Below are 115,343 nucleotides of genomic sequence, written 5' to 3' on the forward strand. Positions count from 1 at the left end.
TAAAGATGTTGTAATCATTTTTGTTTGATTTCTATCCAAACCAACGATATATGCCATATACGAAGCACCTCCGATACCAAATATTGTATCATTATTATAACATATATCATAATCGTTAGACAGTCTGGCGTACGGTTCCGTACACGGCGGTCCAATCAACTTAACAAGCAACACACCTTTCGGTGTAGTAATCTAACATTGAGATTACCCCAAATCGGGTTAGTCTCTCTTTTGTTACTGCATAGTTCATGGCTCCCCTTCGACACACATATGCTATCCTTGCTCCTGTGTATGCTGTTGACTATGCATATTTCCTGCTTATCCCCAGTTTTATCAGGTTCTTTGCTCGGTTTTGTGGTGTTTTCCAGTGCTTCCAGATACACATACGCAATCGGAAGCGGATATGCTTATCCACTTCTCGTCAAAGTCGTTTCATGCTTCCGATTTTGAAGTAGTTTATCCAACCTCGAATGAGTTGGTTTAATTTCGAAATCTTATAGCTGTTACTTACTCCCCAGCTTCTGCTTGTCAGTTTCTTCATTCTCTTTTTGAACTTCTCTACTGATGATGTTTGCAAGCAATGGCGATAAATTTCCACCTTGCGGTGTTCCTATCACAGAGTCCTCGTACTCATCGTCTATCCTTATTCCACTGACTAGGTACTTACGGATTATCGATATAACATCCCCGTCCTTTATGGTTCTTCCAATGATGGGCATCAGTTTGTCATGATAGCCTGCTGTGCACACCTATTCGGGCGAAATCCATAACTATGTTCATGGAATTGCTCTTTTATCTCTCGGAGACCAGCCTTATATGTGATTTCTGTCCGTCAGACCAGGGGGTTGCTTGCAGATTCTTTCAGATCTTATCTCGCGATAAACACCCTTGCTGTTCAGCTATACACTTCCCACTATCTGGGCATGTTCGGGACTTTCACCCGTTAGAGTTTGCCCATGCTGGGCAAACAAAAACAGGGAGATAAATAAATTATCTCCCTGAATAAATAACGATTCGCATTTCAAACTGCGAAGCACTTAAACTAAAGGTTTTTACTTAAAACTGCAATGCACTTGAATTAAACAAATTCCTTTGTTCCCTTATATTATATGCAATTTCCTATCGCTTGCATAACTCCGAACGCCGAAAACAAAGGATTTTTAAAGCGTTTGTTAGTTACGCGACAGTTACCCGAACATTTTCATATGTGTACATACTGCTCCATTGACTACAAATCACGCAACTTTGTTATAATCGATGATTGAAATTTCCTGCATCACTTTTTTTGCCTGCTCCACAATGTTTTCCAACTGTTTTACTACATCGGCTGTGTAAACCACTTCATTGCATTCCGTACACTTATAACAGGGAACATTTCTTATAATCACCAAACAATTCCCCAAATCTGTCACATCTGTCGTAAATCCATTCTCGGCTTTGGCGCCACACTCCATGCATAACATATTTATCGCTCCTTTCTGGTCTTCAAATCTGCTTCCCATTGAGTACAATTAGGATAATAGGCTGTTATAAAATAGATAAAATCTTCATCTTTGCTAAGCACTATATGAAGATAACTTTCATTAATTGTTTTCCCTAATATCAAGCAGCTCGATAATGGCTTATCCTCCTCATACTGTTTGATTATTTCCCCTGTATCAATACAATGAATAACATCATCGACTTTTATTCCTCGTTCTTCCAATCTTTCCTTTGCATGTTTAGTAATTGCTATTTTCTCAAGTGTATTCATTCCCTTGAAGTTTTCTATCCTGTACAATACCATTCCTCCCTAGGTTACCGATTGATATCAGTATATCACAATTTCTATCTCAAAAAAACCCACAAACATCGAGTCTGTGGGTTTTCCATATATTGCAGATATGCAGCTGCTTATCTCTTGGTAAACTCCGAACGCTGTAAATATGCCATTTTCAAGTCATTTGTCAGTTACGTGTTCGTTACCCGTATGTTCACAGACACGCCCATATATTCTTACCTCAAATATTACGCAATTTGTTCCACCGCGAACGGAAGTTCATATAATGTATCAGGGTCAATATCTAAACATGAAGTATTATCCCGGTTCTTATGAATATCCCATGCAAGGGTATCATTCAACACCGTACAAGTATCCATAAAAACATCAATATCTTTTAGTGGATAAAACGCTTCTTTCTCAATCATTTGTGACATATCATAACGCACAATTTTACCATCTTCAAAGTATACATATACAGAGTAGTCTTTCATTGGTATCACTTGTACAACCTTGGGGAACATATTATCACCTCCTGCTATACTAAAGGATTAATTCTATTCAGCGGCTTCCCATCTTTTGATAACTCCCAATTCTGCATCAATTCGTCTTGATGAAGAACACACCACGCTAATATTAACTTTAATTGTCTTGAAGGCAAAGCACCTTTTATTATTCTTGCTTTCTCTATTTCAACTATTGCCTTATTTTCGTTATATTCTGCATGAAAATGCGGGGGATTATGGTCATCATAATACATTGTTACCCTGATACCATAAAATAGTGATATTTCCGGCATTATATATTCCTCCTACTTATTTCAGTGTTTAATATATATTGTTGACACTAATTATTGTTCACACTAATTATACCACATTTTCTATCTCAAAAAAACCCACAAACATCGAGTCTGTGGGTTTTCCATATATTGCAGATATGCAACTGCTTATCGTTTTGAGAACTGTGGTGCTCTACGCGCTGCTTTGAGACCGTATTTCTTACGTTCTTTCATACGCGGGTCACGTGTCAGGTATCCGGATTTCTTAAGTACCGGCCTGTAATCTGCATCTGCCTGCAGAAGTGCTCTTGCGATACCGTGGCGGATTGCTCCTGCCTGTCCGGTGTAACCGCCGCCCTTTACATTAACGATGACATCGAACTTGCCGTCCGTCTCTGTTGCAACCAATGGCTGGCGTACGATAACCTTCAAAGTCTCAAGCCCGAGGTATTCATCGATGCTTCTTTTATTTATAGTAATGTTGCCTGTTCCAGGTACTAAATATACTCTTGCGATTGATTTTTTTCTTCTTCCTGTTCCATAGAATTTTGCGTTAGCCACTTTCTATATCCTCCTTTCAAACCTTCCCTTAAAATTTCAGCTCTTCCGGCTTCTGAGCCTGCTGCTCGTGCTCAGGTCCAGCGTATACGTGAAGCTTTTTAATCATTGATCTTCCCAAAGGTCCTTTTGGAAGCATTCCCTTTACAGCAAGTTCAATCACTTTTTCCGGTTTCTTGTCCATCATGACTTCTAATGTAGTCTCTTTGAATCCTCCTACATAGTCAGAATGGTTATAATACATCTTCTGCTCCATCTTCTTGCCTGTCACTTTGATGTCTTTAGCGTTTACTACGATTACATAATCACCTGTGTCGATGTGCGGCGTGAATTGCGGCTTGTTCTTTCCTCGTAAAACCTTAGCTACTTCTGATGCTAAACGTCCTAATGTATATCCCGCAGCGTCAACTACATACCATTTTCTTTCAATCTTGTCTGGATTGGCCATATATGTCTTCATTGGTTAACCTCCTGTGATAATTAACATCCAATTAAAATTATTATATTCAGAAGTCAGTTTGCTCCGGGGCTTTGGTTCAAACTGATTCATCTCATGTCATGCTGTTTTATTATATTATACGCACCCACGTGTGTCAACCTCTTTTTAACCTTTTTCTGCCATAGTCTGCCTGTTTCAGTAACACTTCAAAGATTCTATTTCCACATAATGTCAGCTTTTTTCCGTGGCGCAGTCCTTCTGTATGTAACAGCCGGATAGCCGAGCAGCATGCAGCAGGAGATCCGCTTTCCGCCTGTCTGCAGCCACTCCTGAAGGACACGGCTGCTTCTGATTACCCGCATCATATAACCGCTGTACAGTGCGCCAAGCCCCTCCGCCACGGCCATGTTTTCCATATTCGCCGCGGCCAGGCCACCATCCAGCGGATTGTCTGAAGCAATCACGAGAAAAGCGGGCGTGTTGAAAAAGAACGTGTCATCTTCCGGATTGCGTTTCCATTTCATATAGAAGAACTCGAATGTCCTTGCATATTCCGGCGCGCTTTCTTTCAGGCTTTCCAATATAGACGGCATCTCCTTCCAGACAAGTTCCTTGAACTCATCCAGCCTGTCCTGGATGAACACATAAGTACAGGCCTGCCGGTTTCTTGCCGTCGCGGTATAACGGCCTGCGCTGAGTACACGTTCTGCCTTGTCCCGCCCAATTTTCTCCGGCCGGAAGCTGCGGATGCTTCTGCGGAACTTTACTGCGCGCAGATAACAGCCTGCATCTAGGGTGAACTTCTCTTCCTCGTATTCCTCTACCCCAGCCATGTCATACTCCGGGATGGATACTGCATTTACAGGACAGATGGCGACACAGTGCCCGCAGTGCAGGCAGTCCTTATATACATCCGCCTTCTCTTCCGTTATCCTAATTGCGTTTGCCGGGCAGTCTCCCTTACAGGCACCGCACCCGGTACATGTTTCATAATTAATCTGAATCATCTGATATCAACCTCCTGAAATCGTTCCACTATATAGTAACATAAATATACATTTTTCTCCATTTCTTACTGCATTTTCTCACGTTGTCCTTCCTTATTCCGGAAGTTTTATGTTATAATATCTTACCTTGGGGGGTATTTGGAAATGAGAAAAAATGTTGATTTGTTACATGGACCTGTCCTGTCATCGCTGACACGGCTGGCCCTGCCGATTATGGCAACTTCACTCGTACAGATGGCTTATAATCTGACGGATATGATATGGATCGGGCGTATCGGAAGCAACGCCGTAGCAGCAGTCGGCGCTGCCGGTATGTATATGTGGCTCTCTAACGGCCTGGCCACGCTGGCGAAGATGGGCGGGCAGGTTAATGTCGGACATGCTCTTGGAGCCGGGCAGAGGGCGGACGCTTCACGCTACGCGGCCAATGCGTTCCAGCTCACGGCATTCTGCGGCATCCTATACGGACTTCTCTGTGTTCTGCTGAACGGTCCTCTTATCGGATTCTTCCGGCTGAACAGCCCAGGCGTCATTGCCGATGCGAAGATATATCTGCAGATTACGTGCGGTTTTGTCATATTTTCCTTTTTAAACCAGACATTTACAGGCATACTTACCGCAGTCGGCAACAGCCGCTCTTCTTTTCTGGCAACCTCGGTGGGCCTTGTCATCAATATCGCGCTCGACCCTGTGCTTATCTTCGGGCTTGGCCCTTTCCCTGAGATGGGAGTCATGGGGGCTGCTGTCGCTACGGTAATTGCGCAGTTTATTGTTACACTGATGTTCTTTTACTTTGCGTCGAAGGACACGCAGGTATTTCGCAATATGAAGGTCACAGAGAAGCCGAGCAGGAAGTATATGATGCCGGTCATCAAGATTGGGCTGCCCACTTCCATACAGAGCATCATCTTCACCGGCATGTCCATGATAATCGCCCGGCTCGTGGCCGGATACGGGGATGCGGCTATCGCCGTCCAGAAGGTGGGTTCACAGATCGAATCTATCTCCTGGATGACTGCGGACGGCTTCGCTGCAGCTGTCAATTCCTTCGTGGCGCAGAACCATGGGGCCGGCAACCGTACCCGTATCAAGAAGGGATATGCTTCAGCCATGTGCGTAGTCCTCGTGTGGGGCGTCATCTGTACGCTGCTGCTCACCCTCTGCCCGGCGCCTATATTCCGTATCTTCATCGCAGAACCGGACGTGCTGCCGATGGGCGTGGATTATCTCATGATCCTGGGCGTATCACAGCTGTTCATGAGCGTGGAGATTACGACTGCCGGGGCATTCGCCGGCTTTGGACGTACGGTTCCGCCGTCCGTCGTCGGCATCGTGCTGACAGCCGCCCGGATTCCTTTTGCCATGCTGCTCACCGAGACGGCGCTCGGACTGAACGGAATCTGGTGGAGCATAACCATCTCCAGCATATGCAAGGGAATCATCCTGCTTATCTGGTTCCTGTTTTTCTTAAAACGAAAGGAACAAAAGGCTCCAGACCTCTCTTAAACAGGGACAGACCTTTTGCGGGGTCTGGCCCTTTTTATTAAAACACCATTTTATGGAGGAGAGCTTCTTGAACTTAGAAATCAGAGAATTAAGAAAAAAAGATTACAGAAAGGCCGTTGCATTTGCCATAACGGGCATGCACTTCAACTGGTATATGGACAGCGAAGTATTGCTGAAGCTATATGGGAAATATTTCTGGTATCTGGAATTGAACAGGGCTACGCAGGTGATAGCAGCATATGAGGAAGATGAGCTTGCGGGTGTCCTGCTTGCGGACATGAAAGGGGAAGATAAAAAATATCGTACTTTTGGAAAATCATTCTATGTTAAAGTATTTGATATTCTGCAGCATCTCTTCGCCAAAGACGGAGTGAGCGTTTATGATGAGGCAAACAGGGAACTGTTTATACAGTATCGCAATAGCAAAATCCCGGATGGAGAAATCGTCTTTCTGGCCGCCGACCCTGAGAGCACCGCAAGAGGGACCGGCAGCCTGCTGCTCCGCGAATTTGAACGAAGAGAAAAGGGGAAAGAAGTATTTCTATATACCGATAATGCCTGTACGTATCAGTTTTATGAACACAGGGGATTCGTGCGGGCAGGCGAACGGGATATCACACTGGAAATCGGTAATAAGAAAGTGGAACTTCAATGTCTTTTATACAGAAAGCTTACAGATTAAGGCAATTCCATATTCATCTCTTCGTCTTATAATAATATACCATCACTTCCGAATCACAGCCATTGTGGTACTGGAGGCATGTGATGCACTTTGTCTCGAAAGGCGCATCTTCCATCGGAACTACGGTAAAGCCGAACTTCCTATAGAACCCCGGCACTTTGGCGGTGAGCCAGATCCTGTCAGCCCGCCGCTTTTCTGCCTCATCCATAACCGCGCGGACAAGCCTCTTGCCGTATCCTTTGCCCCAGTATCTTTCCTCGACCGCCACGCAGCGGAGGATGTATGCACCTTTGTCATACACGAGGCCCGCAGCGCCGATTCTCCCGCCCGTCTCCTCATCCAGCAGTTCAAAGCAAGTGAGCAGCCCTTCCGGCGCAGAATCTTCCGGGCGAATCTCCAGCCCTGCTCTTACAAAGAGTTCTACAAGTGAAGCATAATCCATCGTGCAAATCATCTTCTCAGACATTTCTATATTCCTTTCCTTTCATTACTCCCTACTATTAGTATTGTCATAGTCATTCTTTACCTTTTCTACAGGTTAGACTATGCTATTTTAAGATACTGTGGATTGGTTCATTCCTCCTACCACTTGATGGTTCATACGAGGCTCCAACCACAGTCTCCTTGTTCATTTGTTAATCAGTTAGTTACCGCATGACGGTTTATCAGGAAGTAGGTTACAATCACAAGGAGTCCTGTGGATCTTAAAACAGTATCAATACATTCTTAGGAGGTCCTATATGATTTTTGTAGGAATTGATGTTGCTAAAAATAAGCATGATTGCTTTATCACAAACACTGATGGAGAAATTTTATTTAATTCTTTCACCATCACCAACAATCTCGATGGGTTTAATGACCTATATCTCTTAGATAAAGGTTTCCCGACCTACGTTATCAATCCGTTACATACCAATCTGTACAGAAAAAGTCTAAGCCTTAGACAGACCAAAACGGATAAAGTAGATGTCCGCACAATTGCTTCTATGTTGATGTCTGATGTGAACTTAAAGTCCTACTCAGATACATCTTACCACAACGAAGAATTAAAATCACTGACTCGTTATCGTTTTGATAAAGTAAAGGAACGTTCTGCCCTCAAGGTATCTATATCTCGACTTGTTTGCATCCTTTACCAGAACTTGAAAAACTTGTTCCAACTCTCCATATGACATCCGTCTATTCTTTGCTTTATGAATTTCCAGGTGCTTCTTATGTTGCATCTGCTCATCTTACTCGGCTGACAAACCTACTTTCCAAAGCCTCTAAAGGCCATTACAGCAAAGATACGGCTGTCCTTTTCCGCCAAACTGCCAGAGACTCTATAGGTTCTGTTATGCCTGCGAAATCTTTGGAATTAAAACATACCATCAACCTTATTCAGGAATTAACTTCTGAAATTGATGAAATCGAGGCAGCTATCAAGCAGATCATGGATGAAGAGATCAAATCCCCTATTCTCACCATTCCCGGCATTAGTTACCGGATGGGAGCAATGGTCATTGCCGAAATCGGCGACTTCAATCGTTTTGATTCAGCCGATAAGATACTGGCCTATGCTGGGATGTCTCCATCCACATACCAATCCGGTCAACTGGATAACTGTCATTCCCGTATGGAGAAACGTGGTTCCAGATATCTCCGCTATGCCCTTTACAATGCGACAAAATATGTCTGCCATTGGGATAAATCTTTCGGTGCATATCTAGAGAAAAAGCGTTCCGAAGGAAAACATTACAATGTAGCTTTATCTCATGCTGCCAAAAAACTTGTTAGAACTATCTTTGCAATGGAAAGGTCAGGACACCCATACATAGCATCCGTTTAACTCTTTCTATAATCATTTCCTTTTTAGAGCATCTACAAAGATGCTCTTATTGTCATGCAGTTTTCAAGGTACTGATTGCAATGAAAAGTCATTGCCACTTATTCAAAAATTCTTTTTTTACTTGACTTTCTTTAATAGTTAGTCTCATTTAACGAAGTATCTACCACCAAATATAGTACAGACTTTGTGCTTTTACAATACTTTTGCCTCCTTTTTCACATCCCCTTTATATGTTATACTTATTATGGCGTCCGTAAAAGCTGCATGTATTATTCAGGCCGGCGCCTTGTACTTAATTTAAAGAAAGCAGGTATTATTTATGTGGGCTTACAACAGTGTGTTCTATCAGATCTACCCTATCGGCTTCTGCGGGGCTCCGGTATATAACGACGGAATCTGCGTGCCGCGTATCCTTAAGCTGAAAGAATGGGCCGATTATCTCGAGAATCTCGGAGTGGACTCGATTATATTGAATCCGATATTCGAGTCTGACAACCACGGATATGATACGAGAGATTATACTAAGATCGACTGCCGTCTCGGCACGAATGACGATTTCAAAGAAGTGTGCGGCTCGCTCCATGCACACGGGATAAAAGTTATATTGGACGGGGTATTCAACCATGTGGGACGCGGGTTCTGGGCATTCAAAGATGTCCAGGAAAAGAAGTGGGAGTCACCTTATAAGGACTGGTTCCATATCAGCTTTGACGGAAACAGCGGCTACGATGACGGATTCTGGTACGAGGGATGGGAAGGCCATTTTGAACTCGTCAAGCTGAATCTTCAGAATCCGGCTGTCACGGACTATCTGCTTGGCTGCATACGTGGATGGATTGATGAATTCGGCATCGACGGGCTGCGTCTGGACGTGGCGTACAGCCTGGATCACAATTTTATGAGAAGGCTGCGGACATATACCAGTGAGATCAAACCTGGATTTACCCTTATCGGGGAAGTATTGTTCGGGGATTACAATCTCATAGTCAATGATGAGATGCTTCACAGCTGTACGAATTATGAATGTTACAAAGGAATATTTTCCAGCTTCAATTCCATGAACATGTTTGAGATAGCACATTCCCTGCACAGGCAGTACGGCTCTGACCAATGGTGCTTATACAGAGGAAAGCATCTCATCACTTTTGTAGACAATCACGATGTGGCGAGGATTGCAAGCATCCTCACGAATAAGAACCATATTCCGCTGGCATACGGCCTGCTTCTTGGCATGCCGGGGATTCCATGCATCTATTATGGAAGCGAATGGGGGGAGCCGGGCGAAAAGCAGCCCGATAATGACTATGCCCTGCGGCCATGCTTTGAACAGCCAAAGCCGAACGAGCTGACAGATTACGTCAAAAGACTGATCCGTATCCGCCAGAAGAGCGAAGCACTGTGCAATGGAGATTATAAAAATATTGTTATCCAGAACCATCAGCTCGTCTTTGAGCGCTGCGTTGGATCCGAACGGATGATAGTTGCCATAAATGCGGCAGACCAGCCATATATGGCTGCCCACGGCAGTTTTGAAGGCGATGCCGCGGAATTGCTGTCCGGTCAAGAGGTAAAGTTAGAAGGACAGATAAGTCTGGCGCCCTACAGCGTACAATATATTGAAATGGGGACGTAACCTTTTTAAGTTTTGTTACGTCCCAAATTGGACTTTGTGGTGTACCTAAATGAGAAATGCCCTGTACCTATTTTGTCGGTATGGTGAATTCTTCACCATACTGGCAGTAGGCCACTGCTTCTTTTCCTTCGTCTTTTTGCGGGGAGTAGACGGACAATACCATGTTTTGTGCTCCTTCTGCCCTCACTTCATTGACCTGATACAATTTGAATCTTCCGAATCAATCTTCAGATGCTCCGTAGTCTCTGAACCATACGATTTCTCCGCGGTCATTTTTGCCGCGTAGTTCCAGTGTGAGTCCTTTTGTATCTCCTTTATAGTAGAGATACGTTCCCATTTCGTTATGCTTGTATTCTGTAAGAGTTATCTTCTTACCATCCGGCAGGCTTACTTCCTGATTCAGGGTAACGCTCGTCGTATCTGCCATGAGCTCGTGCCAGTCCGCCTTGAATTCATAAGTCCATTTTCCATCGGTGATTCCTGCCGCGTCCTGAAGCTCTATCTTTGTGGCAGTTTCCTTGCTCATGTCAAGCTTACCGCTCTCCAGTTCACACTCATAGACCACTCTGACTTTGCCGTCTTCCTCCTCAACCGGATGAATCAGCTCCATGCCGCTGACCTTTTCATCATTCAGATAAATCTCTGCCACAAGTATCGGAAGCTTTATTTTCTCCAGGTCTTCATTATCCATTGAACTCTTTAGCTCTTTACGCATATCATCAAAGGTACTATTTTTATTTACATAGACGGCATACCCGTTATTTGTGTTGTATTTTATGCTTTCCAGCTCTTTTTCCGCCTGTTTTGCCATTTTATCCGGATATTTCTGGGTCAGAGTTATCATAAGCTGACGGTCATCTAAAATTACTGATTCCAGCTTCACTTCTATACCGTCGCTTTCCGTCTCTGTATTGACCACAGTCTCATACGGGGACACGTCTTTTTCTCAGTTGCCGGAGGAAAGCCATCTGCTGATACTCTCAGATGCGGACTTCATGGCAGCATTCACCTGCCCTCTGAACGGGCCTGCTGCCAGCGCCGTCAGGCATAGGACCGCACAAGCCGCGCAGGCCGCATATATCCGTCTTTTTGAACCGTGTATCTGCCTGCGTATCCTCTTCTGCCATCTTTTTGACTCCAATTGTGAAAATGTTTCAGACGTATATGGAGCTGCATCAGTCTTGATATCATTCAGATAATCGTATATATTTTTCATCTCCTACACCTCCCTGCTTTCATACATGGAACGTATACGTTTCTTTCCCCTGGACAGACGGTTATAGATGACCTCTTTTTTAAGCCCGGTCTCCGTGCTTACTTCATCCAGATCCTTCTATTCCATATAAAGCTTGAGGAAAATCCCCCTGTCCGTCTCGCTCAGGCAATCTAGCATCTGCTCCAGCTCCTCGGATATCTCCTGCTCGGCAATACGTTCCAGCTCCTCGTCCACCTTTGGAATATCCATTTCATCGATATTTTCAAAAGTAAGCTCCCGGTAGTATTTTCTAAGGAAATCCAATGCCTTATATCTTGCAATCCCGGCGCACCAGTTTTTGAAACTGCTTTTTTCCATGTCAAAGCTCCCGATATTCTTCCAGATCCCTAGGAATACATCGTTGAGGCACTCCTCCTGATAGTCTTTCAAAAGCCTGAGACGCGTACATACTATAGCATTCAGCATGCCACCATATTCACTTATCACATACATGAGCGCCTTCTCATCGTGCTTTTTCAGCTGCTCGACAAAATTGCTTTCCGTTATCTTCATAGCTTTTACCTCGCGCAGGTGTATCGCCCCTACACTTATTACTTCGCCGAAAAGCGGGAAAATCTATCCAAAAAAGGATGTTGATTGGAATATTACACTCAAATCAACATCCTTTTCCCTTATTTTATTAAGACTTTTGTAATTTCTGCAATGTACATCGTATGATAGTCCGCCTCAGGGTACCACTTTGTATCACATTCCGTCTCTATGAAGCATTCGGGATACATTTCCTGTGCATACAGCTTTTTACATACGAATATCATCTCCGCCTCTTCCACCGCCGCAGAGTCCTCTACATAGTATGGATGAAGGCCTGCTTCTTTCCACTTATCCTCCACGTCGCGTCCGGACACGGCGCCACATACGTTCAATGCCTTCCGCTGTCCGTCCGGCAGGAAGGATATGGTAAATGTATCATTCATATCCACGAATTCCTTCGTATATCTCTGGGGTCGTATATACGCAGTCACTACCGGCTTTCCCCACATGATTCCGACGCCTCCCCAGCTTGCGGTCATCGTGTTGGATTTCCGTTCATCCCCCGCAGTGATGAGCATCCACTGCTTTGATATCTTCTCAAAAGGGTTGAAGCTCAGTTCTTCGATTGCTATTTCTTTAAAAGCCATCACACATTCCTCCTTCTAGCGGCCATCTGCCGTTAATACTATTTTAACACAACTTTGCGGAAATGTTTCTTGCCTTTTTTTAATATCATTCCTTCTCCTGCAAATGCATCCGAAGCAAATACCTCCTGGATATCTGTGACCTTTTTCCCGTCCACAGAGATGCCTCCCTGCTGTACCGCACGTCTCGCCTCCGACTTGGACGGCACGAGGCCGCTCTTTAGCAGAAGCGTGAGGATATCGATGCATCCGTCATCAAGATTATCGGCTGTTATCTCTGCGGTAGGCATCTGTGCGGCAGCCCCCTGGCTGAACAGCGCTTTTGCAGACTCCTGTGCTTTTTCCGCTTCTTCTTCCCCGTGTACGAGCTTTGTCAGTTCGTAGGCAAGAATCTCTTTGGCGGTGTTCAGCTGTGCGCCTTCCCAGGAATCCATCTTCTCAATCTCTTCCAGCGGCAGGAATGTCAGCATACGGATACATTTGAGCACATCCGTGTCTCCTACATTTCTCCAGTATTGATAGAAGTCATACGGAGAAGTCTTCTCCGGGTCAAGCCAGACCGCTCCGTTCTGCGTCTTGCCCATCTTCTTTCCTTCTGAATTCAGAAGCAGCGTAATGGTCATGGCACATGCATTCTTTCCAAGTTTCCGGCGGATAAGCTCCGTACCGCCTAGCATGTTCGCCCATTGGTCATCCCCTCCAAACTGCATGTTGCATCCGTAATTCTGGTACAGCATGTAGAAGTCAAAGCTCTGCATGATCATATAGTTGAACTCAAGGAACGTAAGCCCTTTCTCCATCCTCTGCTTGTAGCACTCTGCAGCCAGCATCCGGTTGACCGAAAAATGCGGGCCAATCTCGCGGAGCATATCGATATAGTTCAGATCCAGCAGCCAGTCCGCGTTGTTCACCATGAGTGCCTTGCCTTCTGAAAAATCAATGAACTTGCTCATCTGTCTTTTGAAACAGTCACAGTTGTGCTGAATCATCTCCGGTGTCATCATGGAACGCATGTCCGTCCTGCCGGAAGGGTCACCGATATAGCCTGTCCCGCCGCCGATAAGGGCAATCGGCTTATTGCCCGCATCCTGCAGACGCTTCATCAGGCAGAGCGCCATAAAGTGTCCCACATGAAGACTGTCCGCCGTCGGGTCGAACCCGATATAAAACGTCGCCTTCCCATTGTTGATCAGCTCCCTGATCTCATCTTCATCCGTAACCTGGGCAATCAGGCCTCTCGCCTGCAACTCTTCATAAATTCCCATAGCTTATCTCTCCTTTAAAATTATAATAATTGTCAGATAATATCGTGAATTAGCAAAGGGGTCTGACCCCTTTGCTAATTCCGACAAAAAAACCTCGTCCCAATAGAAAGGACGAGGTCTGATTCCCGTGATACCACCTTACTTCACCTGCAGCTTACGCTGCCGGTCTCTGAAAGCTGCTAATGTACAGCTTATGCACGTTAACGCATGCCCCGCGGCACAGCCTACTTTCCTTCCAATACTCAGGTTTCGGTGTGCGGCTCCAAGATGTATTCACCGTCTGCTCCTTCATGCGCCTCTCATCTGCCGGCTGCTTTCTGTATGGGTGTGCGGACCGCTACTTCTTCTTTTCAAAGCCTTTGTTCATTATCTTGTCTTGCTTGTCTGAAATGGTAACGTATTTCTGTTTTTTTGTCAAGAATTAATTTCAATATGTGCTATTTCCGTGCAGAGGGATGGTACGGGCAGTTCTGTTTCAGGCACTGCTTATTTTCCACGAAAAATCCACATTCAATCTTTTCCGGCAGTTCCATCACTATGGCAAAGGTCTCCTTTACTTCCGCAGCTGCCTCTTTTACGGCGGTAAAGCAGTCCCGTTTGCAGCAGCGCGGCCCGCCAAGCGCGGCGATTGCCCCCAGCGCCCTGGCTGTCATCCGGTTGGACAGCTGCCAGGATCTGCCCGTCAGAGGTGTCGCCTTTGTGACGATGCTCATGAAGATTCCGGTGCTGACGGCCGCTCCGCAGCAGCCCCACATGCCGCACGCCCCGCCGGGCACCTCGCTTCCCCTGGCCCGCATCTCCGCAAGGGCTTCTGAGAGGCCGATATCCCCGCCACAGTTGTGGTAAGCCGCCAGAAGCGCCGCGCCTGCCATCACATGGTGTTCCGGCCCGTGCATGTATATGAACGGATCCTCCATCATCTCCTGCATGATGGCAATCGGATTACGTGAAGCTGTCCGTCTGCATGTATCCAGTATCACTTCAATTCCTCTTTCGGCATGGCAGCGGTCGCAGACATAGTGTCCGTCTGTGCAGGCGGCACGGCTATCAAAACTCTGCCCGCACAGGGCGCATTCCAGCTTTATCGCCTTGTCATAGTATTCAAGATTTCTGCCGCATACAAGGCAGGCGCCTTCTCTTCTGTACATTTCTCCTATATCCTTTTCCCGTCTTTGATGACAGCTTTCAGGTTCAGTTCCTTGTCAAGCAGCACCACATCCCCCTTTTTGCCAGGCGTGAGGGAGCCGTACTTGTCGTACTCTCCAAGGCTTTTTGCCGGATTCATCGTGGCACACGCAACAGCGGTCTCGAGGGGGATCCCCATCTCTTTTACCACCGTGCGCAGGCAGTCCATAAGATTCGTAGCAGATCCCGCAAGGGCACCGTCTGACACCAGTGTCGCCCGGTTTCCTGTCACATGGACCGCAAGGCCGCCGAGCGTGTATTCCCCGTCCGGCATGCCCGTTGCACGCATGCTGTCACTGATTAAGATAATCCGGTCGGCGCCGAGCATCTTGAACGTGGCACGCACGACAGACGGATGGATGTGCACGCCGTCACAAATCAGCTCCGCCATGACATGCCCGCTGTCTGACACGGCACCGATGACGCCCGGGGCCCGATGTGTGAATGGCGGCATCGCATTGTACAGGTGTACCGCATGGCAGGCGCCTTTGTCATAGGCTGCCTTGGCATCGTCATACCCCGCATTCGTATGCGCCAGGGATACGTTCACTTCATCCTTCACCTGCCCTACAAATTCCAGCGCCCCTTCTTCCTCCGGCGCCACGCCGATGTACTTGATAAGCCCCTGCGCAGCAGCCTGGAAGCGGTGGAAGATATCCTTGCTGCAAGGGATGATATATGTGGCGTCCTGGGCCCCCTTTTTCGCCTTGCTGATAAACGGCCCTTCCATATTTACGCCGATGAGGTCGGCGCCGTCTCCGGCCTCCTTTTTGTATGCGGCGGCAGTAGAAAGGATATTCTCAAGCGTCTCCACCTGAAGTGTCATCGTAGCCGGCGAGATGGCCGTCACGCCAATAGATGCTTCATACTTTGCAATCTCATGAATCGCTTCCTTCGTGCCATCGCAGAAATCATAGCCTTTGCACCCGTGGAAATGAATATCGATCAGACCCGGGATGGCATAGCAGCCTTCTCCGTCTATGACTTCTCCTGCGTCCTCTTTCCCTTCAGATATGAGGCCGTCCCTGATAACAATCTCGCCATCTTCAAATGTCTTCTCTTCTGTAAATACCTTTACATTCTTAATTACCATACCTTATCTCCTCTCAATGGAATGTATATGCCATTTATATATATTTCTCAGGCTTTTCCCGCTGCAGCGCCCGCAGCGTATTGTCATGCAGCATCTCTTTCTCGTACTTGTCCTGCTCCAGATAATAAGAATAGATGATGTCCAGCATGACGAGAATCGGAAACTGAGGTGAGATGACATTACCGTGGTTCAGGTGCTTAAGGGAAGGGATGAGCAGCACCTCATCGCAGAACTTGACAAACGCCTCATTGTTCTTGGCCGTCACCAGCACGGTCTTGGCGCCTCTTTCGTGGGCCTCTTTCAGCAGATACAGCACTTCCTCTTTCTCGCCGCTTATGCTGATGCCGAACACGAGACATGTCTCATTCTGAAATATGGCCTGCATGCGCATCAGGTCGCTGTCCTGTATGGAATCAATGTCAACGCCGATGCGCATGAATCTGAGCTTCATCTCTCTCGCGGCAAGCCCGGAGCTCCCCATTCCACAGACGAACACCCTGGCCGCCCGGTTCAGGAAACGGCTGATCCTGGCAACCTGCACCTCATCTACAAGGCTGTACGTCTTATTCAGAAGCTCCTGGTACACGTTCAGTACCATCCTCGTATTGCCGGTGATAGATTCCTTCTTCTCTACAAACGTCTCTTCATATTGATAGACGAACTCCCGATAGCCCCGGTAGCCGCACTTCTTGGCAAACCTGGAAAGGGACGCCTCGGATACGAAGAGCAGCTCGGCGACCGCCCGGGCAGAAAAGTCCATCTTCTTCCTGTTCTGGATGAAAAAGTCTGCAATGTTCTTTTCAACGGTCGTAAAATTATCATAATTAGATTCAATCAACGGTACTACAGACTTCACATAATATTCCATGACCCACCAGCCTTATCTCTGCCTCATCTCTACCTTATCTCTGCCAGATTTTCCGCTTCCGGTACCTTTTTGGACTGCTTCTCCCTGAAGTGGTAAAAAGCTCCAAGCATCCCGGCTTCGTTCCTGTGCTTCGCAAAGCATATCGTCGTATGGCCCGCTACGCCCGGGATGAGATACCGGGCTACGGCAGCCTCTATCTTCTCTTTCAGATACTCCTCCTGCGCCATGATGCCTCCCCCGAGCACTACGGTCTCGGGATTCAGCACGTAACAGATATTGGCGATTCCCATTCCAAGGACATCCGACATCTCATCGATGGCCCGGATACAGACTTCGTCCCCCTTGCCCGCGCTCTCGAATATGCGGTAGCCGTTCCAGTGCTCTACAGGTTCCCCTTTTCTGTCTGCCACCTTCTTCGTCAGTATGCTTGCTGCGCCGAGCGTCTGGAAATCGCTGCCGCACATATGCATGTATCCGACTTCACAGGCACTGTTGCTAAAGCCGTGGTATACTTTGCCGTCCAATAAGATACAGCCCCCGATCCCGGTCCCTATGGTAAGCATCAGCGTGCTCTTGCTGCCCACGGCCGCACCCGACACTGACTCCGCAAGCCCTGCGCAGTTCACGTCATTCTCCACTTCACACGGAATCTTGAAGCGCTCTTCCAGAACCGTCTTGAACCGCGTCCCCGCATAATCCGGTATGAGCGGAGCTGCATGGAAGATCTCTCCTTTCTTTGTATCTACCATTCCGGCAGTAGATATGCATATGCCGCTTATTTCTTCCTGATTCACATATTCCTCTACGATGCCTGACGCCTTATCCAGAATAGAAGGGCCGCCTTTCCAGGCCTCCGTCTTCTTCTCGCGCTTCGAGAGTATATGGCCGCTTCCATCGATGACCCCATATTTGATAGCTGTGCCGCCAATATCTATGCTTACATAATTTTTCATATATTCTCCTCAGCCTCTCTGCCACTGTCACCATTATAATATAAGTAGATATTTTCTGCAATCTCCTGCCCCGGCATCTCCGGCGCCCTCATGCTCTCACGGACTTCTCCTCCATGTCCGAAGGGGCCAGTCCCCTGCTGGCGCAGAAGCCTGACCCTCAACCTCTTTAATGGATCCGTACTTTGAATATAGCCTTTTTAATCGCTGCCGGCTCACCTGCCTTGACCGCCGTACGGTGTGCGTCATGTGGATAGCAGATAAGAAAATCTCCGTCTCCTAATACTACATGGCCGTTCTTGTCCCCATCCATAGGAAGGAAGTCATCCGCAGGCACATATTCTTTCTGATCCATATTATCGATAAAGTTCACATCTATCTGTTCCGGACCAGCCAGCATGACGTGTATGTCCAGATACTCCCTGTGCGCTTCCCAGAACCGGTTAGCGGACTCTGTCGTCGTATACTCTACGATATTGACGAACAGCCTGTCACCATCTATCTCATGCCTTCCCTTTTCAAATGCAATTAAATCATGTTCTCTGGCATAGTCAAGGCATTCTATCACCGGGCTTTCCAGGAACGGATATTCTTCTAAATTACGGACATTTCCAAATATCATGTCTGAAGCACTCCTCTCTTTCTCACATTAATTCTTATATACGGTCGTATCCGGCGCAGGAGCGATGTCGTCGCCCTTTACTCTTCTCCAGATAAGACTTGCCGGGATGCCCACCACGAGGGATACGGCGATGGAGATAAGCGAATAGGACCAGATCGATACGCTTCCTGCCGGCGCAAAATACTTGATACCGACCATGACGGCTGACGCTGCTATGAACGCTGCAACCGCGCCGAATGTGTTGGCCTTCTTCGTAAACGCACCAAGGATAAATGTTCCGATGAGGATACCGAGCACAAGCCCCATGAACCCGTTGAACCATTCATATGCGGACTTCACGCCGCCGTTTGCCAGCACCATGGCAACGACGATGGCAAAGATGCCGACGATAAGCGATACGTACTGTCCGATTTTCGTCTGCTTCTCGAAGCTCAATTCCTTCTTCGTAAGCCTTGCCTGGATGTCCAAAGTCCAGCTCGATGCCACGGAGTTGAGCCCGGTAGAGAGCGTGGACTGTGACGCCGCATAGATGGCCGCCAGCAGAAGCCCCGTGATACCTACCGGAAGCTCGAACGCGATATAGGATGCAAATATCTGGTCCTGTGCCGCTGCCGGCGGAAGCGCGTTCTGCTGATAGAACACGTACAGTCCTGTACCGATAAGGTAGAATACCGTTGCGATGAAGATGGAAAGCGCTCCGTTCGTGAGCATCATCTTGTTCAGCTTCTTCGTATCCGTCGTTGTGGTAAAACGCTGCACGATGTCCTGGCTCGATACGTAGGAGCCCATCGTGTTGAGCCCTGCCCCTACAATCATGATGAATACGCTGTCTTTTAATATATTTATGTCAAATATCGGCTGGTCCGCTGCAAGGAACTTATGCTCTGCCGTGAAGGAATGGAAGATGGCTCCGATTCCCCCGTCTATGTTGGCGAGCAGGAATATCAGGGCAAATGTCACACCTATCAGGAGGACGGAACCCTGGATAAAGTCTGTCCAGAGTACGGACTTTAGCCCGCCTGTGTAAGAGTAGATGATTGCTATGACACCCATGATGATGATGAGCACGTTCACACTGACTCCCGTCAGGCTCCCAAGCACCATGCACGGCAGGTACATGATGATGGACATACGGCCCACCTGGTAGATGATGAACATGACGGCTCCGAGCACGCGCAGCCCTTTGCTTCCAAACCGAAGTTCCAGATAATGGTATGCCGTATCGATATCCAGCCTGCTGTATATCGGGAGGAAATACCTGATCGTAAGCGGGATTGCCAGCAGCATGCCGAGCTGTGCAAACCACATGATCCATGTTCCGGCATAAGAATTTCCCGCAAGAGACAGGAAGGATATGGGACTTAGCAAAGTTGCAAAAATGGATACGGACGTCACCCACCACGGCACGGTCCCATCTCCTTTAAAATATTCTTTTCCCTTCATCTCTCTTTTGGCAAAATGAAGGCCGGCGAATAGTACCGCTGCCAAATACACGATCAGAATAACCAAATCAATGACTGTAAAACCCTGCATCTTCTCTTCCTCCTAAAGTATCATCCTAAAGATATTTCGCTTTCGCATCTGTAATCATCTGTGCCGCCTCTTTTACAACAGCCATGTCCGCCTCCACAAGAGAAGGCAGCGGCTTACGCACCCCTCCGAGCACAAGGCCTTCATTTAGCTTAAGGATTTCTTTGATGACGCCGTACATGTTGCCGTGTGCGGCGCACATTTTGTAGATGACGGAATTGATGTCATACTGCAATGCTCTCGCCTCTTCCATATTGCCCGCACGCACCAGTTCATCCAGCTTGAGGAACAGTTCCGGCATCGCTCCGTACGTTCCGCCGATCGCTCCTTCCGCCCCGATGACACGGCCGCTCATGAACTGTTCGTCCGGCCCGTTGAAGATGATATAATCTTCTCCCGCAGCGGCTTTGAACATCTGGATATCCTGTACCGGCATGGATGAATTCTTCACGCCGATGACTCTTGGATTCTTTCTCATCTTAGCAAACAGGTCCATCGTAAGCGCTACGCCTGCGAGCTGAGGGATGTTATAGATGACAAAATCCGTGTCCGGGGCAGCAGCGCTGATATCATTCCAGTATTCAGCAATGGCATGCTCCGGCAGACGGAAATAAATCGGAGGTATCGCGGCTATGGCATCTACGCCGAGACGTTCCGCGTGGGCAGCCAGCACCTTGCTGTCTTCCGTATTGTTACAGGCAACATGTGCAATGACGGTAAGCTGTCCCTGTGCGGCTTCCATCACATTTTCCAGGACAGTCTTCTTGTCCTGCACGCTCTGGTAGATGCATTCTCCTGATGAGCCGTTCACGTATACGCCTTTGACACCTTTTTCGACAAAATAGCGTGTCAGCGCCTGTACGCCGTCCGGGCTGATATTGCCGTCCTTGTCATAACAGGCATAGAATGCCGGTATAACTCCTTTGTACTTGTCCAGATTTCTCATGATACACTTCTCCTTTTACTTGAATATCTCAGTTATATTGTTACCTGCTTATTCCAATACATCCGCAAATGCTTTCGTAATCAGCTGCGGCCTTGTAATGATGGAACCGACTACTACGGAAAAAGCGCCGAGTTCGATTACCCTTTTTGCCTTTTCAGGGGTGTTGATATTGCCTTCCGCAATAACCGGGTGTTTTACTTTTGCTACGATTTCCCTCAGAATCTCAAAATCATTTTCATCTATTTTCAGATGCCTGCTCTGCTTTGTATAGCCCACCATCGTCGTCCCGATGAAGTCAAATCCAAGCTCATCCGCATGAACGGCCTCTTCCACGGTGGAACAGTCTGCCATGAACATCTGATCTGGATAGCGCTCCTTTACCCGCGCAAAGAATTCATCCAGCGTTACGCCGCCCGGCCTCAGGTCCTTTGTCGCATCCATGGCAATAATCTCAGGCTTTACTTCCATCAGCTCTTCGATCTCTTTCATCGTCGGTGTGATATATACTCCGCAGCCCTCGTAATCTCTCTTCACGATTCCGATGACCGGAAGCTCGACCCGTGACTTTATCTCAGCGATATCCTCTTTGGTATTCGCCCGAATGCCGGAAGCCCCTCCTTCTCTGGCGGCCAGTGCCATTCTTCCCATGATAAATGATGAATGCAGCGGTTCATGCGGAAGTGCCTGGCAGGATACTATCAATTTCCCCTCTAACTGTTTCACTCGTTCGTCCATGTTCCTCTTCCTCCTTGCTCTGTCTGACATAAAGTATAGGCCTTCATGTTTTTATTTTCAATACATCACCGATGTTCTGAAAGTTCTTTCACTCTTTTCCTTTTAACATGTCTCCATGGGTGATATTTTATGCATTTTTTTGTTAAAATTGCACAATGGCACGTACTTTCTTTCGATTCCATATTTATTTGTTGAAATCTGCTGACTTGTTGATATACTAATTAGTAGAGGAATAGCTCCTTGCAGCTGGCCGTTTCAGGCTGTACATATATCAAAAAAGAAAGGAAATGGAGAAAACTATGAAAATTTACAGAGCAAAAGACTATGAGGACTTAAGCCGTAAAGCCGCCAATATCATCTCTTCCAAGGTTATACTGAAGCCGGACTGCGTGCTTGGCCTTGCGACAGGATCTACGCCCATCGGTACGTATAAGAACCTGATCCAATCTTATGAAAACGGAGATCTTGATTTCTCTGACGTTACAAGCGTCAACCTGGATGAATACAAGGGGCTCGGTCCTGACCACGACCAGAGCTACCGTTACTTTATGAACCATAACTTGTTTGACCATATCAACATCGATAAAGCACGCACATTCGTGCCCGACGGGCTGGAAGCAGATTCCGACAAGGCGTGCCAGGCATACAATGATATTATCGCAGGCTGCGGTGGCATCGACCTGCAGCTGCTCGGCCTCGGTCATAATGGACATATCGGTTTTAACGAACCGTCCGACGAATTTGAAAAAGAGACGCACTGTGTGGATCTGACAGAGAGCACGATAGATGCAAACAAACGCTTCTTCGCCTCAGAGGCCGATGTCCCAAGGCAGGCTTACACAATGGGGATCAAAACGATTATGCAGGCACGGAAAGTCCTAGTAGTCGTAAGCGGAAGCGACAAGGCCGATATCCTTGCCAAAGTTGTGAACGGACCCGTGACACCGGCCGTTCCGGCGTCAATCCTCCAGATGCACAACGATGTGATCATCGTAGCCGACGAAGCAGCGCTGAGCAAAATGTAGTCATTAAACATTCATTTGGGACGTAGCCTTTTTGAAAATGGTTACGTCCCAAATTGGATTCTGCAGAAAAAAACAGCAAGTCAGATCAAGCCGCGGCATCTGTATTTCTCTAAAATACAGGTAGGGTGGTAGAAATGAGGTGGACAAAGTAATGTACGAATGGCAGAAGCAGATTCAGATATTCGTCGATGAAATTGACCAATGTATCAAGCAATATAATGAGGATGCGCTGACGCTTCGCTTTCTTTCCTGCAGGCTTGGTTATTCCGAATACTATACGACGAGAAAGTTCAAAGAGATATCTGGGATGCAATTCAGAGACTACCTGCGGTTGAGAAAATTAGCCTTTGCGCTGAAAGAGGTCCGTGACAGTGAAAAAAGCATATTGGATATTGCTTTAGACTATGGTTTTTCATCACATGAGGCATTTACGAGGGCTTTTAAAAGGACATATGGCGTAACACCAAGCGGATACCGGAAAAAGCCCAGGCCTGTCGTCCTTCGTACGAAGATAAACCCTTTCGACCGATACTTTTTAGGATTAGGAGAGATTGGCATGATGAAATCTACCGAAGATATTAAAATTTATTTTGTAACGATTCCGGCGCACAAGTTCCTGCACATTAAGAACTATGAAAGTAATGGCTATTGGGATTTCTGGCAGAAGCAAAGCCTTATTCCGGGGCAGGATCAGGAGACGATCTGCGGACTGCTCGACAGCATCAAGGGAAAGCTGGATGACGATGGCGGGAGCGAATCTGACAGCAGCAGCGGACAGGCGATGGCGTATATCAACGACCCGGAGGGCCGGCTCTGTGATTGGGGCTTCCCACGTACCGAGTGTTATGGGGTCCGTCTGCCTGCAGATTATAATGGCGAAGTTCCCCCGCAGATGCTGATGGCTGATGTTCCAGAAGCTGAATATATCGTTTTTGAACATGGGCCATTCGATTATGAGCAGGAAAACCGCAGCGTGGAGGAAAAGGTCGAGCAAGCGATGGCCGATTTTGATTTTACAGACACCGGCTACTGCTTCGATACGACCCCTGGTAGAATGATTTACTTTTATTTTAATCCGGAGCGGTTCTGGAAATATATCAGGCCCGTACGGAAATATTAACATCGCAATATGGAGCAGCATGTGATACAATCAAGCTGTCGACAAGAAACAAAAGCAGTATTAGACTGCGCCTGCGGTACCGTGCAGCATCTGTATATGTTATCGGAGCTGGGATACCGTGTTCATGGATCTGACTTTTCCGCTTCTATGCTTAGTGTCGCATCGAAAAATCTGGAGAACTGCAGGAAGAATATTCCATTACGGCATTGTGATTTCAGGTATCTGGAGCAGGCATTCGCAGAACAATTTGACGCTGTCGTCTGCCTCACGACATCACTGCCCCATCTGCATACCGACGAAGACCTGGTCACGGCACTCCGGTCTATGAAGGACCGGTTAAGGACACATGGCGTGCTCGTGTTGATCCAGGGTACGACACCTTATACGTTGTCACTTCCGCCCATAGAAGTCGTTGTGAACAGAGAGGATTTTTGCCGGATATTTGTGAAGGAACATGACAATCAGTTCCAGACGATACACGTTCTCGATTTGTACCATTCAAAAGAACGGCTGGAAAGCAGCCAATATGATATTGTCTATAAGATCATCCTGGATGATGATTACGGGCGGCTTCTGACAGAAGCCGGATTTGGCAATATACAGATATATGGCGACTATGACCGAAGCCCTTATTGTGAAGAAAGCAGACGGCTCATCGTTGTCGCACAGCGGGCCGAATAAAGAAGATATCTTCTTCCGGCTGCTAAGCCGGCACGATGTTACTGAGATGCAGTACCGGCTGTCTGCTGCCGGAACCTGTTACAGATTTGTATTCAAATCTTGCTTGAATATGCACCCATCCCCGTGGCACAAATTCAATCTTACCGTCAGATATGCACGGATATCCGTAGAAGCGGATATCTGCCGCGCAGCAAGTCATTATCTTGCGTACGGGTACGAACATTATCTCTTCCATTCCTTTTGGACGGAATGCCTGGGCGAGGAAATGGATTTCTTTGTGCAGATAGTGCTCCGGATGTTCGTATGCGTCTACGTACCAGATGCCAAAGTCCATATCTCCGACTTCAATCATATCCCCTTTTATTTCATAGGGAAGATCCTCTTCCGATGGCTCAATTATATGGCCCTTCAGATCTTCAAAAATAAGCTGGCTCATGGGATTCTGGACCTTAAGAGCCCGGCGGAAGCCCGACCTGTCCATTCCTTCCGGGCATCGGTTGACAACTATCAATTCGGATTCTGCCAGCTGCTCCATGGCCACATTTCTCATGTTCGCCAGATACATGCCATTGAATTCTATGACAACCTGTGCGGGGTGGTAGTTCTTCTCACAGTTCCGAAAAAATGTCGTATCGAGCTGTTCCGGCTCCTCTATTCTAAGAACGGCCATGTCCTTGCGCTTCAGGTATTCTTCCTCATACGCTTCCTCCCCTTCCTCGCACAGACTTGGGGAGTGCAAACGAGGACCCCTCTCCTTCTCCTCCATAGAGTGGAGCAGGGGATAGCGCGTCCCTGCCTTCAGTCCAGTTATCTACTTGATATATGCATCAACAGAAATCGAATTATTATCAGAGAGGACCTTCAGGCGTCCCCAGTCAAAAAGCAGCATATTCTCTTCATCTGCTCCAGTAGAGGCCGTTTGATAGTGCTCTACCAGCTCATTATAATCAGCTTCATCGGTATCATGAAAGGTAACATGCAAGTAAGCGTCATAATCATCTGATGAAGTCCCCTTTGTATAGGATACATCCCCTGGAGTACCAACAGATTTTTCCAAAATATCTGGAATATCGGCACTTTTGATATTTGGAAATGTCTCACTCATAGAACTGTATCCACTACAGGCATCAATGCTTGATATAACAGCAATTAAGAATGCTGATATGATAAAAAACTTCTTTGCATGTTTCACTATAGTGGTCTCCTTTTCTGGCGAAGCTAAATTTTGTTTATCATAACTATACTATATAGGCGGAAAAAATACAGGGATGAATATAAATAACGTGATATTCATCCCTGTATGAAAAAACTGATTTTATCTGCAATCTGCACAGACCAGCATGTTCTGCGGCCCTGTACCCTTTTATTTTCTTATAACAATCCGCCTATCGACAAGAACAGCGGTGCAAATACAAGTGACACGATCGTCATCAGCTTAATCAGAATATTGATGGACGGACCGGACGTATCCTTAAACGGATCGCCGACCGTATCGCCGACAACTGCCGCTTTATGGGCCTCACTGCCCTTTCCGCCGTGATTGCCGTCTTCGATATATTTCTTTGCATTATCCCATGCACCTCCGGCATTGGACATGAAGATTGCCATAAGCACACCGGTCACAAGAGCGCCGGTAAGCAGACCGCCAAGCGCTGCAGGCCCGAGTACGATTCCGATGATAAGCGGAGCCGCCACTGCCATGATGCCAGGCACGAGCATCTCTTTCAAAGCTGCCGTCGTCGATATGGCAACGCATGATTTGTAGTCTGGCTTTGTCGTTCCTTCCATAATACCGGGCATGGATTTGAACTGGCGTCTTACTTCCTCGATCATCTGATATGCCGCCTTGGAGACAGACTGCATCGTCATAGAGGAGAACAGGAACGGAAGCATGCCTCCGATAAACAGTCCGATGATTACCCGGTTGTTGAGAATGTCTATCGATTTAAGACTCACTGCCTCTGCATATGACACGAACAGCGCCAGCGCCGTAAGAGCCGCTGAACCGATGGCAAAGCCTTTGCCTATCGCTGCCGTCGTATTGCCGACCGCATCCAGCTTATCCGTAATCTTACGCACTTCCGAATCCAGACCGGACATCTCTGCGATGCCGCCCGCATTGTCAGCTATCGGACCGTATGCATCCACGGCAACTGTAATCGCTGTAGTAGAGAGCATGCCAACCGCTGCAAGCGCAATGCCGTAGAGGCCGCACACCTGATATGCCACAAAGATGCCGACACAGATGAACAGAATCGGGACTGCCGTTGATTTCATACCGACCGCAAGGCCGCTTATAATCGTCGTAGCCGCTCCGGTCTCGGACTGCTCGCTTATCTCTTTTACCGACTTGTAATCACCGGAAGTGTATACTTCGGTGATGATGCCGATGAGCAGACCTACGACAAGTCCTGCCACGATAGCGATGGCAGCTTTAAAATCGCCGAAAAAGTAATTGCTGAATATAAACGCGACCACCACGACAATTACACTTGTGGCGTATGTTCCCATCTTCAATGCTTTATGTGGATTCGACTTTTCATCTCCCCTGACAAAAAATGTACCCAGAATCGATCCCACAAGGCCAAGTCCGGCTATGATGAGCGGGAATATGGCTCCCGGTGCCTTAAAATAGACGATTCCAAGGGTAAGTGCCGATATCAGTGCTCCGACATAAGACTCGAACAAGTCGGCACCCATGCCTGCCACATCACCCACATTATCACCGACATTATCAGCAATAACAGCGGGGTTACGCGGGTCGTCTTCCGGAATTCCGGCTTCCACTTTACCCACGAGGTCGGCTCCTACATCAGCCGCCTTCGTATAGATTCCTCCTCCCACACGTGCAAAAAGCGCTATAGAAGAAGCACCCAGGCTGAATCCGGACAGCACTTCCACATTGCCGGTTATCAGGTATATTACGCTGACTCCGAGCACTCCGAGCCCGGCTACGCACATTCCCATGACCGCCCCGCCGGAAAACGCGATGGAAAGCGCTTTGTTCATACCGCTTGTCTTAGCCGCATTGGCTGTCCTTACGTTCGCTTTCGTCGCCACCTGCATTCCGAAATACCCGGCCAGCGTGGAGAATACAGCTCCCACCACGAAACATACTGCCGTTATCCAGTTGCCGATTCCAACTCCGATCAGCACAAACAGGATTGCAACGAAGAATACAAGTATCTTGTATTCTGCAGTCAGAAACGCTTTGGCACCGTCACTGATGGCGCCCGCTATCTCTTTCATCTTGTCGGTTCCTTCATCCTGTCTGCCTACTTTTGCTGCGAGATATGCGGCAAAAAGCAGAGCAAGAACCCCAAAAACAGGAACCAGCTTCAACAACATTTCCATAATTTTCAATCCTCCCACAGATTTGATAAGTAATTATATATTATCACAAATACACCTCTTGTATAGCCTTTTTTCGGATTTAAGCGGATTTCCTCAAAATAATTTTGACGTTTTGAAGAAATTATTGCATTTTATACAATTAAAAAGAAGTCAATTATCTTGACTTCTCCTCTGCTAAAAATGCGGCTCCGAGCGCTCCGGCATATCTTCCATATTCTGTCGGTTCCACCGTCTGTCCGACCTTATCGGACAGAATCTTTGTAAAGTAGCTGCTGCCGCTTAATCCTCCTGTCAATATGACCTTTGGCGGTAGGTTCTTCTTCCTGCACAGCTGGGCCACCTTAGCTGCTACCGAATCCACGACTCCTGCCGCTATATCTTCCCGTTTCCGGCCTTCACCGATATAGTTGATGACCTCGGACTCTGCAAATACGGTGCAGAGGGAGCTTATGGAAAGAACTTCTCCGGTCTCCGCCAGATCAAATAATTCCTGCAAAGTGATGCCGAGCCTGTTGGCCATAATTTCGAGAAACTTCCCCGTCCCGGCCGAACATTTATCATTCATGAGGAAGTCCTGTACCATTCCGTTCTGGACGATAATCACCTTCGTATCCTGTCCGCCCACGTCGATGATGGCACAGTCATTTCCTGCAATCTCACGGCCGCCCCTTGCATGGCACGTTATCTCCGTGATGACGTAATCTGCAAATTCTACAGCTACGCGCCCGTAACCGGTAGCTACGACCTTCGTCTCCTCCGACAGCACATCAATCCCGTCTTCTTTCAGCTTGTCCTTAATTGTCAGCGAGGTCTCCTTGCTGCTCCACCCGGTCGGGAGGACAAAGCTTTTATCCGTACCGCCTCTCACAACCACCTTAGAGGCAGTTGAACCGATATCAATCCCTACATAATCCATAATCCAAACTCCATTTAACAATATTTATCCCTGTTGGGATTTATATCCCTTTTGATTTCCACGATATCCAATATATCTATACCGTGTTTTGCGATACAGCTTTTCACCGTTTCTATATCATCCTTTTCAATCAGCAGGGAGATGCCGCAGCATTTGCTCGCGGACCTGGGAGTCGGGGCAATGACTGCCCTGACCCCCTCTGCCTTAAGCTCCTTATGTAACCGCATGCCATTGTCGTGATTCGGAAACAATACATAATGCTGTCTCTTATCCATCAAACCACTTGCCTCTCTCATCTGCCTAAGCGTTGTTCAGCATTTCAATAAATGCACTCACCCTCGTGCGGAGCTGCTGTGCATCGCTGTCCGTATAATCCGTCTCTATGCCGAGGACCGGGATGCCCGCTTCCTTCATAGCCCGTTCGACGAAATATCCTTCTGTGTCATACAGGTTGCAGAACTTCAGGTTGACATCGATGACACCATCAACGTTGTACTCCTTTGCGAGGCGGAGTATATCTTCTATGCGGCCTTCGTTCGGCGTGAAGCAGGCACAGTTGATGTTCATGTACCGTTCTGCCAATGCCTGGATCTGGCCTTCCACCGTCGTCTGCGACTCGTCCACCAGATGTTCAAAATAACGCGTACCCGTGCACATCTCTTCACAGACCACGGCGCCGCCGCTTGTCTCTACGATATTATGCAGCTTCCAGTTTGGTATTGCCAGCGGCGTACCGGTCAGCATAATCCTCTTTGTCCCGTCTGCCACCACGCTGACTCCGTCCTCCACACGCTTGTCAAGTTCATCGCAGAGCTTGTTCGTCATTTCTGCAAACCGGGTCGGATCGTCATAGAATGCTATCTGAGAGATTAGCAGCGCGTCACATCCGCTGACAGGAAGCTTTTCATTCTTCCTCAGGTCATACAGGCGCTGCAGCGCTTTCCTCTTCCCATTGATCAGACGGATGCTGGCGGCAAGCTTGTCTGCTGTCACCTTATTGCCGGTGAACTCTTCCACCTTATCTTTGAACTCCCTAATCTCTTCCGCCCAGGCCTTCACATCCTTGGCACGTTTCATCTGCGGAAGATTCATGACATGTACCGGGACATCCTCGGACAGAATCTCCCATGCCTTTTTCTTGCCGTCACATGTCGTCTCGCCCACATACATGTCCGCAATCCTGAAAAACGGACAGGTGCGGTCAAGCCTTGCGCCCACGGATGCTTTAATTAACGGACAGGTGTTGGTCGGAAGCACCTTCTCCCCACCCGGAACCCAGAACTGCGAACCTCCGCACAGCCCCGTCGCGATGGCATCAGCAGCAAACACGATCTCATCCGGAACATACACGCAGAACGTTCCAAAAACCTTACCTCCCTTTTTCTGATGCTCAATCAGCTCCGCCGGACGGACGCCGTGAATCTCGGCTACGACAAAATTAAAATAATCCATCCCTTCCGGCCTGTTCTCCTGTGACAGATATACGTCACCAAATGCCTGCGGCAGTACCTCACACAGCTGGTCATGCGTCTCTACATCCATCCCCAGATCTTTCCACATTTCATGATAATCAGCCATAATTTCCTCCTTTTTTGAAAGGGGTCTGACCCCTTCGACAATTTAATATAACCGTAACACTTTCCCTATATTACAGCAATATAATCTGAAATTAAGACTTATTGTTTTTTCTAATATGAATATTCAATTATTTGCCTTTTCTATATTGATATTAATTCTCTAAATGCGGAGATGCAGCTTTCTATTTCTTCTATTTTATTGTCTGCGCTGAATGCAAATCTCACGGTTCCCTGTGGATACGTGTGCAGCGACTTGTGAGCCATCGGGGCGCAGTGCAGCCCGACTCTTGTCATAATGCCGTACTCCTGTTCCAGACGAAAGGCAATCACTGCATTATCCTGTCCCGGAAAATCCAGAGATACTACAGCCACCCGGTTCTCTATGCCCTGCTTCCCTGCAATTTTCACTCCCGGAAGCTGTTTCACCTGTTCCAGAAAATAGGCTGTCAGCTCCATCTTCTTCTTGTGAATCTTTTGAATCCCTTCTTTTTCTATGTAGGCCAGCGCCGCATGCAGACCTATGATTCCGGGAAGGTTCATCGTGCCGCTTTCGTATTTGTCCGGAAGACGTCCCGGCATATCAAGCAGATCTGACTGGCTGCCCGTACCGCCTGCTATGTATGGAGCCATGTTTTGGTCCAATTTTTCCGATATGAGGAACCCGCCGATTCCCTGCGGTCCAAGCAGTCCCTTATGTCCTGTAAATGCGAGAAAATCTATGTTCATCTGCTGCATATCCACATCTATCGTCCCTGCGCTCTGCGCAGTATCCACTGCAAGATAAAGGTGATGCCTCTTGCAAATTTCACCGATATCCCGGATTGGAACAATTGTTCCGCACACGTTGGAGGCATGCAGCATGATGACCGCACGCGTGTTTTTCTTAACCGCCTTTTCCACATCATCGGGCAGTACATTTCCTTCTTCATCCGTATGTACCACGGTATAGGCAACGCCCTGTTCTTCCATCTGCCTCAGGGGACGCATGACCGCATTATGCTCCATTCCGCTCACAAGTACATGGTCGCCGGATTTTAAAAATCCTTTTATAAAATAATTCAGCGAGTACGTAATCCCCGGTGTGAACACCACCTGTCTGGATCTCTCCGCGTGAAAGAGCGCGGCCAGCATCTCCCTCGTATCCAGAACCTTGTCCGCAACTTCATAGGCCTCTTCGTAACTGCCTCTGTTGATATTGAATGCGCCCTCTTCCAAAAGACCAGCCACCGCCTGTGAAACCCCCGGCGCTTTAGGAAACGATGTGCTTCCATTGTCAAAATAAATCTTATTCTCCATAGTCAATCCCCACCAATACGAGGCCATTCGGCGGCGCTGTCACCCCAGCCTCGGTCCTCTCTCTTGCCTCAAGTATCTCTCTGACCCTTTCAGGTTCGTAAAATCCCCGGCCCACTCGTATCAACGTCCCTGCAATGATACGTACCATATTGTATAGAAATCCATTTCCCGTAATACGCATAACAATATCAGGTCCTTCACAGGTAATCTGCAGTTCCGTCACCGTGCGTACCGTGTCCTCCACATTAGTGCGCACATTGCAGAAGCTGGCAAAATCATGCTCTCCCAAGAGATAATCTGCACCTTCACGCATCTTATCCACATCAAGCGGAAATGAAATGTGTGTGCTTGTCCTTCGTTTGAGCGGATTCTTTACCGGAGCATTGTATATATGATATTCATAAGTTTTGATTACCACATCCCTATAGCGCGGGTGCCAATCCAAAGGGACCTCCTCCGACCGTATGACAACAATGTCTTCCGGTAGCTTCTGGTTGAGGGCGTACGACATCCGTTCCGGTGGAATGGATGATGTCGTGTCAAAAACAGCTACATTGCCGAGCGCATGCACACCCGAATCTGTCCTGCTGGCACCGATGACACGGATATCCTCCCCTGTCAGCCTCTTAAGCGCCTTGTTCAGCACCTCCTCAACCGTAATCCCGTTAGGCTGAATCTGCCAGCCACAGTAATCCGTTCCGTCATAAGCGATAACCAGCCTGATACGCTTAAAACCGTTGGCCGGACCACTGTTGGGGACGGGGTTTTTTTGAATTTCCTCCGTCCCCAATTGAATTTGCCCTGTCCCTTTTCCCATTCTTGCCACATCCTTTATCCACATTTTCCACAGTCATTGGCGAGTTATCCACAAAAATCCATTGGGGACACCCTGATTTTAATTGGGGACGGGGTTTTTCTAAAAAACCTCCGTCCCCAATTAGCAGCCTTAAAATATCCACACGTGCAGCGGCACGTATCTTCCTATCACGAACACAGCCACAACGTAGATGACGACCGACACGTATGCCACATAGTCTCTTCTTTTGTACTGAAGCGGCTTCATCTTCGTCCTGCCTTCACCCCCGCGGTAGCATCTTGCTTCCATCGCCATGGCGAGGTCATTTGCCCGGCGGAATGCTGATACGAACAGGGGGACGAGTATCGGTATCATGTTCTTCGCCCGCTGTATGATGTTGCCGTTCTCAAGATCTGCTCCTCTTGCAATCTGAGCTTTCATTATCTTGTCTGTCTCTTCCAGCAGTATCGGTATGAACCGGAGGGCTATGGACATCATCATCGCCACCTCATGCACAGGTACCCGTATTTTGTTCAGCGGGTGGAGCAGGCTTTCGATTCCGTCTGTCAGCTCATTCGGCGTCGTGGTAAATGTCATAAGCGAAGATCCGATAATCAGGTAGATAAGCCGGATGGCCATATATACCGCGGTCCGGATCCCCCCTTCTGTTATGGTAAAAATCCACGCATGAAAGAGTACATCCCCGTCTCTCGTAAGGAACAGGTTGAACAGTACCGTTATGAGCAGAAGCATTATTATCGGCTTTAGCCCCTTCACAATGAAGGATATCGGAACCCTGGACATCTGAATCACTGTTATGAGAAATACTGTCGCTACGATATATCCGGGTATGCTCTTAAACAAAAATAATGAAATAAGGTACAGCAAAGTAGACACCAGTTTGACCCTAGGATCCAGCCGGTGCAGTATGCTTTTTGCAGGATAATATTGTCCTATCGTAATGTCTCGAATCATCGTCTGCTCTCCAATGCCTTCATAATTTCATCTGCAGCCTCCGCCACCGTCGTCACATCTGCTCTCACGTTGAACCCTTTATTCTGAAGGTCATGCATAATATAGGTCACCTGGGGGGCCGCCAGACCTACCTTCTCAAGTTCAAGATAATGTGAAAATACTTTCCTCGGCTCATCATTATACATCACAGCCCCCTTATTCATCACGATGATGCGGTCCGCATATCTCGCAATATCCTCCATGCTGTGGGAGACAAGGATGACGGTCATATCCGTCTGCCTGTGCAGATAAGCTATCTGATTCAGGATATCGTCCCTGCCCTTGGGATCAAGCCCCGCTGTCGGCTCATCCAATACGAGCACCTTCGGTCTCATGGCGAGGACTCCTGCGATTGCAACACGTCTCTTCTGTCCGCCGGACAGCTCAAAAGGAGAAGATTTGTAATACTTTTCTTTCAGCCCAGTAAGCTTTAACGCTTCCAGCGCCCTCTTCTTACATTCCTCCGGGAGAAGCCCCTGATTCTTAGGGCCAAAGCAGACGTCTGTCATGACATCCACCTCAAAAAGCTGATGTTCCGGATACTGGAACACGAGTCCGACCTGGCTTCGGAGAGCTCGCATATCATACCCTTCCTCATATATATTATCATCATTATAATATAAAGACCCGCTTGTCGCTTTCATCAGGCCATTCAGATGCTGTATAAGTGTGGACTTGCCGGAACCGGTATGGCCGATTATACCCACAAACTCTCCGTCGTCGATTTCAAGGCATATATCTTTAAGCGCCTGCCTCTCATAAGCAGTTCCCGGACTGTATACATAATTCAAGTGTTCTATCTTAATTGACATAACGCTTCCACCAATTCTTCCTTCCTTAAGATGCCTCCGGGTAACGGAACTCCCCGTTTCTTCAGTTCATCGGCTAATATGGCCGCCTGCGGCACATCAAGACGATATCGCTTCAGTTCGTCCACCCGGGTAAATATTTTCCTCGGGGTACCTTCCATCACGACACGGCCGTGGTCCATCACAAATATCTTGTCCGCATCTACAACCTCATCCATATAGTGGGTAATCAGGATAACCGTAACGTGCTTTTTCCGCCTCAGCTCCTGCACTGTCTTCAGCACTTCTTTTCTTCCAACCGGATCCAGCATAGCCGTCGGTTCGTCCAGCACGATACATTTCGGCTCCATGGCTACCACGCCCGCTATGGCAACGCGCTGCTTCTGCCCCCCTGACAGCTTGTTCGGCGAATGGCTGCGGTGCTCGATCATTCCGACCGCCTTCAGGCTCTCTTCTACCCGTTTCCATATCTCCTGTGTGGGCACACCGAGATTCTCAGGGCCAAAGCCCACATCTTCTTCGACGACAGTCCCGATAATCTGGTTGTCTGGATTTTGAAAAACCATCCCCGCCGACTGGCGTACGTCCCATAACTTTTCGGGATCCCTCGTATCCTTTCCATCTACCCACATTGTTCCTTCCGTCGGAACCAGTATGGCGTTGATGTGCTTGGCAAATGTAGACTTGCCGGAACCGTTGTGTCCTAAGACCGCAATAAATTGTCCTTCTTCCACATCTATGTCCACTTTGTCTATAGCCCGGGATGTTCCGATAACGTTGCCTTCCTCATCCCGCTTTTCATATTCAAATACTAATTTTTCGGTCTGAATCATATCCATAAGGCACAGGCCCTCCATCTTGTATACACAATTACTGTTCTTAATTGTACGTCAAGAGGTGGCTTTTTGCAAGGTACAGTTTCATCCAAATGCATCATGCCACTAGAAAAAAATCAAAAAAACAGGCTCCTTAAGAAACCTGCTCCTTTTCCTTATTATTAAATTGTGCCATTCCATTTACAATCAAGATGCCGATGCTGACACATACAAGCGCCGCAAGATTTTTCAGCGAGACAATCTCCTCGCCCAGAATCACCGCCGACAGAAATACCCCGAATATCGGTATGCTGAATCCGAATATTGCAACCTTGCCTACGGTATTATATTTCAGCAATATCGTCCAGACGCTGAACGCTACAGCCGAAAGCATGGCCATGTATATGAGAAGGGCAGTCGATTTTCCGTCAAATCCCTCGATATGTCCGCCCGCCACAAAACCTGCTGCCATGATGATGAAGCCGCCGAACAATAGCTGATAGGCCGTGATGGTCATCGCACTTTCCATATGCGATATCTTTTTCATGATAACGGTGCTGATTCCATAGATAATCGTACAAATCAATACCATGCCCTCCCCTTTGAACGAAAATCCATTTCCCCAGGCTCCGGGTTCCATATTGATAATTATCACTCCGAGAAAACCGATAATACATCCCATGCCCTGTTTCCACGTCAGTTTTTCTCCCTTAATCAGAAGCGGAGCCGCCAAAATGGAGACAAACGCGTTGGCTGCATTTATGACAGAACCTTTCGTCCCTGTCGTATAGGCCATTCCAATATAAAAGAACACATATTGTAATGTCGTCTGCGTCAGCCCCTGCCTCAGCACGTAAGGCACAGAAGACTTTTTCATGAGAAGGAAACGTCTCTCCATGATACAGCCCATGCTAAAGGTTAGAACCCCTGCCAGAAAAAAGCGGTATCCTGCAAACAGTATCTGGCTCCCTGTCGTCTCAATGTGCAGCCATTCATAACCTGTCTTAACACACGGGAATGCGCTTCCCCATAAAGCACAGCAAAGCAGCGCGAGGAACCCCCGCACTGCCGGTTTTTGCAACGTACTCTCCATCTTATGCCTTCCTATGCCTTCTCCGGCTCTGCATAATCTACACCATCCGTGTCTACAGTGACTTTTTTCATCTTCTGCTCTTCGAGCGGCCTGTCACTGTAGTCCGTATCCGTGGCTGCAATCTTGTTCACCACATCCATGCCCTCGATAATCTTTCCAAAAGCAGCATAAGCCCCGTCAAGATGCGGAGAATTCTTATGCATGATAAAGAACTGGGAGCCTGCAGAGTCAGGGTGCATCGCTCTTGCCATAGAGAGGACACCTTCCCCATGTTTCAAATCATTTGTAAAACCATTCTGGCTAAACTCTCCCTTGATGTTGTATCCCGGTCCCCCTGTGCCAGTCCCGTCAGGGCAGCCTCCCTGAATCATAAATCCACTGATAACACGGTGAAAGATAAGACCGTCATAGTATCCCTTGCTTACGAGTGAGATAAAGTTATTTACAGTATTCGGCGCAATATCCGGATATAATTCCGCTTTCATCACGTCGCCGTTGTCCATTTCAAAAGTAACGATTGGGTTTGCCATATTCATACCTCTCCTTTTCCTAAAACTTACCAGCCCATTGTATCACAGGGACAGGCCAGATTCAATTGGGGACGGAGGTTTTTTCATTTTCCTCCGTCCCCAATTCATTTTTCCCTGTCCCCAATTGCATTTGGGTGTCCCTTTTTATTTGTATACGATTAATCCGCCTTTTTCTTCATGGCCGGTGTCCCACAGTTCCCGGAGCGATATCCGTGTGGCCTCTCCGTATGTGGCTGTCACAATCTCAAGGTCATCTTCCTTTTCTTCATAGCCCACTACGAGGAACCAGTGCCAGATAAAGTCTTTGAACTTCTGGTTCTTGTGCCTCAGCATAAGGTAGGGCACCGGATACCCGGCGTCTATCTGATGTCTGATTACGTGCGCCGCCTCTTTAAAAGGTCTGCTCCCGGGAAGTACGTCCATCCCAAGCTTTATATCGCACCCTTTTTCTACATTAACATCGTGTATATAGCAGCTGAGCCCGTCTACATACCACTCCGGCTTTTTCACCCCTCCGGCCCTCGGCCTGATATAAGGCTTCATTATCTGGCTGAACTTCTTGTAGTCTCCGACCGTCAGCCTGTCATGGTCATATGGATATAATTCTCTCATACCGGGCCGGCCGGCAAAATAGATGCAGCTGTCACACGCCGTCGCTGCCCCGCACCCGCCGATATACATCACCACGTTGGTAAACCATTCCTGATTGCCGCCAAAGGCGCCTTCTATTGTAAAATAATCCAGTTCTCTTTTCATGTCCTCACCTTTTCTCCTATAATGCCGGTTTCCCGCATATACCTGCGTGGAATAGAATAACATATCCAGTAACAAATCCGCAATGTGCTGTAGTTATTATATGCAATATATTTAAAAATGTCACATCGATAACTCTTTTTCAGTAAAAGCGGAGGAAGAAGTGATTCCATGTAAGAAACGATTCCATGAAAGAAGCGGTTTCATGAAAAAAAGGAGGTGCTCTTTCTGATAAAAGCATCTCCCTCTTCTTATTGCCCGTTTGTTAAAATGCAACCGCTCCAGTATCAACGCCATTAATAACATAATACACAGCGCCTTCTTCCGGCTTTATGTAAAGCTCCATGGTCTTGATGTCTCCGACTTTCCTGCCTGATTTCGTCCAAGCTTTCTTAACTGCTGCAACCATATCTTTTTCTTCCACCTGCTTGCCGTAATATTCCACAACAGTGTTAACCTTAATCTCTCTTTTCACTGCGGGCTTCTTTGCTGTGGTCTTCTTAGCTGCGGTCTTCCTGGCTGTCATTTTCTTTTCCGGCGCTGCCTTTGCTGCCTCGGCCTTTTTTACAGGCTCTGCTTTCACAGGCTCTGCCTTCTTTACTGTCTCCGCCTCTGCTTTTACAGCCTCTGCTTTTACATTCACAGGTCCTGCTTTTGCTGCGGTTTCCTGTTTCTTAGTTACTGTTTTTGTAGCCATATTTATTCCTCCTATATTTCTTTAAGCCTCATCCTCTTCAGTTGTGAATATTATATCACACCTAATGAGAAATGCAATTCTTTATCTTCGACGTATGACGACTAATTGTGCGCGTCCTACTCTTCTCCTTCGTATTCCTCTGCCATTGATTTGGAATCTCCGCTCTCGATAACTTCCTGCGTATCCTTGTTGATAAACTGTACCGTCGTATTGATCTCTTCCTCCGGGACAAGGTTCATGCCCTGGTACATGTTACCTGCCGCATACATCACAAGCGCGCCAAAAGACTGCAGTCCCCCGTAGGATGCAGGATCCACCATAATCTTAAACTCCGTCACATCATCATTGTAAGTAATCTCTGTAAAAGATGAATAATTCTCTTTATCCTCCAGCAGCTCCGTGATTGATTCATCAATCCCCTTCTTCATCTCTTTCAGAAGCTTTTCATGCGTGGACTTGTCCATCTTGTATGTTACAGACCCGTCATCGTTGACAGTCACTTCCTTGACGCCTTCCGCCTTTGCCTCTTCATTGATTTCCGCCATACCCTCTTCATCAAAAAATGATGCCGGCAGCGTAAGTTCGATATCCTTCTCCTCTTTCTTGACTGTCTCCTCTTTTTTGTCTTCCTTCTTTTCTTCCTTCTTGCTGTTTCCGCCGCACGCTGTCAGTGAAAATGCCATCAATGCCGCCAAACAGATTAATAAAACTTTCCTTTTCATAATCTTCCTCCTCATGATTTACGCTCTTCCATCGCCGGATACCCGTCTGACATCCAGGTATCAGTTTTGCAGATAACAGCCGATTTGTCAACTTCTAACCTTTCGGCTGCATTATTCTCCGATAATCTTTATCAGAACCCGTTTGTCACGCTTACCGTCAAACTCAAAATAGAATATCTGCTCCCACGTCCCGAAGTCAAGCCTTCCTTCCGTGACAGCGACAACCGTCTCCCGTCCCATGATGGTACGCTTCAGATGTGCGTCCGCATTGTCCTCATAGCCATTATGCCTGTACTGGCTGTAAGGCTTTTCCGGCGCAAGCCCCTCCAGCCACTTTTCATAGTCCTGATGAAGCCCGCTCTCATCATCATTGATAAATACGCTCGCCGTGATATTCATCGCATTGACGAGCACCATCCCCTCTTTGATTCCACTCTCATTGACCGCATCCTGCACATCGCGCGTAATATTCACAAGCCCTCTTCTTGTCGGAAGGTGAAAATGCAGCTCTTTCCTGTATGATTTCATATGCCATCCTCCTGTTATCATTCTTTCCTTCATCATATAAATTCTGTGCTGAATTGTCAAATACGCAAAAAACATAAGAAAAGGAATAATTTCGACAGAAAGTTTGAATTAAAGAACCAAACCTGTTATGATATACGCATATTCTAATACTTACAGGAGGTACTAAAGATGAGCGAAGTGATAAAATCTGAAGAACTCACCGGGAAAGAGACAGCAGAAACAATCGAAAGTGCCGTAGATATAGCTGCAGACAATACCGGCAGCAATAAGGAGAATTCCAAGGAAAGCACGGAAGAAAGTGCCGGCAAAGCTCCAGAGAAACCGGAAGCAGAGGCCGCCAAACCAACTATAGATCATGAAGAAGCCTATCAGCGTATATACAAAGATATCCTGGAGCATCTGCGCAGCTTCTCCCCTTCTGACGAAATCGCATACCGTATAACGGAAGAACATATCACAGAATATCTGGAGGGCAGCCGCGAAGAGAAGCACCAGGAATATAAGGAACGCCGTGACAAGCGCCTTCTGTCGGCCCTGAAACTGATAGCAATCCTCGTCTGTATCATCATGATCGTATGGTTCCTCAAGGACAGCCAGGCGATACTCGTCAATATCCTCTATATCATCGGCGGGCTGATTGCACTGTGGATCTGGAAATACCCGCACAACAAGGATGAGTAGGCAGAATTTCCCAAAATAAGAAAAGGAGCAGCACATGCCGGTAAAGGCATAAGCTTCTCCTTTTTTCTCTTTCCAGAAAATACCGGCAGCAGACAGGGACACTGTCTTCCGGCAGATGCCTGCCAACGGCGGGAATATTTACCGGAAAATGCCCGCCAGTTCAAGCACGATACCTGAAAGAATTCCCACTACAGTCAGCACTGCTAATATCTTCAAGTTTTCTCCTCTGTGCCGGTTCACCTTGAACAGGACTACGAGACCTACTCCCGCTCCGGTACACAGCCCCGCGATTACCGATGCAAATGATATGGCGCCGTTCAGATAAAGCTGCGTGAGTATGACCGACGCCGCGCAGTTTGGAATCAGACCGATGACAGCTGCGATAGCCGGCTGAAAGATCGTGTTGCCAAGCAGTATCTTTGAAAGTTCATCTATCCCAAACACTTCTATGCAGAAATTCAGAAGTCCGGTAAAGATAAACAGGTATATAAATATCTTCACCGTATGGTTCAGCGCCGGTCTTAGGATACCGCCTTCTTCTTCGCATCCGCAGCCGCCGCACAGCTCCCCGCTTTTTTTCTGCACTGCGATGCGCCGTGATAGAAATGCATCCGTCACATAGCCTGCAATCACGGCGATAATCACCTTCGTGAGAAGTAGAAACAATACATCTTTCCCCCTCCCGGGATTACCAAGGATAATGAGAACCGCTTCATCTGACGTGGCGATGAAGACGGACAGCAGCGTTCCGACTGAGATTATCCCGCCTGCATAAAGGTTCGAGGCAAGGACAGAAAATCCACACTGAGGGACACAGCCGGCCGCCGCTCCGACTACCGGTCCTGCCTTTCCCACTCCTGCAAGGAGCCTGGCTGTAAAATCGCTGGAATAATACTCCAGCGCCTCAATCAGGACAAACGCGGCAAACAAAAAAGGCAGCATCTTCAGACAGTCCAAGGCCGTATCTAATAATACATCTTTTAATAACATCATCTTACATTCCACTCCCGCATCCAAGTTAAGTATTCATTTTATATTCTTTTCCGCTTTTTTGCAAGGGCAGAAATTCGACTTTCTGTCAGCAGTTGCCCGTATAGACATAATCCAGGTACTTTGAAGCCTCATCCGCAAGCCTGTATACCGTTTGTACATCGGTAGGGCTCCCGTCCGCCATCCTGAAGGAAGGAAAGAACCGGGTCACATGCAGAGGTATCTTCCGGTCTATGCCTGACACCCACTGTGCCAGCCGTCCCATCTCTTCAGCAGAATCATTTTGACCGGGTACGATGAGAGTCGTAAGCTCTACGTGGCATCCCCGCACGGCATGTCGTATGAAACGCTTTACTGTCTCAAGGTCACCCCCGACCATACGATAATACCCTTCTGTAAATCCCTTCAAGTCTATATTCATCGCGTCGACAAAAGGAAGCACTTCCATGAGCGCTTCCTCCTTGACAGACCCGTTCGTCCCGCCTTTATTGGCTCTGGCCCTGCACCGCCCTGTCTGGCCTTCTTCCAGAGCGCAGCGGTGCATGCATACGCGGCATTCCTTTTTCATAATCATCCTCCGTGCCTGACCACCTCAAACCGTTCCAGCTTCACACGTTCACTGCCCCCTATACCTGCTTTTTGCCTTGCGATATCTATCTGCTCCTCCACCGTGTCGATCCCTTCCAGATTCGGAAGCAGCAGTCCGCGTCTCCAGCCGCTGCTCACGATGACGCCATAACGCTTTGCATTCAACATTTCGGGCCCCTCGATCTCTTCTGCCGTCCCCAGTACATCCACGCTGTATGTAAGGTCCGTCAGCTCTTCTTCCGTTACCGGTTGAAAGCGTGGGTCACGGACACCTGCACTTATGGCATTCTCGATAACCTCTTCCGCCAGGGAAGGCTGCACTCCCTGTATCGTTCCGATGCACCCCCGCAGCACGCCTCTCTTTTTGAGCGATACGAATGCACCGGCCTTCTGCTTTGTCATCTCATCCGGGAGCCCGGCAGGCACCTCTATCTTCTCTCCCGTGCGGATATATGTCTCAAGGGCATGCCTCGCAAGATTCACATAGGCATCCTGTCTGCCGGTCACATGATACGTGCACACGCCGTATCCAACGCCGAAAGGCCCCTCATAAGACAGCCGCGAGGCTTCCACCGCATCTCCTTCCAGAGCGCCGGCCATCACTGTAAATGAGCGGTGTCCGCATTCCCCTGCCTTCCAAAGCAGCTCTTCCGGCATCTCCAGAAGCCGACCAAAGTCAGCCCTGCCCATAATATCCATTATCTTCCTGTCATACTCCGGCCCCTCTTTCCGGTAGCCATACGGCCCTTCCTCCCTGAGGTAATGAGACAAGTCGCCGCTCGCTATGAATACGACCTTTCTGCCAAGCCGTTCTGCCACCTGCCGTATGTATGCACCGAGCCTGTAATGGTCTGCAAGCGGCAGCCCAGACAAGCCGATGCGGACAAGTCTGTAGCCACCGTATCGTTCATTTACAAAATACAGCGGTACCATCGTCCCATGGTCCAGCTCCCTCTGCCGCTCTCCTTCTGTCCCCGCCGGGAATCCTTCCCTTCCGGCCAGCTCTGCCAGCTCGTCTGTGAACTCCGTGTCATAAGGCACCTCAATTTTCACCTGTGCCGCACCGAACTGTCCGAAATCTCCCGCCGCCTCTGTTCCCGGCGATATGTGGAAATAGTCCTGGTGCATCACCACATGGGGGGACGCCACGACTATCGTATCCGGGCGGATCGATGCAATCTCTTCCGCCACCCGGCGGTAAGCCTCGACCGTACCGGCTATGTCCTGCTCCTGTCCCCGTCCCACCTCCGGTACGATGAGCGGCGGATGGGGTACCATATACGCTGCTGCTACAGACATATTGCCACCTCCTGTCTTTTTCTCCGCAGTTTTCCACTGCGGCGGTACATCTACTCTTCTACCATAATCTTGATAATCTCTTCGTTCGTCTCCCGCATGCCTTCTTTTCCGAGACGGCCGACATTCTTTATCGTAGCCTCCACGCCTTTTGTCACTATGCCGTCGCCGCCATAGAACTGCTGCCCGTTCGTATACATATAGTATCCGAGTATGCCGGCATCCACAGAAGAGGCAATCTTGGCCGCACACGAAGCCTTGGCTCCGTCGCAGACGATGCCGGACACGATTGCAAGCGCATTCACCACCGTGTGGATCACTTCCTCGTAACCTCCGCTGCACAGATAGGCAATCCCGGCCCCCGCGGCGGCTCCGGCGCTGACTGCCCCGCAGTAGGCGGACAGACGCCCGATTCCGGTCTTCTGATGTATGGCCACAAGGTTGGAAAGGGCAAGTGCACGGTACATCTTGTCTTCCCCCGCCTCCAGTTCTTTCGCATATTCTACGACAGGGATGGAACAAGTGATTCCCTGGTTGCCGCTGCCCGAGTTGATTACGACCGGAAGCTCGCAGCCATTCATACGGGCATCCGAGCCGGCCGCGGCCTTCGCCTTGGCCCTCGTCTTGATATCGCTGCCGTACGTGCTCAGAAGCACGCTGCCTATGTTGGCGCCGTAATCCCCCTTCAGCCCTTCTTCCGATATAGCGGTATTATATGTTATCTGCTGGTCCAGCACTTCCCGGACATCTTCTATGTCAAGCGACTGGATAAAGTCCCAGATGTCCTCCATGTTCAGTATGCTCCTGTCCGTCAGCCCTTCCTCTTTTTCACCTTCAACAGGGATATCCAGAAGCTTTTCCCCGTTCTTTTCGATGAGAACTATATTCGTGTGGTAGTTCGCGATACGGACTTTGGCATAGTCATTCCCTCTATAGACCGTGATGATGATGTCAAAGGTAATTCCATTGTCCACATGGACTACTTTCACCTCCGTCCTCTCCAGGAAGGTGCGCATCATACGAATCTCTTCCTCCGACACTTCAGAGATGACTTCCAGCTCCCTTTCCGCCTTGCCGCCTATAATCCCTGCCGCCGCTGCCGCAGGAATCCCTTTCAGGTGGTTCGTGTTCGGCACTATCACACTCTTTACATTCTTGATAATGCTCCCGCTCGCCTCGACAAGCACTTTATCCGGCACTTCCCCAAGTACCTCTCTCGCCCTGGCTGCGGCGTATGCAAGCGCAATCGGTTCCGTGCACCCCATAGCAGGAACAAGCTCCTCCTTCAGTATCTGTACATACGATCCGTAACTCTTATCCTCTCTTCTCATACCTCATCCTCCGTTTTTATCTTTCTGCCACTACATCTCTCCGTTTTTAAACCTCATGATCATCTCGTTCGTAAGACTCAGCCCTGTGGCTGTCACTGGAATATCCTCCCGCTCGAACCACTCTGCCAGAGCCAGCTCATCTTCATCAAGCGTAATGGCGCCATCCCCGTCCAGCTCGGCGTAAAAGCCCAAAAGGAGCGTGTCTGAAAAGGACCACGGCTGGCTTTTATAATATGTAATGTTCTTCACCTTAAGCCCTACTTCCTCCATGACCTCGCGCCGAACCGTCTCTTCTATCGTCTCCCCGATCTCGGCAAAGCCGGCCAGCAGCGCATATTTCTTGAACTCCCGGTTCGCATACTTAGACATCAGCAGACGGTTCCCGTGCGTCAGGCCGATGATGACCGCCGGCATGATCTTCGGATATTCCATATTGCCGCATGAAGGGCACTTAAGCATACGCTCCTTCCCATCTTGTTCTGTTCTGCTGCCGCATCTCCCGCAGAACCTGTGTCCGCTGTACCAACGGTACAGCTGGGCTCCGGTAATCCCCGCAAATGCTAAGTGCCGCGGCATCGCAGTGCGGAATATCTCCGTATCTTCCAGCGTAAGATCCCCTGATTCGTAGAAGCCGATTCCCTCCCCGAGGTAAAAGCGCTGCCCGTCTATAGAAAACAGATACGTATAGTCCTCATACAGCCCTTCCGTATACGGTTCCATCTCCTGGAAGGTGGGGAAGGCTATCCCATCCTGTCCGTCCTTCCTCACAAGCACTTTCCGTCCACTGTAGCACAATAGAAAACTCGCGCCGTCCGGCGCCTCTGGCTTGTACGCATTGGAAAACCGGCACGGCTCAATGTCCTGTATCATTATCCTTGCTCTCCTTTTACATTGTATTTCCTAATCCATTATACCTTAACAACCGCCGAATGTTCAATACGTATCTCCTATATCAAAAAAGGGGCCAGACCCCCATGCACAGGAATCCCGCCCTTCACATATTCATATAGCTATCCGATGCCTTCAAACAGAACAACGAGAATATCTACCGCCTTGCCAAGCCCAAGACGGCTCACATTGAGGACAAGCTGATAGGAAGACGCTTTCCCCCAGTCCTCTCCCGTATTAGTCTCGTAATAGTATTTTCTCTCCCGGTCAATCTTCTTAATCTTTTCAGCCGCCTTACGCTCCGGCATCTCCTGCAGCTGCGACACTCTCTTGACCCGGTCTTCCTTATCCGCACAGATGAACACGCTGATACAGTTCGGACAGTCCTGAAGGACATAGTCCGCGCACCTGCCCACAATCACGCAGGGGCTTCTCTTTGCCAGCCTGCGGATGATCTCGGACTGCGCCTTATAAACCCGCTCGCTGAGCGGCCGCATATAATCTTCAGCGTTCATGTAAGCTACGTAATCTCCAGGCCCTGTGATATAAGATGCCAGAAAGCTGCTGAGCGCGGTCTCATCTACCTCTCTTGCGGCCTCCTCGCTGATATCCAGCTCCTTCGCAGCCATCTCCACCAGATTGTGGTCATAAAGCGGAATATCCAGCCTCTTGGCCAGACGCATGCCTATCTCACGCCCCCCGCTTCCACATTGACGCCCGATTGTAATGATAACATTATCCGTCATACTGCCCACTCCTTCCCTTCAGCCAATAACAATACATATCCGTCCAGTTCTCTTATCTATATTATACCTCTTCGGGGAATGATTTCCAATAGCGGATCACTTCTCAAGCACCCTTATCCTGTCGATGATAAACTGCTCCACGTCCTCCTTCTTCATCCTGAGGGCGACTGCCAGTTCCCCATACAGGTTGTCTTCCGCCAGGTGCAGAAACCGCTCGTCTCCCGCTGTAACTTTCTTACCCTGTGCGATTCGGGTCTGCCTGCGGTAATAGATCGTCTTGATGATCTTTACCCATTCGCGGCAGTCATACTTATAGAGGGCCTCCTTAAACGAAAGCTCCCTCTTCTTTTCATCCTGGATCCACAGCGCGTCGATATCCTTTATATCGTCTACCAGTTCATTGGCATGCTCTCTCGATATGACAGGACGCATGATGATCTTGTCATTATCCACAGGCACATAGGTCCTGCTGTTGCTGTCATATACAGGCACGAGCGTATAATACAGCCTCTTTTTTACAGCGCCGCTGATATCAATCGGCCCTATGGCCTCCACGGTACACACGCCATATTTTCCACAGATGATGTGGTCTCCTATCTGGAACATCCTATCACTCCTATCTCTCAGATAACACCAGGCGTTACAAAAATGCCAGAAGAACACGCAGCATTCTTCTGACATTTCCCCTTCATTGTTCACCTTTATTTTACTACCTTGCGCCCAAATTTTCTAACTATTTTTTTCCTAGTCTTCTTTTTTTCAGTATAATGCACAACTTGCAGGCCTTCACCTTTTGTTACATTTTACCATATTGTCACATCACGAGCAGCGCAGCCCGGGACACGAGAAAGCAGAACAGCATCCCGGTCACCGTCGGGATGAGGAAGGCTGCTGCCATCCATTTGAATCCCCCCGTCTCTTTCCGTATCGTAAGCAGCGTTGTGGAGCACGGCCAGTGCATGAGGGAAAACAGCATCGTGCAGACAGCTGTGACCCACGTCCAGCCATTGTCTACAAAGAGCTGGTGCATCTGCGTCAGGCTATCCATCTCCAGAATGCTTCCCTGGGCCGTATATGCCATGATGATAATCGGCACTACAATCTCATTGGCCGGAAATCCAAGTATGAACGCCATAAGGATTACCCCATCAAGTCCCAGGAGCCTGGCAAACGGGTTGAGAAAGTCACAGCAGTGTGTCAGCAGGCTCACGCCGCCTGCATCCACATTGGCCAGCAGCCATATGACGAGTCCGGCCGGCGCCGCCACGACAACCGCCCGGCCAAGGACGAACAGCGTCCTGTCAAAGATAGAGCGGACGACTACCTTCCCAATCTGCGGACGTCTGTACGGAGGCAGCTCTAACGTAAAGGAGGACGGGATTCCTTTCAGCATCGTCTTGGATAATACTCCCGAGACAAGAAAGGTCATCAACACGCCAAGCACGATTACGGCAGTCAGCATAAGCGCCGCCAGAAGCGTCGCCCCCGGTCCTCTTTCTGTCCCGATAAAGAACATCGTTATCAGTGCTATCAATGTCGGAAACCTTCCGTTGCATGGCACGAAATTGTTCGTAAGCATTGCAATCAGCCGTTCCCTGGGAGAGTCGATGATGCGGCAGCCGACGATGCCCGCCGCATTGCATCCGAATCCCATGCACATGGTCAAGGCCTGCTTGCCGCAGGCACGGCATCTTTTAAACGGTTTGTCAAGATTGTACGCCACCCTTGGCAGATATCCTGCATCCTCCAGCAAAGTGAACAGCGGAAAAAAGATGGCCATAGGCGGCAGCATGACTGACACGACCCATGCCAGCACCCGGTACACGCCTTGTATGAGCATTCCGGTTATCCAGCCTGGAACCTGCATATGTACACACAGCTCCATCAGCCTATCCTGTATCCAGAACAGCCCCTGGGAAAGAAGCTGCGAGGGATAATTGGCGCCGGTTATGGTCAGCCAGAGGACGAATGCCAGAAGTGCAATCATGACAGGATATCCTGTTCTTCGGCTGGTCAGGATGGTATCCAGCTTTTTGTCCATGCCACGGTAGCCTCTTCCCCCGCATTGTACCGCCGCCTTGCCGATAGCCTCTGCCTGCCTTACGATAGCCGATACGATCTTATCTTTCAGCACGTTCCTGTCAATCCCCTTCTCTTTCAGCAGGGCATATGCTTCCTTCAGGGCTGCAGCTGTGGCGTCATCTTTCATGATATCTGTTCCGAACGCTTCCTCCAGCTCTTTCAGAAGCGATTCGTCACCTTCCAGCAGCTTCAGGGCCAGCCACTTTGCCGATGGGCCTTTCCGCCCGCTTCTTTTTATCATGTCTGCGGCGGCCGGCATGACGAGAGCCGCCGCCTGCTCTACCTCCTCCGGATAGCTGATTACGACCGGAGTGCGGTTCCCGCCTTTCCCGTCTGCCACATCATCCATCACGGCAAGAAGGGCATCCAGGCTCCTCCTCTCCCGCGCCACCGCTCCCACGACCGGAACGCCCAGCCTGTTTTCCAGTTGCTCAAGATCGACCCGGATGTGCTTTCTTTTTGCTTCATCCAGAAGATTGACACAGACGATGACATGATTGCATATCTCGATCGTCTGCAGCACAAGGTTCAGGTTCCGCTCCAGACATGTGGCGTCACAGACGACGACCACTTCATCGGCGCCCCCGAAACAGATGAAGTTGCGTGCGACCTCTTCTTCCGCCGAATGGGCCATGAGCGAATATGTGCCGGGGATATCCACCAGTACATAAGAATGCCGGTTCGTACCGCATAGGCCCTGGGCATTGGCCACCGTCTTGCCCGGCCAGTTTCCCGTATGCTGATTCAGGCCCGTAAGACCGTTGAACACCGTACTCTTTCCCACATTCGGATTACCGGCCAGGGCAACCACCTTTGCGTCCTTGGACGGCTTTCTGATAATCAGCTCTTTGTCCGCCGCCCCTTTCCCTGTCGAATTAATCGTAAGTCCCATCTATGTCATCACCTCTGTTCATGGATTGTTATGCGAGTGCTGTCTTCCGATCGGATAGCTATCACCGCTCCCCGTATCAGATAAGCGGACGGATCCCCTCCCGGACTGCGTCCGACACATTCTACGAGGGTCCCTTCCACCAGTCCGATGTCCAGAAGGCGCCTGCGGATACTTCCATCTGACAGGAGCTCTTTTACAACTGCGGTCTGACCTGGTTCTATTTCATTCAGACATGCTTCCCTGTTCATAAAATACACCACCATCTCATACAATTTAGTCTAAGGAAACTTTCTTTCCTACTACCAGAATATTGAAAAACTTATATTTGGTTACAAATTTTATGATAGGGGACACAGAATGGAAGATAACTTCTATACGCAGAAAGGGTATGAGCTGAACTGCCATGAAGACTTGACGGCATCCATGGAAGATTATCTGGAGATGATATGCCGGATGCTGCTGGAAAAGGATGTGGTCCGGATACAGGAGCTCTCCTCTTGGCTGCACGTAAAACCGTCCTCCGCCTCCAAGATGGTCGGGACGCTGAAGGAGAAAGGATATATCCAGTTTGAGAAATATGGATATCTGACCGCTACCGCCAAAGGCCGGGAGGCGGGCAATTATCTGCTTTACCGCCACGAAGTGCTGCACCGCTTCCTCTGCCTTTTGAACGGCACGGAAAATGAACTGGAGCAGGTAGAGAAAATTGAGCATTATATAGATAAAAATACGATAGAAAATCTGGCACAGCTTATCGACCGGCTTACACAATTCTAAAAGTCCCGAAACCAGTTTCACGAATAACCGGTCCCGGGACTTTCTGCACTTTTATCCGTCCTATCTGAGGGACGCTTTTACGTCAGCACTTCCTGCCACTCCTGCTCTTTAAAGCCGGCGGCGACAAAGTCCTCGCCGATGAGCAGCGGACGCTTTACGAGCATCCCGTCTGTAGACAGGATTTCATACTGTTCTTTCTCGCTCATCTCAGGAAGCCTGTCTTTTAATCCGAGCTCTCTATATTTCATCCCGCTCGTGTTGAAAAAACGCTTCAGCGGAAGCTTGCTTCTTTTCTGCCATTCTTCCAGTTCCGCAGCGGTAGGATTTTCCTCGATGATATGCCTCGCTTCAAATGCTATGCCGTTGTCCTCCAGCCATTTCCTGGCCCTTCTGCATGTGGAACACTTTGGATATTCTAAAAATAGTACACTCATAGTCTTATCTCCTTTTATCGTCCTGTCCTTTTCATTGGAACAGCCGCGTGGAAAAGTAGCGCTCTGCCGTATCGGCCAGCACGGTCACCACGGTCTTGCCTCTTCCAAGCTTCTTTGCCATGCGGACAGCCGCAGCCACATTCGTCCCGCTGCTGATTCCGCACATGAGCCCTTCTTTCCTGGCAAGCTCCTTCGCAGCAGCGAGGGCTTCCTCATCGGTCACTATCACGATATCATCAAAGATTTTCTGATTAAGAATCTCAGGGATAACGCCGTCGCCGATGCCCATCTGAAGGTGGGTTCCTACTTCCCTCCCAGACAGTATCGCCGCATTCTCCGGCTCTATGGCCCATATCTCTATGCCAGGATTCACTGCCTTGAGTGCTTCACCGATGCCGGTAATCGTACCACCGGTGCCTATCCCCGAGCAAAAGCCGTGAATCGGCTTTCCGGCCTGCCTCAGGATCTCCTGCCCCGTCTGTTCCCTGTGGGCGGCGCTGTTGGCCTCATTTTCAAACTGCTGCGGGACATACACGTTGGAATCTTCCTCCGCCATCAGAAGCGCTGTCCGCAGACATTCGTCGATGCAGTCTCCGATGTTGCCCGCGTCATGAACCAGCCTGACTTCCGCACCGTAATTGCGCACCAGCTTCCTTCTCTCCTCGCTGACGGAATCGGGCATGATGATAACCGTCCGATATCCCTTGACAGCCCCAATCAGCGCCAGTCCGATACCCTGGTTCCCGCTTGTAGGTTCGACGATAATCGTATCTTTGTGGATCAGACCCTTTTTTTCCGCTGTCTCGATCATATTAAGCGCAGTCCTCGTCTTGACGGAACCACCTATATTCACTGCCTCAAATTTTACGAGAATCTCCGCATCTTCCGGGCCGGTCATCCGATTCAGCCGGATGAGCGGAGTATTGCCGACTGCCTCTAACACGTTGTCATAAATCATCTCTTTTGTCCTCTCTTCGTATACTTCTTATATATACACTATAGACTAAAACAGATTATGTTACAAGAGGAAGCCTGCCCGGCCAGCGCATACACTCTGACATGACACAGATACCGGCGGCACCCGCGGCACACATCCTCTCTATACATGCTAATGTGCCCTGCATCCCTCCGATGGCATACACCGGTATATTCACCGCAGCACATACTTCCCTGAGAAAGCCGATGCCCCGGGGAGCGGCTCCCGGCTTGCAGTCCGTAGCAAAGATATGGCCTGCCGTCACATAGGACGCTCCAAAGCGTTCTGCCTCAAGCGCCTCCGGGACCGAATGGACAGACACGCCCGTCCAGCGGAACTGCCCTGCAATATCCCGGTCACTCCTCAGCACCGGAAGGGGCAGATGGATAGCAGCAGATTTCTGAACGGATGCCACGCCGGCGAAAGTATGCGGGATACAGAAGACATGGTGAGCGTCACAGATTTCCCTCACTTGTGAAAGCAGCTGTGCATATTCTTCTTCCGTCAGGTCTTTTTCACGCAGAAGCACGGCCCGTGGACGTCTCGAGCAGATCAGTTCTATCTGCTCGAGGAACGGCCTGCCACACAGATGCCGGTTTGTCACGGCTATCACCCGGCTGTAGATATCCTCCGTATTATCAGTCATAGCTTTCGCCTCCTCTACACATAGATATGATCACTCATCACAGGCTGCAGGCCCAGGCCCAGAAGATCCTCATACACTTCTCTCACAGAACGCCCGTCGGATATCTCGAACTGGCCGTCCCCTTTCTCTTCTATATCGTCTACATGCTCTCCGATTGCTGTACTCACTCCTGCAGATATCTTCGTAGCCGCGATATTGACAAGATTATCTCTTACCCGGGCGCATTCCCTCGTAGACACGGTGATACCGGCAAAAGGCAGGAACAGCCGGTAGGCCGCCACGACCTGAAGAAGCTGAGGCTCGTGGACGTCCATCGGATTGATCTTCTCGTTATGGATGATCGGACGAAGGCGGGGGCAGGAGAATGCAATCTCGGCATGCGGATATTTCCTCTGAAGCAGATACGCGTGCATCCCCGTGGCGAACGCATCCCTGCGGAAGTCATCCAGCCCGAGAAGTGCGGCGAACCCTACCCCTCTCATCCCTCCTTTCAGCGCGCGCTCCTGCGCATTCAGCCGGTAGGGGAAGATACGCTTATGTCCGGCCAGATGAAGGCTCTCATACTTATCGGAGTTATACGTCTCCTGAAAGACCGTAACATAATCGGCCCCGCATCTATGAAGATATGCATATTCATCCGAATTCATCGGATACACTTCCAGTCCTACTACTTTGAAATATGTCCCCGCAATCTCACATGCCCGGCCGATATATTCCACATCCGACCGGCTCCGGCTCTCGCCGGTGAGGATCAGAACCTCCTGAAGGCCTGTCCCGGCAACTGCTCTCATCTCTTTTTCAATCTCTTCCTCGTTCAGCATGGCTCGCTTAATCTTATTATGGCAGTTGAAGCCGCAGTAGATACAGAAGTTCTCACAATAATTCGCGATATAGACCGGAGTGAACATCTGGACGCCGTTGCCAAAATTTCTTCTCGTCTCTGCCCTCGCACACTGCGCCATCTCTTCCAGATACGGAAGTGCCGCTGGCGATAAAAGCGCGGCAAAATCTTCAGGCGTACGGCTCTCATGTGCCAGCGCGCGGGATACGTCCTTGCTCGTATATGCAGTGTAGTCGTAAGACTCCATGAACCGTATCACCTGCGCCTGCACCTCGGATTCCAGCGCTTCCATGCCCGGAAGATATGCCATGTGGTCTGTCCTGTTCTTCTTCTGCCATTCCTTGATATCGTCGTTCAAAATACTTTCATTGATACAAGTCTTGTCATCCACCATGTATGCCTCCTTCTAATCCTGCAGGAATCCGGTAAGCGGTGATGAGGCACTGGCCCCCTTGTCCATGACCCGGCCCATCCCTGCCACATATGCCGTCCGGCCTGCCTCGATCGCGCTGCGAAATGCTCTCGCCATGGCAGGAATGTCCCCGGCGGTGGCGATGGCCGTATTCGCCATGACAGCCGCCGCTCCCATCTCCATCGCCTCGCACGCCTGGGACGGCTTTCCGATGCCAGCGTCTATGATGATCGGCAGATCCATCTCATCGATGAGGATGCGGATGAACTCTTTTGTGCAGATTCCCTTGTTGGATCCAATCGGTGCTCCCAGCGGCATGATGCACGCGGCACCTGCGTTGGCCATATCCCGCGCTGCATTTAAGTCCGGGTACATATACGGCATGACGATAAACCCTTCCCTGGCCAGCATCTCCGTTGCCTTCACCGTCTCATAATTGTCCGGCAGCAGATATTTGGAATCATGGATCACTTCCACCTTCACAAAATCCCCACAGCCCAGTTCTCTTGACAGACGAGCGATACGCACCGCCTCTTCTGCGTTCCTGGCACCGGAAGTATTCGGAAGCAATGTGACATGCTCCGGTATGTAATCCAGAATATTAGCCATGCCGCCCTCATTGGCCCGCCGCACCGCCAGCGTTATAATCTGTGCGCCTGCATGTTCCACCGCGGCCTTGATAAGGTCAAGGGAATATTTCCCCGAGCCGAGGATAAACCGGGACGTAAATTCATGCCCACCTAATGTAAATGTATCTTGCGCTTTCTGTTCCATAATAATTTCCTCCTAATCTGTATGTCCGTCTATGATATATTGCGTAATGAGATTCGCCTGATGGGCCGCACACAATGCGACCCGCGGGGCCATCAGCCCGCTCCCGTGTTCCGGTTCGCTCACGCTGTCCCCGCACACGTAGAAATGCTCTGCCACCCTGCGCGTACATATCGTGTCGTTCCTTCCATATCCCGCCATGCCGGAGGCCGCCACGAGCAGCTTATCCGGATAGTGCTCCCGTATGCCGTTGACGAGCATGGCCTTCGCCTCCGGGCGGTCGAACGCCTCGCACACGATGTCATCCTGCCCGAACAGTCCGGCCACGTTCCCCTCTGTCACCTTGACGCATTCTGCCGTGATATGCAGATAAGGGTTGATATCCCGCAGCTCTTCTGTAAGGGCGTCGGTCTTGTACATGCCGATATGGCGGATAAAATACTGCTGCCGGTTCAGATTGGTAATGTCCACCTTGTCATAATCCAGAAGATGCAGATGTCCCACCCCTGTCCTGGCCAGGGCAACAGCTACATTAGAACCGAGGCCGCCCAGCCCTGCTATCGCGACACGGGCGCCCGCAAGCTTTTCCTGGACCCCGGCAGTATGGCGCTCGATGAGCGCCCGCTGTATCATTGCTTTCGTAATCATTGCTAACCTCCTCCTACGAAGCTTACGACTTCTATCGTATCCTTGTCTTCGAGTACAGTATCCATATATTCCCTGCGCGGGACGATATGGCCGTTTTTCTCTACCGCTACCCGGGATTCCTCATATGTAAGCTCCCGAAGCAGAAGCGCTACTGTCATATGGGGAACATATTCCATGTCTTTTCCGTTTACCTTCAGCATCCTGCCACCTCCTTCCTATGTACCAAAAAAGAGTTCATGAAAGAAATACACCCGCGGTGGTGCACCCCTTCATGAACTCTCGTCCACTCTCGATGGTTTGAAATGGAAAACGGGAAATGCCAGAGCATTTCCCGTAATAATCTTACTATACGTTCCTACGTTGGCATTATCCACATCAGGTCTATGGGTCGAAGTCCTCAACTTCCTCTCAGCCTATCCAATAAGCTCCCCTATTCAGTTCACACTACATAATATACGGCATAACAGGCCGCCTGTCAATCCCCTGCCGATTCTCCGATACGCTCTCCCATCTTCACTCTCGTCTCATATCCCTTGTCCGTGTTGGAGATAAGCGATGCATCCGGATTGGCCGCCCCCTTCTGGAACAGCAGTATGACCGTGGAACCTCCGAACTCGAACCGTCCCTTTTCCTGGCCCCTTCTCACCTCACAGGCATCATCATAATTCGTGATACGGCCTACCATAAGAGCCCCTACTTCCATCATAAGGACTGTCTTAAAATGGCGGCTTTTCAAAAGGGAGTATTCCCTCGTATTCTCCTTATATATCGGCAGGACATCATTAGCTGCAGGGTTGACCGTGTGAAAGACGCCGGGTATCCTGACGTTTCTCGACTTCGTTCCGTCATCTATGTAACAATATCTATGATAATCATCCACCGTAAGCCGGAAGATACATGCATATCCTCCCTCGTAACGCTTCGCGAGCTTTGCCGAACGCAGGAGGGATTCCACCGTATACAGCGTATCCTTGATACGGAACCGGCTCCCCCCGTCGTCTCCCCGCCGGATAGGATAGATGCTCAGCTTGCCGTCGCAAGGACTGACAAGAGTCCGCCCATCTCCCTCCATGGGGCGGCATTCCGGCTTGAGCTGTCTTGTGAAAAAATCATTGTAGGAGGAGAACTTCTGCTTCCGGCAGCAAGATAAATCGATATCGTTATGTCTGACGAACGGCCTGATCAGGCATCTCGACCAGCTTCTGTCCAGCAGCCAGCCTCCGGCCCTTGAGACATATGGGCGTATGAGCAGCCTTGTCAGGCCTCTTCCTATCGGATGCGTGTACATCCACCAGAGCAGCCTGTCCTGCCCGGAATCTTCTGTTGTCACTTTGCCATCTCTGTCTATGTATTTCATAATCCTGACTCTACCACCTTCTGCAGAACCACGGCCAGCCTGCGTGGAAATTGATACGGTAATTCGTGAAAATAATCATAATCAGCACCGCAGCCCCTACCACAGCCACAAGAACTGCAAGGGTAGCATTACTTGGCTTCTTAAGCTTAAACTTTCCTACAAACAGTATGCCAACGATCAACAGCGCAAGGTGAAGGCAGACACGGAATGCCCAGTCGGGTACGAAAAACTGAATCATGAACACGAGCGGTAGCACGATGGCCATGGATGTAATCGGAAGGCCCTGGTAAAACTTTTCCCCGCTCTCTGTCATCTGGGCATTCTTGGCCTCCATGACATTGAAATATGCCAGACGGATAACTGAATTCACACAATACAGGATGATAACAGCAATGCCAAGCGGCCCTCTCACACCGAGCAGATAACAGATCAACGCGGGAAAAGCGCCAAAACAGACGACATCGCAGAGCGAATCGATCTGTATGCCGAACGCCTTCTCATCATCCGTACGGTCTTTCTTCGTACGGGCAATCTTCCCGTCAAACATATCGCACAACCCTGAGATGGCAAGACATAAGATAGCGGTCTTGAACCTTCCGTGGATTGCCTGTGTCATTCCGAATACGGAAGATGCAAGACTGACATAAGTCAGCACCACCGTATAGTTATAGTATCCAATCATTTTACTCTCTCTTTCCTTTACTTATATTTTATCTGTCGCTTTCTGTCCGATGGTCAGATGTGTAAACAAGGTCATTCCAGCACTGAACAGAAGCTGTACATAATATGCGATTCCTCTGCTCAGCACCATGCCTGGCAGAAGCAGCCCCGCCGTAAAGATGCTCTTGAATATTACGAGGAACAGATTCTCGCTGATACCCATCCCGCCCGGCAGCGGCAGCATATCGACAGATACCGACACGACTGCCTGAAGCATCACTACGTCATAGATATGCGCGCCGTGCAGACCGAATGCCTTATAGACGAACCATGTCACGAAGAACAGGGCAAAACGCTGCAAAAATGTGATAATCAGCACGTTTACAATGACCTTTCCGTGGGTGCGCAGATACAGTGCCGTAGCATTATACTGGTCCATGGAGGACGCAAGCCTGCGCGTCCGTTCCGGCTTATGCTTCAGAATATGAATCCGTTCCAGTATCTTCAGGCACTTCATCATGATCCACTTTGCCAGCGCGGGATGGAATGCCAGGATGGACATCGCAATGCAGCAGAATACATTTAAGGTGACGCCCAGGTAAAATACCGGCACGATTCCCCCAAGGTAACGATGCACGAACCCTCTCTGAAAAATTGCCACGAACAGACCGATTACTACAAGAACCGACTTATATGTTATTGTAACAATCATGAGCACCAATGTCGAGACCGGAATGGGAATATTCTTCTTCCTCATGTAAAATATCTGCATCGGCTGCCCTCCGCTTGCAGACGGAGTGATGGCACTGAAGAAAAATCCCACGCAGGAATACTGGAAGCACGTCCATTTCTTCGTGCGGATCTTAAGCGTTCCGAACATATAGTATATGATAATCGACTCTCCCCAGATGAAGATGACGACACCTGCGATTCCAGGGAGCAGATACCATGGATTGACACGGATAATCGCTCTCATGACAGCATGCAGATCTTCTCCTTTAAACACGCTGTAGAGCGTCAGCGCAAACACGACGATCAGAAATATCATATTTGCAATCTTCTTATTCTTGCTTCCCACAGTTACCCCTCTCTCTCCCTAATCTCTTCTGTCTGTAAAAGCACTTCCCATACAGCCAGCCAAATACCTTCTTCGGGTACTGGTATATCTGCGTATGGAATGCAATCCAGTATGTAACCTCCGCCACCACGATTCCGCTTACCGCATCGGCGATATAATGCTGTTTCGTCACCTGTGTGGATATACAGACGAGGACAGCAAAAAAGCAGGAGAAAATCTGATATGCTTTCGGAATATTCTTCTGTCCCCTGATGCCGACAAAACAGAACCAGCTGACGAGGCAGTGGAAAGATGGCAGGAGCCTCGTCGGCTGGTCCACCTCGTATATCATCTGAAGCAGCGATATCCATAGTCCGTCACCTGTCAGCACAGGGCGCACGTTTGTCGTCGGAAGCACGATAAATATTACCGCACAGACGACCCGGGACATCATATCCGCTGTCACGAACCGGAAGCAATGCTCTTCCCCCTGTCTAACAATCATTATATAGTTAACAATCCAGAACAGATAACATCCAAGATACACTGCTACAAACCATGGTACGACCGGAACAACCCTGTCTATCGGAAGCGTCAGGTCATAATGCTTCCACGACCTTGTCAGTACCTCCGTCCCGTTGTATGCCAGGAAATTTACCGTCAGGCAGGCAATCAGAGGAAATATGGCGTATTTCGGTAATATGGGCAGTTTGGCCCTGTATCTGTCTCTCATGATGACTTCTCCTTTGTCACAGCCTACAGAATATTATAGCAGACTTATGAAAAAATGCACCCTTTATTAGAAGTTCTTTAGGAATTCCTAATATTTCCTTTCATATTTCTTTTGAAACAGCTTTGATTTCATATATCCATAATATACTTTCCTATTGCAGTTAAGGGAACGCACGTTGGTATATGCTGAACTCCATGTCTGATGGTCGGTCCTAAAGATATAAGCTTATACTTTCGGCTACCCTAAAAAGAGATCCTGTATTCTTTTTCCATTAACTTATCCATTGCAATGTCGTGGCCTTCCTAATTTTGAATATATTTCTTATAGTTGCCTCATTGAGTCCTACTATGCATACATAATATCCCTTTGCCCAGAAGTGACTGTTTCCAAATTTGTACTACAGATTTGTGCGTTTATTGAATATCATAAGTGCACTTTTTCCTTAAATGTATTCCACGAATTGTAATGCACTCAACTTGTACAGAATAATTACCAAATTATGAATAAAATAGTACATTATAATATTCCTATCTTCTTATACGCACATAGCCTGCTTCAGAATATCTTTGAGTTTTCTTTGTTCTAGTAATAGATTACTTTTCTCCGGTATTTGGTTTGATTGCTCTACAATACTTACACATCCACTTAGTATGTACTAAATTGTCTGTATTTTAATAGGGGGCGGTTTATATTTTACTCGCTTTGCTAGCTTAACAAGATAACCGCCCATAATAAAAAAGAGAGTGCTAATTTTTTATAAATAGCAATCGCTGTCCTATTCGCAACAATATATTTCAATACTTGTATCCGCGAGGGGAACGACATTTGTGGGATGCCGTGCTCCCTACAAGCGACTCATTTCAATCCACGTTCCCGCGAGGGGAACGACCATTGCATTGCCGGACTCTGTAAAACTGGACAAATTTCAATCCACGTTCCCGCGAGGGGAACGACTAATTACGCAAAAATTATTAAAAATATGATTGCTATTTCAATCCACGTTCCCGCGAGGGGAACGACCATGACGGATGACCTGTACGCGGATATCATGGCTATTTCAATCCACGTTCCCGCGAGGGGAACGACGATATCACCTTGTACAACCACCATTATAATAAAATTTCAATCCACGTTCCCGCGAGGGGAACGACAAACCCGACCTTAAAAGAGACCGACGAAGGATATATTTCAATCCACGTTCCCGCGAGGGGAACGACGGGTGAATTTACCCCCACGAAATTGAAGGCAAAATTTCAATCCACGTTCCCGCGAGGGGAACGACTGATTCAGATAGAGCGGCAAATACCTATCAAGCAATTTCAATCCACGTTCCCGCGAGGGGAACGACTTATCGTTCAACGATATAATGCGTGTAGGAGGTGATTTCAATCCACGTTCCCGCGAGGGGAACGACCTGGATCCCCGGTACCGCCTGCATTTTTATCGCAATTTCAATCCACGTTCCCGCGAGGGGAACGACTATTGCCCCAGAACGAACATTCTGCATCAATAACGATTTCAATCCACGTTCCCGCGAGGGGAACGACAGAGGCAGCCTCCGTACATGCTAACAATGAAAAATTTCAATCCACGTTCCCGCGAGGGGAACGACGCCTCCAGGAAATTCGCCGCTGACACCACTGTTATTTCAATCCACGTTCCCGCGAGGGGAACGACAAGTGGTATTATGGTAGCATCAGGAAGCGGTAGAATTTCAATCCACGTTCCCGCGAGGGGAACGACCTATCTCTAATTCCATGTTCCGGCTGTCTGCAACATTTCAATCCACGTTCCCGCGAGGGGAACGACTATCTGCCAGTAAAGGTTATCTGGTAGATGTAAATATTTCAATCCACGTTCCCGCGAGGGGAACGACGGAAGCGCTCCTGATCATAATAAGTATCAAACTATTTCAATCCACGTTCCCGCGAGGGGAACGACTGCGACCCGCGTGCCCTGTTATGTCGGATTGTTATTTCAATCCACGTTCCCGCGAGGGGAACGACACCTGAGCGATGCTGACCTGAGCGGTGCTGACCTATTTCAATCCACGTTCCCGCGAGGGGAACGACAAAAAGCTGGTTATACTACCTTTACTTTAAGAAAAATTTCAATCCACGTTCCCGCGAGGGGAACGACAAACACAAGCCCCGGTATCTCCATCTTTTGATGGAAATTTCAATCCACGTTCCCGCGAGGGGAACGACACCTCTGGAGCATATAAGCCGATGCTTTCTAGCAAATTTCAATCCACGTTCCCGCGAGGGGAACGACGGTGCACAGATGACGCTTACGTTGACAGGGGACGTATTTCAATCCACGTTCCCGCGAGGGGAACGACGCAGTAATCGACTCCAGCTCCCGCTACACGCAGATTTCAATCCACGTTCCCGCGAGGGGAACGACGGTGCACAGATGACGCTTACGTTGACAGGGGACGTATTTCAATCCACGTTCCCGCGAGGGGAACGACTCCTTCTGGAAAAGACATGCTGCGATTCAAGGAATTTCAATCCACGTTCCCGCGAGGGGAACGACGGAGGGTATCGGCCATATTGATTTCGGGAAGGAATTTCAATCCACGTTCCCGCGAGGGGAACGACTACCGCTGCACAGACCCCCGAGACGTTCAGTGCAATTTCAATCCACGTTCCCGCGAGGGGAACGACTTGATAGGATTCTGAACAATACGCCAAAAGGGACATTTCAATCCACGTTCCCGCGAGGGGAACGACGAGAGTACAGCGAGGACAGACAGGTCAGAATTTATTTCAATCCACGTTCCCGCGAGGGGAACGACTATATGGACAACGCATATTACGAGTCGATGTATCCATTTCAATCCACGTTCCCGCGAGGGGAACGACATCCGTTTCCGAACTTCATGCCGGACTTGCTCTATTTCAATCCACGTTCCCGCGAGGGGAACGACAGCAATCATATACAAATTCCAGTTGATACATAATATGGTTATCAACTATTTTTCACAACAGTTTATATTATTCCTTCTTTTTTCAATGTATAACTTATAACAAACTGGCATTTTTGTGCACTATTTCTGGTGCGAGTCTCCCAGACATTATATGTGTAACTGCTATTCGCACTACAGAATCAGAGTCTGATCCACAGCCACTCCCCGGTCTACTCCGATATGTTCAACTTTTGTCTTGTAATTATTTCCAAGGTAGTAGAACCTCAGGCTGTCTACCTCTTCATCAATAATGTCTGTCAAGATAGATTTAAGAAGCACGCTCTGCGCATTATCCAGTATACACTCGAATACCGAATTTTGTACTCTTCTTCCATAATTCACACACTGCTTTGCAACCTTCCGGAGTCTGCTTCTCCCTGCTGCTGTTTCAGTATTTACATCATAAGTTATTAAAACAAGCATTTCAAATCACCTCACTTCCACAGAAATGGAGGATAAGCATCTAAGTCGCCTCTTAAATACCTTGACAATAGCATTGCCTGTACATATGGCACCATTCCCCATTCGACCTTTTCTTTTAGAAATGGGTGTGTCAAGGTTTCCCTCTTTTTATTTTGCCATTCTGTAAGGATCCTTTTCCGAGCTTCATCTTTCATAAGGACAGCATTGTTTTCTTTCGTCACGAAATCTTTTCCATTAACTATCTTCTTATTGATTAGAGAAAGTACAAACCGGTCTGCCAGTACAGGTCTGAGCTCCTCCACCAGGTCAAGGGCCAGCGAGGCTCTGCCCGGGCGCTCTGTATGCAGTACACCTACATACGGATCCACCCCTACAGTCTCTAGGGCCGATATGACACTATTTGTTACAAGCGTGTATGCAAAGGACAACATTGCATTGACTTTATCCAGAGGCGGTCTCTTATTTCTTACTTGAAAGGTAAAATCTTTCTTCTGCTGCAGAATCAACTCATCAAACACACTAAAGTAAATGCTGGCCGCCTCCCCCTCATACCCCCGCAGCTGCTCTTTTGATATGCTGTCTTGAATTGCCTTAAGAGAATCTTTCAGCATAGCAGAAGCCTTTTTAACTCTCTCTGCATCAATCTGCATTCCGTGGTCTCTCGTAGCCCTCTCCAGTACCCATCTTGCGTTGTGGACTTTTCCTAAGATACAATTCTTCGCCACACCAAGACTTTCCATTTTGTCCATACTCATATCGTACTGCCTTTTTCTCAACAGCACATTCCCTTTTATCCGGCCTGCAATTCGCGCCATGAATCTGCCATTAGGCGTCAGGTAGCAAAGTGATATATTCCGTTCCGCACAAGCACCCATCAATGCCGGACTTGTACCTCTGTATCCGAAAGACACGACTCCTTCCAGATTATGCAGCGGCACCCTTCCGACTTCCCTGTCCTTGTCCAGCACAACGATATTTTCACCATCCAGAGAGAGGTAACTGTCTTCTGAAGTTATATATAAAGTATTTAATAATTTCTTCATTCCCCTTCCTCCAATGCTTTCTGTACGTACTCTTTTACAGACGAAGTTTTTCCAAGTTTGGGCAGACAGATGTCCTTTAAAGAACAGCCATTGCATTTTTTGCTCCATTTCACCTTCGGCGTATATCCCCGTTCAAAATATAGATGCATTTCCTGAAACATAGCTCTGACCTTCCGTCTTATATCGTCTGTTATGTCTACCCTCTCTCTTTTTCTTGTTTCCCCATAAAATATAGCACCTTCGTTAATAACAGCAGAAAACATTTCTTCGAGGCACATACACTGGGCTGCCAGCTGTATGATATCTTCCTCCGAACTCTTTGGTTTTCCTTTTTTGTACTCAATCGGATATATCCTATATACCCCTCTGTGACCGTGCAGCGTAACTCCATCTTCTGCTTTTTGAAATTCCACCACGTCACATTCTCCACTGACGCCCATCTCCCTGGAATATACCGGAAGCGCTCTTGCAATCATGACATCCTTTCGTTTTTCGCTGAGATAAGGATCATGGACCTTTTTGTGCATCAGTTCCCCTACAACCGTATGTACATTCTCTTCCCACTGCTGTTCGATATGAATAAGCGCCCACTGCCTGCGGCAGAACTGAAAATGCTGGATTCCCGATATCATCAGATATTCTTCTTCCCTGTACTCCATTAATTTTTTCTTGTCACCTCCACAGTATCGGGGATTCGTTCTTCGTATACCGTCACATCATAATCCTGATATTTTCTTGGATACACGACTTCCTCTTTCCGTTTTACCTCTACGGCATCAAACAACCTGTAGGAAGGACAGTCCCCTAATTCTTTGCTATGCTTGAATACGATTAATTCACGTACAGCCATCTTCCCTCTTGCTGCTGAATGGTCATGCTCGAACATATTGATAATAGCTTCCCACAGGAGTTCCAGGTCATCTTCTGAAAAGCCCGTAACTTTCCGTGCCAGGTTGGCAGATATATAACCTTCCACCCTGTAAAGGCCATATGGGACAATGCTTTTTCTACCCATCTCATTCTTCTTCACCGCTGCATCTTCTTCTGTCGTGATGGCAACCCTGGTAATCGCAATCTCCTGGCTAATTATCGGGTCTATGCTTCTCGCAAATCCAAGCTGCACAGGTCCCCGGACTTGTCCACAGTTGAGCGCCGCTTTTACAAATGTTGTCATAACAGCGCCAAATGTACGAATATCATAAAAGTTGCTGCACATAAAGTCTCTGATCTTACCATCCGCATTCGGATCATTCTTTTTCAGATCCTTTGTCTTTTTTTCATCAATTCCAAGATTTTTATATGCCAGTTTATCACTGCGATTCAGCGGCACATTTTCCTTAATATAAATCTGATAACCTTCTTCCCCTTCTTTTACCATTTCTACATAATTACGAATCTTTCTCTTCAGGCAGACATCTGTCACGAGCCCATAACCGCTCTCAGGGTCAATCCTCGGCATATTTCCAGCATCTGGGTCTCCATTTGGATTCCCATTTTCCACATCAAATAATACGACAAACTCATATCTGTTTTTAATCACTTCTCCCATGTTACGCCTCCTCCTTCTTTTCAAAACGCTTCTGGACCTGATGGTAATATCCTAGAATGAACATTCCCTGTTCTTCCAGCGACAGCCGCCTTGGGCAGCCTGGCTTATCGTTTTTGACTTCTATCATTCCCTGCAACCTAGTCAGAAGCTTTTCATAATGTATCTTAACACCCTTTTTATCATTCTGCAGTTTCCGCATATGGCTCTCCTTTAGTTTGAACAAAACCGGGAAAACGGACGCCGGCGTAGCACAGGCCGAATTAAAATATCTGTCCTTTATTGTTGCAATGATACCGGGATTTGCCTCCTCCTGGATAGCTTCCATAACCGCAAATTCTCTGCCTAATATATAGGCTATGTTCCTGCATTCTTCATTCAGACTCACAAATGTATCCTCCTTTATCCATTCGTAATTATAATTTCGAATCAGATGTGCCTTTACAATCGCCGCCCTGCCTCTCGTTACAGTCCCCTGTTCTGCCCGTATCCGCATAAGCACATTGCTGTATAGGCTTTCCGGATACCTGCTGCCGGATAGAATAGATTGAAACAGGGAGGATGCCATGCCTGGCTGTGGCTTAGAATCCTTTGATTTCAGGTTCACTATCTCCCTCACAAGACGCCCTATGCCGAGGTACTCCTGCGTATCCCAGGATGGCTTCACGATCTCCATTCGGCTGTAGTGGCTGTTTATGTTTTCTAATAAATTTCCAAAACTGTCCCTATAAAAGAATCTTACAGACAACCGTGCCGCGTTGGGACCCAGACCAAGAATATAAAAGCTCTGCTCCGGATTAATATCAATACCGTCAATATCGATTTGCTGGCCGTCCTCAAGCTTTTCAAATACTCCCCGGATAACCTCCTGGTTGTCCTCACAGGGTTCCATGAAGTCAGAAAAAGCCCGTTGGTACAATTCCTCCCCGTCCTCAGCCCAGAACACCACCGTCGTCTCCCCAATCCGGAACACGAAATTGCGCTGTGACAGCAGATAATTCAGTGCCGTCGTATATGCGAACACTGCATATCTGCCTACCGGCGCGTTATAGCTTTGTTCCTTTTCAAAGGATTCAAATGCCGGCGCATTAAAGGAAACCAGTGCAGCACCAACTGCCTGGGCTCCGTGCACTCCTTTGATTGTGCCGTGTATTTGGGAAATCTCTGTCTTCTCTCCGGTCACCAGGCAGATTCCTTCCTCTCCACCCTGATCCCTTTGCACATTATCATCCCACATTATCTGAATCTGCTCATCTTCCTGCGCATAACACTTTCCTGTGTAGAATATCAGATTGCCGCCTGTAATCTCCTCCCATCTTTCAGAGATATAGGGATTCTCCTTCGCCTTTTCCGGATCCCATGTACAGAAGAACTTTTTTACCGCATCGGCCGCTGCAGTGTTCACCGGTTCCAGAAGTTCCAGATGCCTTTTCTTCGCCGCCTCAAAACACTTAATCGTTCTTTTTCCTGCCCCCTCTTTCTCAATCCCCAGAAGGTACTTGGCATTGTCGCAAAGGAAATTCGCTGAGATACCCGATGCACGGAGCACCATCTCCGGCACCTCAATAAACGGCGAGATCCATACCTTTTTCTTTCCCAGCTCTTCCTCCTGCTTCAGCGAGATGATCCCTCTTACCTTTCCCTCACTGTCAATATCCAAAGCGCAGGATACCTTCGCCCTGCACCATCCCCGGCGGGGGACTTTTTCCTGTCTGGCCAGTGCTTCATAATGTGCCGCCAATGACTGCAGTATCATCGAACCACCTCACAGTCTCTCAAATCCAGCACTCCCCGGTGCATCACTGCCCGGAAGAACATCGGCCTGATATCGCCCGGCTCCGAATAGTCCAAATCAAAGAGCATGAAGCCCAGATCCTTTTCCTCCACCACCTCATATGCCGTATGAATCTCCTCATCCTCACACAGGCAAAAACTGACCGGAAATTCTCTACAGCCAAAATATGGATTGTGGTAGCATTCGCCTCTTTTCAATCTTCTCATAATAATATCCTTGAATTTCCCCGGATTGTCCGTCTCATTGGCTTTCTCGGTCATCTCAAAATGTGCGTCTATGATATACTCCACATCTCTTAGCAGAAGTGATGCCCTCTGCACAATCTCGTCCTTTGCTGAGACAGACAGCTCTTTTGCTGCTCCATTATATGCAGACAGTACGTTGCTGGCCGATACTTTGCTCTTCACTTCATTTCGCCTGACAGAGGTAAACGCTATGGGCTTCATCACATAGATACGGTCAATGACCCATCTCATACCCGGATGCCAATAGATTGCTTCTAATATGCCTCTTGCAGCCGAAGGCGTCATGACATCATATGTACATCTCTCCACCTTCATCTCCGGACGCGAGAACAGTGCATAGTCTCCCCAGACTTTCACTTTTACTCCGATACTCATTCTCATGCTCCTTCCAATTATTGGTATTATTTTATATGTATATCATACCATAAACAGGTATTTTTGTGTAGATTTATCATTCTCAGACATCAGAACCATATGTCTGTTCCAATCTCTGCATCTATCTGGAGACCCGTTTCCTCTGAATATCCATCCTCATCTCTGAGGACAAAAAAGTCATCTCCTGCATCTTCTGACACCGCGACGAGCATCCCCGCGCCATAAAGGCATCGAAATGCATTATCATATACATTGACACAATAGCCTCCGGCTTCCCGCATCAGAGTCCTTGTCATCCCTTTATAGCGCAGCCCTTCCAGAATCTCTTTCGCGCGGCCCTCTCTTATAATAAAAACGGTTTTCGTATCTTCCTCAATCAGTCTAAACTCCTTACCGGCCTTCGCAAACTGAAAGCGTCCTTTTTGAAACAACTCCATTATCCGCTTTTTATCCAGCGATTCCCCCCTAAACTTATAAAGCCTCGCAAAATACTCTTCTATCGCTTCCAGTTGTGATATATCCTCATACTCTCTGAGAATGATATCTGCAGTGTCAATCTGTTGCTGCTGCCCAGGTACCTTCTGCACCTGTTTTAGCTGAAACACATAGGTTATGCTTTCCTCTGCTTTACGTCTTCCCTCCCGATTGCACCGGCCTGCCGCCTGGATGATAGAATCGATTCCCGCCGTCTGCCTATAGACGGTCCCAAAATCCAAATCCACTCCTGCCTCCACCAGGCTGGTCGCAATGACAACACATCTGCTTCCTTTTCTAAGACGTTCCCTGATACTTTGCAGCGTTCTTTTACGATGAATTGGATACATGAACGTAGACAGATGAAAGACTCCCTCCTGCTTCATCTCTCCATATATTTTTTGCACCGCCTTTTTTGTATTCAAAATGCACAGTGCCTGCTGCTCACCCTTAAGCCTTTTGACTAATTCTTCCTCTGTCATTTCTTCCAGTTTTTTTATCTGTGACCGCTTAAAAAACTGGAATTGCTCATCCATGCGGGGACAGAGCTCCCGAAATCTCATATCACTGTCAAACATATCCTCCAGTGCCGGCTGTGTAGCAGTACACAGTACGATAGTGCTCTCATAGTGACGGACAATTTCTTCCAGCGCCGCCACACACGGTTTCAGATAATCGTTAGGCAGCATCTGTGCCTCGTCAAATATGAGGACGCTTTTTGCTATGTTATGGAGTTTTCTGCATTTGGAAGGTTTGTTGGAAAAGAGTGATTCAAAAAACTGTACATTTGTCGTCACGATTACAGGCTTATCCCAATTTTCCGCTGCCAGCTGCATCGGTTTTAATTCTTCCGTACTCTCATAATTTATATTGCTGTGGTGCTCCAGAACATTTTCCGACCCTAAAATATCACCAAACACCTTTGCATTCTGTTCAATGATGCTCGTATAAGGAATGACATAAATAATATGCTGCATGTCATGTTCTACTGCATGGCGCAGGGCAAAGGCCAGCGAAGCTATGGTTTTTCCTCCGCCGGTAGGCACAGTGAGCCGGAACAGACCTTTCTCCTCTGTACCAGACCTTATGCAATGCTTCAATATCTCTGTCCTGCGGCCGTTAATCGTCTGTTCCTCCTCATTAGCAAGCCATCCCCCTATATGGCTGTCCAGTCGATGCCACAGAACTTCCATACTATCACCGGCAGTTCTTCCTGCATTTCCGCCGTTCATAAATGCTTCCGTATCCAGATAATCGGCATCTACCAGACAGGAATACAGCATACGCGTGAAAAAGCTTATCGTAAATCCGGCATCTTTGTTTCTACTCAAAGGGAAAAAAGAAGACTTTAATTCAGGAACCTCTATCTCCTTCCTATACTCCTGATAATCCTCTATTTTCTTCTTCAGCCTTCCGCAGTATGTGCTGCTGTCCCCGGTGTCTGAACGCTCGCCGGTATCTGGAAGCCCTGCGTGGTGCCCTGCGATACAGTATGCCAGTGCAGTATAGAATCCACCCTTCTCATGACATACTTTCGCTCCTGCAGTTGCATGGTCTACTCTTACTTCGCTGCCCCATATTCTTTTCTGGAACTTCTGTGAATACTTTCCAATATCATGTAACTTTCCGCAGCAATATCCCCAGTCTCCGAATCCGAAGGCATCTGAAAACTGTCGGGCCAGCTCTGCTGTGCCTTCGAGATGCTCCATTACTGTCTGTATGTGCTCTTTGTCTTCACTGATGTGAGCGATATATTCCATGTGTTCACCTCGCTTATCTAAATTGTTGTATTTTACTCAAACATATCATATTTTTTGCTCTGCTTCATTATATCGTACTTTATTAGTTTGAAAATTTCCGCCAATTGGCAATGAAGAGATGGCAAACAAAAAGCGTATCGCCAGAAAACTGGCAATACGCTTTTTAAATTTAACTTATTAATTATGCATTCTTTGCTGTGATTGCAGCCTGTGCTGCGTTGTTTCCGGAGAGTATTTTTTCTCCTCTAATAACTGTACAATATCCGAAAGATATAGGATATTGCTATGTACTGAGGAATCTTCATCTTCCGATTCCTCTTCTTTTATTTCATTGGCTAGATAGACGGTCGGGTTATTACGTCTGCCTTCTACCATCATATCTATTTCTTCAGTTTTCAAAGAACTCAGATTCACAAACCATGTGAACCGATTATCTCCTTTTGGCACAATCCGAGCAATAAACTTATCTACCACTTCATTATCCAGCTTTGGTTTTGAAAAGTCAATCACTTCTTCTAACGATTTATGAATCAATTCCCAGTCCAGTTCTTTTTTCTGTGGAGTATGCTTCATCTGATTCTGCTCTTGCAATGCTACTTCATAACTTGCCAGCTCCATATCTAAATTTTCTTTTCGTTTTCTAAATTCTTCGATAGATATGTCTCCCTCTGTTCGCATATCAATCAGATTGTTTCGCTTTTGTTTTATCTTTTCTATTTTCCTTTTGATTGCAACAGCCTCAGACTGCATATCATTGTCCATTTGATAACACAATTTCAATATTCTTTCTGCTTCCTGTATTGCTCCTGTTCGTTCTGTCCACAACTTTTCCATAAGCATTTTACACATCACTTCCAGTTTCCAGTCGGCTATCATCTGCATATCACAAAATCCGCTGTCATCTGATCCCTGCTCTCTCCGTTTTTTAGCAGAACCATTGTTTAGCTGATTATAGCATTGATAACCATATGACCAGTCTTTATTCTTATTTTTATGCCAACGATTTTTCCTAAAAGTTGCACCACAGGAACAGCGAAGCCGTTTATTCCATAAATCATGCGATTCCCTCTTTGGTTTTGTTACCTTTTCTTCACCAAATGGTGTTTTCTTAACCATTGGAATACTCAGCTCTGCTCTTCTTCTTTTGCTAATTCTTTCACACTCATACCATTCTTCTTCTGTTACTATCGGTTCAAAATCACTTTTACATACATATATGTGTCGCTATTATGATTATTTATTCGTTTCTGCTCTAAGTAATTGTTACTGAAAGATTTTCCATATGTCATATAGCCCATATAAGTGGGATTTCCCAGAACTCTGCTGACATTAGATGATGTCCATTTGATTTTTCCAGATGCCGCCACTCTACGCCTTATACTTAACTCATTCGCAATCTTCGTTGCTCCAATTCCATCATGCAGATACATATCGTAAATCATACGCACTGTTTCTGCCTGTTCCTCATTGATAACATAAGTGTCACCAACACGATCTTATCCCAATATATTGCCGCTACCATAAATTACTCCGTTATTGCGACTGATATGTTGTCCTGCTTTTACACGCTCAGATACCTTACGGCTTTCTTCCTGCGCAAGTGTTGCCATAATGGTTAATCGCAATTCTCCATCTCCGTCCATTGTCCAGATATTATCCTCAACAAAATAGACTTCAACTCCAAGATTTTTCAATTCTCTTGTTGCCACAAGAGTATCTACCGTATTTCTCGCAAATCTACATACTTCACGGGTAACAATCAAATCAAACTTACCTGCCTTCGCATCTTCAATCATTTTTAAAAAAGCAGGTCGTTTCTTAGCCTGTGTCCTGTAATCCCTTCATCAATATATTTGTTCACCACCACCCAATTCGAATGACGTTCTGCCTGATCATCATACCATTGAATCTGATTTTCAAGTGCCGATAGCTGTGCTTCATGTTCCGTAGATACTCGTCCATAAAACACCATCTGTCTTTGTCTGTTTTTATCTTTGAACACATGAAACGGTGTCTGGATATCCATATCAAATGCTAAATTTTTATTCACATTCATATTTTTTATACCTCCTGTTGATGTCTCTATTCTACCCTTCACCTATGCTACTTGTTAAATGTGCGAATCAGCTCCATCGCAGTACGTTTTTTTATATTTCACTACATTATTATAAGTAGCTTTATTTACGATTCCTCTTTCATATAAAATTTCAATCAAAAGAAATGCTGCATATTGATTATCAACTTTCATATTCATCCTCCCAAATAATTATTTGAATTTTTTAATAATACTTCTTCCTTTTTAAATAATCGTATCCCTTCCTGCTATTACAGAACATACACGTTTCTTTCTTCTGTTGATTCCGATCTGCTCTCTTTACAAAATGTTCCGGTGATTCATAAAATACTTTGACACACACCGGACAGAGACACATTTCAATCGGTTTATCCAATTTTCTCATGCCAGTACTTGTCCTTAGTGCCTCATCTACTTTCCACATTTGATATCTGTCTATTGTCCCTACAAAATTCTCCAAACGCTTTTTATCCAACGTCCGTATCTGCTCCAACAGCACAACAGAATTTTTCTCCAATCCCTTTCTGTTTCTCAAAGATACATGTGTAGGAAGTTTTATTTTTAATCTGCTCGTGATTGCCGCTACAATTACTGTAGGACTATATTCATTTCCAGTATTATTCTGAATGACCAATACCGGACGAAAACCTCCCTGCTCACTTCCTATGACGGGATTTAAGTCTGCATAGAAAATATCCCCTCGCTTTTATGAATGGTGGACAATCTTGTATATCCGGATGCTTCAACAGTTTTGCTGATATGTGAAGTCAACTTAGCATATATCCAAGGTTCAGCAGCATAACCAAAATCAATCGGTTTCTGACAGGCAATGTTAATGATCCAGGCGTTTTCTTCGTTGCTAAGTTAAATAGATGACTCTTGTTTACTCATGAAATGTCCTCCAAAGTCTTAATAAGGACGTTATAACATAGAGTTCAACTATAGTCGAGTTATTAAAAAGATACTGCACCGGCAATCCCATATTTTGTAAATAGCCCGATAATCCATTTTTACAAAACATTTCAGAGCATATAAATCATAGCGATAACGATTCCACATTTTCTTTGTTTCCACCTCTGAGAAATTCGACAATAAACTTCCCGGCTCAACCGCATTATGGAATGGCACACGTGGGTCATCTTCAACATTTCCGTATTACGGTAATTCTAAACTACCATTATTTAATAACCCTGATGGAATAATACCCTCTAAATTTTCTGCTTCAACTTTTATAGAATTTCCTGCAGAATCTGGATAGCATCCTCCACCACACATGGACAATAGGAAAACATCGTACCTTCTTTTAATACTTTCTCCATCTCTCCCGGCTGTGAAATATCGTGTTTCAATAATTCACGACACATCGTCGACGGGTGTTTCTCAGCATAACGCGCCTTGAATTCCATAACCTTCTTCTGCATGATTTCTTTCTGCTGCGTGTCATCCTCTTTACAATGACCATATTTAAGTCCGATAACCATCAATGCTCCTGTTACTGCACCGCATGTTTCCCCACACATCATTCCTCCGCCGAAGCTTGCAGACATCTTACGGAGTGTATCTTTATCCATTCCGATCTCTTCCGTAAATTGTCCTGCTACAATTTGAGAACAGTCAATGCCTTTCATAAATAATTTTGCAGCCTCTTCTCTTGTCATATGTATCTCCCTCCATCTATAATCTTATTTTCTCTCCAGTTTATCTTACCATTTTACTTTATTCACTATGAATATTCTTCACATTCTCCTATTAGCTTATCTATCATTTCCAGAAAATCCAGATTCAGATATGCCTCCAGCTTCTTAAATGTCGACTCATTGAATATAAGTTTATCCGGGGCCTGATACTCAACCCATGCCATGGCACACCATGTAATCCCACGCAGACAATTGATTCTTGCAAATAAATACGCCCGCTCTTTCACTCCTTCTGTAGGATATCTTCCTTCAACATATTTTATATAATCGTTCAGGAATTCTTCCATTTCTTTCTCCGTTAATATAACATCCGTCTTCCAGAATGTAGTCGTAGGCGCCATAAAGTGTCCCAAGTCCTGCGCCGGGTCTGCATACAATGGCTTTTCCCAGTCTATAAGATATGCCGCACTTTCCGGTCCATTCACAAGAAAATTCGTCGAATTCAATTCCGTATTGATGCAGCACCGGTATGTCTCTTCATTTTTATATGCGTTTACCTGCCGCCAGCCTTTTTCCAGCAGACCTCGAATTCTACTCTTTTTATCAGGGCCTCCCAGATTAGACTTTTCATATACCGCAAACATTTCTTCACATTCTTCCAGAATGGCTTTCAGCGGATTCTCTGGTTTTAAAAGTCCACAGGACTCTTCCAGACAGACGCTGTGAATGTCCGCAAGACACTCTGCCGCCTTCGGCAGCTCCAAATGGTAGTCCAGCGTTTCCCCTGGAAGATATTCCATCACAAGGATGCCATATTCAAAAAATTCACGGCTTCCATCTACATACAATACCTTCGGCGTCCTTCCTGAAGATTCCAATAACTTCAAAGCATGAGCCTCATATTCAACCTGGTGTTCCAAGTGCATCTGGCTTCCTATATTCACACGAAGTACAAGTTTCCGGTTCATAACCGGATGAAAGAAAGTATAATTAATGTTATATTCTCCCTGCGCCAGAAATTCATAATTTTCCGTCTGATCTTTTGGAAGTTCCATTGCCGTTCTATATTTTTCATTTTTTACATATTGCTTCAAGCCATCAATTCTGTCCATAGATTATGCCCTTTCGTCTACATCTCCCTATCGAATATCTTTATACATTCTGGAAATTATCTCGATATCAACTCCATCACGATACATTTTTCGAAGCCGATTCATTTTCCACATAATCCGAAGTTTCGTCATCGTATTCCCTTTGAACCTTCTGGATGATGAATATATGTGATGCCTTGTCGTTCCGATTGCTTCTCCCCGCTCTTTCAATGTCAATGAGAATTGATAATCTTCCATAATCGGAAGCTCCGGATACATGCCAATCTCAAAGAACAAATCTCTGTCAATAAAGATTCCCTGATCCCCAAACACAACTTTTCGGTCCTTAATTCTATGATTGGAAATGACCTGACATGTCCACAGGAAGAAATGTTTTTCATGAAATGCAATTCCAAAACAGCCCCAGCGATACTGCCTCATCACTCTTCGAATCTCACTCATCGGATTGTCCGGAAGTTCGCTGTCTGCATGAAGAAAGAAGAGAATATCTCCTGCACTTTTTTTTGCTCCAAGATTCATCTGTGCCGCTCTGCCCTTTGCACCGGTCAGAACCTTATATTTTCCTTCGATTAATTCCACTGTGCGATCCAGGCTGCCGCCATCTACAAAGATAATCTCACAGTCTGGCAACTTCTTTAACTGCTCTTGAAGCTTCACAATCGTAGTTTCTTCATTATAGACTGGGATGATAACAGATATCTTCGGATGCTTTTTCATATATCGGTAAGTATAACTGTCTTCTGCTTTCACACAATTCTTCCTCATTCGTTCCTTTAGTCCCAGAAGATCCTCCGGCATATCAATATCATTTACCGCACCAAATATTTTCGTCTGATACCCGGCTTCTTTCACTGCACGTATGGTATGTTCCAGAACCGAACCACTTCCATAAGCCTGATTCTGAAATGCCTCTGGTATATATGACTTCATTCCTACAAGACAATACCCCTCATCTACGGTTGGAATAAATACCGTATCGGCTTCTTTTAAGCCGGCAAATGCTTCCTCTGTCTGCGCAGCTTTCAGTTCCGGCACATCACTTCCCATAAGAACACAAGAGTCATAGCCGGATTCCAGAACCTTCTGAATGGCATTTCCCATGCGTGCTCCTAAGTCATTTCCTTGCTGAAGCATCAATTCTTCGTCTTTCACATTCGGAAGAATCTTCTTCAGGAGCTTTTCTTGTCCTAAACCTGTATAGCATACAAATACAGTTCTTCCTGTCTTTTTACACTCTTTATAGATATCTCTTAGAAAACAGGCATGTAGTTCGGCACATTCCTTTCCAGAATATACCGGCATTAATCTCGTTTTCGTTATGCCAGGATATGGCACTCTTGTAAATAATATAACCGCTTCACGTTTCATCTTACAAGTTTCTACTCTTTCTCCGATTGTTCATAGAATATCCCGCTTATTTTTCATCTTGATTTTCTTTCCTGCACACCAGACAGCCAACCAATGTCTTCAAAACCTGAATCAATCCTGCTGCCAGGAAAAATACACACAGCGGATAATATGCACGTTTTGTCTCAATGCTCTGCACCAGTGCATAATACACATAGAATGCTGTCGTAAATGCTGATACCACGAGCATCACCCCCGGCAGTTTCTTAAGCTGTGCATGTTTCTTCCAATATATTAGAATGGCAATTATCATTAAGACTGCCACTACTGCAGCGCCTCCATATATAATTGTTTGAATAGGCACTGTATCTTCAATCTTATTATTCAAAAACACCACATATCTGTTCATTCCTAATTTCTTTTTTGTGAAATAGTCAAAGATATATGCCCCCGCATAAAATGCAATTTCCAATAACAGGGCAATGCTATATCCTATCTTCCTCATATCGCAAACCTCCGTATCTATATGTTTTTCAGTACAATTATAATAAGAATCCGGAATACTGTCCAGGTATATTAATAAGGCTCGCGTTTCCACGCGAACCTTATTATTTAAAATATCATTGCTCTCAATGATTTCTTATTTTGCAGCTTTATCTGTAGGAAGTTCACCAACTGTTGTATACTCGCAATCATCACTGGCAGGATCTCCTACCTGCACCGGGTTTTCATCATGCAGCATCCACTCATACCAGCCGCCATCGTAAACTGATACATTATCATAGCCCGCTTCATAACAAATTAAAAACGGAATACAAGCTCTCCAGCCCGTACCACAGTAAAATGCCAAATCATTATCCAGAGTAAAATCAACGTCTCTCCATAAATCAGTTTTTATCTCATCTAAGTTTTTAATTGTTCCATCATCATGCATATATCCAGACATATCATATGGATCTAAAGGTCCACCGCCATCCCATACAGCGCCTTCCGGTTCGCCGGCTTTGTCCATATAATTGTAACCACTTGTCTTTCCAAGCCATTCTTCCTCACTACGAACACTTACTAACTTAAAGTTATCATCATTTGCAAGTCTGTCTTTAGCTTCTTCCATAGATGTCCAGTATTCCGGATGTGCAGGGACTTTTACACCGAAGTCTTTGGCTTCTTCGCCTTCATTTACATCTGTCTCTACACCATATCCCGCTGCCTTCCATGCTTCGATACCACCGTTTAAGATCTTAACATCTTCCACACCTGCGTAAATATAACCAAAAGCCTGACGTGCAGTTCCACTTACATCAGCACCATATAAGATTACCTTTGTATCTTTGGTGATTCCGTGTCCAAGAAGATATTTTTCAATGTCTGCTGCTGGCAATAAATTGTATGGAGACTCCACATCACCAATTGCATCTTCTACTTCGCAGTTATCTACATAGATTGCACCGGAAACATGTCCTTCATTATAAGAAGCACAATCTTTCACATCACCATAACCGACCTCTGCAATTACATAATCTTCGTAATCTTCCTGATTGCCGTCCTGAACACTCTTTACCCAGTCTGGTGTAACATATACGGTTCTCTGTTCAACAGACTCAGCCTGAACATCACTTGTTTCTTCTTTTGCCGCAGGCTCTTCTGCTTTTTCTTCTTTGCTGCCACAGCCTACAATCATAGTCGCCGCCATAGTTACACATAATAATGAAGCAAATAATCTTTTTTTCACAACATTTCCCTCCTCTGCTTTGCGTAAATATTATAATATCATAAGGATTCTCAAGCAAATTGATTATAATAATATATAATTTTATTTATTTGTTTTTTTCTATAAATAGCTATAGATTTCAGTCCTTTATGGCCTGTATTTTATAAGTGTGCCTTTCTGCATTTTCAGTATTTCATCCACATATTCCAAACATTCCATTTCATGTGTACTTACAAGCACTGCTGTACCATTTTCACTGATTTTCTGTAGTAATTCCATAACTTTACGTGAATTCTCCGGACCTAAATTGCTGGTCGGTTCGTCTGCCAGCAAAAGTACCGGGTTATTGATCATTGCCCTGGCAATTGATACTCTCTTTACCTCTCCGCCTGATAGATTCTTAGGATATTCATTTTCATATCCTTTTAATCCCATCTCTGCCAGAAGTTCTTTGGCTCGTAAGCGAACTTCCTCCTTACATGCTGAAAGATATGCAGGCATACATACATTATCCAGCACCGTAAAGTTATTCAGCATACTGTTCCCCTGCAAGATATACCCCACGTCCTGATTGCGGTATTTCGCCAGTTCTTTTTCTGACAGCGTTGTTATATCTTTGTCATTAATTGTAATGATTCCCGAAGTCGGCTTAATCAAGCCTGCAATCATGTTAAAAAGGGTTGTCTTTCCACTCCCGGATTGTCCGATAACAGCCACAAGTCTGCCTTTTTCAATTGACATAACAACTTCCTTTACTGCCGGAAACTCTGCTCCATTTCTGATAAAGCTTTTTGTTAATCTGTCTATCTTTATCATGTTATTCTATTTCCCTGATCAAACGATATGGTTCTTTTCTGGCTATCATATATACAGAACAAAGAGCTGCACACAAGCCTGCAAGTAATGCTATTCCCATACTCCACAAAACAATCGGAAGAACCTGTATAAATCCGATATCCAGATACGGAATATCCAGATTAATACTAATCCGCTCATGGAAAAAGGTAATTCCAAGGAATGAAAATACTATCCCCAGTATTCCACCAACGAAACTTATAATTGCCGCCTCTGTCAGTATAATCTTTGCAACCTGATTCTTTCTGGCGCCCAGTGTATAAAAAATTCCGAATTCATATTTTCTTTCATTAATCGTAATCACAAAGATACTAATCAATGCAAGGGATGTTGAAATAACTAAAAAGAGCGTCAAGAGACTTCCGTATCCAGTCAGCTTCTTCACCTGCGCTGCCAATCCGCTCATAAAATCATCCGCTGTACAGGCATAAATTTCTTCGTCTTCTGGATATGCTTCCTGAATATCTATCTTATATACTCCCGGTGTCACACCGTCTTTTACATCTACCATCAACATGGATATAATAGATTCCAGATTATCTTTCGGTAAAGTCTGAGCAACAATTTCTGAATCTTTCAATTTGTATATTGTGTCAAATGACATAAACACAGAATTATCATAACCCATACCTGTTTTCTCCAGTTTGGCAGCGACTTTAAAGTCTGTATTATAAAACCTCACTGTTTCACCGACATCCGCCGCCAGATTATATCCGGCTACAACTTCTCCGTACTGAAGATTCAGTTCATCCTGGCTTTGCAGCCATGGCTGCACAACAAAGTCCGTTGCCGGATCAAATGCAATCAATTGTACTGCCGCATCACAACAGGATGCTGCAAGAGTTGAAACATATAACTGTGGAGAAATACGTTTTATTCCTTCCATTTTTCCAATTCTATTCACCCATTTTTATAATAAAAACAGGTTTATCATAAAATTATTTTCCTATATGACACCATTTCCATTCTAAATATTCTCTTTCTGATATTCCGCCTTTTATCATTTCATTTCTTTTTTCCATCCACTCTAAAAGAATTTTTTCTATCTTCCAGTTGCTCAAACAGATCCCCACCTTAGCAGTCTGCAATTCAGTATTGTTTATAGAAAAGATTTGTAGTGAATCTGTTCTTTCTTCCTCCATCCACAAAAGTGTCCTTATTAGCTCCTCTTGCCTCTCCTCCCCCAGTTGGATAAAATTATGTGGACTAACCTCTAAAATTTCTGCTATCTGATACAATGTATCTTCCTTTGGTCTGCGCTGATTCGATTCATACTGGGCAACCCGCACATCTGCTCCACTCTCTTTATATCCTAATCGAATTCCCAACTCTTTCTGTGTCATTCCACGATAAACCCGGATTCTTTTTATCTTTTTTCCCAATGTCATCTTTTTACGCTCCTCTCTATAGATATGCTACATATATCGTTCTTTTTTATCTTCATAACCCATTACGAATTTTTCCTAAGAAAAGTCACAAATTCCACTTGTTCACCTGATATTTTTTGATTTTAACAAAGATTTTCTAAAAAACACAACGCCCTGTTCTAAAAGAACAGAGCGTTGCTCATTAAATTATATTCACTTCTACAATCAAATCTTTACACTGACAACCTCGCAGATAACCGCCATTTGCCTTACTAAAAGCCTTTGCTTGCTCATAATCTATCCTGAATTTAAAGGCTAGATTAAAAGTCCTACCTATTAGCGATAGCTGCCTGTGCAGCAGCAAGACGTGCAATCGGCACACGGAATGGTGAGCAGGATACATAGTTGAGACCTAACTTATTGCAGAATTCTACAGAAGACGGGTCTCCGCCGTGCTCGCCGCAGATACCTACGTGGAGGTTGGCGTTGGCTGGCTTGCCTTTTGTGATAGCCATCTCCATGAGCTGTCCTACGCCTGTCTGATCAAGCTTTGCAAATGGGTCGTTCTCGAAGATCTTAGCATCATAGTAAGCATCGAGGAACTTGCCTGCATCATCACGTGAGAAGCCAAATGTCATCTGTGTCAGGTCGTTTGTACCGAAGCAGAAGAAGTCGGCTTCTTTCGCAATCTCATCTGCTGTGAGGCAAGCTCTAGGAATCTCGATCATCGTACCTACTTCGTACTTGATGTCGCTTCCTGCTGCCGCGATTTCAGCGTCTGCTGTCTCTACGACAATCTTCTTCACATATTTGAACTCTTTGATGTCACCAACGAGCGGAATCATGATTTCCGGGCATACGTTCCAGTCAGCGTGTGCTTTCTGTACGTTGATTGCAGCACGGATGACTGCTCTTGTCTGCATCTTTGCGATCTCAGGATAAGTTACAGCGAGGCGGCATCCACGGTGTCCCATCATCGGGTTGAACTCGTGAAGGGAATCGATGATCGTCTTAATCTGCTCTACTGTCTTGCCCTGTGCATCGGCAAGCTTCTTGATGTCGTCTTCATCCGCAGGAACGAACTCGTGAAGCGGTGGGTCGAGGAAACGGATGGTAACCGGGTTGCCTTCCAGCGCTTCATATAATTTTTCAAAGTCTCCCTGCTGTTCCGGAAGAATCTTCTCAAGTGCCGCTTCTCTTTCTTCTACAGTCTCAGAGCAGATCATCTCACGGAATGCATCGATTCTGTTGCCTTCAAAGAACATATGCTCTGTCCGGCACAGGCCGATACCTTCTGCACCGAGCTCACGTGCTTTCTTAGCGTCTCCAGGAGTGTCTGCATTCGTACGAACCTTCATCGTCCTGTACTTGTCAGCCCATCCCATGATTCTGCCGAACGTTCCTGCGATTGTGGCGTCAACCGTAGGAATGAGGCCATCATAGATGTTACCTGTGGAACCGTCAAGAGAGATTGCGTCTCCCTCGCGGAACTCTTTTCCGCCTAATGTGAACTTCTTATTTGCCTCGTCCATAACGATGTCGCCGCATCCGGATACACAGCATGTACCCATCCCACGTGCAACAACGGCAGCGTGTGATGTCATGCCGCCACGTACTGTCAGGATACCCTGCGCAGCCTTCATGCCTTCGATGTCTTCCGGAGAAGTCTCAAGGCGGACAAGGATAACCTTCTCCCCTCTTGCAGCCCAATTTTTCGCATCATCAGCTGTAAATACGGCCTTACCGCATGCAGCTCCCGGTGATGCTCCGAGTGCTTTTCCGATTGGTGTCGCAGCTTTGAGCGCGGCGGCATCAAACTGAGGATGAAGTAATGTATCTAAGTTTCTCGGGTCAATCATGGCAACGGCTTTTTCTTCTGTAATCATGCCCTCGTCAACAAGGTCGCATGCAATCTGAAGTGCAGCCTGGGCTGTTCTCTTACCGTTACGTGTCTGCAGCATGTAGAGCTTCTTGTCTTCGATCGTGAACTCCATATCCTGCATGTCCCTGTAGTGGTCTTCCAGCTTATTGCAGATTGCTACGAACTGGTCGTACACTTCCGGCATAACTTCATGTAACTGGGAAATCTTCTGAGGTGTGCGGACACCTGCAACAACATCTTCACCCTGTGCGTTCATAAGGAACTCGCCCATGAGCTTCTTCTCGCCTGTAGCCGGGTCACGTGTAAATGCAACACCTGTTCCTGATGTATCGCCCATGTTGCCGAATGCCATCATCTGAACGTTGACAGCTGTTCCCCATGAATATGGGATGTCATTGTCACGACGGTATACGTTGGCTCTTGGGTTGTCCCATGAACGGAAAACAGCTTTGATAGCTCCCATCAGCTGTTCCTTCGGATCTGTCGGGAAGTCCTGTCCAATCTTTTCTTTGTATTCAGCCTTGAACTGTCCGGCGAGAACCTTAAGGTCTTCGGCTGTAAGATCCACATCTTCCGTAACGCCTTTTTCTTCTTTCATCTTGTCGATAAGCTCTTCAAAATACTTCTTACCAACTTCCATAACTACGTCAGAGTACATCTGGATGAATCTTCTGTAGCAGTCCCATGCCCAGCGTGGGTTTCCTGATTTATTAGCCAATACTTCAACGACTTCTTCGTTGAGGCCGAGGTTGAGGATCGTGTCCATCATGCCCGGCATAGAAGCTCTTGCTCCTGAACGTACGGATACGAGGAGCGGATTCTCTTTATCGCCAAATTTCTTTCCTGTAATCTCTTCCATCTTCGTGATGGATTCCATGATCTGTGACATGATTTCATCGTTGATCTTTTTTCCGTCCTCATAGTACTGGGTACAAGCTTCTGTCGTAATCGTGAAGCCCTGTGGTACCGGAAGACCCAAATTTGTCATTTCAGCAAGGTTGGCACCTTTTCCACCCAGAAGGTTTCTCATGGTCGCGTTACCTTCTGTAAACATATAAACCCATTTTGCCATTTGTCATGACCTCCTAAACTAATTTTACTTTCTAAGTCGCACATAATATTGTACTGTTTTTGACAGTGTTCGTCAACCCCTTAACACCCAAGAAATCAAAAAACAAGGGCTTTCTGCGGCATTTTCATCATTTGCCGGAAGCTGCCTTTCTCCCATTACTTTTTGTTGCAGCAAGGCATGATATTGTGTATAATAAAAAGGCATTTCTGCATAAAATGCATAAAAAATTGTGGACAGGCCATGGCCTGAAATATTTATCCTAAGAATTGAGAGGAAGCAGACATGAATGTAGGAATATTAAAGGATATCAAAACCGGTGAAAACCGTGTAATCGCCACTCCCGTTGAGGTTGCGGGCCTGATTGCCGACGGGCATCCTGTATATGTGCAGAAGAACGCCGGTCAGAAAGCAGGATTCCCTGATGAAACATATGCGGCCGCGGGCGCTGTCATGGCAGATACCGCGGAGGAGATATACAGCACATGCGGCTTTATTGCCAAAGTAAAGGAGTTCGAGCCGGCTGAATATGACCTTCTTAAGGAGAACCAGATCGTGTTCACCTGTATACATCCGGCAGCGCACCCGGAAGAGGTGCAGGCTCTTCTGGACAAAAAAGTCATCGCCTTTACCGCCGAGGACTCGCACAGATACGGCTCTCCGAACTGTGAAGCCGCAGGAAAGCAGGGCGCTCTTATGGGACTGGAATCCATGCTCACGATCAACGGAGGCAAAGGCAAGTTCGTCAGCGGACTCGGCGGCGCCCCCGGTATGAAAGTGCTTATCCTGGGCGGCGGAACGGTAGGGCAGGCGGCCCTCTCTGTACTGCACGCTCTTGGTGCGTGGGTGACTGTAGCAGACATCAGCATCGGCACGCTGCGAAGCCTGCAGAATGAATACAGGCAGAGCATCGACACGATGATTTCAAGCCGGGAGAATGTCAAAGCACTTCTGCCATCTGTAGATATGGTACTGAACTGTGTGAAATGGCCAAAAGGCAATACAGAGTACCTCGTCACGCGCGAGATGGTACGCTCGATGGAACCGGGCTCTGTCATCGTCGATATCAGCAATGATGAACAGGGAGCACTCGAGACATTTCACGAGACGACACATGAAAATCCGCGTTATGTCGAAGAAGGGGTCGTGCACTACTGCGTCAGCAATATTCCCGGCGCGATAGCAAATTCTACTTCTGTAGCCTATGCCGCATCTGTGCTGCCACATTTCCGCAGCATACTGAACAACGGCGTGGCAGAGGCTTGTGCAAGGGATGGCTACCTCAGGAGAAGCCTGACGGCCTATAAAGGCTATCTGACCCATGAGGAGACAAGCGCACTGCAGAACCGTCCGTGGGTACGCCCGGAAGATATACTGGGCATATCCGGCAGAAAGCTTGATCCGGCGCCGCCTGCGACAGTAAGCCGTTCACATAATTTTATCACGCTGTAAAAGCTATCAGGTTTTATTACTTATCAGGTTTTATTGGTTATCAGAAAAGAAGGAACGAAAGAGAAGGGGGATTTTATTCTTTATGGAAACAATGGGATTCATATCAATCATACCGGCGATACTGGCTATCGTATTGTCGTTCGTAACGAGGAACACCGTCATATCACTTGCAATCGCCTGTATCACCGGAACGCTGCTGGCGGGACAGGGGGTGTTCGGGTTCCCGACGCTTTTAAAGGAAAGCCTCGGGACGACGAGCTTTTCATGGGTCATGCTTCTGAATACTTTCATAGGAATTCTTGTCGCTTATTTCCAGAAGACCGGGGCAATACAGGGATTTTCCCAGAAAGTGCATGACCGTAACCTGAGCCGCAGAGGCGCGCAGCTTATGGCCTGGGTGCTCGGCATCTTCATTTACTTCAGTGACTCTTTCAGCCCGCTATTTGTCGGTTCTGTCATGCGGAGCATTACGGATAAGGCGAAAGTGTCCCGGGAAAAGCTGGCGTACATAGCAGATTCCACTTCCGCACCTGTCAGCGTACTCATGCCGATTACCGGATGGGCCGCTTATCTCATGGGGTTAGCAGTCGGTGTCGGAGGTATTGTTGATGAAAAAGACGCATCCGCGCTGTTTTTAAAAGCAATACCGTTTAATTTCTATCCTATCTTCGCAGTCCTTTTTGTCGGTGTAATCGCATCGGGAATCATCAAAGATTTCGGGCCGATGAAAAAGGCTGAGAAACGTGCGGTGGAGGAAGGGAAAGTGATACGCGACGGCGCAACGCCGCTCATCGGAAAAGAGCTGACGGAGATGCAGGCATATCCGGGGCTTAAGCCAAGGGTGTTCCTGAACTTCATCTTTCCTGTACTTATGATTATCAGCATCGCTATCGGTACCTATATCGCTTTCAGTTCTGCCAAGACGATGGAAGCGTTCTTGATGGTAGTCATCTTCATGACCGTAAGCATGATGATCCAGGGCATCCCGTTCAAAGAGGTTATGAGCACCCTTACAGACGGTATAAAGGGTGCGCTGCCTGCAGTTATGCTGCTGGCTCTCGCATATTCCGTCAATGCGCTCAGCTCACAGATGGGTACGGCCAACTATATCATTTCCCTGACCGAGGAACTTCTGACGCCGCACATGCTGCCTGCCATCATCTTCCTCGTATCTGCAGTCATGGCTTTTGCGACTGGTTCCTCCTGGGGTACGTTCGCAATCTGCATGCCGATAGCACTGCCGCTGGCTTTCAGTTTTACAAATGATACGCTCACACTTCTCGTAATTGCCAGCTTCGCGGCTGTTGCAGGCGGGGGAGTGTTCGGTGACCACTGCTCGCCACTGTCCGATACGACAGTACTTTCGTCTACCGGCGCCGCGGCCGACCATATCGACCACGTCAAGACACAGCTGCCGTACGCGCTCGTGTGCGGCGGGATTGCACTCATCGCCTATCTCGTCGTCGGGTTCGTGTTTGTATAAGATGGTGTATAAGATGGGGACGTGATCTTTTTCAAAAGGGTTACGTCCCAAACTGAACTTTATGGTGTACCAATATGAATTATGTCCTGTACCTTTTTGTCAGGTTTTCAAATTATATACGAAAATGCCCAGGTTGCAGTCCTTCCAACCCGGGCATTTTTTACATTTCTTCTATGAATGCTTTATAACCTTTATAAGCTTCGTATACATCTGCCTTACTTGTAATCTCCCACGGTGCGTGCATGCACAGCACAGCAACACCGCTGTCTATCACTTCCATTCCGTAATTTGCCATTATATACGCAATCGTACCGCCGCCTCCAGCATCGACTTTTCCAAGCTCTGCAAACTGGTAGGCTACATTTTTGGTGTCCATAGCTCTGCGGATTTGAGCGAGATATTCCGCATTTGCATCATTAGAACCGCTTTTTCCACGGCTTCCGGTAAATTTGTTGAATACAAGACCTTTTCCAAAGAATGCGGAACTTCTCTTTTCAAATGTTTCTGCAAACATTGGGTCAAATGCGGCACTTACATCAGATGAAAGCATCTTCGAATTCTGAAGAGCACGCCTAATCCTCAAGTCTGAAGCGTCACCAGCAAGTGCCACAAGCTCTGCAAGAACATTTTCAAAAAATCTGGAATGCATGCCTGTTGCTCCTACACTTCCGATTTCTTCCTTATCTACAAGGATGCAGCAAGCTGTTTTTTCTACCTTTTCAACATCCAGCAGCGCAAACAAAGACGTAAACGCACATACTCTATCATCCTGTCCATAAGCCATTATCATGCTACGGTCTATGCCACAGTCTCTTGCATTTCCTGCAGGGACAATTTCCAGTTCTGCGGATACAAAGTCCTCCTCTGATATGCCATAGGATGCTTCCAGTATATGCAGCACATTTGCCTTAACCGCCTCTTTTTCTTCCTTATCCAGGCTGTCGTCATTCTTGACAGGTCGGCTTGCAAAGAGAAGATCTAGTTTTTCACCCTCAATTACTGCATTAGCCTTTTTCTCCATTTGCTTGGACGCAAGGTGCACCAGAAGATCTGTCACCGCAAATACAGGGTCTTCTTCTTTATCGCCTATATGAATCTCTACAAGAGAACCATCCTTCTTCGCCACAACACCATGAAGTGCCAGTGGAAGCGTCACCCATTGATACTTTTTGATTCCCCCATAATAATGGGTATCCAGATAGGATAATTCTTCATTTTCATATAATGGATTCTGCTTTACATCAATTCTTGGAGAATCAATATGAGCCCCCAGAATATTCATCCCGTGTTCTAGCGGCCTGCTTCCTATATGAAACGCTACCACGCTCTTCCCCATACAAACTGCATAGACTTTATCGCCTGCCTTTAAGGCAGCCCCCTCTTCTATCATGCTGCCCAGACTCTTATATCCCCGTTCCTCCAGCATACGGACTGTCACCTTAACACATTCCCGTTCGGTTTTACCTTCATCAAGACAAGTTTTATAGGAATTGTTAATTTGTTCCACTGCCATTAGTTCATCCTGACTATATGTCTTCCACGTATTATCTCTTTCCATCATTATCACACTCCTTTACCTTACATAGTATAACACAAGTTAAAAGGGGACGTAACCATTTTCAAAAGTGTTACGTCCCAAATTGAACCTTGTGGTGTACCTAAATGGTATATACCCTGTACCTTTAAAACATTCTTAGAATTTGCATTATTCTAGATTATATACATTATTACATCTTATGTTCAATAAAGCGTCTCACTTCTAAACAAATATTATGAATCAGCTTGTCGGATATGTTCAGAACTAATTTCAACTGTTTAATATATTCTTTTCGTAACTCTTTCTGCTCCAAAACTTGTTCCAGCAGTTCTAAGTTATTTTTTTCAAATATGCTCTTTAATATTAATAATGCGATTTCCATCCGCTGTTCTTGTTTTTCATCTGGTATATCACTGAATATTTCATATCTTCGATGCTGATGAAAATCTTTAAATTCTGAAACACTTGAAAACCTTTCTTTGTAAACAAAAAGTGCCTTTTCATGAATTACAACCGGTATATTACTACAATATTCATTCATGCTGCTGTAGATATAGCGCAAAGGAGTCTTAACCATATTGGCCTTTACCGGATTCAGATGTATGTAACGGATACAATTCCAAAAATATGATTCTGTCTCAATACATTCACTTGTGAATCTATTTTGAAATACATGTCCGTTTCTTTGATGCTTATAGTTGTAATAGGATGCATATTCAGCTAGTATTCTAGCCATAAATAGAGATAATTCCTGAATTTCTGCCCGGATTATAAAATGGGCATGATTGGACATAATGCAAAATGCGTATATTTCCACATGATACTTATTAAGATGTTTTACGATAATCTTTTTGAAATAACCTTTTTCACGACGTTGATTATAAATCCGTTCTTTGTTTATTCCTCTGACTACAACGTGATAAAAACCGGTACTGCTTTCCTGTCTTTTCTTTGTCGGCAATGTGCCCCTCCCTTCATTAGGTACAGGGCATATTCCATTTAGGTACACCACAAAATTCAATTTGGGACGTAATCTTTTTCAAAAAGATCACGTCCCCATATTTCCATTTTTTACAATCCCATCTCGCTTCTTACTTCTTTGAAGCATTTTACGATGAAGTCTATATCTTCTTTTGTATGGCTTGCGCATACTTGTGTACGGATTCTTGCTTTTCCTTTTGGTACTACCGGGAATGAGAATGCCACTACATAGACGCCCTTGTCCATCATACGCTTAGCAAATTCTGCCGCTGTCTTCTCATCATACAGCATTACAGGCACGCATGGATGTGTTCCTGGAATGATGTCAAAGCCATTGTCTACCAGCTCTTTGCGGTAGTAGGACGTCACTTCTTCCAGGTGGTCACGGAGCTCTGTACTCTCATCAAGCATATCGAACAGTTCGATGCTGGCGCCTGCGATAGCCGGAGCCAGTGAGTTGGAGAACAGGTACGGACGGCTTCTCTGGCGCAGCAGATCGATAATCTCTTTACGGCCTGATGTATATCCGCCGGAAGCTCCGCCGAGGGCTTTTCCAAGCGTTCCTGTAATGATGTCGACACGCCCCTGTACACCGCAGTGTTCCGGAGTTCCCCGGCCCGTCTTGCCTACGAATCCAACCGCGTGGCTGTCATCGACCATCACAAGTGCATTGTACTTGTCTGCCAGGTCACATACGCCTTTCAAGTTGCAGATGATACCGTCCATAGAGAATACGCCGTCCGTTGCGATCAGCTTCACCCGTGCACCGGCTTCATCCGCTTCTTTTAATCTGGCCTCCAGGTCCTCCATGTCATTGTTCTTGTAGCGGAAGCGCTTTGCCTTGCACAGGCGCACGCCATCGATAATCGAAGCATGGTTCAGCTCATCGCTGATAACCGCATCGTCAGCCGTAAGCAGTGTCTCAAACAGGCCTCCGTTCGCATCGAAGCAGGATGAATACAGTATCGTGTCATCCGTACCTAGGAAATCTGATATCTTCTTCTCCAGCTTCTTATGTATATCCTGCGTGCCACAGATGAAACGGACAGATGCTACTCCATATCCTTTATCGTCATATGTCTTCTTCGCCGCTTCTATGAGACGCGGGCTGTTTCCCAGTCCGAGGTAGTTGTTCGCACACATGCAGAGAAGCTCTCTGCCGTCTTCCATCATTACTCTCGATCCCTGCGGGGAAACAAAAGGCGCCTCTCCTTTAAAAAGGCCCGCCTCCTTTATTCCGTCTACTTCTTTTGTGTAGATGCTTAAAATGTCGTCTTTACGTGCCATTGGTATCAGTCCTTTCTTTATAAAAAAAATTAATCATTCACATGTGCCCAGTCTAAGATTACCTTACCTGACTGTCCGGAAATCATCGCTTCAAATCCCTTTTCATAATCTTTGATATCAAAGTGATGCGTAATGATATCAGAGATATCCAGTCCTGCCTGGAGCATGGTAGACATCTTATACCATGTATCCCATACTTTTCTTCCGTAGATGCCACAGAGATTCAGACCGTTGAATATGACTGTCTCAAGGTCTACGACAGCGTCTGTCCTCTGGAGCCCAAGTAGCGCAATCTTTCCGCCGTGCTTCATGTTATGAATCATATCGGAAAGCCCCGGCTGGCTGCCTGACATTTCAAGCCCTACGTCAAATCCTTCTGTCATGCCAATTTCCTTCATTACATCCGCAAGCTTTTCCTCTTTCAAATTGACAACTCTTGTCGCGCCAAGCTTCTTAGCAAGTTCCAGGCGGTATGGATTCAGATCTGTAACAACAACATGTCTTGCTCCTGAGAACTTGACGATCGCAGCTGCCATGATACCGATTGGGCCTGCCCCTGTTATAAGGACATCTTCTCCGAGCACATCATAAGAAAGAGCCGTGTGGGTAGCATTTCCAAATGGATCAAATATTGCATACATCTCTTCTGGGATCGCCGGGTTGCACGGCCATACGTTGGATGACGGAATCACAAGATACTCTGCGAAAGCACCGTTTCTGTTGACTCCGACTCCTTTGGCATCTTTGCAGTTTTCCTTGTGGCCTTCCAGACAGTTACGGCACTGTCCACATGTAATATGGCCTTCACCTGATACCAGATCCCCAATGCGGAAGCCCTGTACGCCATCTCCTACCTCGACAACTTCACCGACGTATTCATGTCCTGCCGTAAGCCCTACAGGAATCGTATGCTGTGCCCAGTCATTCCACTGGTAAATATGTACATCTGTTCCACAGATAGCTGTCTTGTGAATCTTAATCTTTACATCGTTTGGACCCACTTCCGGAACCGGAACCCTCTTCATCCACAGACCTTCTTCCGGCTTTTCTTTCACGAGTGCCCACATCATACCGTCATTTTTAATATCTCCCATGTTTTTATCCTCCCAATCTTATTACCGCCATCCCCAGACGGTTATTTTCGAGTTAATTATATCATTCATTTTATCCATATACAATGATGTATTCCAAGTTTTTTTATACTATTTACTTCATTTTTTGCACAATAGGAAAATCAGCTATGTTATTATTTACAAATCGCCTTTGTTAAACTATAATTTATATAGCATTATTCACAACTTTATGAGATAATAGTCTCACGTTGGGGAAAACGAAACTAAAAGAAAGAGAGGAAAGCAGATATATATTATGATCTTAATATGTCAATATCTGCGAAATGAGAAACATGAAAAACATTATCAACAAATGGAACAGTGTCAGTCTTGTACTCAGAATCATCTGCGGATTGATTCTCGGTATTATTCTTGGTCTGACGGTCCCTCAGGCATCCGGAATATCTATTCTGGGCCAATTATTCGTAGGAGCACTGAAAGGCGTTGCGCCAATCCTGGTATTCTTCCTCGTTATGAGTGCTTTGTGCCGCATGGAAAAGGGCCAGAAGACAAACATGAAATTCATTGTCGTTCTGTACCTTCTCGGCAACCTTTTATCCGCGCTTGTAGCCGTACTGGCAAGCTACGTTGCTCCTATTACTTTGACGCTTACCAAAGCGGCCGAAAGTGATGTCGCACCGCCGAGCGGTGTTATCGAAGTATTGACAAACCTGCTAATGAACGTTGTGGCAAACCCGGTAGACTCCATCATAAACGCGAACTACATCGGAATTCTTGCCTGGGCAGTCATCTTCGGTATCGCCCTCAAGAAAGCAAGCGAAGGTACAAAGACAGCGCTGGACAACATTTCCGAGGCTGTTGCACAGGCTGTTAAATGGATTATCAGCTGTGCGCCGTTTGGTATTATGGGCCTTATTTTTGCAACAATCTCCACAGAGGGATTGGGCGCCCTGCTTACATATGGAAGGCTGATTGTGGTACTGGTAGGTTCTATGGCATTTGTAGCATTGGTTATGAATCCTATTATCGTGTTCCTTTGCACAAAGACAAATCCGTTCCCACTCGTATTCAAATGCCTGTCAAGAAGCTTTATCACCGCGTTCTTTACAAGAAGTTCCGCTGCAAATATACCTGTAAATATGGAACTTTGCGAAGATATGGGGCTGGATGAAGATACCTATTCTATCTCCATTCCACTTGGAGCGACCATTAACATGGCCGGAGCCGCTATCACCATTTCAACAATGGCATTGGCTGCCGCACATACGATGGGAATCTCCGTTGACTTTCCGACCGCTTTCATCCTCTGCGTATTATCCGCGCTGAGTGCTGCCGGTGCATCCGGTGTTGCGGGCGGTTCTCTTCTTCTGATTCCTATGGCATGTAGCTTATTTGGTATCTCCAATGATGTTGCAATGCAGGTTGTAGGTGTTGGTTTCATCGTAGGCGTTATCCAGGATTCCTGTGAAACAGGACTGAACTCTTCTACCGATGTGCTATATACCGCATGTGCTGAGTTGAGAGACAGAAGAAAGCACCCGGAAAATTACACGACTGATGTCAACATTCATGCTAAAAAGAAAAAAGCAGAAGCATAAAAGCATAATTACAGAAGAATATTATTAAAAGCGACTGGCATACAACGAATGTTTGCCGGTCGCTTTCTGTTTTCCGCTCTACTTTCTATTACCGTCCTTAGCCGAGATATGCGATGGCTTCTTCTCTTGTCAGCCACACATGGATCCCTCCGCCTGAATCCACAAACCTGTCGGGATTAAAATTCTCGGCATATACCATCTCGCCCGTGCGGTATATGAAGTTCTCGTCTACATAGGAATGCGCCTCATCATAGGTTTCTTTATAGTCTGCACTTTTAATGGACAGCACTTTTGCCTTGTCACACTTCACTTCATTTGTCGTCCCGGATATCCTTCTGGCGTCCGCCGGTACAAGGAGCCTGACAATCCTTCGGCCATAGCATACCTTCCACGCGATGAACGGGTCTTTTTCGGGACAGTACAGATGAAAGAACTTCGTCTTTTCATCCGTCTTAAGCCCCGCCATATCTGCCCGCTCCAAGGCTGACGCAAACATGTCAGCCCCGCTTATGTCCGCGCCGGACAGATTACATCCTCGCAGATCCGCGGAGTGCAGATACGCGCCGGACAGATTCGTACCCCTAAGCGTCGAACCGCCGAAGAACGCATTGTCCGCCTTTATATAAGCCATATTTGCCCCGTCCAGGTTCACACCGCGGAAATCGCTCTTATTAAAGTTGATATTATGTAGATCCCAGCCCGATAAGTCGAGGCCGTCCAGCAATGACTCGTGCAGGTCAAGCTGCTCTCCCGGCCTACGGTTCCTAATTATTACATCAAGCTCGCCCTGTGTCATCTTCCGAAGCATTCTCTCACCCTCCGCCAATCATTGTCATTCAGGATACATTAAGCCCCCTTCCGCCTCATTCACTGCCGGCAAAAGGGGACTGATTTGCAGCATTATTATCTCATCTCTACCAATCAAACTTTTCCGCAAAATAAGCTTCCAGATCTTCAATCCTGACTCTCTCCTGCTCCATCGTATCCCTGTCACGCACGGTGACCGCTCCGTCTTCCTCAGAATCAAAGTCATATGTCACGCAGAACGGAGTTCCGATCTCGTCCTGGCGACGGTAACGCTTGCCGATGTTCCCGCGGTCGTCAAACTCGCAGTTATACTTCTTGCTCAGCAGCGCGTACACTTTCTCCGCACCTTCATTTAACTTTTTAGACAGTGGAAGGATGCCGATCTTGACCGGGGCAAGTGCCGGGTGGAAATGAAGCACCGTCCTCACATCTCCGCCTTCCAGTTCCTCCTCATCATATGCGCTGCACAGGAACGCAAGAACCATACGGTCCGCCCCCAGCGAGGGCTCGATGACATACGGGATATATTTTTCCTTCTTCTCATCGTCAAAATAGCTCATGTCCTGCTTAGACACGTTCTGGTGCTGCGTGAGGTCATAGTTGGTACGGTCGGCCACGCCCCACAGTTCTCCCCATCCGAACGGGAAGAGGTATTCGATGTCCGTGGTCGCATTGCTGTAATGACTCAGCTCTTCCTGCGAATGATCGCGGTAGCGCACTTCATCATCTTTCAGCCCCAGCGTCTCAAGCCAGTTCAGGCAGAACTTCTTCCAGTAGTTGAACCACTCAAGGTCTGTACCCGGCTCGCAGAAGAACTCCAGTTCCATCTGCTCAAACTCTCGTGTACGGAAGGTAAAGTTGCCCGGCGTAATCTCATTACGGAATGATTTGCCAACCTGGCAGATGCCAAATGGAATCTTCTTTCTCGATGTACGCTGTACATTCTTAAAGTTTACAAAGATTCCCTGGGCGGTCTCCGGACGAAGATATACGACACTCTTGGCATCTTCCGTAACGCCCTGGAATGTCTTGAACATGAGATTGAATTCTCGAATCTCCGTAAAATTGTGCTTTCCACAGGTCGGACATGGAACCTCATGCTCCTTGATATAGGCTTCCATCTGCTCATGGCTCCAGCCGTCGATGCTGTCGCCGATGTCGAGTCCGTTGGCATGTGCGAAATCTTCTATCATCTTATCTGCACGGAAACGCTCGTGGCATTCCTTACAGTCCATCAGAGGATCGCTGAATCCCCCGAGATGTCCGCTGGCTACCCATGTCTGCGGGTTCATCAGAATCGCACAGTCCACGCCTACATTGTATGGAGACTCCTGCACGAACTTCTGCCACCATGCTCTTTTTACATTATTCTTTAATTCTACACCGAGATTACCATAGTCCCATGTATTAGCAAGCCCGCCGTAAATCTCAGACCCCGGGTATACGAATCCTCTTGATTTCGCCAACGCTACAATCTTATCCATCGTTTTTTCTACCATATCCTCATCCTCGCCTTCTATAGTTTCATAATTGTTAATTATTATACAGTTATCAACCGGGGTTTTCAAGCCCTATCGTACAATTGTTTCCAGTATTTCCAGGGATTTAAAGCGTTTTTCCACATAAGCGTCCAAATAAGCACGGACAATCTTGCCGAGCTCATCCAGAACATCCTCTTTTACCGCAAAAGTATATAGCTTTTCAATCGGAGAGCTGATGATATACTGCATCGCATACAAAGTAGACGCAAGCAGCCTGACACCGTCCCCGGCCGTCCTCTGGCATTCGCTGCACACAAGCCCCCCTTTTGACACGCAAAACAGCGCGGGACGTTTTCTGTCCCCGCAGCGGACACATTCAAAAACCTGAGGCGCTTCCCCGTTGACAGCTACTGCCTTCAACTCAAATATGTACCGGATAAGGCGGTTGTCAAGATGCGGATTCGTCAGCGCACGCAACGTCTGGTATAAGAGCTTCAGCAGCAGCGTCTCGTCATTGTATTCCCTGGCATAATAGCCTGCGAAATCCAAAAAATAAAAGCCGTAGTAAGCGCCCTCTACATCCATCCTCAATTCCGAAAAATAATTGGAAACAGAGGCCGACACAAGCGTATATGATGTCCGCCCCTCGTATACCGTGAATTCACCGAAGGTAAACGGGCTGGTAACACCTACAAGCGCGCTATGGGGCCTTCTGGCCCCACGCGCAAATGCAGATATCTTTCCCCGTTCCTTCGTCAGAATTACAACCCGCCTGTCGTATTCACCTATAGGAGATGCATGAAGCACCATGCCTGTCACCGTAATCTGATTCACTGATTCTTCCACCTGTCTGTCCTACATCGTGCGTGCCGTCTGCCGAAGCGGCGTCCGTTTTGCAGCGGTCCATCACCTGTCGGCAGATATCCATTCCTTTATAATATAGATAATCTGTCACTGTTCCTGTTCTGGTAAATCTGTCCCAGTACCTGTCTTCCATGGAATCACCTCATCTTCCGTTTTATAAGATTAGGTTCTCCCATGGCAGTACCTTTTTATTCGTTGTCCCTGTATCCAAAATTTTTCATCAGGAACTCACTGTCACGCCAGTCTTTTTTAACTTTTACCCAGAGCTTAAGGTTTACCTGGCATCCAAGCATTTTTTCTATCTCGAACCTGGCCGTGCTGCCAATCTTTTTCAACATATTTCCTTGCTTACCAATAATTATCCCCTTGTGGGAATCACGTTCGCATATTATAGTGGCATCTATATGCATTACTTTCTTATTCTTTTTCATGCGGTCGATAGCCACCGCAATGCCGTGGGGAATCTCCTCATTCAGGCTGTGTAGCGCCTTCTCGCGGATAAGTTCTGCCACTATCTGCCGTTCCGGCTGGTCGGTAACCGTGTCCTCGTCATAGAACTGTGGTCCATAAGGCAGATACTTCATGACGACCGACATGAGTTCATCCGTGTTATCACCGTTTCTGGCTGACACCGGGACGATTTCCGCAAAATCATAGATATCTTTATACGCAGTTATGGCCTCCGCAATCTCTTCCTTCCTCACCATATCCACCTTATTGATGACGAGTATGACGGGCGTGTTTACCTTACCGAGCCGCTCCGCGATGTGCTTCTCCCCGGCGCCGATGAAAGTGGACGGCTCGACGAGCCACAGCACGACATCCACCTCGTTCAGCGTCTTCTCCGCTACATATACCATATATTCGCCCAGCTTGTTCTTGGCCTTATGGATTCCCGGCGTATCTACGAATACGATCTGCCCTTCATCCATCGTCAGCACGGTCTGTATACGGTTACGTGTCGTCTGCGGCTTATTGGAAGTGATGGCTATCTTCTGTCCGATAAGGTAATTCATAAGCGTTGATTTTCCTACATTCGGGCGGCCAATCAACGTGACGAACCCCGACTTAAAATCCTTTTTCATACGTTCTCCTTCTCAATCTGGTACGTAACCAAACTTAATTTTCTTACGTCCCCTGTTAAAAACTTGTCACAGTCTGGAACAGTTCTTTGTTCTCCTCTATCATCTCTTCGCTGCCGATGACGCAGAGCTGTCCCGCCTTGAGCACTGCCTCCACGACGCGGTATAGGGCCTGGATATCACCCTGCGTCGCATCCAGTATCTGGCTGCGTTCTTCCCGTATCATGTCCGCGCTGACCTTGTTCATATACAGGCTCATGGAACGGTCGCCCTTTGCAGCCGGCGTCATGGGCTGGTCTATGTTGCTCATTGTCCCGATAATATACTTTGTCATATCCCGCTCGCTCACCGTAAAGTTCTTCAGATAATCCACGACCCCTTCATATACGTCCAGCGTCCGTTTCAGGTTCGGATCACGGTACGATACGAAGTAGCCCTCTCCGATGCGGTTAAAATTGCTCATACAGCCATATGCGCCGCCCTTGACACGTATATTCTGCCAAAGATATTCATAGCTTAAGATCACTTTCAATATCTGCAGAGCACCGGTATAAGACGCGCCATTATCGATAAAATTGCCCGTGCGGGCCACATACTGTACTTTAGAAGCAGTCTTGAACCCTTCGTTTTTCTTTTCGCAGTGTATGACGCACGGCGTCTCATCCGGCGTCTCCTTAAATAGCCTTGCCTTCAGGCCTGCCACCAGGCGGTCCATCCCTTCTAGCCCCTCTCTGGACGCGGTGTAGCTGAGCATCATATTGTCCGGCCGGAACAGCTGCTTCACGAGATGCTGCAAATGCTGGACAAGCGCTTCTTTCCGCTCCTCAAAGTGCTCCTCGATGTCCGCAATCTTCTCATAAAAGGCAATGCCGTTCGTCATGTCCTTGAACCTCGCCGACGGAGAGGAATATGACATCGCCCTGAGAGCGGCTGTCAGATGGCCCGCAGACTGGAACCGCATGAGCAGCCGGGATTTCGCCATCGCGAGAATCTCCTTCAGCCGCTTCGTGTCATCCAGCTTCGATGCGGTCAGGATCTCTCCCATCATGTCAAATGCAACCGGCAGCTTTTTGTACAGCGCCTTTGCTTTCATCTCCAGCGTCGCCCTGAACGCTTTGCCGCGCACATCGGTAACGTCGGAATACAGTTCGAGCGTCGTGCCGATGCCGCCAGTATGCATGTTGATCTCATTGAACAGTTCCCCATACGCATAATTATCCGTATCGATTATTCCGAGAGCGGTCTGCAGGATTCCGACATACGGCACCTCCTCTTCGGGGATTCCCGACAGATCAAACAAGATGTCTACGTATCCGATACCGTTCGTCTCTATGTCATGAAATACGGCAGGCACGCCCGCAAATGTCATCTCTTCATTTAATATCGGCTCGATATCACGGGAAATATCTTCCCGCTTCAGGACCGGGATACGGTTCATATCTTCTTCGCTGTCCTCCTCCGACTGGTATGCCGCAAGCCCCCGGGTCCGCTCCACAAGCTCCTTCACTTCTTCCTCGCTTAAGCTGCTTTTATACTCCTGAAGCTTTCTCTCCAGCTCCTGATCCATCCTGGCCGTACGTCCCTTTTCCGGCTCTACGATTACGATGGCCCCGTGCGTGTTTCCAAGCAGATACTTCTGGATCAGCTCTTCATAATATCTGGTTCCTACCTGCCTCTTAAGAAACTCAAATGTCTTCAGCGCCTCAATATGGATAAAGGGCCTCTCATCATCATAGAGCCAGCTGTCCATCATCTGCAGCCCGTACATGAGACCTTTCGGGTAATTGCCGAAATCCGCCTCCCGGTAACGGAACTCGTGGTAATTGATTCCCGCCTCAAGAGCCCTCTTATCCATGCCCTTCTCCACTATGCCGGCAAGTACGTCTTCAATCACGCCGATAAAGGCTTCCTTCTGCTCTACATTGGCATTCTTTGCTATCACAGAAAAAATCGGCTGATAGATGCCGTTGTCGTAGGAACCCATGATATCCTTACCTATCCCCGCATCGGTAAGCTCCTTTTTAAGCGGTGCCCCCGGCGCCGAGAGCAATGCATAGTCCAATATCTGGAAAGCCAGATAGAGCTCCTTGTCAAGGCTCGTTCCTATTACTTTATTATATGACAGGTACGTATTATCCTCTTCCGGCTCATCGCTCGCTATGGAATACGGAATCGTCACTTCCTTCATCTGTTCAAATGGCTGCTGCAACTTGATCTCCGAGTCTACATCCTCTGCTTCAAAATCACTTAGATATTCCTTATCCAGCCACTGGAGCTTCTCTTCCATATCCATATTTCCGTACAGATAGATGTAACTGTTGGACGGATGGTAATACTTACTGTGGAAATCAAGATATTGTTCATACGTAAGGTCGGGTATCGCCTCCGGATCACCGCCCGATTCATATGCATATGAAGTATCCGGGAACAGCGTGTTGAGCACGACTCTGTCCAGCACGCCTTCCGGTGACGAAAATGCCCCCTTCATCTCATTGTACACGACACCGTTATATTCCAGTTTTGCTTCTGCATTGTCCAGCTTATAGCTCCACCCTTCCTGCCGGAATATTTCTTCGTGTTCATATATATTCGGATATAGTACCGCGTCCATATAGACGTGCATCAGGTTCTGGAAATCCTTGTCATTGCAGCTTGCCACCGGGTATACGGTCTTATCCGGATAAGTCATCGCGTTGAGGAAAGTATTCAGGGAACCTTTTACCAGTTCCACAAAGGGGTCTTTGGCCGGAAAGTTCTTAGAACCGCACAGTACGGAATGTTCCATGATATGTGGCACCCCGGTGCTGTCTGACGGCGGCGTGCGGAAACCGATAGAAAATACTTTGTTCTCATCCTCATTCTCCACGAGCAGAAGCCTCGCTCCGCTTTTCTTATGCTTCATCAGATAACCGTACGACTTGATCCCCTCTAGCTTCTCTTCCTGTATCAGATCATATGCATGTAAGTCTTTCACACTCATAACTTCCAATCTTCTCCTTTCATCATTCAGGCTGTCCCTCCGCAGGCGGAGGCATATCATTAGTATAGACCAATATGCAGCCTGCTACACTGTGCATTATACCAGTTTTTCCCTGAACTTGAAATAGCAGCCTTAAAAATAAGGCTGCTATTCCTACAACACGCTGTTTCATTAGCCAAAGAATGATCGTACAGATTCAGAATCAGCGCGGCTGCGGCCGATATGCCAAGGATAGCCGCGATAACGCCCGCAGCAATACGCCTGTTTCTGTAATTTGGCGGAACATGGATATCCTCATCTTCAGCCGCCTTCTCCGCATCCTCTGTATTTATCTCGGCTTCGATGCCGTCCACCAGTTCCCGGGCCCGGACTACATCGGCCTCGTCTACGTACAAGTCTTTCCCGAAGACAGAAAAGCCCGTGTAAATACTCATGTAGCCGCCGCTTTCCTTGTCCCGTATCCAGCACTTTATACCGTTCCCTTCCAGGACGCCTGCTATCATCTGGGCGTGGACTTCATTTTCTACAGATATAAGCCTGGCAGGATACATGACTGTCATGTCTGTGCCATGTCCGGCTTCCGGTCTCTGTCGTGTCTCCCGCATACTTTCCTCCCCGTCGCCGCTATGCCTTATCGATGTTGATTACCCTGATTACAAACAATACAAGGAGCATCAGCACAATACCCACCGGAAGCGCGATCCAGGCAGACTGGACGAACCCTGCCACAATATAGGTGACAAAGGACACTGCTGCCACCGTAACAGCATAAGGAAGCTGCGTCGTCACATGGTTCACATGATTGCACTGCGCCCCGGCCGACGCCATGATGGTCGTGTCGGAGATAGGTGAACAGTGGTCTCCGCATACGGCCCCCGCCATACATGCCGAGATAGAGATGATCATCATATTTTCATTGCTTCCGGCAAATACGGCCACGACGATCGGTATAAGAATCCCAAACGTTCCCCAAGACGTCCCCGTCGCAAATGCCAGGAAACAGCCTACGAGGAAGATGATGGCCGGCAGAAGCGTCACGAACCCTTTGGCGCTCGATTTCATCATCGCTTCCACATATGCGGCGGCACCCAGGCTGTCTGTCATGGCTTTCAGAGACCATGCCAGCGTCAGGATGAGGATTGCCGGAACCATGGCCTTAAATCCGTCCGGAATGCAGGACATGCATTCGCCAAACTTCATAACACGCCTCGCCACATAGAAAATAATCGTGATGGCAAACGCAAAGAAGCTGCCGAGCACAAGGCCTACCGATGCATCACTCTGTGAAAATGCCGTGACAAAGTCCTCGCCCGAGAAGAATCCTCCGGTATAAATCATTCCGATTACACAGCAGACGATAAGAAGCAGTATCGGAAACACAAGATCTATGACCTTGCCCTTGCTGTCTTCCCCTGATTCCGGCTCTGCATTGGCATAAGGCCGGTCCGGAGTCGTATACAAGTCTCCTTTTGCCGCATTCTTTTCATGCAGACGCATCGGACCGTAATCTACTTTCATGAACACAAGCCCCAGCATCATGACGATAGTGAGCAGCGCATAGAAATTATATGGGATAGCCCTTATGAATATAGAGAGTCCATCCTCACCTTCCACAAATCCGGTCACGGCCGCTGCCCATGATGATATCGGTGCTATGATACAGACCGGAGCGGCAGTAGCGTCAATCAGATAAGACAGCTTTGCCCGCGATACGTTGTGCTTGTCCGTTACCGGACGCATCACACTTCCTACGGTCAGGCAGTTAAAATAATCATCGATAAATATGAGCACACCGAGCACGATAGTCGCCAGCTGCGCTCCTACCCTCGATTTGATATATTCCGTAGCCCACCGCCCAAATGCAGCCGACCCACCTGCTTTATTCATAAGGCATACCATGACGCCCAAAATGACGAGAAACGCAAGGATACCCACGTTATAGCTGTCTGACAGCACACCGATTATGCCGTCCTGGAATACATGTGTAATCGTCTTTTCAAACGTAAAGTTGGAGTAGAATATACCGCCCATCAAAATGCCTATAAACAACGAGCTGTATACCTCCTTCGTAATCAGCGCGAGCACGATAGCCACAACAGGCGGTACCAGCGCCCAAAAAGAGGCATACATGTCAGGTACGTACTCCGCCGCATCTTCTGCTGCGAATACAGTCAGAGAACTGCACGCCAGCATTAGCAGAAGAATCAGTGTCCCCCATACAACTTTCCTACTTCTTTTGTTCATCTTTCTTCCTCTCTCTTCCCTTTTTCCCTGGATTCCTGCAATATGGAAAACAGCCGCCAATTCAGAACAGGATTCCCCATACCACAAAAACGCCATGAATAACGCCCTTCGGAGGCGCATCCATGGCATAATATACTCGATACATATTATATGTACTTATCATACACTGATAGCGCTCCACTGATGTGACAGTCCGCAGCATCTTCTGCATGCGTCCCAGAATGTGCACGCGGGATATGCACACCCTTCGGCGGTCTCCCCTTCCACCCAGTACAGTCTCCCGGACTATCGTGCTGGACTACTGATGAAAACCGCGCCTCTATCAAGTTCATTATTCATATAGTACATTTGTATCATTTTTACCGGTATTTGTCAATAAATGATATATTTTTAGCACATTTTCTGCTTATCTGCTATACAGGCAAATGCTTCTCAAAATTTATCTATAATGTCATTACCTTACCCGCTGCAATATACCGTCACGCATCTTACCAGGCCGGAACTGACGAATATCCGCTTAAATACCAGCAATGTAACACAAATAAGAGGAGGATAGGCTGGCCTTTCCTCCTCTTAATATACCTCCGGGCTATGTGCCCGGGGCAATCTGTCTCTTATTCTCCACCGTAAAGTGTTACGAGCTTCTTCAGGTAATCATATCTTTCCTTGGCTTCTGCTTCATTCTTCGCGAACAGCTTTTCAGCCTTCTCAGGATTAGCCCTCTTCAGAGCGCTGTAACGTACCTCTCCATCAAGGAATGCCTGGTAATCGCCGGTAGGCTCCTTGCTGTCCAGAACAAACTTAGCTCCTTCTGCAGCAGGATTGAACCGGAAGTTGTTCCAGTATCCACACTGTACAGCCAGCGCTTCTTCTGTCTGAGCCTTGCTCATGCCCATCTTGATACCATGGTTGATACATGGTGCATATGCGATGATAAGTGATGGTCCCGGATAAGCTTCTGCTTCCGCAATCGCCTTGACCGTCTGGTTGAAGTCAGCACCCATGGCAATCTGTGCCACGTATACGTAACCATAGCTCATCGCGATACCTGCAAGGTCTTTCTTCTTCGTCTCTTTTCCGCCTGCTGCAAACTGTGCTGTCGCACCTGTCTTTGTGGCCTTGGAAGACTGTCCGCCTGTATTGGAGTAAACTTCCGTATCAAATACCATGATGTTGATGTCCTCGCCGCTTGCAAGCACGTGGTCAACACCGCCAAATCCAATATCATAAGCCCATCCGTCACCGCCGAATACCCACTGGGACTTCTTAGCAAGGAAGTCTTTGTTCTTCACGATGTCATTGCATGTCTCACAGCCGCATCCTTCTAATACAGACACAAGCTTATCAGAAGCTTCTCCGTTTGCCGCTCCGCTGTTAAACGTATCCAGGTATTCCTGGCATGCAGCTTTTACTTCTGCGGATGCTTCGTCTGAAGCCAATAAGGATTCTACTTCTTCTTTCAGCCTCTTTCTGATAACCTTCTGAGCAAGCAGCATGCCGTATCCGAACTCGGCATTGTCTTCAAACAAGGAGTTGGACCATGCAGGACCCTGTCCCTTGTCGTTCACCGTATATGGTGTGGACGGTGAGGAGTTGCCCCAGATAGAAGAACATCCTGTAGCATTGGCGATGTACATCCTGTCACCGAACAGCTGTGTTATAAGCTTCGCATACGGCGTCTCTCCACATCCCGCACAAGCGCCTGAGAACTCAAGGAGCGGCTGTTTGAACTGGCTGCCCTTTACCGTCTCTGGTTTGAACTTGGCAACAACTTCTGGCTTAACCGGAATCTCTCTTCCAAAGTCAAATCTTTCCTGGCATGTGTCTACGTTCGCTTCCATGTTCTCCATAACGAGTGCCTTTTCGCCCTTCTTGCCCGGGCATACGTTAGCACAGGAGCCACATCCTGTACAGTCATAGCCGGATACCGTAATCGCAAATTTCATGCCAGGCATGCCGACCATATCGATTGCCTTCGTTCCTTCCGGAGCTTTCGCAAGCTCGTCTTCCGTCAATGCAACCGGACGGATAACTGCGTGCGGACACACGTAAGCACAGCGGTTGCACTGGATACAGTTTTCTTCTTTCCAAATCGGAATATCTACTGCAATACCACGTTTCTCGTATGCAGATGAACCGGATGGCGTAGAACCGTCAACATAATCGTTAAATGCTGATACAGGCAGGGAATTTCCTTCCTGTGAGTTGACTTTGGACTGTATATTCTTAACAAAGTTGACAACATCTTCTCTTCCGCCCTTGACTTCCGGTGTAAACAGCCCTTCATCTTCAGAACTCTTCCAGCTGTCCGGTACCTGGACCTCTACAACCTGCTTAGCGCCTGCATCGATAGCGTCATAGTTCATCTGTACGATCTTGTCACCTTTTCTTCCGTAAGTAGCTTTTGCAGCCTTCTTCATAAGGTCGATAGCTTCTTCCTCCGGAATGATGGAGGCGAGTTTGAAGAATGCAGACTGGAGGACCGTATTGATACGTCCGCCAAGTCCAATCTCTTTACCAATCTTGATGCCGTCAATCGTGTAGAACTTGATATTGTGGTCAGCGATATATGCCTTTACCTGGCCTGGAAGATGCTTCTCAAGACCTTCCATATCCCACGGGCAGTTCAGCAGGAAGGTTCCGCCGTCCACAAGTTCCTGTACCATGTTGTATTTATCAACATAAGAAGGATTGTGGCAGGCTACAAAGTTTGCCTGACGAATCAGATACGTAGACTTGATAGCCTTCTTGCCAAAACGCAGATGTGACATCGTAACACCGCCGGACTTCTTGGAGTCATAGTCAAAGTAAGCCTGTGCAAACATGTCCGTATTGTCACCGATAATCTTGATAGAGTTCTTATTAGCACCAACAGTACCGTCAGCGCCAAGTCCCCAGAACTTACAGTTGATCGTTCCTTCCGGAGTCGTAACAAGAGGAGCTCCTGTTTCCAGAGAGAGTCCTGTCACATCGTCTACGATACCGATTGTAAACTTAGCCTTCTCCGTATTGTTGAACACTGCGACAATCTGAGCCGGCGTCGTGTCTTTTGATCCCAGTCCGTAACGTCCTGACAGCACAGGAACCGCATCGAATTTCGTTCCCTTTAATGCAGCCACTACATCCAGGTATAACGGTTCGCCGAACGCACCTGGCTCCTTCGTCCTGTCAAGAACGGAGATGGTCTTAACCGTATCCGGTATTGCATCTATCAATGCCTGTGCACAGAATGGTCTGTAGAGACGTACTTTGACAACGCCGACCTTTTCGCCTGCCGCAAGCAGATAATCTACCGTCTCTTCAATCGTCTCACATGCAGAGCCCATAGCGATGATAACTTTCTCTGCATCTGCCGCACCATAATAGTTGAAGAGCTTATAGTCCGTTCCGATCTTCTCGTTAACTTTGTCCATGTATTCCTGTACGATAGCCGGCATAGCATCGTAGTACGGGTTACATGCCTCTCTTGCCTGGAAGAAGATATCCGGATTCTGGGCCGAACCTCTCTGGCAAGGATGGTTTGGATTCAAAGCATGGTTTCTGAATTCATCGATTGCATCCATATCAACCAGTTCTTTGAGGTCTTCGTAATCCCATGTCTCGATCTTCTGAATCTCATGAGACGTACGGAATCCATCAAAGAAGTTGATAAACGGAATCTTCCCTTTCAGTGCCGCACAGTGGGCAACCGGTGTCAGGTCCATTACTTCCTGCACGCTGGACTCGCACAGCATAGCCGCACCCGTCTGGCGACAGGCATAGACATCTGAATGGTCTCCGAAAATGGATAATGCATGGCTTGCAATCGCACGGGCGGATACGTTGAATACGCCAGGAAGCTGCTCACCCGCTACTTTATATAAGTTAGGAATCATCAACAATAATCCCTGAGATGCCGTAAATGTCGTCGTCATGGCTCCCGCTGCCAGTGAACCGTGTACTGCTCCGGCTGCGCCCGCCTCTGACTGCATCTCTGTTACTTGGACAGTTTGTCCAAATATGTTCTTCCTGCCCTCTGTAGCCCACTCATCCACGTGTTCCGGCATAACAGATGATGGTGTAATCGGGTAGATAGCCGCTACTTCAGTATACGCATATGACGCATGCGCCGCGGCCTGGTTACCGTCCATGGTCTTCATTTTTCTTGCCATTTTTGTTGTTCCTCCTTAAAATATATTACATATTATTATAACTTGACGTATACATTCATTATATCCTTAGTACATTTAAAAGTCTAGTGATTATTGGCTTTATTTTGTTCCTTTTTCCGTACACCGGAGCGCTGCACGAAGCCCTTGGGAATGGATAAATTCTTGACAATTACATGTTGCTAGGCTATACTGAAAAAGAGGATTGGATTGGGTAAGGATGCTCTCACAGCAGTTGTGAGCGCATCCTTTTTTAATTCAACACTTCTCAAATAAAATAGAGATTGGAGTGTTGTTATGAGTAGTAATGAGGCTGGTACTGGCAACAGTACGAACGACCAGGCGCAATGGGGTTCGCGCTTTGGTTATATAATGGTCGCGGCAGGGGCCGCAATCGGGCTCGGTAATATCTGGCGGTTCCCATACCTTGCCTACGGAGGGGGCGGCGGTGTATTCATCGTAGTCTATATTCTTATGGCTCTGATTATGGGCTATCCTCTCATCAAGGCGGAAAGCGCCATAGGACGTTACGCGAGGGCCAATGTGGCGGCGTCTTTCGGCGCTGTAAAGAAAAAGTACAGGTTCATCGGCTGGATTGCCATGCTCTGTACGGCTTTGATTGACATGTATTATGTTATCGTAGGCGGCTGGGTGTTGAAATATGCGGTCGCTTATATCACCGGTGCAGACTTCGGTACCGACACACAGGTTTATTTTGACGGCTTTACGTCAAAAGCGGCAGAACCCTTGATTTATACGGCAATCGTAATGATAGTCGTAGCTATTCTGCTGTTCTTCGGTATTACGAATCTGGTGGAGAAGATTACCAAGTTCATGATGCCAGCATTGTTTATCCTTTTAGTCATATGTGGCATCTGGGCCGTCTTTTCTACCCCTAATGCCGCTGAAGGCCTGAAGTATTACATCGTTCCGGACTTCAGCAAGATGAGCGTCAAAGTATTCGCGGACGCTGCAACGCAGGTACTGTTCTCTATCGGAATCGGCTGGGGTATCTTTGTCACCCTCGGCGCCAGTCTTCCAAAGTCAAATAACATCAAAAAGGATTCCATATGGATAGCTGTCTGCGACACTGTCGTAGCGCTGACTTCGGGCTTTGTAATTATTCCTTCTGCTTTTGGAGCAGGCGTAGACGTTTCAAGCGGGCCTTCCTTAATCTTCGTGGTAATGACCCAGATATTCTCAAAACTTCCCGGCGGACGGTTCATCGGCATCTTCTTCTTTATCGCCCTGCTTTTTGCCGCGCTTTCCACGCTGTTCACCATCATTGAGATTCCGAACAAATGGCTGGAAGAGACCGCACACATATCGCACCGGAAATCTACGACCATTACTTCACTTGTCATCTTCGCCGGCGGTGTCATCGTGTCGCTTGGCTTTGGCGTGTTAAGCGGAGTACAGCTCCCGTTTATCGATATAAATGGGATATCCTATTATAATATTTACAACTGGCTTGATACGTTCACTGCATATATCCTGCTTCCGCTCGGCTGTCTCCTCACCTGCTTCTATGTCGCTAAGGTGTGGGGCTTCAAAGAATTTGAAAAAGAGCTTACCGTCAACGGAAGAGACGGCGGCTTCTCACAATTCCAGAAGCTGTTGTACGCAGTCATCGTACCAGTGCTGATGCTTGTCGTAATCCTGAACTGCTTTGGATTTATCAAGTAAGAATTTGTTTTGGAACAATATGGCAGAAGTGTATGGCGGCGGGGATTATGTTACACATCCCTGCCGCCATTTTTATGAATCTGTGCTGTAGTAGATGACTTGAATATCCTCACATAATTCTATTAAAATGTTTTCCTGATATGCTGCATATTTCTGCTGGTAAAGGCTTCTTGCTGTATTCTGCAATTCCGGATTTTTTAGATTATTCAGCATTTTCATGCTCCTACTGTCTATCTCTTCATTCGATATTGCTTTCTTATAATCCTCACCGGACATTCTCCATATGTGTACCTTTTCCGGGTATTTTTGCCACAGTCGGTCAGCGATTCCCATTCCTTCCGGATCCATATCCCCGCTATAATAAATTTCCGTATTGTTTTCAACCAACAATTTTATGATTTCCAATGCAGCAATTCTGGGCTGTCCCGAAGTACACATCAAGGCGGCTTGTCCTTCACATATCTTGTCCGCAAGATACGTGAAGACCATTTCATTTTCCACAATATAGATTCGTTTTTCTTCTGTCCATGCCGCCGTTGCACCTCTTAAGTTTAAGGCCGTCAGAATCACCGGTTCTCTCATCCTGCAAAATTCTTCCACCGCTTGATGAGCCTTTACGCCATTTTGAAGGTGTATCCCCAGTGTTGTCACCATGCTGGATATGTCATCTGGCAAGATATGTACACTCAACAAGCGTTCCTTCCATTCAGAGGAAAACTGTGGATAGTCTTTATCCTGAATCAGGCAAAGTCCCTGCATAAACAGACGCCCTGAGGAATACCCTCTGTCCAGATAATGTGGATTGCCTGATATCTGTGCTGCAAATACGGCAAGGGGTACATCCTCCGTGTTTTTCAAGGCTTCCATAAGCGCGTCGCCTATGGTACATACGATTTTCCGTGCCTGTGTTTCATCCATCTGCCATTCCCGGATCACCTGAGCATACCCTCTGCTCTGCATCTTTTCCATGGCAGATATCCAGTCTAATATATACTCCTTTTCTGATTCATCCCTATTCTCAAAATATACCCTGCAGCTTTCGAAAAAGTTCCGCTTTTTCTCTTCTTTCTCCTGTTTTCTATCCATATTGGAATGAATCTCACATCCAAAATATGCTTCCAAAAGCTCTCGCAGGGAAATCGGTGCAAATCTTGTCTTCTGCAGCATTTCTTCAAAATCCTTCAAGGCCAGCGCCACTTCAGATTCCTGGTAAACGCTTCCCATCATCCTTCCTATCGCCTGCCGCTCCTGTGGTGTGCTATCCTTTAAGACTATCTTTCCCCCTGTCTTTCCCAAAGCTTCCCATTTTTTCCGAAGCAGTTCAAAGCAGCGTTTCCATTCACGTTTGCTTAGAAAATACTTTGCACATTCTTCGCCGTTATTCATTTAAAATCCTTTCGTGTCCATTCCATGTGTACTGAATCACAGTGATGATCTGAGAGTTCAGCGGCCGCAAAAGCTCAGCAATTTTCAGACCTGTTACACATTCATAGCATCCCCATAGTGATTGAGAATTCATAATATAATCAAAACCAAGACTGCCGACCAGCTGGAACATACTGCTGATATTCTTATCATCTACGCCGGCAAACGCCTCATCCAATGCGATCATCCTCGGGTGATCTGCCAGCGAAGCTTTCTTGTACTGTGCGTTCACAGCCGCAAACAGTGGGACGTACATAGCCATTGCCTTTTCCCCGCCGCTGAAACGATTAAAAGCAGCATTCGTAAGCAGCTTCTTGTCTGCCTGATTTCGTTTATATGACATCTGAAATTCAAACCATTTCCGGTAATCCAGGGCGTCCCGCACCAGCTCCATATAGTTCAAAGCTCCGCCGGCTTCCAAAAGCTTCACCTTTTCCGTTCTGATCTTGCTCCTAAAATGCATGGCCACACGTTCGATGTCCTCCTCGTTAAGAAGCTCTCTGTCACGCAGCAATATATGCTCCAGATCTTTTGTATCGATCTCCCCCTCATTTTCCGCCGTTTTGGGTTTCCAGCTCAGGGAGAAGGTCAGTCCCATGGAGGTATCGATTCCGCTCATCAACTCTGACATATCCTTTACCCATCTGCGGCTCTCTGCAATACGGTCTGTCAGCTGCTGACTGATTGTCTGTGACAAAATGTCTTCAAAAAGCTCCCTGTCCTTTTTTTGTATCAGAAGCTCTGTTTCATCGATTGTATTTCGAATCGTCTGATAAAACTCCTCCAGATAAAGCTTCTTCCCATTCCAGGTAGAGACAATCCTCACCCGCTTTCTCAGCGCCTGGATATCATCCTCGTCATTATCAAAACAATCCGTAAGCGTCGTCCCGTACTGCGAGAGATTGCTGTTATGCTGCTGATAAACCCGGTAGAGGGTATTCAAAATATCCTGCGGCTCTCTTCCACGGTCACCCTCCCGCAAAAGGGAGACCGCCTGCTTTGCGCATTCCGGAAGGGTCTTCGCTTCTCTGTCTATAACCAGGTGCAGCTCTAATTCTTCTTCAAAATACTTGCGCAAAAATGTTTCGCCTCTGATTTCCTCCTGTAGTTTTTGCCTGCTTCTGCCTTCCGTTTCACTTATCATGTTCAGCCGTTCACCAAGCTTTATTAATCTCGTTTTCACAGCCTCCAATGTTTCATTAATCTGTTTGACTTCCTGCTTTAATACCTCTATACGTTTTGCCTTTTCCTGATTCTCCGGCCGATTCAAATACTCTTCATATTTTTGCACTTCAATAAAAGCAGCATCTCTCTTTCTCCCCCACGTTCTCTTCTCCTGAAATGCCTCATCCCTCCGGCCTTCCTCCTTGTCCATCTCATCCGCCTGCCGGATAATCTCCTGCCGCAAGGTTTCCTGTCTTCTCACGCATTCCAGTATTTCCTGCCAGGCAAACTGATACTCTTCCGCTGCATTCTCCGCTTCCTGATAATCCGAAAGATTTCTCCCGTATGGAAGATTCTTACAGTTCTTTAACACCAGTTGATAGAGCTGAATGCACAGACTCTCTGCTTCCGCTTTCTTCTCTCTCTGCTCATCTAACTGCTTTTCTAAATACTTCAATTCCATCTCACAGCTTTTAACAATGTCCAACTGTCTGTTTATTTCTGTAAATCCCGGCAAGGCCTGATACTCTTTCGCCAGTGTTTTTAAACGCTCATCTATCTGTTCTTTCTCTTCCTGGAGCTGCTGTATGCCTTGCCGTATAAGCTCAATTTCCTCCTCTAAAGCCCTCATGAGTTCCTCTTTTTTTCGTTTTCTTGCCAGAGTTCCCACAAATGACGCTTTGTCTGTCGCTCCTGCTTTTCCGCAGAGGACCCCCTGTCTGAATTCCCTCTGTAGGCCGATATAGATTTCCACATCCGTTCCCGGCCGTTCTTTTATATTGCTGAGAATCCTGGCAGTAGCCTCCTGCAGCTCAATCGGCAGTTCTTCATTTATTTTTAATTTTGTAAAAGAAGCCGTCCCCGATTCTTCCACAGATAATATTGTATCTGCAAACTGCGGAAACTGACTTTTCATTTTTACAGCCATCTGAGTGGGAACTACAAGGGCATCCAAAATTCCCATCATCTGAAGCTGCGACTCCAATATTCCACACTCTTCCTCTGTTAAGCCATCGGCAAATTCAACCGCTTTATAAAAAGGAACTGCAGGAATCCCGGCTTCTTCCATCGCTTTTCTGGATTCCTGTACCATTTCATTTCGCTTTGGCTCTATTTCCTTCTGGTTTCGAAGCTCCTCTTGCCTGTTGAGAGCCCCCGCCAAACGTTTTTTCTCCTCTTCATATGTGTGCGCCTTTTCCGTCAGCATATGCTGCAGCCTGTCTCGATTTTTTTCATAATCGTTGCGCAGAATCACCCTGATTTCTTCCGCATCCCCTGCCAGCTCATACGCCTGCACCTTTTGTTCTATTTCTTGCAGCAGTGCTTTTTCAGGTATCCACTCCTCGTTTTCCTTGGACATCTGATAAAAGCTCTCAATCAGGGTGTCCTGACACTCTTGTACCTGCTCTTGTGCCTTGTCGTACTCCTGCTCCTTCAAAAGCTTTTCTCGGTTGCTCTTTTCATATTGCTCCAAAAGGATATCATATTCTTTTTTTCCTGTATTGTATTTTTCAATGCTGCTTTTCCCCGTCTGAATCTGCTTGAGGTATTCTTTTATTTTTTCAGCAATCTCTTTTATTTCACTGCTTTTCTCTAATTGTGAACATTCTATTGCCTCTCTATGCCCTTCCCACTGCAGTTGTTCCTGTATTTCACATAGTTCATCCTTCTTTTTCAGAAAAGCATCTTTTGAAAGCTCTAATTCCCCTTCCAGCACCTTGATTTTTTGGTCGCCTGCAATAAGATTTGCCTGATGCTCCTCAATCTTACTCTCCCATTTTTTTCTATTATCCTCCGCCTCCTCCATCATATTCCTGGCGTTTTCCAGCTTCATTTCCGCTTCTTCCATATCCGTGTCCATCAGACTGGTTAATTCAGACTGAATCAAAGTACTTTGGTCTTCCAATTTTTCCCGTTCCTGCTGCTTGGCAGACTGCTCATTCAAGAATTCCTTTTTCTCCTGCTCTTGCTGCTGAAATTGGCTCTGTAACTTTTCAACCGCCGCTTTTTTGTCAAGATAAGCCTGTCCTTTTTGAGCAAGCATATACTGATTGTAGCGCATATATTCATTTCGGATAATCTTTACCTCTGAGAACGCTCGCTGCAGCTGCTCCAAGTTCTCCTGAATACCATCCATCTTCTCCATGGCATCCACCATTGCACGCAAATCTTCATCTGTCAGTGTCTGAAGAGACTCATTCAAGATTTCGTATACCTTCGTGGGTTTGAATTCCTTGGACAATTTGGGCGCCCGAACCTTTACAAGGAGTTTGATAAACTGTTCATATTGCTCCGGTCTTAGGAAGCCAAACAGGTATTTATTCACCATCGCTTTATACTCGCCTGAGACATCCGTAAATGGCACACCCTCCCCAAGAGTCTTTCGCATCGTCTGCTTATCGTGGGGAATTTTAGTGCTTCCAACCGCTTTATAAAGATCTATGTCTATACCCACTCTTCTGCCGTCCAGGATGACAAATCCCCAAAAATCCATTGGCTTTCCGCGGCGTGCTCTTTGTCCAATGGCAAGCGTCCGATATTCACCGGTCTGCTCCTTTTTAAATTCCAGAAAAAGATATCCCGTTGCTTCTTCTTTCCCCTCCTCGCCCAGAAAATAGTATTCCATCCTCCGATCGCTGGAGCCAAAGGGATCCAGTCTGCTGGGTGTTCTGTCCCCATCTAAAATAAAAGGAATAAAGCTCTGGGTCGTAATAGATTTTCCCGAACCATTCTGCCCCCTGAGCAAAAGCTTCCCATCTACGAATTCAAAGACCTCCTCGTCATACAGCCAGAAATTAACAAATCCAATTCGATTCATCTGCCAATAATTATTCATTTTCACCTCCAGTAAAATCTGCCGGATAAAATCCCATTGTTTTTCCCACCGCCGGCAGGATACAAATCTGTTCTTCTTCTTTTCGGATCATCATCCATGCCTGCATATACATGGTCACATTTCTTATCAGCCTGTCTCTGTTCATTTCCCGATATTCCTTGCTCCATGCTCCCTTAAAGCTTTCATGGCATTGCCAAATCAACTGCTCAAATTCCGCCGTCCCTATGTAAATCCATTCATTATCCGCTCTATTTATTTTGTGGTTATCAACCATATCCCGTATCTTTCCACAGATTAAAAGAACAATTTCCGGCAGCATCGCATCCCTCGGATGAACATTGCCATAGCAATCATCCTCCTCCAGCATCCAACAGGCCATGTTTTTATGCAGATCCAGTCTCCCTCCCAGATTTTCCGTCATATATTTTGCAACCCATTGGCGCTGATTCTTCAAGTAAAGGGAATCCGCATCTTCATTATTTTTCCAATACAACACGGGCGCTGCCACAAGTTGTCTGTAAACACGATTAATCCGAATATGCCCCCGATCGCTTTCCAGTTCCTCCAACTCAACCTTCTCAAAATCTTCCCATGAAGTATAGGAAGAAATGTCCACCGAGAAGCTGGTTGCAAAATATTTGGAATATCCTGTATTCTCATAAAGCACTTCCTGGCCGATCTCCTGCCCAAACCCCTCACTGCTGCCCTCATAAACACGCAGCATCTGAAGATTTTCCATATACAACAGAACACGCACCAGGGATTTGCGCTGTGAAAAAGATGTCCAGTCAATTTCCATGTAGCTTTTTAGCTGAGTTTCTACAAAGTCAATCAATTCAGACAAGAGAAACTGTTCTTGTTCCTCTTTGTCCTCCAGATAGATCAGCACTGCACATAAGATACAATAGTCACGAATATCAGAAAACTCCTGAATCCCCATAAAGCTTTCCGCATATGCCGGTATCTTTTCCAATTTTAACAGATGTTCTGTGTGAATCAGTTTCCATCCCAGCTGTTCCCTGATAAAACGCTGGAAAACGGGAATATCTCGTTTTACTTTGTAGTACAGTTCCTTTTCATTGTCCTTGCATATCCAATATTTTTCTAAAAGTGTTCTTATCTCATTCATCTCTAAACTCCAATATAAAAGCTGGCATCGTCAGATTACCGTCCGAACATCTCAAAATACAGCTTCCCTCTTCTTTCTTCAGCTGGAATTCCTGTCCATATTCTGTTCTGCCTCTTTTTTCCGAATTGAGAGAGGCCTGTGCAATCCAACGCAAAAAGATGTTTTTTGCTGTCTCCGGAACCACCTCGTCAATCTTGGAAAAATCTAATTTGTTTTCTTTAATATAATGCAGGGCCAGTTCTTTTTCTTTCTGCCGTTTTTGTAAATATTCCACTTTCTGCAAATATTTCTCAAAGGAGCGATCTGTGAAGCCTTTTTTGTCTTTCTTTTCCCGGTATGTTTTCACGTGAGGCTTTAAAAGATATTCCTGTGCCGGTTCTTCATACAGGCTCCCATTAATGCTGTCTGTTTCACGAGGTTCATTTGCCTTAAAATGACAGACATTCTGTATGCCAAAAACGTGTGCGCAAAGCCGGTGCGCCTCTTCCATATCCTTACACTGTAAAAACAACTCCAGAAACTTTTTGTAATCGTCCTTCCTGCTGACTCCCCAATTTTGCACCTGCACAATCAGCGCTGCATTTTGAATGATACTGCGGATAATATCATTTGTGATTTTTAGAACCTTCTGACTCTCACACTCATGCTCCGGTGTGTCAATGAACCAATTCTTCAGCGAGTTCCATTTGCCAAGTACATTTGCACGCACATTGGGGTTTAGCTTTCCATCCATCTCCAGCATGGCGTGGGGAATATCCAATTCACTTTTTACGACTTTTTCCAATAATTGTTCTTCCATGAGTTTTTGACGCTGCTTTAACACAGAAGCAATCTTTATGGATTTATGCTGAAGCTCCTGTACAAAATCATTCAAGTATTGAATGAACTTGTCCTTATGAACAATAAACTCGATGGATTTCATCAGCCGATCAGCTTTTCCGGAATAAAAATCCCTCAGATAATCCTGATAGTTCTGGTTTAACCGCTTGAAATCCTCCTGAATCAGATTCCACCACTCATTAATTTCCTTTAATGATCGTTGATTCATAGACTCGGCATCACTTAAGCTTTTCTCCAAACGAGCAAAAAAATTCGTTGACAAATTCCCGGACTCTAAAAATAAATTTTCCAGTCTGACCGTCATTCGTTCTATCTCTACTGCATACTCTGACATCGTATACCGGTATTGTTTGTTCTTGTAATCTGCAATGGTATATACCCTCCCCGGATCCTGGAGAGGGGTTAGGTTTTTCCATTTGACCAAGGCCTCCAAATCCAGCTTCAGCTGATCCATTGTATATGAAACAAATTCTGGTTCAGCCTTCAATAATTCAAGTACGTCCTCCTTGTAGAGCTGAAAATGCATCTTCTCATATTCCAAATAGAAAATTCTCATTATTTTACGGTATTGCGGTGAATTCATCGTCGATAAATACGATGTTTCTTCAATCGTTCCTAAAACCTGCATTTCTTTTCTCCCCGTGAACCAGCCACTGTCCGTTTTTCTTCGATCCGGTTCTCTCAATCATTCCCTGTTCTTTCAATTTACGGATTCTTTTCGTAATTGTAGTGGTTCCAATCCCAATCTTTTTACTGAGTTCGCTGGTTTTAACACTGCTGTCTTCCTCCATCAAATTGAGTATCATCTGATCCCACTCGTCAAGAATCTGTCCCTTTACTTTTGGAAAACCTGTTTCTCCCGCCCTGTGCTTGTTCAGTGGTATCGTTACAGTAATAAAATTCTCCGTAATATCAAATACTTCTTTTCCGTATTTAGATATAATCAGTGGAACACCATGCCCGGTCTGTTCTATATAATCCAATTGGACCATGATTTGCTGAAGTTCCAGATTTACCGGTTTACTCTTTCCCTCGTAGAATTCATCCAACGTAAGACCATCCGGCAGTCCCCCAATGGATATGATTTCTATACGGTCATCAAACACATATACTGCAGGCGGCGTTTGTTTTGACCAACGATTATGCAGGCAGGCGTTCAGCCATGCTTCTCTGAAACATGGAAGATCAAACAGTTTACTTTCTTTCCGAAGATTACCGCCAACGTCCACCATTGTATCATTCAATGCCTCCAT

General features: G+C 47.0%; 112 protein-coding genes, 3 pseudogenes, 1 CRISPR repeat array, 2 riboswitches and 1 other annotated feature (1 of these 119 running past the window's edge). Of the genes and pseudogenes, 13 read left to right on the forward strand and 102 right to left on the reverse strand.

The annotated features are described in order from the left end of the window. Positions 1–160 precede the first annotated feature (160 nt). The 8 genes and pseudogenes from E1963_RS22650 to E1963_RS09700 all read right to left on the reverse strand — a co-directional run. A pseudogene (locus tag E1963_RS22650) lies at positions 161–793 on the reverse strand (group II intron maturase-specific domain-containing protein); the annotation flags it as partial. Between the two features lie 442 nt (positions 794–1,235). Continuing rightward, on the reverse strand, positions 1,236–1,463 hold the full coding sequence (locus tag E1963_RS09670; protein WP_132277510.1) for a type II toxin-antitoxin system MqsA family antitoxin: 228 nt from the start codon (positions 1,461–1,463) through the stop codon (positions 1,236–1,238). 2 nt (positions 1,464–1,465) lie between these two features. After that, complete coding sequence (locus E1963_RS09675) at positions 1,466–1,786, reverse strand: DUF4258 domain-containing protein (protein WP_201272026.1); 321 nt, start codon at positions 1,784–1,786, stop codon at positions 1,466–1,468. Between the two features lie 221 nt (positions 1,787–2,007). Beyond that, a complete protein-coding gene (locus E1963_RS09680; RefSeq protein ID WP_132277511.1) occupies positions 2,008–2,283 on the reverse strand; it encodes a DUF2442 domain-containing protein in 276 nt (91 codons plus the stop codon). Positions 2,284–2,297: 14 nt separating this feature from the next. Then, positions 2,298–2,558 (reverse strand): DUF4160 domain-containing protein, encoded by a 261-nt coding sequence (locus tag E1963_RS09685; protein WP_132277512.1) that lies wholly within the window; start codon positions 2,556–2,558, stop codon positions 2,298–2,300. 147 nt (positions 2,559–2,705) lie between these two features. Continuing rightward, on the reverse strand, positions 2,706–3,098 hold the full coding sequence (rpsI, locus tag E1963_RS09690) for a 30S ribosomal protein S9 (protein ID WP_006444354.1): 393 nt from the start codon (positions 3,096–3,098) through the stop codon (positions 2,706–2,708). Positions 3,099–3,126: 28 nt separating this feature from the next. Beyond that, positions 3,127–3,555: a 50S ribosomal protein L13 gene (gene rplM / locus E1963_RS09695; RefSeq protein WP_049730217.1), complete on the reverse strand. Its 429-nt coding sequence runs from the start codon at positions 3,553–3,555 to the stop codon at positions 3,127–3,129. Positions 3,556–3,749: 194 nt separating this feature from the next. Beyond that, the gene (locus E1963_RS09700; protein WP_132277513.1) at positions 3,750–4,541 is read right to left on the reverse strand and encodes a nitroreductase family protein; all 792 of its coding nucleotides are present in this window, start codon (positions 4,539–4,541) and stop codon (positions 3,750–3,752) included. A 144-nt stretch (positions 4,542–4,685) separates the two neighbouring features. On the opposite strand from E1963_RS09700, the gene E1963_RS09705 reads away from it, so the two are divergent. Together E1963_RS09705 and E1963_RS09710 are read left to right on the forward strand one after the other, a co-directional pair. Beyond that, positions 4,686–6,047, forward strand: coding sequence for an MATE family efflux transporter (locus tag E1963_RS09705; RefSeq protein ID WP_132277515.1), 1,362 nt, complete (start codon positions 4,686–4,688; stop codon positions 6,045–6,047). A gap of 67 nt (positions 6,048–6,114) precedes the next feature. After that, on the forward strand, positions 6,115–6,729 hold the full coding sequence (locus E1963_RS09710) for a GNAT family N-acetyltransferase (RefSeq protein ID WP_132277517.1): 615 nt from the start codon (positions 6,115–6,117) through the stop codon (positions 6,727–6,729). 13 nt (positions 6,730–6,742) lie between these two features. On the opposite strand, the gene E1963_RS09715 is transcribed toward E1963_RS09710, so the two are convergent. Continuing rightward, positions 6,743–7,183, reverse strand: a complete 441-nt coding sequence (locus E1963_RS09715; protein WP_167482169.1) for a GNAT family N-acetyltransferase — start codon at positions 7,181–7,183, stop codon at positions 6,743–6,745. A 286-nt stretch (positions 7,184–7,469) separates the two neighbouring features. On the opposite strand from E1963_RS09715, the pseudogene E1963_RS22655 reads away from it, so the two are divergent. Next, a pseudogene (locus E1963_RS22655) lies at positions 7,470–8,557 on the forward strand (IS110 family RNA-guided transposase). Positions 8,558–8,876: 319 nt separating this feature from the next. Continuing rightward, entirely contained in the window at positions 8,877–10,190 is a 1,314-nt protein-coding gene (locus E1963_RS09725; protein ID WP_132277521.1) for an alpha-amylase family glycosyl hydrolase, read from the forward strand. Between the two features lie 67 nt (positions 10,191–10,257). Here the strand turns inward: E1963_RS09725 and E1963_RS19705 are convergent, their stop codons facing one another. The 15 genes from E1963_RS19705 to E1963_RS09790 form a co-directional block, all read right to left on the reverse strand. Then, the gene (locus E1963_RS19705) at positions 10,258–10,395 is read right to left on the reverse strand and encodes a hypothetical protein (RefSeq protein ID WP_167482170.1); all 138 of its coding nucleotides are present in this window, start codon (positions 10,393–10,395) and stop codon (positions 10,258–10,260) included. Between the two features lie 15 nt (positions 10,396–10,410). After that, positions 10,411–11,127 (reverse strand): DUF4179 domain-containing protein, encoded by a 717-nt coding sequence (locus E1963_RS09730; RefSeq protein WP_132277523.1) that lies wholly within the window; start codon positions 11,125–11,127, stop codon positions 10,411–10,413. 9 nt (positions 11,128–11,136) lie between these two features. After that, entirely contained in the window at positions 11,137–11,406 is a 270-nt protein-coding gene (locus E1963_RS09735) for a hypothetical protein (RefSeq protein WP_132277525.1), read from the reverse strand. 117 nt (positions 11,407–11,523) lie between these two features. After that, the gene (locus tag E1963_RS09740) at positions 11,524–11,958 is read right to left on the reverse strand and encodes a sigma-70 family RNA polymerase sigma factor (RefSeq protein WP_243117664.1); all 435 of its coding nucleotides are present in this window, start codon (positions 11,956–11,958) and stop codon (positions 11,524–11,526) included. A 119-nt stretch (positions 11,959–12,077) separates the two neighbouring features. Next, on the reverse strand, positions 12,078–12,584 hold the full coding sequence (locus tag E1963_RS09745) for a flavin reductase family protein (RefSeq protein WP_132277527.1): 507 nt from the start codon (positions 12,582–12,584) through the stop codon (positions 12,078–12,080). 38 nt (positions 12,585–12,622) lie between these two features. Next, a complete protein-coding gene (tyrS, locus tag E1963_RS09750; protein WP_132277529.1) occupies positions 12,623–13,846 on the reverse strand; it encodes a tyrosine--tRNA ligase in 1,224 nt (407 codons plus the stop codon). Positions 13,847–13,950: 104 nt separating this feature from the next. Further along, positions 13,951–14,209 (reverse strand) — a binding site (T-box leader). Between the two features lie 74 nt (positions 14,210–14,283). Further along, complete coding sequence (locus E1963_RS09755; RefSeq protein ID WP_132277531.1) at positions 14,284–14,994, reverse strand: DUF5714 domain-containing protein; 711 nt, start codon at positions 14,992–14,994, stop codon at positions 14,284–14,286. Positions 14,995–14,999: 5 nt separating this feature from the next. Further along, positions 15,000–16,124: an N-acetylglucosamine-6-phosphate deacetylase gene (gene nagA / locus E1963_RS09760; RefSeq protein ID WP_132277533.1), complete on the reverse strand. Its 1,125-nt coding sequence runs from the start codon at positions 16,122–16,124 to the stop codon at positions 15,000–15,002. A 34-nt stretch (positions 16,125–16,158) separates the two neighbouring features. Next, a complete protein-coding gene (locus E1963_RS09765) occupies positions 16,159–16,992 on the reverse strand; it encodes a MurR/RpiR family transcriptional regulator (RefSeq protein ID WP_132277535.1) in 834 nt (277 codons plus the stop codon). Positions 16,993–17,021: 29 nt separating this feature from the next. Further along, a complete protein-coding gene (locus E1963_RS09770; protein ID WP_132277537.1) occupies positions 17,022–17,945 on the reverse strand; it encodes an ROK family protein in 924 nt (307 codons plus the stop codon). Continuing rightward, positions 17,942–18,106 (reverse strand): hypothetical protein, encoded by a 165-nt coding sequence (locus E1963_RS19710; RefSeq protein ID WP_167482171.1) that lies wholly within the window; start codon positions 18,104–18,106, stop codon positions 17,942–17,944. The genes E1963_RS09770 and E1963_RS19710 overlap by 4 nt, the downstream gene beginning before the upstream one ends. A 5-nt stretch (positions 18,107–18,111) precedes the next feature. Further along, complete coding sequence (locus tag E1963_RS09775) at positions 18,112–18,564, reverse strand: NanQ anomerase/TabA/YiaL family protein (protein WP_132277539.1); 453 nt, start codon at positions 18,562–18,564, stop codon at positions 18,112–18,114. Between the two features lie 27 nt (positions 18,565–18,591). Then, on the reverse strand, positions 18,592–20,097 hold the full coding sequence (locus tag E1963_RS09780; protein WP_132277541.1) for a sodium:solute symporter family protein: 1,506 nt from the start codon (positions 20,095–20,097) through the stop codon (positions 18,592–18,594). Positions 20,098–20,122: 25 nt separating this feature from the next. Beyond that, positions 20,123–21,040 (reverse strand): dihydrodipicolinate synthase family protein, encoded by a 918-nt coding sequence (locus tag E1963_RS09785; RefSeq protein ID WP_132277543.1) that lies wholly within the window; start codon positions 21,038–21,040, stop codon positions 20,123–20,125. A gap of 48 nt (positions 21,041–21,088) precedes the next feature. Continuing rightward, positions 21,089–21,775: an N-acetylmannosamine-6-phosphate 2-epimerase gene (locus E1963_RS09790; RefSeq protein ID WP_132277545.1), complete on the reverse strand. Its 687-nt coding sequence runs from the start codon at positions 21,773–21,775 to the stop codon at positions 21,089–21,091. 299 nt (positions 21,776–22,074) lie between these two features. On the opposite strand from E1963_RS09790, the gene nagB reads away from it, so the two are divergent. The 3 genes from nagB to E1963_RS09805 all read left to right on the forward strand — a co-directional run bounded on the left by nagB (position 22,075) and on the right by E1963_RS09805 (position 24,601). Then, positions 22,075–22,800 (forward strand): glucosamine-6-phosphate deaminase, encoded by a 726-nt coding sequence (gene nagB / locus E1963_RS09795; RefSeq protein WP_132277547.1) that lies wholly within the window; start codon positions 22,075–22,077, stop codon positions 22,798–22,800. A gap of 151 nt (positions 22,801–22,951) precedes the next feature. Continuing rightward, a complete protein-coding gene (locus E1963_RS09800; protein WP_132277795.1) occupies positions 22,952–23,920 on the forward strand; it encodes a helix-turn-helix transcriptional regulator in 969 nt (322 codons plus the stop codon). A 9-nt stretch (positions 23,921–23,929) separates the two neighbouring features. Continuing rightward, complete coding sequence (locus tag E1963_RS09805) at positions 23,930–24,601, forward strand: class I SAM-dependent methyltransferase (protein ID WP_132277549.1); 672 nt, start codon at positions 23,930–23,932, stop codon at positions 24,599–24,601. Between the two features lie 22 nt (positions 24,602–24,623). On the opposite strand, the gene E1963_RS09810 is transcribed toward E1963_RS09805, so the two are convergent. The 17 genes from E1963_RS09810 to E1963_RS09890 all read right to left on the reverse strand — a co-directional run bounded on the left by E1963_RS09810 (position 24,624) and on the right by E1963_RS09890 (position 39,501). Next, positions 24,624–25,340: a TIGR03943 family putative permease subunit gene (locus tag E1963_RS09810; protein WP_243117665.1), complete on the reverse strand. Its 717-nt coding sequence runs from the start codon at positions 25,338–25,340 to the stop codon at positions 24,624–24,626. Between the two features lie 72 nt (positions 25,341–25,412). Continuing rightward, positions 25,413–25,793, reverse strand: a complete 381-nt coding sequence (locus tag E1963_RS09815) for a hypothetical protein (RefSeq protein ID WP_132277551.1) — start codon at positions 25,791–25,793, stop codon at positions 25,413–25,415. 179 nt (positions 25,794–25,972) lie between these two features. Further along, complete coding sequence (locus E1963_RS09820) at positions 25,973–27,955, reverse strand: sodium-translocating pyrophosphatase (protein ID WP_132277553.1); 1,983 nt, start codon at positions 27,953–27,955, stop codon at positions 25,973–25,975. Between the two features lie 154 nt (positions 27,956–28,109). Further along, positions 28,110–28,871, reverse strand: a complete 762-nt coding sequence (locus E1963_RS09825; protein ID WP_132277555.1) for an acyl-CoA dehydratase activase — start codon at positions 28,869–28,871, stop codon at positions 28,110–28,112. A 14-nt stretch (positions 28,872–28,885) separates the two neighbouring features. Further along, entirely contained in the window at positions 28,886–29,146 is a 261-nt protein-coding gene (locus tag E1963_RS09830; RefSeq protein ID WP_132277797.1) for a putative Se/S carrier protein, read from the reverse strand. Positions 29,147–29,171: 25 nt separating this feature from the next. Next, positions 29,172–30,449, reverse strand: coding sequence for a double-cubane-cluster-containing anaerobic reductase (locus E1963_RS09835; RefSeq protein WP_132277557.1), 1,278 nt, complete (start codon positions 30,447–30,449; stop codon positions 29,172–29,174). 140 nt (positions 30,450–30,589) lie between these two features. Then, positions 30,590–31,744 carry an aminotransferase class V-fold PLP-dependent enzyme gene (locus E1963_RS09840; RefSeq protein WP_132277559.1) on the reverse strand — a complete coding sequence of 385 codons (1,155 nt, stop codon included), beginning with the start codon at positions 31,742–31,744 and terminating at the stop codon, positions 30,590–30,592. After that, the gene (truA, locus tag E1963_RS09845; protein WP_132277561.1) at positions 31,734–32,561 is read right to left on the reverse strand and encodes a tRNA pseudouridine(38-40) synthase TruA; all 828 of its coding nucleotides are present in this window, start codon (positions 32,559–32,561) and stop codon (positions 31,734–31,736) included. The genes E1963_RS09840 and truA overlap by 11 nt, the downstream gene beginning before the upstream one ends. Positions 32,562–32,690: 129 nt before the next feature. After that, positions 32,691–33,515, reverse strand: a complete 825-nt coding sequence (locus E1963_RS09850; protein WP_132277563.1) for an energy-coupling factor transporter transmembrane component T family protein — start codon at positions 33,513–33,515, stop codon at positions 32,691–32,693. Next, positions 33,512–34,366 (reverse strand): energy-coupling factor transporter ATPase, encoded by an 855-nt coding sequence (locus tag E1963_RS09855; RefSeq protein ID WP_132277565.1) that lies wholly within the window; start codon positions 34,364–34,366, stop codon positions 33,512–33,514. The genes E1963_RS09850 and E1963_RS09855 overlap by 4 nt, the downstream gene beginning before the upstream one ends. Then, entirely contained in the window at positions 34,351–35,202 is an 852-nt protein-coding gene (locus E1963_RS09860; protein WP_132277567.1) for an energy-coupling factor transporter ATPase, read from the reverse strand. The genes E1963_RS09855 and E1963_RS09860 overlap by 16 nt, the downstream gene beginning before the upstream one ends. 130 nt (positions 35,203–35,332) lie before the next feature. Then, a complete protein-coding gene (locus E1963_RS09865) occupies positions 35,333–36,271 on the reverse strand; it encodes a DMT family transporter (RefSeq protein ID WP_132277569.1) in 939 nt (312 codons plus the stop codon). 11 nt (positions 36,272–36,282) lie between these two features. Continuing rightward, positions 36,283–36,801 carry a peptidylprolyl isomerase gene (locus tag E1963_RS09870; RefSeq protein ID WP_132277571.1) on the reverse strand — a complete coding sequence of 173 codons (519 nt, stop codon included), beginning with the start codon at positions 36,799–36,801 and terminating at the stop codon, positions 36,283–36,285. A 144-nt stretch (positions 36,802–36,945) separates the two neighbouring features. Next, positions 36,946–37,557: a hypothetical protein gene (locus tag E1963_RS09875; RefSeq protein ID WP_132277573.1), complete on the reverse strand. Its 612-nt coding sequence runs from the start codon at positions 37,555–37,557 to the stop codon at positions 36,946–36,948. Positions 37,558–37,819: 262 nt separating this feature from the next. Beyond that, positions 37,820–38,251: a DUF6465 family protein gene (locus tag E1963_RS09880; protein ID WP_132277575.1), complete on the reverse strand. Its 432-nt coding sequence runs from the start codon at positions 38,249–38,251 to the stop codon at positions 37,820–37,822. A gap of 116 nt (positions 38,252–38,367) precedes the next feature. Further along, complete coding sequence (locus E1963_RS09885) at positions 38,368–38,973, reverse strand: hypothetical protein (protein ID WP_132277577.1); 606 nt, start codon at positions 38,971–38,973, stop codon at positions 38,368–38,370. Between the two features lie 111 nt (positions 38,974–39,084). Further along, positions 39,085–39,501 (reverse strand): secondary thiamine-phosphate synthase enzyme YjbQ, encoded by a 417-nt coding sequence (locus E1963_RS09890; protein ID WP_132277579.1) that lies wholly within the window; start codon positions 39,499–39,501, stop codon positions 39,085–39,087. Positions 39,502–39,669: 168 nt separating this feature from the next. On the opposite strand from E1963_RS09890, the gene E1963_RS09895 reads away from it, so the two are divergent. Then, positions 39,670–40,182 carry a hypothetical protein gene (locus E1963_RS09895; RefSeq protein ID WP_132277581.1) on the forward strand — a complete coding sequence of 171 codons (513 nt, stop codon included), beginning with the start codon at positions 39,670–39,672 and terminating at the stop codon, positions 40,180–40,182. 138 nt (positions 40,183–40,320) lie between these two features. On the opposite strand, the gene E1963_RS09900 is transcribed toward E1963_RS09895, so the two are convergent. The 9 genes from E1963_RS09900 to E1963_RS09940 all read right to left on the reverse strand — a co-directional run bounded on the left by E1963_RS09900 (position 40,321) and on the right by E1963_RS09940 (position 49,243). Continuing rightward, positions 40,321–41,175: a putative manganese transporter gene (locus tag E1963_RS09900; RefSeq protein WP_132277583.1), complete on the reverse strand. Its 855-nt coding sequence runs from the start codon at positions 41,173–41,175 to the stop codon at positions 40,321–40,323. An 85-nt stretch (positions 41,176–41,260) separates the two neighbouring features. Beyond that, complete coding sequence (locus E1963_RS09905; protein ID WP_132277585.1) at positions 41,261–41,740, reverse strand: radical SAM protein; 480 nt, start codon at positions 41,738–41,740, stop codon at positions 41,261–41,263. A 2-nt stretch (positions 41,741–41,742) separates the two neighbouring features. Beyond that, entirely contained in the window at positions 41,743–43,059 is a 1,317-nt protein-coding gene (gene amrA / locus E1963_RS09910) for an AmmeMemoRadiSam system protein A (RefSeq protein ID WP_132277587.1), read from the reverse strand. 50 nt (positions 43,060–43,109) lie between these two features. Beyond that, a complete protein-coding gene (locus E1963_RS09915; protein ID WP_132277589.1) occupies positions 43,110–44,387 on the reverse strand; it encodes an L-cysteine desulfidase family protein in 1,278 nt (425 codons plus the stop codon). A gap of 30 nt (positions 44,388–44,417) precedes the next feature. After that, positions 44,418–45,257, reverse strand: a complete 840-nt coding sequence (nudC, locus tag E1963_RS09920; protein WP_132277591.1) for an NAD(+) diphosphatase — start codon at positions 45,255–45,257, stop codon at positions 44,418–44,420. A 140-nt stretch (positions 45,258–45,397) separates the two neighbouring features. Then, positions 45,398–46,021 carry a cytidylate kinase-like family protein gene (locus E1963_RS09925; RefSeq protein ID WP_132277593.1) on the reverse strand — a complete coding sequence of 208 codons (624 nt, stop codon included), beginning with the start codon at positions 46,019–46,021 and terminating at the stop codon, positions 45,398–45,400. Between the two features lie 96 nt (positions 46,022–46,117). After that, the gene (locus E1963_RS09930; protein WP_132277595.1) at positions 46,118–46,627 is read right to left on the reverse strand and encodes a CarD family transcriptional regulator; all 510 of its coding nucleotides are present in this window, start codon (positions 46,625–46,627) and stop codon (positions 46,118–46,120) included. Positions 46,628–46,835: 208 nt separating this feature from the next. Continuing rightward, positions 46,836–48,995, reverse strand: coding sequence for a ferrous iron transport protein B (feoB, locus tag E1963_RS09935; protein ID WP_132277597.1), 2,160 nt, complete (start codon positions 48,993–48,995; stop codon positions 46,836–46,838). An 8-nt stretch (positions 48,996–49,003) separates the two neighbouring features. Further along, complete coding sequence (locus tag E1963_RS09940; RefSeq protein WP_132277599.1) at positions 49,004–49,243, reverse strand: FeoA family protein; 240 nt, start codon at positions 49,241–49,243, stop codon at positions 49,004–49,006. A 109-nt stretch (positions 49,244–49,352) separates the two neighbouring features. Between E1963_RS09940 and E1963_RS09945 the strand changes: the two genes are divergently transcribed. Then, a complete protein-coding gene (locus E1963_RS09945; RefSeq protein WP_132277601.1) occupies positions 49,353–49,772 on the forward strand; it encodes a metal-dependent transcriptional regulator in 420 nt (139 codons plus the stop codon). A gap of 77 nt (positions 49,773–49,849) precedes the next feature. On the opposite strand, the gene E1963_RS09950 is transcribed toward E1963_RS09945, so the two are convergent. From E1963_RS09950 to ppdK, 34 genes and pseudogenes are all read right to left on the reverse strand, one after another. Further along, positions 49,850–50,206 (reverse strand): arsenate reductase family protein, encoded by a 357-nt coding sequence (locus E1963_RS09950; protein ID WP_132277603.1) that lies wholly within the window; start codon positions 50,204–50,206, stop codon positions 49,850–49,852. Positions 50,207–50,237: 31 nt separating this feature from the next. Further along, entirely contained in the window at positions 50,238–51,164 is a 927-nt protein-coding gene (gene cysK / locus E1963_RS09955) for a cysteine synthase A (protein ID WP_132277605.1), read from the reverse strand. A 55-nt stretch (positions 51,165–51,219) separates the two neighbouring features. Continuing rightward, positions 51,220–51,828 carry a thiamine phosphate synthase gene (locus E1963_RS09960; protein ID WP_132277607.1) on the reverse strand — a complete coding sequence of 203 codons (609 nt, stop codon included), beginning with the start codon at positions 51,826–51,828 and terminating at the stop codon, positions 51,220–51,222. 14 nt (positions 51,829–51,842) lie between these two features. Then, positions 51,843–53,063, reverse strand: a complete 1,221-nt coding sequence (gene thiH / locus E1963_RS09965) for a 2-iminoacetate synthase ThiH (RefSeq protein WP_132277609.1) — start codon at positions 53,061–53,063, stop codon at positions 51,843–51,845. A 12-nt stretch (positions 53,064–53,075) separates the two neighbouring features. Continuing rightward, positions 53,076–53,855: a thiazole synthase gene (locus E1963_RS09970; protein ID WP_132277611.1), complete on the reverse strand. Its 780-nt coding sequence runs from the start codon at positions 53,853–53,855 to the stop codon at positions 53,076–53,078. A gap of 12 nt (positions 53,856–53,867) precedes the next feature. Further along, a complete protein-coding gene (gene thiF / locus E1963_RS09975; RefSeq protein ID WP_132277613.1) occupies positions 53,868–54,500 on the reverse strand; it encodes a sulfur carrier protein ThiS adenylyltransferase ThiF in 633 nt (210 codons plus the stop codon). A 2-nt stretch (positions 54,501–54,502) separates the two neighbouring features. Beyond that, on the reverse strand, positions 54,503–54,700 hold the full coding sequence (thiS, locus tag E1963_RS09980) for a sulfur carrier protein ThiS (RefSeq protein WP_132277615.1): 198 nt from the start codon (positions 54,698–54,700) through the stop codon (positions 54,503–54,505). A 134-nt stretch (positions 54,701–54,834) separates the two neighbouring features. Then, positions 54,835–54,942: riboswitch (TPP riboswitch) on the reverse strand. A 33-nt stretch (positions 54,943–54,975) separates the two neighbouring features. Next, positions 54,976–55,857 (reverse strand): phosphatidylserine decarboxylase, encoded by an 882-nt coding sequence (locus E1963_RS09985; RefSeq protein WP_201272027.1) that lies wholly within the window; start codon positions 55,855–55,857, stop codon positions 54,976–54,978. A gap of 10 nt (positions 55,858–55,867) precedes the next feature. After that, a complete protein-coding gene (locus tag E1963_RS09990) occupies positions 55,868–56,539 on the reverse strand; it encodes a CDP-alcohol phosphatidyltransferase family protein (protein WP_066579645.1) in 672 nt (223 codons plus the stop codon). A gap of 21 nt (positions 56,540–56,560) precedes the next feature. Further along, positions 56,561–57,595, reverse strand: a complete 1,035-nt coding sequence (locus E1963_RS09995; RefSeq protein ID WP_132277619.1) for a lysylphosphatidylglycerol synthase transmembrane domain-containing protein — start codon at positions 57,593–57,595, stop codon at positions 56,561–56,563. Then, positions 57,579–58,307 carry a phosphatase PAP2 family protein gene (locus E1963_RS10000; protein ID WP_132277620.1) on the reverse strand — a complete coding sequence of 243 codons (729 nt, stop codon included), beginning with the start codon at positions 58,305–58,307 and terminating at the stop codon, positions 57,579–57,581. The genes E1963_RS09995 and E1963_RS10000 overlap by 17 nt, the downstream gene beginning before the upstream one ends. Before the next feature lie 242 nt (positions 58,308–58,549). Further along, positions 58,550–58,948 (reverse strand): annotated as a pseudogene (locus E1963_RS22660) (transposase). A gap of 150 nt (positions 58,949–59,098) precedes the next feature. Continuing rightward, a CRISPR array of direct repeats spans positions 59,099–61,239; the repeat unit is 32 nt; unit sequence ATTTCAATCCACGTTCCCGCGAGGGGAACGAC. 171 nt (positions 61,240–61,410) lie between these two features. Next, the gene (cas2, locus tag E1963_RS10010) at positions 61,411–61,701 is read right to left on the reverse strand and encodes a CRISPR-associated endonuclease Cas2 (protein WP_132277622.1); all 291 of its coding nucleotides are present in this window, start codon (positions 61,699–61,701) and stop codon (positions 61,411–61,413) included. Between the two features lie 11 nt (positions 61,702–61,712). Next, a complete protein-coding gene (gene cas1c, locus E1963_RS10015; protein WP_132277624.1) occupies positions 61,713–62,744 on the reverse strand; it encodes a type I-C CRISPR-associated endonuclease Cas1c in 1,032 nt (343 codons plus the stop codon). Beyond that, positions 62,741–63,403: a CRISPR-associated protein Cas4 gene (gene cas4 / locus E1963_RS10020; RefSeq protein WP_132277625.1), complete on the reverse strand. Its 663-nt coding sequence runs from the start codon at positions 63,401–63,403 to the stop codon at positions 62,741–62,743. The genes cas1c and cas4 overlap by 4 nt, the downstream gene beginning before the upstream one ends. Next, positions 63,403–64,293, reverse strand: coding sequence for a type I-C CRISPR-associated protein Cas7/Csd2 (gene cas7c / locus E1963_RS10025; protein WP_132277626.1), 891 nt, complete (start codon positions 64,291–64,293; stop codon positions 63,403–63,405). Before cas7c ends, cas4 begins: the two co-directional genes overlap by 1 nt. Before the next feature lies 1 nt (position 64,294). Further along, positions 64,295–66,046 (reverse strand): type I-C CRISPR-associated protein Cas8c/Csd1, encoded by a 1,752-nt coding sequence (gene cas8c / locus E1963_RS10030; RefSeq protein WP_132277627.1) that lies wholly within the window; start codon positions 66,044–66,046, stop codon positions 64,295–64,297. Then, on the reverse strand, positions 66,043–66,705 hold the full coding sequence (gene cas5c / locus E1963_RS10035) for a type I-C CRISPR-associated protein Cas5c (RefSeq protein WP_132277629.1): 663 nt from the start codon (positions 66,703–66,705) through the stop codon (positions 66,043–66,045). Before cas5c ends, cas8c begins: the two co-directional genes overlap by 4 nt. 89 nt (positions 66,706–66,794) lie before the next feature. After that, positions 66,795–68,939 (reverse strand): CRISPR-associated helicase Cas3', encoded by a 2,145-nt coding sequence (cas3, locus tag E1963_RS10040; RefSeq protein ID WP_132277631.1) that lies wholly within the window; start codon positions 68,937–68,939, stop codon positions 66,795–66,797. A 177-nt stretch (positions 68,940–69,116) separates the two neighbouring features. After that, positions 69,117–70,055, reverse strand: coding sequence for a hypothetical protein (locus tag E1963_RS10045; RefSeq protein WP_132277633.1), 939 nt, complete (start codon positions 70,053–70,055; stop codon positions 69,117–69,119). A gap of 68 nt (positions 70,056–70,123) precedes the next feature. Continuing rightward, the gene (locus E1963_RS22665) at positions 70,124–70,411 is read right to left on the reverse strand and encodes a recombinase family protein (protein ID WP_414655369.1); all 288 of its coding nucleotides are present in this window, start codon (positions 70,409–70,411) and stop codon (positions 70,124–70,126) included. 24 nt (positions 70,412–70,435) lie between these two features. Next, on the reverse strand, positions 70,436–70,735 hold the full coding sequence (locus E1963_RS10055; RefSeq protein ID WP_132277637.1) for a recombinase family protein: 300 nt from the start codon (positions 70,733–70,735) through the stop codon (positions 70,436–70,438). A gap of 2 nt (positions 70,736–70,737) precedes the next feature. Further along, positions 70,738–70,995 (reverse strand): recombinase family protein, encoded by a 258-nt coding sequence (locus E1963_RS10060; protein WP_132277639.1) that lies wholly within the window; start codon positions 70,993–70,995, stop codon positions 70,738–70,740. Between the two features lie 54 nt (positions 70,996–71,049). Further along, entirely contained in the window at positions 71,050–71,187 is a 138-nt protein-coding gene (locus tag E1963_RS19715; RefSeq protein WP_167482172.1) for a hypothetical protein, read from the reverse strand. A gap of 31 nt (positions 71,188–71,218) precedes the next feature. Beyond that, positions 71,219–71,707, reverse strand: a complete 489-nt coding sequence (locus E1963_RS22670) for a type II toxin-antitoxin system PemK/MazF family toxin (RefSeq protein ID WP_132277799.1) — start codon at positions 71,705–71,707, stop codon at positions 71,219–71,221. 535 nt (positions 71,708–72,242) lie between these two features. Beyond that, complete coding sequence (locus E1963_RS10075) at positions 72,243–72,671, reverse strand: C-GCAxxG-C-C family protein (protein WP_132277641.1); 429 nt, start codon at positions 72,669–72,671, stop codon at positions 72,243–72,245. Positions 72,672–72,736: 65 nt separating this feature from the next. Next, positions 72,737–73,762 (reverse strand): aminoglycoside phosphotransferase family protein, encoded by a 1,026-nt coding sequence (locus tag E1963_RS10080; RefSeq protein ID WP_132277643.1) that lies wholly within the window; start codon positions 73,760–73,762, stop codon positions 72,737–72,739. A 27-nt stretch (positions 73,763–73,789) separates the two neighbouring features. Continuing rightward, positions 73,790–75,130, reverse strand: a complete 1,341-nt coding sequence (locus E1963_RS10085; RefSeq protein WP_132277645.1) for a TIGR04283 family arsenosugar biosynthesis glycosyltransferase — start codon at positions 75,128–75,130, stop codon at positions 73,790–73,792. A gap of 46 nt (positions 75,131–75,176) precedes the next feature. After that, the gene (locus tag E1963_RS10090; RefSeq protein ID WP_132277647.1) at positions 75,177–75,614 is read right to left on the reverse strand and encodes a hypothetical protein; all 438 of its coding nucleotides are present in this window, start codon (positions 75,612–75,614) and stop codon (positions 75,177–75,179) included. A gap of 135 nt (positions 75,615–75,749) precedes the next feature. Further along, on the reverse strand, positions 75,750–76,841 hold the full coding sequence (locus tag E1963_RS10095; RefSeq protein ID WP_167482173.1) for a sulfurtransferase: 1,092 nt from the start codon (positions 76,839–76,841) through the stop codon (positions 75,750–75,752). Between the two features lie 126 nt (positions 76,842–76,967). Further along, positions 76,968–77,561 (reverse strand): ABC transporter ATP-binding protein, encoded by a 594-nt coding sequence (locus tag E1963_RS10100; RefSeq protein ID WP_243117666.1) that lies wholly within the window; start codon positions 77,559–77,561, stop codon positions 76,968–76,970. A gap of 76 nt (positions 77,562–77,637) precedes the next feature. Then, the gene (locus E1963_RS10105) at positions 77,638–78,561 is read right to left on the reverse strand and encodes an ABC transporter permease (protein WP_132277651.1); all 924 of its coding nucleotides are present in this window, start codon (positions 78,559–78,561) and stop codon (positions 77,638–77,640) included. Between the two features lie 52 nt (positions 78,562–78,613). Further along, positions 78,614–79,063, reverse strand: a complete 450-nt coding sequence (locus E1963_RS10110) for a helix-turn-helix domain-containing protein (protein ID WP_132277653.1) — start codon at positions 79,061–79,063, stop codon at positions 78,614–78,616. A 308-nt stretch (positions 79,064–79,371) separates the two neighbouring features. Beyond that, on the reverse strand, positions 79,372–81,996 hold the full coding sequence (gene ppdK / locus E1963_RS10115; protein ID WP_132277655.1) for a pyruvate, phosphate dikinase: 2,625 nt from the start codon (positions 81,994–81,996) through the stop codon (positions 79,372–79,374). Between the two features lie 282 nt (positions 81,997–82,278). Here ppdK and E1963_RS10120 point away from each other — a divergent pair, with 282 nt between their 5' ends. Both E1963_RS10120 and E1963_RS10125 read left to right on the forward strand, forming a co-directional pair. Next, positions 82,279–83,445, forward strand: a complete 1,167-nt coding sequence (locus E1963_RS10120; protein ID WP_132277657.1) for an alanine dehydrogenase — start codon at positions 82,279–82,281, stop codon at positions 83,443–83,445. A gap of 82 nt (positions 83,446–83,527) precedes the next feature. Continuing rightward, positions 83,528–84,928 (forward strand): Na+/H+ antiporter NhaC family protein, encoded by a 1,401-nt coding sequence (locus tag E1963_RS10125; RefSeq protein ID WP_132277659.1) that lies wholly within the window; start codon positions 83,528–83,530, stop codon positions 84,926–84,928. A gap of 160 nt (positions 84,929–85,088) precedes the next feature. Here E1963_RS10125 and E1963_RS10130 read toward each other — a convergent pair whose 3' ends face one another. The 4 genes from E1963_RS10130 to tdh form a co-directional block, all read right to left on the reverse strand. Then, positions 85,089–86,486, reverse strand: coding sequence for an aminopeptidase (locus E1963_RS10130; protein WP_132277803.1), 1,398 nt, complete (start codon positions 86,484–86,486; stop codon positions 85,089–85,091). A 169-nt stretch (positions 86,487–86,655) separates the two neighbouring features. Further along, entirely contained in the window at positions 86,656–87,426 is a 771-nt protein-coding gene (locus tag E1963_RS10135) for a transposase (RefSeq protein WP_132277661.1), read from the reverse strand. A 110-nt stretch (positions 87,427–87,536) separates the two neighbouring features. After that, on the reverse strand, positions 87,537–88,733 hold the full coding sequence (locus E1963_RS10140; protein ID WP_132277663.1) for a glycine C-acetyltransferase: 1,197 nt from the start codon (positions 88,731–88,733) through the stop codon (positions 87,537–87,539). Positions 88,734–88,762: 29 nt separating this feature from the next. After that, positions 88,763–89,827: an L-threonine 3-dehydrogenase gene (tdh, locus tag E1963_RS10145; RefSeq protein ID WP_132277665.1), complete on the reverse strand. Its 1,065-nt coding sequence runs from the start codon at positions 89,825–89,827 to the stop codon at positions 88,763–88,765. A gap of 311 nt (positions 89,828–90,138) precedes the next feature. On the opposite strand from tdh, the gene sstT reads away from it, so the two are divergent. After that, the gene (gene sstT, locus E1963_RS10150) at positions 90,139–91,404 is read left to right on the forward strand and encodes a serine/threonine transporter SstT (RefSeq protein WP_132277667.1); all 1,266 of its coding nucleotides are present in this window, start codon (positions 90,139–90,141) and stop codon (positions 91,402–91,404) included. Between the two features lie 97 nt (positions 91,405–91,501). Here the strand turns inward: sstT and E1963_RS10155 are convergent, their stop codons facing one another. The 9 genes from E1963_RS10155 to nifJ all read right to left on the reverse strand — a co-directional run bounded on the left by E1963_RS10155 (position 91,502) and on the right by nifJ (position 105,013). Next, entirely contained in the window at positions 91,502–92,212 is a 711-nt protein-coding gene (locus E1963_RS10155; RefSeq protein ID WP_132277669.1) for a pentapeptide repeat-containing protein, read from the reverse strand. 106 nt (positions 92,213–92,318) lie between these two features. After that, complete coding sequence (locus tag E1963_RS10160; RefSeq protein WP_132277671.1) at positions 92,319–93,710, reverse strand: glycine--tRNA ligase; 1,392 nt, start codon at positions 93,708–93,710, stop codon at positions 92,319–92,321. A 72-nt stretch (positions 93,711–93,782) separates the two neighbouring features. After that, on the reverse strand, positions 93,783–94,526 hold the full coding sequence (recO, locus tag E1963_RS10165) for a DNA repair protein RecO (protein WP_132277673.1): 744 nt from the start codon (positions 94,524–94,526) through the stop codon (positions 93,783–93,785). Beyond that, positions 94,474–94,689, reverse strand: coding sequence for a hypothetical protein (locus tag E1963_RS10170; RefSeq protein WP_132277675.1), 216 nt, complete (start codon positions 94,687–94,689; stop codon positions 94,474–94,476). The genes recO and E1963_RS10170 overlap by 53 nt, the downstream gene beginning before the upstream one ends. A gap of 55 nt (positions 94,690–94,744) precedes the next feature. Then, positions 94,745–95,641, reverse strand: coding sequence for a GTPase Era (gene era, locus E1963_RS10175; RefSeq protein WP_132277677.1), 897 nt, complete (start codon positions 95,639–95,641; stop codon positions 94,745–94,747). Positions 95,642–95,696: 55 nt separating this feature from the next. Further along, positions 95,697–98,618, reverse strand: a complete 2,922-nt coding sequence (locus E1963_RS10180) for an insulinase family protein (protein WP_132277679.1) — start codon at positions 98,616–98,618, stop codon at positions 95,697–95,699. A 59-nt stretch (positions 98,619–98,677) separates the two neighbouring features. Then, positions 98,678–99,223 carry a putative signal transducing protein gene (locus E1963_RS10185; RefSeq protein WP_132277681.1) on the reverse strand — a complete coding sequence of 182 codons (546 nt, stop codon included), beginning with the start codon at positions 99,221–99,223 and terminating at the stop codon, positions 98,678–98,680. Positions 99,224–99,242: 19 nt separating this feature from the next. Further along, positions 99,243–100,862 carry a Na+/H+ antiporter NhaC family protein gene (locus E1963_RS10190; protein WP_132277683.1) on the reverse strand — a complete coding sequence of 540 codons (1,620 nt, stop codon included), beginning with the start codon at positions 100,860–100,862 and terminating at the stop codon, positions 99,243–99,245. A gap of 162 nt (positions 100,863–101,024) precedes the next feature. Next, positions 101,025–101,192: riboswitch (Lysine riboswitch) on the reverse strand. A gap of 284 nt (positions 101,193–101,476) precedes the next feature. Further along, positions 101,477–105,013: a pyruvate:ferredoxin (flavodoxin) oxidoreductase gene (gene nifJ, locus E1963_RS10195; protein ID WP_132277685.1), complete on the reverse strand. Its 3,537-nt coding sequence runs from the start codon at positions 105,011–105,013 to the stop codon at positions 101,477–101,479. Between the two features lie 294 nt (positions 105,014–105,307). Between nifJ and E1963_RS10200 the strand changes: the two genes are divergently transcribed. Next, positions 105,308–106,696, forward strand: coding sequence for a sodium-dependent transporter (locus tag E1963_RS10200; protein WP_132277687.1), 1,389 nt, complete (start codon positions 105,308–105,310; stop codon positions 106,694–106,696). Positions 106,697–106,768: 72 nt separating this feature from the next. Here E1963_RS10200 and E1963_RS10205 read toward each other — a convergent pair whose 3' ends face one another. The 5 genes in view from E1963_RS10205 to E1963_RS10225 are tightly spaced (each overlapping or abutting the next) and all read right to left on the reverse strand, a layout consistent with a single transcriptional unit that may run on beyond the window. Then, on the reverse strand, positions 106,769–108,082 hold the full coding sequence (locus tag E1963_RS10205; RefSeq protein ID WP_132277689.1) for a TIGR02679 family protein: 1,314 nt from the start codon (positions 108,080–108,082) through the stop codon (positions 106,769–106,771). Beyond that, on the reverse strand, positions 108,075–112,121 hold the full coding sequence (locus E1963_RS10210) for a TIGR02680 family protein (protein WP_132277691.1): 4,047 nt from the start codon (positions 112,119–112,121) through the stop codon (positions 108,075–108,077). The genes E1963_RS10205 and E1963_RS10210 overlap by 8 nt, the downstream gene beginning before the upstream one ends. Next, positions 112,114–113,250: a TIGR02678 family protein gene (locus E1963_RS10215; RefSeq protein ID WP_132277693.1), complete on the reverse strand. Its 1,137-nt coding sequence runs from the start codon at positions 113,248–113,250 to the stop codon at positions 112,114–112,116. The genes E1963_RS10210 and E1963_RS10215 overlap by 8 nt, the downstream gene beginning before the upstream one ends. Continuing rightward, positions 113,243–114,718 (reverse strand): TIGR02677 family protein, encoded by a 1,476-nt coding sequence (locus tag E1963_RS10220; RefSeq protein ID WP_132277695.1) that lies wholly within the window; start codon positions 114,716–114,718, stop codon positions 113,243–113,245. Before E1963_RS10220 ends, E1963_RS10215 begins: the two co-directional genes overlap by 8 nt. After that, a protein-coding gene (locus tag E1963_RS10225; protein WP_132277697.1) for an RNA-binding domain-containing protein crosses the window boundary here: on the reverse strand, positions 114,696–115,343 show its 3' end. It continues 675 nt past the right edge of the window; the window shows 648 of its 1,323 coding nt (coding positions 676–1,323); its start codon lies off the right edge, out of view; its stop codon occupies positions 114,696–114,698. The genes E1963_RS10220 and E1963_RS10225 overlap by 23 nt, the downstream gene beginning before the upstream one ends.

Source organism: Extibacter muris (assembly GCF_004345005.1).
Classification (GTDB): domain Bacteria; phylum Bacillota; class Clostridia; order Lachnospirales; family Lachnospiraceae; genus Extibacter; species Extibacter muris.

What these genes read in the sequence shown, in the direction of transcription:
- E1963_RS09925 (WP_132277593.1), bottom strand. Translation starts at nt 46,021, where the DNA reads ATGACGGATAATGTTATCATTACAATCGGGCGTCAATGTGGAAGCGGG.
- E1963_RS09670 (WP_132277510.1), bottom strand. Translation starts at nt 1,463, where the DNA reads ATGTTATGCATGGAGTGTGGCGCCAAAGCCGAGAATGGATTTACGACA.
- E1963_RS09745 (WP_132277527.1), bottom strand. Translation starts at nt 12,584, where the DNA reads ATGGCTTTTAAAGAAATAGCAATCGAAGAACTGAGCTTCAACCCTTTT.
- cysK (WP_132277605.1), bottom strand. Translation starts at nt 51,164, where the DNA reads ATGATTTATGACAACGTGTTAGAGGCAGTCGGCAATACTCCGCTCATC.
- E1963_RS09950 (WP_132277603.1), bottom strand. Translation starts at nt 50,206, where the DNA reads ATGAGTGTACTATTTTTAGAATATCCAAAGTGTTCCACATGCAGAAGG.
- E1963_RS09880 (WP_132277575.1), bottom strand. Translation starts at nt 38,251, where the DNA reads ATGGCTACAAAAACAGTAACTAAGAAACAGGAAACCGCAGCAAAAGCA.
- E1963_RS09870 (WP_132277571.1), bottom strand. Translation starts at nt 36,801, where the DNA reads ATGGCAAACCCAATCGTTACTTTTGAAATGGACAACGGCGACGTGATG.
- E1963_RS09875 (WP_132277573.1), bottom strand. Translation starts at nt 37,557, where the DNA reads ATGAAAAGAGAACTGGATTATTTTACAATAGAAGGCGCCTTTGGCGGC.
- E1963_RS09775 (WP_132277539.1), bottom strand. Translation starts at nt 18,564, where the DNA reads ATGATATTTGGAAATGTCCGTAATTTAGAAGAATATCCGTTCCTGGAA.
- E1963_RS10140 (WP_132277663.1), bottom strand. Translation starts at nt 88,733, where the DNA reads ATGGCACGTAAAGACGACATTTTAAGCATCTACACAAAAGAAGTAGAC.
- E1963_RS09780 (WP_132277541.1), bottom strand. Translation starts at nt 20,097, where the DNA reads ATGCAGGGTTTTACAGTCATTGATTTGGTTATTCTGATCGTGTATTTG.
- cas8c (WP_132277627.1), bottom strand. Translation starts at nt 66,046, where the DNA reads ATGATACTGCAGTCATTGGCGGCACATTATGAAGCACTGGCCAGACAG.
- E1963_RS09715 (WP_167482169.1), bottom strand. Translation starts at nt 7,183, where the DNA reads ATGATTTGCACGATGGATTATGCTTCACTTGTAGAACTCTTTGTAAGA.
- nagA (WP_132277533.1), bottom strand. Translation starts at nt 16,124, where the DNA reads ATGGTAATTAAGAATGTAAAGGTATTTACAGAAGAGAAGACATTTGAA.
- E1963_RS09675 (WP_201272026.1), bottom strand. Translation starts at nt 1,786, where the DNA reads ATGGTATTGTACAGGATAGAAAACTTCAAGGGAATGAATACACTTGAG.
- E1963_RS10060 (WP_132277639.1), bottom strand. Translation starts at nt 70,995, where the DNA reads ATGAATGTGAATAAAAATTTAGCATTTGATATGGATATCCAGACACCG.
- E1963_RS09825 (WP_132277555.1), bottom strand. Translation starts at nt 28,871, where the DNA reads ATGGATTATGTAGGGATTGATATCGGTTCAACTGCCTCTAAGGTGGTT.
- E1963_RS09765 (WP_132277535.1), bottom strand. Translation starts at nt 16,992, where the DNA reads ATGGAATATTATGTGAAGTCTGTAGTACCGTTGATTGAATCTAATTAT.
- E1963_RS09945 (WP_132277601.1), top strand. Translation starts at nt 49,353, where the DNA reads ATGGAAGATAACTTCTATACGCAGAAAGGGTATGAGCTGAACTGCCAT.
- E1963_RS09820 (WP_132277553.1), bottom strand. Translation starts at nt 27,955, where the DNA reads ATGGAAATGTTGTTGAAGCTGGTTCCTGTTTTTGGGGTTCTTGCTCTG.
- nifJ (WP_132277685.1), bottom strand. Translation starts at nt 105,013, where the DNA reads ATGGCAAGAAAAATGAAGACCATGGACGGTAACCAGGCCGCGGCGCAT.
- E1963_RS10205 (WP_132277689.1), bottom strand. Translation starts at nt 108,082, where the DNA reads ATGAATAACGGCGAAGAATGTGCAAAGTATTTTCTAAGCAAACGTGAA.
- E1963_RS09930 (WP_132277595.1), bottom strand. Translation starts at nt 46,627, where the DNA reads ATGTTCCAGATAGGAGACCACATCATCTGTGGAAAATATGGCGTGTGT.
- E1963_RS09895 (WP_132277581.1), top strand. Translation starts at nt 39,670, where the DNA reads ATGAGCGAAGTGATAAAATCTGAAGAACTCACCGGGAAAGAGACAGCA.
- cas7c (WP_132277626.1), bottom strand. Translation starts at nt 64,293, where the DNA reads ATGGGAGAAGTGATTAAAAACAGATATGAGTTTGTCGTATTATTTGAT.
- E1963_RS10085 (WP_132277645.1), bottom strand. Translation starts at nt 75,130, where the DNA reads ATGAAACGTGAAGCGGTTATATTATTTACAAGAGTGCCATATCCTGGC.
- rplM (WP_049730217.1), bottom strand. Translation starts at nt 3,555, where the DNA reads ATGAAGACATATATGGCCAATCCAGACAAGATTGAAAGAAAATGGTAT.
- cas5c (WP_132277629.1), bottom strand. Translation starts at nt 66,705, where the DNA reads ATGAGTATCGGAGTAAAAGTGAAAGTCTGGGGAGACTATGCACTGTTC.
- E1963_RS10160 (WP_132277671.1), bottom strand. Translation starts at nt 93,710, where the DNA reads ATGGTAGAAAAAACGATGGATAAGATTGTAGCGTTGGCGAAATCAAGA.
- E1963_RS10000 (WP_132277620.1), bottom strand. Translation starts at nt 58,307, where the DNA reads ATGAGAGACAGATACAGGGCCAAACTGCCCATATTACCGAAATACGCC.
- cas1c (WP_132277624.1), bottom strand. Translation starts at nt 62,744, where the DNA reads ATGAAGAAATTATTAAATACTTTATATATAACTTCAGAAGACAGTTAC.
- thiS (WP_132277615.1), bottom strand. Translation starts at nt 54,700, where the DNA reads ATGCTGAAGGTAAACGGAAAAGACATGGAATATGTTCCCCATATGACA.
- E1963_RS10080 (WP_132277643.1), bottom strand. Translation starts at nt 73,762, where the DNA reads ATGGACAGAATTGATGGCTTGAAGCAATATGTAAAAAATGAAAAATAT.
- E1963_RS09915 (WP_132277589.1), bottom strand. Translation starts at nt 44,387, where the DNA reads ATGAGAAGAGAGGATAAGAGTTACGGATCGTATGTACAGATACTGAAG.
- E1963_RS09830 (WP_132277797.1), bottom strand. Translation starts at nt 29,146, where the DNA reads ATGGATAAGAGACAGCATTATGTATTGTTTCCGAATCACGACAATGGC.
- tdh (WP_132277665.1), bottom strand. Translation starts at nt 89,827, where the DNA reads ATGGGAGATATTAAAAATGACGGTATGATGTGGGCACTCGTGAAAGAA.
- E1963_RS10045 (WP_132277633.1), bottom strand. Translation starts at nt 70,055, where the DNA reads ATGGTTAAGAAAACACCATTTGGTGAAGAAAAGGTAACAAAACCAAAG.
- E1963_RS09860 (WP_132277567.1), bottom strand. Translation starts at nt 35,202, where the DNA reads ATGGATATGATTCAGACCGAAAAATTAGTATTTGAATATGAAAAGCGG.
- E1963_RS10185 (WP_132277681.1), bottom strand. Translation starts at nt 99,223, where the DNA reads ATGCGGGAGACACGACAGAGACCGGAAGCCGGACATGGCACAGACATG.
- E1963_RS10190 (WP_132277683.1), bottom strand. Translation starts at nt 100,862, where the DNA reads ATGAACAAAAGAAGTAGGAAAGTTGTATGGGGGACACTGATTCTTCTG.
- E1963_RS09840 (WP_132277559.1), bottom strand. Translation starts at nt 31,744, where the DNA reads ATGGAGAATAAGATTTATTTTGACAATGGAAGCACATCGTTTCCTAAA.
- E1963_RS10215 (WP_132277693.1), bottom strand. Translation starts at nt 113,250, where the DNA reads ATGAATGAGATAAGAACACTTTTAGAAAAATATTGGATATGCAAGGAC.
- E1963_RS09770 (WP_132277537.1), bottom strand. Translation starts at nt 17,945, where the DNA reads ATGAAAAATTATGTAAGCATAGATATTGGCGGCACAGCTATCAAATAT.
- E1963_RS09960 (WP_132277607.1), bottom strand. Translation starts at nt 51,828, where the DNA reads ATGACTGATAATACGGAGGATATCTACAGCCGGGTGATAGCCGTGACA.
- E1963_RS10210 (WP_132277691.1), bottom strand. Translation starts at nt 112,121, where the DNA reads ATGAATAATTATTGGCAGATGAATCGAATTGGATTTGTTAATTTCTGG.
- cas4 (WP_132277625.1), bottom strand. Translation starts at nt 63,403, where the DNA reads ATGGAGTACAGGGAAGAAGAATATCTGATGATATCGGGAATCCAGCAT.
- E1963_RS09855 (WP_132277565.1), bottom strand. Translation starts at nt 34,366, where the DNA reads ATGTCAATTAAGATAGAACACTTGAATTATGTATACAGTCCGGGAACT.
- E1963_RS09755 (WP_132277531.1), bottom strand. Translation starts at nt 14,994, where the DNA reads ATGTACAGAAGAGAAGGCGCCTGCCTTGTATGCGGCAGAAATCTTGAA.
- thiF (WP_132277613.1), bottom strand. Translation starts at nt 54,500, where the DNA reads ATGATTACGAAAGCAATGATACAGCGGGCGCTCATCGAGCGCCATACT.
- E1963_RS09785 (WP_132277543.1), bottom strand. Translation starts at nt 21,040, where the DNA reads ATGAGAAATCTGGACAAGTACAAAGGAGTTATACCGGCATTCTATGCC.
- E1963_RS09905 (WP_132277585.1), bottom strand. Translation starts at nt 41,740, where the DNA reads ATGAAAAAGGAATGCCGCGTATGCATGCACCGCTGCGCTCTGGAAGAA.
- E1963_RS10155 (WP_132277669.1), bottom strand. Translation starts at nt 92,212, where the DNA reads ATGCTTCGGAAGATGACACAGGGCGAGCTTGATGTAATAATTAGGAAC.
- E1963_RS09940 (WP_132277599.1), bottom strand. Translation starts at nt 49,243, where the DNA reads ATGAACAGGGAAGCATGTCTGAATGAAATAGAACCAGGTCAGACCGCA.
- E1963_RS09865 (WP_132277569.1), bottom strand. Translation starts at nt 36,271, where the DNA reads ATGGAGAGTACGTTGCAAAAACCGGCAGTGCGGGGGTTCCTCGCGCTG.
- thiH (WP_132277609.1), bottom strand. Translation starts at nt 53,063, where the DNA reads ATGGTGGATGACAAGACTTGTATCAATGAAAGTATTTTGAACGACGAT.
- E1963_RS09970 (WP_132277611.1), bottom strand. Translation starts at nt 53,855, where the DNA reads ATGGAACAGAAAGCGCAAGATACATTTACATTAGGTGGGCATGAATTT.
- E1963_RS10105 (WP_132277651.1), bottom strand. Translation starts at nt 78,561, where the DNA reads ATGGAAGGAATAAAACGTATTTCTCCACAGTTATATGTTTCAACTCTT.
- E1963_RS10090 (WP_132277647.1), bottom strand. Translation starts at nt 75,614, where the DNA reads ATGAGGAAGATAGGATATAGCATTGCCCTGTTATTGGAAATTGCATTT.
- E1963_RS09805 (WP_132277549.1), top strand. Translation starts at nt 23,930, where the DNA reads ATGGAGCAGCATGTGATACAATCAAGCTGTCGACAAGAAACAAAAGCA.
- E1963_RS09885 (WP_132277577.1), bottom strand. Translation starts at nt 38,973, where the DNA reads ATGAAAAGGAAAGTTTTATTAATCTGTTTGGCGGCATTGATGGCATTT.
- cas2 (WP_132277622.1), bottom strand. Translation starts at nt 61,701, where the DNA reads ATGCTTGTTTTAATAACTTATGATGTAAATACTGAAACAGCAGCAGGG.
- E1963_RS10120 (WP_132277657.1), top strand. Translation starts at nt 82,279, where the DNA reads ATGAATGTAGGAATATTAAAGGATATCAAAACCGGTGAAAACCGTGTA.
- E1963_RS09900 (WP_132277583.1), bottom strand. Translation starts at nt 41,175, where the DNA reads ATGATGTTATTAAAAGATGTATTATTAGATACGGCCTTGGACTGTCTG.
- E1963_RS09740 (WP_243117664.1), bottom strand. Translation starts at nt 11,958, where the DNA reads ATGAAGATAACGGAAAGCAATTTTGTCGAGCAGCTGAAAAAGCACGAT.
- E1963_RS09835 (WP_132277557.1), bottom strand. Translation starts at nt 30,449, where the DNA reads ATGGCTGATTATCATGAAATGTGGAAAGATCTGGGGATGGATGTAGAG.
- E1963_RS09735 (WP_132277525.1), bottom strand. Translation starts at nt 11,406, where the DNA reads ATGAAAAATATATACGATTATCTGAATGATATCAAGACTGATGCAGCT.
- feoB (WP_132277597.1), bottom strand. Translation starts at nt 48,995, where the DNA reads ATGGGACTTACGATTAATTCGACAGGGAAAGGGGCGGCGGACAAAGAG.
- E1963_RS09890 (WP_132277579.1), bottom strand. Translation starts at nt 39,501, where the DNA reads ATGAAATCATACAGGAAAGAGCTGCATTTTCACCTTCCGACAAGAAGA.
- E1963_RS09850 (WP_132277563.1), bottom strand. Translation starts at nt 33,515, where the DNA reads ATGATTCGAGACATTACGATAGGACAATATTATCCTGCAAAAAGCATA.
- E1963_RS19715 (WP_167482172.1), bottom strand. Translation starts at nt 71,187, where the DNA reads ATGAAAGTTGATAATCAATATGCAGCATTTCTTTTGATTGAAATTTTA.
- E1963_RS10200 (WP_132277687.1), top strand. Translation starts at nt 105,308, where the DNA reads ATGAGTAGTAATGAGGCTGGTACTGGCAACAGTACGAACGACCAGGCG.
- nagB (WP_132277547.1), top strand. Translation starts at nt 22,075, where the DNA reads ATGAAAATTTACAGAGCAAAAGACTATGAGGACTTAAGCCGTAAAGCC.
- E1963_RS10130 (WP_132277803.1), bottom strand. Translation starts at nt 86,486, where the DNA reads ATGGAAAGAGATAATACGTGGAAGACATATAGTCAGGATGAACTAATG.
- E1963_RS10170 (WP_132277675.1), bottom strand. Translation starts at nt 94,689, where the DNA reads ATGGAAGACAGGTACTGGGACAGATTTACCAGAACAGGAACAGTGACA.
- E1963_RS10125 (WP_132277659.1), top strand. Translation starts at nt 83,528, where the DNA reads ATGGAAACAATGGGATTCATATCAATCATACCGGCGATACTGGCTATC.
- E1963_RS10220 (WP_132277695.1), bottom strand. Translation starts at nt 114,718, where the DNA reads ATGCAGGTTTTAGGAACGATTGAAGAAACATCGTATTTATCGACGATG.
- tyrS (WP_132277529.1), bottom strand. Translation starts at nt 13,846, where the DNA reads ATGGGAATTTATGAAGAGTTGCAGGCGAGAGGCCTGATTGCCCAGGTT.
- E1963_RS10055 (WP_132277637.1), bottom strand. Translation starts at nt 70,735, where the DNA reads ATGATTGAAGATGCGAAGGCAGGTAAGTTTGATTTGATTGTTACCCGT.
- sstT (WP_132277667.1), top strand. Translation starts at nt 90,139, where the DNA reads ATGAAAAACATTATCAACAAATGGAACAGTGTCAGTCTTGTACTCAGA.
- cas3 (WP_132277631.1), bottom strand. Translation starts at nt 68,939, where the DNA reads ATGGAATATATCGCTCACATCAGTGAAGACAAAGAGCACATACAGACA.
- E1963_RS09790 (WP_132277545.1), bottom strand. Translation starts at nt 21,775, where the DNA reads ATGGACGAACGAGTGAAACAGTTAGAGGGGAAATTGATAGTATCCTGC.
- E1963_RS09800 (WP_132277795.1), top strand. Translation starts at nt 22,952, where the DNA reads ATGTACGAATGGCAGAAGCAGATTCAGATATTCGTCGATGAAATTGAC.
- E1963_RS09700 (WP_132277513.1), bottom strand. Translation starts at nt 4,541, where the DNA reads ATGATTCAGATTAATTATGAAACATGTACCGGGTGCGGTGCCTGTAAG.
- E1963_RS09990 (WP_066579645.1), bottom strand. Translation starts at nt 56,539, where the DNA reads ATGATTGGATACTATAACTATACGGTGGTGCTGACTTATGTCAGTCTT.
- E1963_RS09725 (WP_132277521.1), top strand. Translation starts at nt 8,877, where the DNA reads ATGTGGGCTTACAACAGTGTGTTCTATCAGATCTACCCTATCGGCTTC.
- ppdK (WP_132277655.1), bottom strand. Translation starts at nt 81,996, where the DNA reads ATGGCAAAATGGGTTTATATGTTTACAGAAGGTAACGCGACCATGAGA.
- E1963_RS10110 (WP_132277653.1), bottom strand. Translation starts at nt 79,063, where the DNA reads ATGACATTGGGAAAAAAGATAAAAAGAATCCGGGTTTATCGTGGAATG.
- E1963_RS09985 (WP_201272027.1), bottom strand. Translation starts at nt 55,857, where the DNA reads ATGAAATACATAGACAGAGATGGCAAAGTGACAACAGAAGATTCCGGG.
- truA (WP_132277561.1), bottom strand. Translation starts at nt 32,561, where the DNA reads ATGGGAAAAGGGACAGGGCAAATTCAATTGGGGACGGAGGAAATTCAA.
- amrA (WP_132277587.1), bottom strand. Translation starts at nt 43,059, where the DNA reads ATGTCTGTAGCAGCAGCGTATATGGTACCCCATCCGCCGCTCATCGTA.
- E1963_RS09705 (WP_132277515.1), top strand. Translation starts at nt 4,686, where the DNA reads ATGAGAAAAAATGTTGATTTGTTACATGGACCTGTCCTGTCATCGCTG.
- E1963_RS10100 (WP_243117666.1), bottom strand. Translation starts at nt 77,561, where the DNA reads ATGTCAATTGAAAAAGGCAGACTTGTGGCTGTTATCGGACAATCCGGG.
- nudC (WP_132277591.1), bottom strand. Translation starts at nt 45,257, where the DNA reads ATGATACAGGACATTGAGCCGTGCCGGTTTTCCAATGCGTACAAGCCA.
- era (WP_132277677.1), bottom strand. Translation starts at nt 95,641, where the DNA reads ATGAAAAAGGATTTTAAGTCGGGGTTCGTCACGTTGATTGGCCGCCCG.
- E1963_RS09685 (WP_132277512.1), bottom strand. Translation starts at nt 2,558, where the DNA reads ATGCCGGAAATATCACTATTTTATGGTATCAGGGTAACAATGTATTAT.
- E1963_RS10180 (WP_132277679.1), bottom strand. Translation starts at nt 98,618, where the DNA reads ATGAGTGTGAAAGACTTACATGCATATGATCTGATACAGGAAGAGAAG.
- E1963_RS10075 (WP_132277641.1), bottom strand. Translation starts at nt 72,671, where the DNA reads ATGACAAGAGAAGAGGCTGCAAAATTATTTATGAAAGGCATTGACTGT.
- E1963_RS09680 (WP_132277511.1), bottom strand. Translation starts at nt 2,283, where the DNA reads ATGTTCCCCAAGGTTGTACAAGTGATACCAATGAAAGACTACTCTGTA.